Genomic DNA, 115,343 nt, shown 5'->3' with positions numbered 1-115,343 from the left:
AGCCCGGCACAAATCACGAGATCGGCGCGGTTCATCCGCGATTCGAGCAGGCCGAGGATCTGCACCCGCGCATGGCCGCCATAGGGCGGGCGCACCGCGACCTGCTCCATCGCCTCCCTTAAAGCGACCTCCGCCTCTCGCGGGGCGAGCGCGAAACCGGCCTCTCCCGCATTGAGGCGCAATTCCTCGACGAAGCGTGCCAGAGCCCGCCCATCCTCGCGCGCCCACAGCTTTTCGCCGCAGAGACTCTCGCCCGCGAGAGCCAGCGCATCGAGGAGTTCGGCAACCGGGATCGTTTCACTATCGGCCAGATCGAGCAGAGGCGCCAGCGTATCGCGCACGATCCGCCACCATTCGCCAAGATCGGAATCCAGCTCGGCCCTCTTCGCGACGAGGCGCTGGACAGGCTCCAACCCTCCAGCCTTGCGCGGCCCGCGCAGATCCCGTTCGATCCGGCGCAAGTGCCTGAGCCAGGTCCCGCGTTCCATCCCTCCATCGACCAGCGGATGGCCGAGCAGGGCCATGAGTGGCACCGGCGCCGCCCGCTCCGCCATCGCTTCGGCTAGCAGGAGCATAAGGCGGCCTGCCGCCGTCTTTGACAAAGGCCGCCCGGCGGAATCGTCCGCGATGACGTCCCACCGCGCAAGATGGTGAACCACGCGCCGCGCCAGTGCGCGATCGGGGGTGACCACGGCGATTCGCTTGCGCGGTGTCTCCAACGCCTCGCGCACGAGCAGGGCGATCGCCTGCGCCTCCTCCTCGGGATTGGCGCTGCGCATGACGCGCACGCCCGAGAGCCGCCGTTTTTCACTTGGTAGCTCCGCCCAGACCTTGCTCGCTTCGGGCGGGAGGAACAGCGATCCGATCGCATGGCTGCGCTCCGGCGGGGCGGCGGCCATGCCCTTGCGGTGCCAAGGCCGGACTTCCTCGCGTGCGACTCCCATCCGGTTGAGCAGCAACTTCAAGTGATATTGCGGGTGGGTCACCGCATCGTCACGCGCGAACGGGGTTTCGCCCGGCCCCGGAGCGGCCCCCGCCCGGCCCAGCTCGTCCCAGACCTCGCTCGAAAGCGTCAGGTCGAAATCGGGCAGGATGACCGCGCCCTGCGGCAACTCGCTGATGACCTTGAGCAGCCGCGCAAGAGCGGGCGCCGAACTCGTCACCCCCGCCGCGATCAGGGGTGTAGCGGGCGGATGCTTTGCGAAGCGCTCGGCGGCGTGATCGAACAGCCGGTTGCGCCGCGCCGCAGCGTCGATCGCGCCGCGCTCCGCCAGAAATGCGCGCCATTTTACGAGGACGGTGGCGAAGAGATGCAGGCTCTTCTGCCAATGCGCCGAAAGGTCGGGGACGATATCGACCACGCGATCGTCAAGCAGGTCGGCAGGATCGACATCCTCCACCAGCAGGCGATCCATCGTCGCGCCGGTTTCGCGGGCGAGCCGCAGCAGGGTGGCGCCCCCCGGCGCGTCATCTCCCATCGTCTCCGCGATCAGACCCGCCAGCGCGAACAGGCGCCGCTGGGGATCGATGGCGGGCGGCACCGCGCTGGCGCCCAAGGGGTCGAGCAATGGCCCCAGCGCCTCGTCGAGGTCGAGATCGCCGACCACCACCATGCGCGGCATCAGCAGGCCCATCGGACCTTCACCCCCTTCGGCGCCCTCCCCCGCGTGGCGGATGAACGCCTCGCTCACCGTCCTCACGGCGCGCGAACTCGGCAACAGCAGGGTCAGCCGTGCGAGACCCAGCCCCTGCTCGGCATAGCGTGGGACCAGACCCGCAACGAGCGCATCGGCGAAACCGCGATGGGCAGCGATGGAATAGACCTCTGGCGCGCGGCGTTCAGCCACGTTCGAGCACGTCCTCGCACACCGCGATATGTTCGGGCCGTCCGACCTCGATCCACTGCCCGCTGAAAGCGAGGCCGAAAAGGCGATCCTCCTCGATCGCGCGATCCCACAGGATATTGGTGGAAAACTTGCCCTCGGGCGCATCGCGCAACAGGCGATGCGAGACGAGCTGGATGCCGGTATAGATGAAGGGCGCGATCCGACCGGGCAGCTTGCGTTTCAGCCGCCCTTGCCCGTCCATGTAGAAATCGCCCGTCCCGTCAAAATTGGTGGCGCGCGCGTGGCTGACGACGAGGAGCAGCGCATCCATTCGCTGCGCGTCCCAATGGCGCGAGAGATCGCGAAACGCGTTCAGCGGCCCGTCGAGCCAGATGCTGTCGGCATTGCAGGCGAAGAAGGGGTCGGGCAGTTTGCCATCGGTCTGCGCCTTGACCATCCCGCCACCGGTTTCGAGCAGCTCCGCGCGCTCGTCCGAAAAAACGACTTTGGGCGAGGCGCGATGGCCGACATGGGCCTCCAGCGCGTCGGCCAGATAATGGACGTTGACCACCGCTTTGGCGACGCCCGCATCCTCCAATCGGTTCAGCGCGTGGTCGATCAGCGGCTTTCCCGCCACGCGCACCATTGGCTTGGGCTGGCTGGCAGTGAGCGGGCGCATCCGCTTGCCGAGCCCGGCGGCCATCAGCATGGCAGTGTCGGTGACGAGCGCAGGCTCGCTCATGCGATCTCGCCTCCGTCCGCATCGCGCAGATGCTGGGGGATGTTCTCCGCGAACCAGCGCGCCACGGGGGCAAGCGCCTCGTGCGCAAGATCGCGCTCCATCGCCTTCCACACGCGCGGGATCATGCGCAGATAGCGCGGCTTGGCATCGCGTATGTGAAGGCGCGTGAAGATGCCGACAATCTTGGCGTTACGCTGTGCGCCGAGACGCGCGTAGTCCGCTTCGAAATCCGGCCCCGGATCGCAGGCGGCGCGATAGCGGCCGAGCATGGTGCGCTCCAGGCTCTCGGAAACGTCGCGGCGCGCATCCTGCAACAGGCTGACCAGATCGTAAGCCGGATGCCCGACCAGCGCGTCCTGGAAATCGATCAGACCCTGCGCGCCGTTCACCTTGCCCGGGTCGAGCAGCATGACGTTTTCGGCATGATAATCGCGCAGCACGGTGACCCCGGACTGCTGGCGCTCGATAAGCGGCGCAAGCGTCTCTTCCCAGGCCGCGCGCCAGCCCGCTTCGTCCACGCTCAGTCCGGCGGCGGGGCAATACCATTCGACGAACAGCGCCGCCTCGCGCTGATACACCGCCATGTCATAGGGATCGAACGGACCGGGCGGAAGCGCCTGCAACGCGGCCAGCGCATCGATCGCGCCGGCATAGATCGCCTCCTCATCCTCGGGATGATCGTCGATCCATTCCTTCATGCGCTGATCGCCGAAATCCTCGATCAGGACGAGGCCCTGTTCGGGCCGCGCGCCGAGGATTTCCGGTCCGCGCATCCCGTTCTCGCTCAACCAGCGCGCGACATGGAGGAAGGGGCCAGTGTCCTCTTCGGGAGGGGGCGCGTGCATCAGCATCGCGCTGCGATTCCCCATGCGGAGGCGGAAATACCGGCGGAACGAGGCGTCGCCGACGAGCGGGACGATTTCCGCCCCGTCCCATCGCGTGTCGCCAAGGAAGCTGTCGAGGCCTTCGGGAAGTGCTGCGTTCATGGCATCCGGCCATGCCAAGCCGAACCGCCTTCGACAATGGCGCGGCGCCCTTCCCCACTGTTTTCGAGTTCGACCGAGAGACATTGCGGCTCGTGCGAGAAGCCGCCCGCCCTTTCCGGCCACTCGGCCAGCAGCGCGGCACCAGCGCGATAATCGTCCAGCCCGATTTCCTCGACCTCGGACGGATCGTCGAGGCGATAGAAATCCGCATGGACGATTGGAGGGGTCGTCCGTTCATAGGTCTCGATAATCGTGAAGGTGGGCGACGGCACCTCTCCATCATGGCCCGAGGCGGCGAGGATAGCGCGCGAAAGCGTGGTCTTGCCCGCGCCGAGATCGCCCGACAGCGCGACGACATCGCCCGGCCTGAGCCGTACCGCGATCCGCCTGCCCAGCGCATCCACCGCCGCAAGATCGGGCAATGGAACGATCACGGGAGGACGATCACCGCCATCGTGCCCGAACCTCGGCGGCTTTGCAGTTCCAGCGTCCCACCGTGCGCTTCGATCAGCTGGCGCGCGAGCGGGATGCCGAGCCCCTGGCGGCGTTCGATGCCCCGGCCGTCCGCCGTCGGGCGGATGCCTTCTAGTGCGCGGGCCATGTCATGGTGGCTCATGCCCTTACCCGTGTCAGAGATGGAAATCCGCGTCACGTCCTTCTTCTGGCGGATTTCCACCGTGATCTTTCCGCCTGAGGGCGTGGCGCGGATCGCGTTGTCGAGCAGGTGGGCGATCGCGCGGCGCAATTGCTGGGGATCGGCGGAAACCGACTTGTCTGGGTCGCTGCGCAGATCGAGCGTCAACCCGCCCGCGGTAATCGCATCCTCGCGCTTGCGCACGATCTCGGTGACGAAGGGAAGGAGCGCGATCTTCTGCTTCGTCAGCGGCATCAGACCAGCTTCACTCTGCGACAGGTCGAGGACGTTTTCGACCTGTTCGGTCAGTTTGCTGACCGATTGGGCGATCGCCTGCGCATAATCCTTCGCCTGCGGGCTCAGCTCGCCCGCGACGCCGCTGGTCAGCAATTCGGCAAAGCCACCGATCGAGGTCAGCGGGGTGCGGAATTCGTAGCTCATATTGGCCAGGAAGCGCGTGGTGACGGCGTCGGCCTCTTCCAGCGCGCGGTTGCGTTCGCGTAGCGCCTCTTCCGCCTGGCGCGAGGCGGTGATGTCGAGCACGGTGATGAGCCCGTTCCCGTCGGGCAAGGGAACGCTCGCGAAATCGAGGGTGCGCCCATCCGCAAGCTTCACCGTACCGCGCTGCTTGCGTCGGTCGAGCGTGGCGGCGCGAATGACGTGATTGATCGCCGCGACCTCCTTGGGATCGGCCAGCTTCTTCGCGATGGCTTCGAGCAGGTCCTCGGCCTGGGGATGCCCGTCAAGCGCCTCTTCCTCGAGGCCCCAGGCGCCCGCGAAACTGCGGTTCCAGAGTTCGAGATGCCCGTCGGGCGCAAACACGGCCAAAGCTTCGAACAGATTGTCGAAAGTCGCGGTGCGGGTGCGCAACAGCGTGTCGCGCGTGGCGGACAGGGCCAGCTGTTCGGTGCGGTCTTCCGCGATGAAGACCAGCCCGCCATCGGGAAGCGGCTGACCGAGAATGCGCAGATGGGTCGAATCGGGAAGCGGCCAGTTCTCCTCATGCGTTTCGTCGGTCAGGAACCATCCGGCCACTTCCTGCCGCCAGTTCGGGAAATCCCGGACCTCGGGGATGCGTCCGTTCTCGCGCGCGGCCATCAGCATCTGTTCGAACGTGGTGCGTTCGCCGACGATTCCCGGCGGCAGGCCGAACACACGATGGAAGGGCTGGTTCGCGAACGTCATCCTGCGGTTTGCATCGAACTGCGCGACGCCGATCGAAAGCTGATCGAGCATGGAACGCTGGGCCTCTCGGAAGGCGCGGAATTCGCGCGCCTGCTCCTCCATCTCCTCGATATCGACCGCATAGCCTGCGATGCCATCGCCGATCAGCGGCAGGTCGGTCACCCGCAGCGAGCGGCGCTCGCCATCGATCGTCGTGGTCACCACGCGCTCGATCGCCTTGCGCCGCTCGCCAGCCTGCTGCGCGACCTCGCTGGCGCTCACGCCGTCCATGCTCTCGACGAGTTCGATCTGCTCCCTGACGACCGTGTCGGGGCTGTCGGACCCGACTGCGGACACATAGGCGCGGTTGACCAGGCGCAGCTGCATATCGGCGCCGCGAAACCACATCGGCATCGGCGCCGCTTCGATGAGGCCCACCAAAGCGCCGAAATCCTCACGCGCACTGGCGGCCTGTTCGCGCAGGGCCGATAATTCCCCTTCGCTTTCGGTGAAGTCGAAGACCCAAATCAGCGCGGCCCCGGCAGGCGAAACGCTGGGATCGGCCAGCGTGCCGCGCAGCGTCAGGGCCTTGCGCGATCCGAGCGGCGCGAGCGTCATGGTGAAAGAGGCTGCGGTCTTCTGCGTGCGGCGCACATGTCCGGTCAGCGTTTCGAGCTGCGCATCGTCGAGCCCGCCATCACCGCCCCCGCTCAGCTCGCTGAGATATTCGGGCATCCGGTCTAGGCCAAACCAACCGGCAAGGCGTTCGGGAGCCTCGATCCGGCCATCCGCACGCACCAGCAGCGGCACGGCGGGCGATTCCTCGATCATGCGGGACAGGCGCCGGGCGGAGCGGCGGATCGTCTCCGTCCCCTTGCTGCGCGCGCTGGCCCTGAGCATGAACCAACCCGCCACCGCCGTCCACGCGGCGAGCAGCAGGCCGATAATCACCATCAAGGCGGGCGAATCCGTCATGACAGATCAGCTATGCCGCCCGTCCACCCGATGCAATGGGCGCTACGCAATAGGCCTGGATGAGAACGGGGCCGCAAGTCTGACGGCCCCGTTCCGGTACCATCAATAGCGATAATGTTCTGGCTTGAACGGTCCTTCGACCGGAACGCCGATATAGTCCGCCTGCTTCTTGCTCAACTGCGTCAGTTTCACACCCAGCTTGTCGAGGTGCAGCGCCGCGACCTTTTCGTCGAGGTGCTTGGGGAGGACATAGACGTCGTTCTCGTAGCTGCCCGCGTTCTTCCACAATTCGATCTGGGCCAGCACCTGGTTGGTGAAGGAACAGCTCATCACGAAGCTGGGATGGCCGGTGGCGCAGGCGAGATTGACGAGCCGCCCCTTGGCGAGAATGATGATTTCCTTGCCGTCGGGGAATTTCACGAGGTCGGTCCCCGGCTTCAGCTCGTTCCACTCGTAATTGTCGAGCGCGCTGATCTGGATCTCGCTGTCGAAGTGGCCGATATTGGCAACGATGCTCATCGGCTTCATCGCCTTCATGTGCTCGGCGGTGATGACGTCTTCGTTGCCGGTAGTCGTCACGAAGATGTCGGCGCGGGTCACCGCGTCTTCCATCGTCACGACCTCATACCCTTCCATCGCCGCCTGGAGCGCGCAGATCGGGTCGATCTCGGTCACGAGCACGCGCGCGCCGCCATTACGGAGCGACTGGGCAGACCCCTTGCCGACATCGCCATAGCCCGCGACGCAGGCCACCTTGCCGGACAGCATCACATCGGTCGCGCGGCGGATCGCATCGACCAGCGATTCGCGGCAGCCATAGAGGTTGTCGAATTTCGACTTGGTCACGCTGTCGTTGACGTTGATCGCCGGGAAGGGAAGCTTGCCCTGCTTGGCGAGGTGATAGAGGCGATGAACACCCGTAGTCGTCTCTTCCGAGACGCCCTTGATCGCCTTGACGCTGGCGGTGAGGTAGCCGGGCTTGCGCTTGAGGAATTCCTTCAACGCGCGCTGCATCTCGATTTCTTCGGCGTTCTGAGGCTCGGGCATGGTTTCGCCCGCCTCGATCCGCGCGCCCCACAGGGCGAACATGGTCGCATCGCCGCCATCATCGAGGATGAGATTGGCGGTCAGATCCTGGTCCGCCTCGCTCGACCAGTCGAATATCCGGCCGACATAATCCCAGTATTCGGCCAGGCTTTCGCCCTTGACCGCGAAGACCGGAATGTCCTGCGCCGCGATGGCGGCGGCAGCGTGGTCCTGGGTCGAGAAGATGTTGCAGGTCGCCCAGCGCACTTCCGCGCCCAACGCCACCAGCGTCTCGATCAGAACGGCGGTCTGGATCGTCATGTGGAGCGAGCCGACGATGCGCGCGCCCTTCAGCGGCTGCGCCTCGCCATATTCCTCGCGCGTGGCCATCAGGCCCGGCATTTCGGTTTCGGCGATATTGATCTCGGCCCGCCCGTAATCGGCGAGTGAAATGTCCTTGATGACGTAATCGTTGAATTGGGCCACGGGCATCCTCGGTGAAGGGAGTTCTGAAGAAAGCGCCGCACCGAACTATCGATACGCGAGGCGACGCCATGAAACGGCCCCGCTCCTAACCGCTTAAACCAGCGAGGACAACGGCCCCGCCCAGAATGCCGCGATCAGCGGCGCGAGGCCTGCCGCGGATGGCGAATGGGCTCGTATACCGGGTAAGCCGCCAGCAATTCATCCGCTGCGTAGGACAGGCGGATGGCGTCGCGATCGCCGGCGAGCTGGCGCGCGATGCTGCCCAGCTCGTGACAGCTTAGCCACGGGTGTCCTTCGCCATATTGATTGGCCATCGAAACATCGCTGCGGTCCATTTCGCGGACCGCGCCCACTTCGCCGAACCTATAGACGAGCTCCGCCTTCAAAACCATGTTGGCGCGGTTGAGCGTGGCGAGATGCGCGCTTGCGAAGGCATCGTAATCGGCCTGGAAGTTGCTCGCGCCGCTTCTGCAACGCAGCGAAGTCACCATCAGCATGATGTCCAGCTTGCGAATGTTTTCCGCATTCGCTGCGATCTCGTCGATTTCGTTCGAAACGCTGCCATAAGGATCGACGTCGCGATATTCGGCCTGCGCGGCGGTCGGCACGATCAGGCAGGCCAAAGCGGCTGCTCCGGCACGGATGGCGGCGGTTTTGAATCGGATGGCGGTCGATGCGGTCATGATTGTCTCCCTGTCGACTGTTTGTCGCGCCCCGCGATTTCCCGGTGAATAAGGAGATTGGTAAAGCGCCTTTAACGGCTGAAGCCTTGCAAGACCGGGGCGCGCGCCTAAGTGCCGCAGGCAAGAAACAACAAGCAGGAGTAAACCGAATATGACGATTTCCGTAGGCGACAAGCTACCTGACGTGACGCTGGTGAAGCCGACCGAGAACGGTCCCGAGAAGATCCAGTCGGGCGAATTCTTCGCCGGACGCAAGGTTGCCCTGTTTTCCGTTCCCGGCGCGTTCACGCCGACCTGTTCGGCGCGTCACCTGCCCGGCTATGTAGAGAAAGCCGACGAGCTGAAGGCGAAGGGTGTCGACGAGATCGCCTGCACCGCCGTCAACGACGCCTTCGTTCTGGGTGCTTGGCAGGGTGCGAACGATGCCTCGGACGTGACCATGCTGGCCGACGGGAACGGCGATTTCGCGCAGGCGGTCGGCCTCACCATGGACGGCAGCGGCTTCGGCATGGGGCAGCGCGGCCAGCGCTATTCGATGATCGTCGATGACGGCGTGGTCAAGGAACTGAATGTCGAGCAGCCGGGCGATTTCTCGGTCTCCAGCGCGGAGCACATGCTCGGTCAGCTCTGACCGCATGGTGCGTGATCGGGCGAGGGGCGCCTAACGGCCTCCCTCGCCCGATCATCACCCATACCCCATCAATTTCATCACTTCCTCGCGGCTGCGTGGGTCATCGAGGAAGGTACCCATCATCCGGCTGGTGACCATGCCGACGCCGGGCGTGCGAACCCCGCGCGCGGTCATGCAGGCGTGGCTCGCTTCGATGACGACCGCGACGCCCTGGGGTTGCAGATTTTCCCAGATGCAATCCGCGACCTCTGCGGTAAGCCGTTCCTGCACCTGGAGCCGACGGGCGAATCCATGGAGGACCCGCGCGAGCTTGGAAATGCCGACCACGCGGTCGGTTGGAAGATAGGCGATTGCGGCCTTGCCGATGATCGGGGCCATGTGATGCTCGCAATGCGACTGGAAGGGAATGTCCCTCAGCAGCACGATCTCGTTATACCCGCCGACTTCCTCGAACACGCGGCTGAGATGGACCGCCGGGTCCTCCTCGTAACCCAGGCAATATTCCTTCCACGCGCGCGCCACGCGCGCCGGCGTTTCGAGCAGGCCTTCGCGCGTGGGATCGTCACCCGTCCATTCGATCAGCGTTCGGATCGCATCCTGCACCGCTTCGGGCACGGGCAATTTGCCCCGCGGATCATCTTCGTCGGGTCCGACCAGACTGCTCATTTTCCCCTGATCCTCTTCAATCTGGCGCGCACGCGCCGCAGACGGCTTCCTTTGCGGAACAGCCCGCCCTTTGCAAAGGGTTCGAACATGTCGTCGGGATCGTCGGGATCGAGCAGCCCGCTTTCCGCCAGGCTTTCTTCCACTCCGTTCAAATCCGGCGGGTGGTAGCGTTTCAGAGTCCGCCCGCCCGGTTCCTGCGCATGGTCGATCATCGCCGCCATCGAACCATGGCGTTCGTGCAACTCGCCGATCTCCCCCTCATCGAGGCCGATATGCTCCGCCAGGAGGGAGTGGCGCAAAGCCGTGATCGCGCCCCTCGCATGATCGTTTCCGGGCCGTGTGGAATCGACGAAGACATCGCATTCGCTGTCGAGCCCCATGGATCGGTTGTTCATGTTCGCCGAACCGATGCGGAAAATCTCGTCGTCCACAATCATGATCTTGGCATGGACGTAGATCGGGGTCTCGCCGCTATAGGGCGTCCAGATCGAAAAGCGCCCCTTGCCATCGACCTGCTCGATACAGCGCACCAGCTCTGCCCGCGCGTGATCCATCGCCTGCTGTTCCAGCCAGCCATCCGCATGGGCGGGATGGACGATCAGGATTTCGGGCGGATCGTCTTCTTCCATGCGCTTGAGGATCGCTTCTCCGATCGCGCGCGAGGCGAAATACTGGCTCTCGGCGTAGATGAAGCGACGGGCGCGCTTGATATGCTGGACGAACAGGGCTTCGATCTCGCGAATCGCCTGCCAGTCGCGATGTTTCGATCGGGTCCGCGCAATGCCGATCTCGACATTCTCGAACGTGGCGTCGAGGCCTTCTGGCCACAGGCTCTTTTCGGGAGCGCGGATCGGCATCAGGGGCTTGCCCCCTGCCCTGATCCAGCGATCGCGACCCAGATCGCTCAAAGCTTCGGCGATTTCGCCCTCCATCATCATGGAGGCATCGTGCCACGGATCGTATTTACGACCATTCGGCGTCCTGCGGAGAGGCTGGTCCTCCTCGTGGTCGCGTGTGTCCCAGCGCTTTCCGGTCATGTCGATACCGCCGCATACGGCGAGCGAACTGTCGAGGACGGCGATCTTCTGGTGATGGCTGCACCCCACCGGATGCGCGCTGTCGAACTTGAAATCGATCCTGCGATGCCGGATCCAGCGCATCAGATCGACCCACATCGACCCGCGGTAAGTGAATTTGAAGACGCCGAAGCTCCATTTGAGGATTCGGACTTCCAGTGTGGGGCGATTGCGGATCATCCAGGCGATGAAGCTGCCCAGCCGCGCCGGATATTTCTTCTTCCACGCCCGCTGCCACCAATGCCGCCCTTCGGCGAGGTGGATGCGCGTGTCGAAATCCCATCCGATCAGAAAGATGCGATACCGCGCGTTGAGCATCGCGGCCTGCATGATGGCGAAGTAATCCGCCGCATCCACGATGACCCGCGCGCGGCTGGCGTGGACATAGCGCCACACGCCGGGCTCGACACTGTCGTCGATACCCGGAATCGCGGTCTGCTGTGCGGTCGGTTCCAGTTTGGTCATGCCCCCCACTAGAATACTATTCCTTGGCGTCTTCCTTTTTCTCAGGTGTCACCTCGGCCTCGGCCTTCTCCTCCTTCTTCCGCCGCTCGAAAACCGAGCGCATGTGCTCGCGGTCCTTATCGTCGAGATATTTGGCGAAGTCGGGGAAGTGGTCCTCTTCCTCTTCGTTGATATGATGGCGGTACTGGTGATCGAAATCCTTGAATTTCTGCAACCAGGCCCCGCTGGCCATATCGGTCGCGGCCAGATCGTTGAGCGCTTCCTCGATCTCGTGATGCTCGGCGACCGAATGGCGGGTCTCGCCAGTTGTCGGGGGCTTGCGCAGCATGGTCGAATAGAGCGCCTGCTCCTCGGCAGCGGCGTGTGATTTGAGCTCGCGGGTCAGCTCCGTGAACAGCGTTTCGCGCTCGTCGCTGTCTCCGCTGGTCTCGAGAAGCCGGTCGAGCAATTCGCGATGGCGATCGTGATCGCGTTCGAGTGTCGCGAAGATTTCGTGTGTCTGGGCCATTATCGGACGTCCTCTTTCGGGATGGCTTCGGTTCGCAGGTCAAACATGCGAACGCCCACGATGTTCCGGGGCCATGCATTGAACCCCTTTGTCCTGATCTTGCGGATGATCTGCGCGCGCCACATATCCGATCCATGACTGCGACCGAGCACCCCAGCGAAGAAACGATGCAGCGGATGGCCGAGCAGGTTCTCGCCAACCTTCCCGCCGCCTTTCGCGAGCAGCTGGGCCGGGTGGTGATGCGCGTCACCGATTTCGCGACGCCCGAACAGCTCGCCTCGGTCGATATGGACGAGAAATGGCATTTGTCGGGGCTTTACGAAGGGCGTCCGCTGCCGGACAAATCCATCTGGGAAAGTGGCGATATGCCGCCGCGCATCTGGCTGTTCCGCCAGCCGCTGATCGCGGAGATGGAGGAAACGGGCGTGGGACTCGAAGAGCTCGTCCGCCATGTCGTGATCCACGAGGCGGGCCACCATTTCGGGTTCAGCGACGAGGACATGCACCGGCTCGAAGACGAGGCTTAACCGGCAGCTTCTGCCCGCGAACGCTGCCGTGATCGTAGGCTTCAAACGAACAGCGCACCGGAACCTTTCGGCACCGATGCGCTGTCTTGAAACCTTTGGCGCGCCCGGAAGGATTCGAACCTCCGACCACCTGATTCGTAGTCAGGTACTCTATCCAGCTGAGCTACGGGCGCGCTGGAGGGGCGTCACATAGCAGGGCTTTCGCGCATGGCAACCGCAAAGCGGCGGTTTTTTCGCTTGAGACGTCTCAGCCCCGCCCGGCCGCGTTCTCTGCGGGCGGAACGAGGGCGCGAGCCTTCGTGAACAGGGCGACATCGAGCGGCGGTTTTTCGAGTTTCGCAGCCGCGTCGGGGCGATTCCACCCGATCGCCCCTCCCTCGACGGCGCGCGGCGTCCCTTCCCACTGACGGACGAGATACAGCAGGAGCGTGATGGGGCGGCCGCCTGCTTTCGAACCCTCCGAGGCGAAGGCAAGCGGCTCGATCCAACGGGGATCGATGGAAATATCCAGCTCTTCGCCGAGCTCGCGAACCAGCGCCGCCTCCGGCGTCTCTCCCGGTTCGACCTTGCCGCCGGGAAATTCCCACAATCCGCCATGCGCCTTGTCCCACGGGCGCCGATGCATCAGCCAGCGACCCTGCGGATCGATCAGGAGCCCGGCGACGACGCACAGCCATGTCGGATTTCTTTCCACCTCAGCCGCTTCCCTCAACATTTTCTTAAGTCTGTGCCGATTAAATGCGCCGGTCCGAGGGACGCCACCAACCAGGGGATAGTGCCGGTGCCAATCGCAAAAGCCAAGTTTCGGTCCAGATCTCGGCCCAAATTCGGAAGAGACCAGCGAGGCGCCACAGCAGTCGAGTATGGCATGATCCTGGCCATGATCTTCTTGGCGATGATCGGTGCCGTCAGCGCTTTCGGTGTGAACGCGACCGAGATGTGGAACGACATGTCCGACACCATCGTCAAAGCCAGCGCCAATTAAAGCCGCTGCCCCTTAGGAAAATATAAACCTTCCCCGTCGATAAGGGACAGACCTGATCCCGGTTTGCGACGGGACGGGGCGGGTTACCGAAGACAGAACCAGGAGACGACCAATGAAGTTCATCAAGAAGTTCCGCAAGGACGAAGAAGGCGCGACCGCCATCGAATACGGCCTGATCGCCGCCCTGATCGCGGTTGCCGCGATCACCGCCATGTCGAGCCTGGGCGACCAGCTTTCGACCACGTTCAACGACGTGACCACGGCGATGAGCGGCTCGTAAGCCTTTTAGAACCGAAGATAAAAAAGGCGGCGGGAGCGATCCCGCCGCCTTTCTCGTATGCGGTGAAGGCGATTGTCCGGCCTAGCTGCCGCGAACGACCAGCTTGACCTTCTGCCCCGCTCGCAGCTGGGCATTGCTGTCGAGCGAGTTGAGCACCCGGAAACGCGCTTCCTGGCCATTGGTATACGCCATACGCCGCGACAGCGACTGGATCGTGTCGCCGCTGCGCACGGTCACCACCTCGAGTCGACGCGGGATCACATTCGCCGCTTCGCTCGCCGTCACCCGGCGCATCGAATTGAACATGGGCGTAAATGTGCCCATTCGGCCTACGGGCGTAATCGCCTGGAAATGATAGGCGCGATCGGGCGCGAATTCGTAGGCGAAGACGGCCACATCCACCTGCCCGTTGCCGCTGTTGACGCGCGCCGTCCCATAAGCTGCGGGAATACCGTTGACGGTCGTACGCTGGATCGATTGCGGTGCCAGTCGCTGCTGGTTGCCACCAAGCGCCGCGAACACGTTGCGCACGTAATTGTCGAGATTGCCGTTATACTGCGCAAGCGACAGCTGCGCCTGACCGCCCTGCCCCTGGATGCTGACCGCCGAGGTGCCGTTGACCATGTAGAAGCCCTGCGGCGCGGAGAAGGCCAGCCGCATTTGCGGGTGGATGAACTGGTTGCCCTCGATCACCCCCTGCGCGGGATCGTCACCATAGAGCAGCCCGTCGATGCGGGTCAGGAAGGTGTCGGTATTGGTCACGCCGGTCATGCCTTGCGTCAGGCTGGCGGCTTCACGAACGCGGCTGGCGGGATCGGGGTGGGTCGATGCCCATTCGGGAAGACGCGCATCGCCCCGACCCTGCAATTGCGCATCGAGCGAGTTCTGCGCCGCGAGGCTGGCGAGCACGGTCGACATGGCGTTGGGATCATAGCCCGCGCCCTGCAGATACCGGATGCCAAGCCGGTCGGCCTCCGTTTCCTGACTGCGCGAAAAGCTGAGAGTCAGCAGCTGCGAACCCTGCATGGCGGCCTGGCCGAGCTGCTGGCCGATGCCGCCACCGACGACCGAACCGACCACGGCGCCAAGCAGACCAAGCAGCGAATTGCGCTGCGCATTGGCCTGGCGGCGCTGCGAATGGCGGGCGGCGACGTGGCCGACCTCGTGGCCAAGCACGGCGGCGAGTTCGGCTTCATTGTCCATCAGCGCGACCAGCTGGCGAGTCGTGTAGACGTATCCTCCGGGGATCGCGAAAGCGTTGTTCACCGGGCTGTTAAGCAGCGAGACGGTGAAGCTGTCGCGCGCATTGCCGAGGCCCGACTGGACGGCGATGTTCTTGCCCACCTGCTCGACATATTGCGCCTGCGGGCCGGTCATCGCCCCGCCGAATTCCTGCAGCAATTGGGGATGCGCCTGCGCACCCATTTGCGCTTCGCTCTGCGTGATCGGCGCCGAAGCACTCGGAATATTGCCGGCGGTTGCGCATCCGCCGAGAGCGAGCGCAAGTGTCGCGGTGCTCGAAACAGCCAGGGCTTTCAGGTTCTTCATGGGATACCCCCTTGCAAAATTCGTCCGCGACCCTGTGTCGCGGCGCTCATCTATGCAGGGAGAAACCTGAACGGGATGGCTTGTTCCCGTTGTCGTTCAGCAAGCGGGTGTCAGCCAGCCATCGTCAGGAAGCGATCTTCGCGCATCCGGCGCAATTCGTCCGGCGTTTTCTGGCCGAGCATGTCGAGTTCCTCGCCGATGATCTGGCCAAGGGTCTCGGCGGTCTTGCGCACGTCGCGATGCGCCCCGCCCAAAGGCTCGGGCACGATACGGTCAATGACGTTCAACTTGGCGAGCTGTTGCGCGGTGACCCGCATCGCTTCGGCGGCGTCGGGGGCCTTTTCCGCGGTCCGCCACAGAATAGAAGCGCATCCTTCGGGCGAGATCACCGAATAGACCGCGTGTTCCAGCATCAGGACGCGCTCCGCGCTCGCCAGAGCCACCGCACCGCCCGATCCGCCTTCCCCCACGATGGTCGCCACCATCGGGACCGGCAAGGCAAGGCAAGCCTCGGTCGCGCGTGCGATCGCTTCGGCCTGGCCGCGTTCCTCGGCCTCCACGCCCGGAAAGGCGCCGGACGTATCGACGAGAGTGACCACCGGCAGGCCGAAGCGCCCGGCAAGCTCCATGAGCCGGATCGCCTTGCGATAGCCCTCGGGCTTGCCCATGCCGAAATTGTGCTTGATCCGGCTCGCCGTATCGTGGCCCTTTTCATGGCCGATCAGCACCACGCGCCGCCCATCCAGCATGGCGAACCCGCCGAGAATGGCCTGATCGTCCCCATAGGAGCGATCGCCGCCGAGCGGTACGAACTCGTCGAAGGTGTGCTCGATATAGTCGCGGAAATGCGGCCGCATCGGGTGGCGCGCCACCTGCGTCTTCTGCCAGGGAGTCAACGAGCCATACAGCTCCGCCAGCATCTCGGCGCTCTTGGTTTCGAGCCTCTTCAGCTCGGAGCCGATATCGACTCCGTCTCCCTGCGCCGCTTCACGCAGATCGGCCAGACGCCCTTCGAGCTGGGCAACGGGTTTTTCGAATTCGAGATAGGAAATCATCGCAGGCGCGTTACTCGCCCCCTCGCGAACGCGCAAGCTGCGCTCGATCGTAGCCTGCGCCCAGCGGATGGCGCTCGTTCACCAGCTTTACGAGCCTTGCGGCATCGACATGGGTGTAGATCTGCGTCGTCGCGATATCCGCATGGCCAAGCATGGTCTGGAGAACACGCAGATCCGCCCCGCCCTCGAGCAGATGGGTCGCAAAGGCATGGCGCAATACGTGCGGGCTGATCGCTTCGGGCGGAATATCGGCCCGCATCGCAAGCGCCTTCAACAATTGAAACAGCCGCACCCGGCTGAGATGCCTTCCATTGCGCGAGGGAAAGAGATGGCGGCTCCCCGCCTCGCGCAGAGCGAGCCAGCGCGTCATCACCCGCTTCGCCCGTTCGCTGACGGGGACCATGCGCGCCTGCCCCCCCTTCCCTGTCAGAGTCAGAAAAGGCGCATCACGCGGCACCGCCGCTAATGGCAGCGCCACCAGCTCACTCGCGCGCAGGCCCGATCCATAGAGCAGTTCGAGCATCAGGAGCAGGCGCACCGCCGCAGGCGTTTCGCCCTCCGCCTCGAACTCGGCCCGGTCGAACAAGGCCTCGATCTGCGTATGCGAAAGGATTTTCGGCAAGGGCCTGCGGGCGAGCGGCTTGGGAAGCGCGCCGCTGGGATCGTCGCCGCGAACGCCTTCCTCGATCAGGAAACCGTAGAACTGGCGCAAAGCCGAAGCCTTGCGTGCGATGCTGGCGGGCGCGAGTGCGGACCAGATATCGGCCAGCTTGGCCAGATCGCTTTTCTGCACATCGCCCAAAGGCCCGATCGAAGCCTGGGCCTGTTCGAGATCGCGGCGATAGGCGGCAAGAGTGTTGGTCGCAGCGCCACGCTCGGCAGCGAGCATGGCGAGGAAATCCTCGATCGGGTCGTGCGGCGGTTTTGGTAAACGGGTCAGGCGCGCGCGACCGCTTCGGCAGCGATCATCCGGGCTTCGGCATTCATCCCCACCGCATCGAGCGCGCGGACGATATGATAGAGGTGGAGCGGCGTCATCCGCTCCCATCCGCTGCCCTGCATCCCGAGCCCGGCGAGCACGGCGACGAGGCCGGGATTGCCTACCTGCGCCGCACGCGTGATCGCCCGCGACCAGGTGCTTTCGCGGCCAAGGCCGAGCGACATCTCCTCGCTGTAATCGGACGCATCCGAAGCATCGATCCGTCCCAGCCCGGCGAGCCCCGCCACCAACAGACGCGATTTCGCCTGCCGCGCGCTCGGATCATTGTCGAAGAAGTCGGACAGATCGCCGCCGCTGACGGTTCCGTCGAATTGCGGCACGCCCGCCGCGAGGATGCCCCAGGCGAGCGATCCGCCATCCACCGTATCCATCCAGCGCTGCGCATCCCGGTCGAGCCCGGCGGTGAGCATGGCCGAGACCAAGCCCGCCGCATCGTCGGCAAACGCCTCGTCGGCGGGCATTCGCGCCGCGGCATAGGAGGTCAGGACATAGCGCCCATAGGTCTCCCCATCGGGCGCGCCGCCCCAGATCTCGCGGATCGCGGAGAGGCGCGCCGCAGGATCGCTGTCGACATAGGCCCTGCGCAGGCGCGTCGCCCGATCGCCGGGTTCACCCTCGACTCCCTCGATGGCGAAAATCTGCGAATAGAGATCGATGATCGCGCGCGACGAAAGGACGCCTTGCGCCGCCGCGAACTCGGCGCTTTCGGCCCGCTCCGGCAGAGGAAGCATAGGCGCGGTCGCTGCGGACAGGCGGTAATACGGCCCCATCCCGGCCTGGAGCGAATCGGGGATGGCCTCACCCACCGCATTGGCGAGCGCGAACCGAATCGGCGTCAGGTCCTCGACACCATCCCATTCGATCGTGACGCCGCGCCTGCCATTGCCCGCTGCCCCGGCAAAGCGTTGCGCCAGAAGCGCATCGATGCGCGGGGCCGCCCCGGTATTCAGGAGGCGGCGCAGATCGTTGCCCGCGCGGGTCGCTTCGCCCGCATAGGCGTTGCAGATGCCCGCCAGCATCCGCCACTGCGCATCGTCTCGATCGATTCGCCCAATCCTGACCACCGGACAGGCGCCGACGATGTCCGCCGTGCCGATATAGGCATTGATCGCGGCCTCGGTCAGGCGTGGATCGTAATTGGCGGTATCGACATCCTGCACCAGAGCCCGCGCGGCTGCGAACTCGCCCATCGCATTCAGCGTGCGAGCGCGCAGCCCCGCGAATTCGACCGGGTCCATCCCGTCCGGCGCGGCGAGCCTGCTGGCGAGGACCCGGCGCAGCAGGATATGGCCCCAGCGCGAGACGACCGGCCCCGTGCTCGCCGCGAGTGCGGCCCGGACCAGTGCGGCAGGCTGGCGCGCGAAGGCACCCGAAGGAATGCCCCCTTCCTCAAAGGAGAGGACACCGACCCGCTCGGTCGAGCGCTGCGCGGCGGCGGGAATGTCCACGCTGGGCCGCAATCCCAGCAATTGATCGAGCTCGTCGGTCGAAAGGTTTTCCAGCTCGCGCAGGGTCGGCAGGCGATCGAGATCGCTCGCCCGTGGGGCACTAGCCGGACTCGACTGCGGAATGGGCTGAACGATCTCGCCCGACTGGGTCGCCGTCGCGCTCGGTGCGGGGCGTGGGGCGGGTGCAGGGGCCGGACTGGGCGCCGGGCTCGGCGCCGGACCTGGCGCGGGGTCCTCGAAACCCGGCGGCAAGAGATCTTCCGGTTGCCCCTGTGCGATCGCGAGCGACGATCCCAGCGCCAGCACGCCCAGCGCGGACCCGCAAGCCCACCACGCCTGTCTCTTGGCCCGTGTCCCGGCCCGGATCATCGCGCAGGTCCCCGCTGCACCGCAGTCGATGTCGGTACGGGCGCGAATTCGGGCACGTCGACCGCCGCCTCGATCGGGCGCAGCGGTTCCTCACCGCCGTCGAACCATGCGACGACGAGAACCACGAGGAGAATGAGCGCGGCGACCATTCCGATCCGCTGTCCCTTCATTATCTGTGCTTTGACCTATGCAAGACTTGCCATGCTTGCCTGCCCGATAGCCCATATCTAAGCCACCCTTCAATGACCCAGTCGCAATCCTCGCATTCTCCCTCCGCAACATCGGCCCGCGCATCGTCCGGCAGCCTCGCGGCGCGGCTCGATCGGCCGATCGTGCTGGTCGGGCTGATGGGTGTCGGCAAGACGACTGTCGGGCGGCGCCTGGCCGAGGCGCTGAAACGCTCCTTCGTCGATGTCGATCACGAGATCGAACGCGCCGCCGACCGTACCGTGTCGGAGATATTCGCAACCCATGGCGAAGCCTATTTCCGCGAAGGTGAACGGCGGGTCGTCGCGCGTCTGATGGGCGAGAAAGCGGGCGTGATCGCAACCGGCGGCGGCGCCTTCATCGATGCGGATACGCGCGCGCTCATCCTCGACAAGGGGGTTGCGGTATGGCTCGATTGCGATCTCGAAACTTTGGTAGAACGTACCAGTCGGCGCAACACCAGGCCGCTCTTGCGCGGAGGCGATCCGGCCAAGATTCTGGCGGAGCTGAAGGAACAGCGCAGCGACAGCTATGCGCAAGCCCATATCCATATCGTGACCGATGACGGTCCCCACCACCGGACCGTGAGCCGGATCATCGAGGCGATCGACGCATGGCTGTAATCGGTGTCGGACTGGCCGGGCGCAGCTACGAAGTGCGCGTCGGACACGATCTGCTGCGTGATCTGGCGGATCATGCAGCCCCGTTCCTGCGCAAGGACAGCGTGCCTGTGGTCGCGGATCGCAATGCACGCAAACACTGGGGACCGACCGTCGAAGCGTCGCTTGCTGCGGGCGGAAGAACAGCGCGATGGTACGATGTGGCACCGGGCGAAGGCTCCAAGAGCTGGCGCGAGCTGGAGCGTCTGACCGACTGGCTGCTGGAAGAAGGCGTCGAACGCGGCGATCATGTCGTCGCACTGGGCGGCGGAGTCGTGGGCGATTTGACCGGCTTTGCCTGCGCGATCCTGAAGCGTGGGTGCGGATTCATCCAGGTGCCGACGACTTTATTGGCGCAGGTCGACAGCTCGGTCGGCGGCAAGACGGCGATCAACAGCGCGGCGGGCAAGAACCTTGTCGGCGCCTTCCATCAGCCCGCGCTGGTGCTGGCCGATCTCACGGCGCTCGACACCCTGCCCGACCGCGAAATGCGCGCGGGCTATGCCGAGGTGCTGAAATACGGCGTGCTTGGCGATGCGGAATTTTTCGCGTGGCTCGAAGAAAAGGGCGCAGCGGTTCTTGCGCGCGATCCGGCTGCGCTGGAATATGCCGTCGCCACGAGCGTTGCATCCAAGGCGCGGATCGTCGCCGAAGACGAGCGCGAGACCACGGGCGCGCGGGCGCTGCTCAATCTCGGCCACACATTCGGCCACGCGCTCGAAGCGGAAACGGGATTTTCCGATCGATTGCTGCATGGCGAGGCAGTGGCGTTAGGCATGGTGCTGGCCGCGCGCTATTCCGCGCGGCGCGGATTGCTCGACGAAGAAGCGAGCCAGCGCCTGACCGGCGCGGTCGATGCCGCCGGATTGCCGGCCGAAATCTCGGCGCTCGATCTGGGCTGTTCAGGCCGAGATCTCGCCGATCATATGCTGCACGACAAGAAGATGGATGCAGGCACCCTCCCGTTCCTTTTGCTGCGCAGCATAGGTGCAGCATTTTTAGCGAAGGACGTCGCGCTGGAAGACGTCGCGCAGTTCCTGGACGGCGAGCTGCAAGCGCACTGATAGAGTCTGCGTTAGCGCCCTAAGCTCTCAGAAAAGACGCGAACCGTTCGGCACCGCGCTGTCGGGAGCGAACAGGACGACCTCGCCCCGCTCGTCCGCAAATCCCAGGGTCAGCACTTCGGACATGGCTGGCCCGATCTGGCGTGGTGGGAAGTTGACGACAGCCGCGACCTGACGCCCCTCAAGATCATCGGGCGTGTAATTCGCGACGATCTGCGCGCAGCTCGTTTTCTCTCCGATGGCGGGACCGAAATCGATGCGCAGGCGATAGCTCGGCTTGCGCGCCTCGGGAAAGGCCTCGACCGAGACGATCGTGCCGACCCGGATATCCGCCTTGAGGAAGGTCGCGAAATCGATTTCGTCGGCGGGCGGGGCGTCGGGCGCGTGATTGAGGTGCATCTCACCTGATTAGGTCGGTTTTGCCGCGTCCCTCAAGTCCTTGAGCTTCTTTTCCGTATCCGCGCGGTCGAGTTCACGCTTGAGACGCGCAGTTTCGGAATCGCGCAAGGTCGTCGCCGCTCCGTACAGCCCCTCAAGGCTGGCGGCCCCGCCCGAGCCTGCGCTGCCCGAAGAGGAGCCGAACGAGACAAGAGACCCATCCGCACGGAATTCGGCCTTGAGCGAGCGTGATCCGAATGCTCCGTTGTCCAGTTTCATGATGAAATATTCCGACAATTGCGGCACCGGGACTGTCTCTGTTTCAGTCTTCACAAGACTTGCGAAGTCGGTTTCGCAATTCTGGGTAGTGGCGGACTTCTGCCGGATATCGACGCTCACGGGTACGGGGCGCCGATATACGAAGCGGTCGGACAGGATGTTCTCGTTGAGATTCCCCTCATCGGTCAGATGCGCGCGCCGCCATTGGCGAAGGTCCAGCGTGGGGACGGCTTTCGATCTGCGCAGCGTCGGCTCGCTGGCGGTGAACGCCACGCAATAAGGCAGGTCGGACGTCCTGGGTTTGAAGCGATCGGCCGTGGCGCCGAACCAATTCTTGCGGTCAATCGTCGGAATCTGGTCATAGAGAGCGATGGACCCATCAGGGGCAATTTTCCCGCGCCATGCGCTGCCAGCCCCTTCCAGTTTCACGGACTGACGCAGCGTGAGGGCGCGATCGAGTGCCGTGCGCTGCTTGAGCCATTCGACGTAAAGCGTCCGTCGCAGGGGATCGATCGTCGCTTCCGAGGCCACGTCCTGTTCGAACTGCTCGATATCCTTCACGACGCCAGCGCGTTTTTCAACGAGTTGCCTGATCTCCGGTTCGCAGGTCGGAGTGAGCGCGAATTGTGGATTGGCGTTCGCGCCGGAACCCAGCGCCTTCGTGCTGTCAAACCCACCGAGACCAGCAAATCCACCCAACGGCCCCATCGTCAGGAAGCCGACCGCGCTCTTCAGAACGCTGGCGATCACGGCGCCGCCCGATCCTTCGCCGCTGGCGTTGATCTTTTGGATCGTCCCATCCTCGAAATAGGCGATCTCCAAATTGCGGCTTCCGAGGAAGGGATTGTTGGGATCGAGCCGCACGATCTCGCCAGGCTGCGTCAGACCCGCGATCGTCACCTCCCGCTTAACCTGAGGATCGGAGCCGCAGGACAGGAGCGTTTCCGCCACCCCCGCGACGATGGTCGCTTCGGGCAAGCGATAGGATATCTCCTGCGCCTGGGCCGCGGGTGCTGCAACCACCGTGACCGCCGCGATCGCCGCCACGGACCCCGCGAAACCGAACTGCCTCATGCCCAATTCCCCCTTGTCCTTTCCCCAATGACAAGGTGGTATTGGAATTGCAGCGATGCCGCAATTGCACGTTAAAAGAGTGTAATCGGGCTATTCCAGTTCGAGGATGACTTCGTCCACCGCCAGGCTTTCGCCTTCACTCGCGTTGATCTTCGCGATCGTCCCGGCCTTTTCTGCACGCAGGATGTTCTCCATTTTCATGGCTTCCACGGTGGCGAGCGGTTGGCCCGGCTGGACCTCTTCCCCCTGCCCGACATGCAGCTTCACCAGCAGGCCTGGCATGGGACAGATCAGCATCTTGGACAGGTCCGGCGGGATCTTCTCGATCATGTGCTCGGCCAGATGCGCGATACGGGTCTGGAGGATGCGGACCGTGTGCTTGGCGCCGCGCGTCGTCATCGCATAGCCGGTGCGGGTCGGTTGCAATTGCAGGGTCAGTTCGGTGCCGTCGAGAGTCACATCGAACAGCGGCTCGCCCGGCGTGTATTCCATTTCGAGCGAGATCGCATCGCCATCGACCAGGATCGCATCCTCCTCGATCTCGACGCGGTAATCGCTGTCGCCCAGGCGGACAGTCCAGTCGCCGGGGGCGTAGAGGTCGCGCGAGAGCTGGCCTTCGATCCGGCGCGCGCGATCGGCATCGGCGGTAGCGATCACACCCGCTATGGCGGCCAGCCCGCGCTTGAGATCGTCGGAAGCGGCGGCGCCCTGGAACCCGTCGGGATATTCCTCGGCGATGAAGCCGGTGGTCAGCTCGCCCGAACGGAAGCGCGGATGCTGCATGATGGCGCTGAGGAAATCGACATTGTGGCCAAGGCCCTCGATCCGAAACGCATCGAGCGCCTGGACCTGCAAGTCCGCCGCCTCGTCACGCGTTTCGCCCCAGGTCACCAGCTTCGCGATCATCGGGTCGTAGAACATGGAGACCTCGCCGCCTTCATAGACGCCGTCATCCACGCGCACGCCCCCATTTCCCATGGCCACACCGCGCCGACCATTCGCGCTTCCATCGTCGGTCCAGCCGTCCACCGGCGGATCATAGCGCACCAGACGCCCGATGCTCGGCAGGAACCCGCGATAGGGGTCCTCGGCATAGACGCGGTTCTCGATCGACCAGCCGTCGATCCCGATATCGTCCTGCGTCATGGCGAGCTTCTCGCCCGCCGCAACGCGGATCATCTGCTCGACGAGATCGATGCCGGTGATCGCCTCGGTCACGGGATGCTCGACCTGGAGGCGCGTGTTCATTTCGAGGAAGTAGAAGCTCTCCCCCGTCTTGTCCGCGCCGCTGACGATCAGTTCGACCGTGCCCGCCGAATGATAGTCGACGGCGCGCGCGAGGGCCACGCACTGCTCACCCATCGCCTTGCGCATCTTTGGCGTGACGAAGGGCGACGGCGCTTCCTCGACCACCTTCTGGTGGCGGCGCTGGATCGAGCATTCGCGCTCGTTGAGATAGAGAATGGTCCCGTGCTTGTCGCCGACTCGATATGGCGTGGGTCCTCGATGAATTTCTCGATGAAGACGCGGTCGTCGCCGAAGGAATTGAGCCCTTCGCGCTTCACGCTCTCGAAGCCTTCGCGCACGTCCTTCTCGCTATAGGCGAGGCGCATCCCCTTGCCGCCGCCGCCCGCGCTGGCCTTCATCATCACCGGATAGGTGATCTCGTTGGCGATGCGGACCGCGTGTTCCGTATCCTCGATCTCGCCGACGAAGCCGGGGACGACATTGACGCCTGCTTCCATGGCGAGCTTCTTGGATTCGATCTTGTCGCCCATCGCCGCAATCGCATTGGCAGGCGGGCCGATGAAGGCGATGTTCTCCTTGGCCAACGCCTCGACGAAGGTCGCGCGCTCGGACAGGAAGCCGTAACCCGGATGCACCGCCTCGGCCCCGGTCTGCTTGCAGGCGGCGATGATCTTGTCCGCGAGCAGGTAGCTCTCGTTCGCGGGGGCCGGGCCGATATGCACCGCCTCGTCTGCCATTTTCACGAAGGGCGCGCGCGCATCGGCATCGGAATAGACCGCGACGGTCTCAATGCCCATCCGGCGCGCGGTTTTGATGACCCGGCAAGCGATCTCGCCGCGATTGGCGATGAGGATTTTCTTGAACATGATTACTCCGCCGGTTCCATGGTTTCGCTGGTCCGCTTGCAGGATCGCCCCGTTGCCCGCATCGGCTCTTCCTGCACCAGCGGCGTCAGGCCGAGCTTGGCGAACAGCGCACTGTCGCTATCGTCGCCCGCATTGGGCGCGGTCAGCAATGTGTCTCCGGTGAAGATCGAGTTCGCCCCCGCGAGGAAGCACAGCGCCTGTGTGGCCTCACTCATCGACTCGCGGCCTGCGGACAGGCGCACCATGCTCATCGGCATGGCTATGCGCGCGACCGCGACGGTGCGGACGAATTCGATATCGTCGATCTTGGCGAGCGGCGTGTCGGCGAGCATATCGCCCAGCACCGTGCCCTTGACCGGCACCAGCGCGTTGACCGGCACGCTTTCGGGATGCCGCTCCAGCGTGGCGAGCGTGTGGACGAAGCCAACGCGATCCTCGCGCGTTTCGCCCATCCCTACGATCCCGCCGCTGCACACATTGATGCCCGCATCGCGCACGTTCTGAAGCGTGTCGAGCCGGTCCTGATACTTGCGGGTCGAGATCACGCGCTCGTAATATTCAGGGCCTGTGTCGACATTGTGGTTGTAATAATCGAGGCCCGCTTCCTTCAGCATATCCGCCTGTTTCGGTGTCAGCATCCCCAGCGTCATGCAGGTCTCCAGCCCCATCGCGCGCACGCCCTTCACGATCTCGACGATCGCGGGCATGTCGCGATCCTTGGGATTACGCCAGGCCGCGCCCATGCAGAAGCGCTGCGAGCCTGCGTCCTTCGCCTGCGCGGCAGATTGCAGTACGGCGCGCACGTCCATCAGCTTGGTCGCCTCGACCCCGCTATCGGCCTTCACCGACTGCGAGCAATAGCCGCAATCCTCCGGGCACCCGCCGGTCTTGATCGAGAGCAGGGTGCAGAGCTGCACCTGTTCGGGCGGATGAAACTCGCGGTGGACCGTGGCTGCACGGAAGAGCAGCTCGGCAAAGGGAAGGTCGAAGAGGTCCGCGATTTCCTCGCGGGTCCAGTCGGTGCGGATTAGAGTCAACGAGGGTTCCAAGTATCAAAGTTATTCACAAGGGAAAGAAGGAGGCGAGCTTCTCTTCGGAAAATTTCAACTCCGGCTCATTTGTCTCGATCCACTTGAGCACACAGGCGCGGCTCTGCTCATCGGCGTTGACGATGTCATACACTGCAATTTTGCTGTCGACACCGTCGATGCGGCTAGCCAGACCACAATGGGCAATGTCCTGCCTGAACTGAAACATTCGTTCGACGGTGCCCACTGCCACGCTCTCCAAGTTGTAAATGGCTACACCATCGACCTCAAAGATCGGCTCGCATACTTCGGGGTCACGGATCGGAGCGCTCGGGTCACATGGTTCGTTTGGCACCTCCAGTATAACCGGAGCTGCCAGTGAAAGGATGAGAGAAACGATCACTCCGCAGCCTCCTCCAGATCCTCTCCCGCAGGGCTAAGAACGTACTCGCCATCCCAATCCCGGATGTAGAAAAGCCCGGTTTCGGCGTCTTTGGTGATATAAAAATCGCCGGTTGCGGCCGCGCGTGGGCCTCCAGCTTGCTCGCACATATAGCGTACGTCCACGCTCCTGTGAAAGGTTTCGTAGTTGGCGCCGTCATCACCGATCACCCGACCAAAATACCAAATAGCGGCGGGGCCCGAACGGTTGGCATCGGCGGGCCTCCGGAAAGTGAGCTCGCGGATTTCGTAATAGCGACCGGCAACCTTCAAGCCGCCGGTCTCTTGCATCCAGCGTTCGCGACTGGCGTCCGTATCGCGCGGGGCTAAGCAGGCTTGCAACGATGTCGGGCTAATCACGCTTAAAATGATCGCAATGAAAAGGTATTTCATCCAGCCTGCCCTATCTCCTCGCCCGCAGGCGGCATATTGTGGCCCATCAGGCGCAGCACGTCCGCAGCACATTCGACCACATTGCTCCCCGGACCGTAGATCCCCTGCACCCCGGCATCGCGCAGGAAGTCGTAATCCTTCTGCGGGATCACGCCGCCGGCGATCACCTTGATGTCGGGGCGCCCAGCCTCTTTCAGCAGGCCGATCAGTTCGGGGATAAGGGTTTTGTGCCCCGCCGCGAGACTGCTCGCGCCAATTGCATCGACACCTTCGGCGAGCGCCATGTCGCGGGTTTCCTGCGGCGTCTGGAACAGCGGGCCGCTGAGCACGTCGAAGCCCATATCGGCAAAGGCGGATGCAATGACGTTCGCCCCGCGATCGTGGCCGTCCTGCCCCATCTTGGCGACCATCAGCTTGGGCTTGTGGCCGAGCCTGCGCTCGACCGCCTTCACCCCCTCGACCACCTGCGCGTAGCGATCGTCGTCCGCATAGGCTTCGGCATAGACGCCCTTCACCGGCGTCGGCAGCGTGTCGTAGCGCCCGAAAGCATCCTCCATCGCCTCGCTGATTTCGCCCAAAGTCGCATTGTGTCGCGCCGCTTCCACGGCGAGGGCGAGGAGATTGCCCTCTTTCTGCGCCGCGCCCCGCGCCAGCGCGTCGAGCGCGGCCTTGCAGGCGAAATCATCGCGGGCCGCGCGAACGTCTTCGAGCCGCGCGATTTGGCTCCGGCGCACCGCATGGTTGTCCACATCGAGCGTGTCGATCTCGTCTTCCTTCTCGCGCCGGTATTTGTTGACGCCCACGATCACCGTCTCCCCGCGATCGACGCTCGCCTGCTTAGCGGCGGCGGCGCGTTCGATCTGGGCCTTGGGTTCGCCGCTGGCGACGTATTGGGTCATGCCACCCGCCGCTTCGACCTCGTCGAGCATCGCCTTGGCCTTTTCGACCAGTTCGGCGGTGATGCTTTCGATATAATACGATCCGCCGAGGGGGTCGGCGACATTGGTCAGACCCGCCTCGTGCTGCAAGACAAGCTGCGTGTTGCGCGCGATCCGCGCACTGAAATCGGTCGGCAGCGCGATGGCTTCGTCCAGTGCATTGGTGTGGAGCGACTGCGTGCCGCCCAGCACCGCCGCCATCGCCTCGATCGTGGTGCGGATGACGTTGTTGTAAGGGTCCTGCTCCTGCAACGAAACACCGCTGGTCTGGCAATGCGTTCGCAGCATCTTGGACTTGTCGCTCTTCGCGCCCAGATCGGACATCACGTCGTGCCACAATTGGCGGCCCGCGCGCATCTTGGCGATCTCCATGAAGAAGTTCATGCCGATGCCCCAGAAGAAGGACAGGCGCGGCGCGAAGGCATCGATGTCGAGGCCCGCTTCCATCGCGCGCTTGGCGTATTCCTTGCCGTCGGCGATGGTGAAGGCCAGTTCCTGCACCGCCGTCGCCCCGGCCTCGTGCATGTGATAGCCCGAAATGGAAATGCTGTTGAATTTCGGCATGTTGGCCGAGGTATATGCGATGATGTCCGAGATAATCCGCATCGAAGGCTCGGGCGGATAGATATAGGTGTTGCGGACCATGAACTCCTTGAGGATGTCGTTCTGAATGGTCCCGGCGAGCTTGTCCTGCGAAACCCCCTGCCGCTCCGCCGCGACGATGTAGAAGGCCAGCACGGGGATCACCGCGCCGTTCATCGTCATCGACACGCTCATGCTTTCCAGCGGGATCTGGTCGAACAGGATCTCCATGTCGCGCACCGTGTCGATCGCGACGCCTGCCTTGCCGACATCGCCTACCACGCGCGGGTGGTCGCTGTCATAGCCGCGATGCGTCGCGAGGTCGAAGGCGACCGACAACCCCTTCTGCCCCGCCGCCAGGTTGCGGCGATAGAAGGCGTTGGATTCCTCGGCGGTGGAGAAGCCCGCATATTGCCGGATCGTCCACGGACGCCCGGTATACATCGATGCATAGGGCCCGCGCGTGAAGGGCGCGATGCCGGGCACGCCGGAGTCGAGGTCCGCCCCTCGCGCACCGACATCCTCGCTCGTATAGAGCGGCTTGACGGCGATCCCCTCGGCAGTGTGCCAAATCAGGTCGCGACCCTTCACTTCCTTGTCGGCGAGGGCCTTCCAGTCGGCATAGGTGGGTGTGTCGGTCATCTCAGTGCGCCTCTTTCGGCGTTTCCATGATTTCGGTCAGCTGGCCCTTCATGTCCTTCGGGTGGAGGAAGAAGATGGGTGTCCCATGCGCGCCGATCCGCGTCGGGCCGAGGATGCGCTTGCCCTTCCCCTCGAACCATTCGCGCGCCGCGTCGATATCGGGCACTTCGTAGCAGACGTGATGCTGCCCCCCGAGCGGGTTCTTTTCCATAAACGTCCTGAGCGTCGATTGTTCGCCCAGCGGCTCGATCAGCTCGATCTGCGTGCCTTCGGTCCCGTCATGGCCGGGCGTGTCGACGAAGCAGACCTTCACGCCCTGTTCCGGCAGATCGAAAGGCTCGCCGATATGGATCGCGCCCATCGTGTCGCGGTAATAGGCAACGCTGTCCGCGATCGAAGGCGTGGCAACGCCGATGTGATTAAGGCGGCCAAGTTTCATCACGAGCTCTCCTCGACCATAATGGAATTTCTATCGTTTGCTATTTGCAAGCCTGAAAACCCGACGCCAAGAAGAAACGCGGCGACGGACAGTCCGAGGAGAACTGCCGCAATAATTGCAAGCGTGCTTGCTTCGGGGTCATACGCATCCATCGTATCAGAATCCAAACCCTCTCCCTTCCACAAGGATGCCGACATTTTTCCGGCAAAGTCTGCTGATACGAATGCAAAAAATAATCCGCTCAGAACTGATAGGGCGACACCTGCGAGAAACAACCACGCGGGTCCGGCGAGTAAGATGTCGCTGTAGCGTTCGGAGTTGAACACAGCGAAAATCGCAGCAGTGTGGAGTGTAGCCGTGCTAGTCAAAACCCACTTCAACAAAGCAAGCGAAGAGTCGTACGCTCTGGTCACATTATCCCGAGCTAAAGATCGCCTGTCAGCCTCCATCTCGTTGCTAGCCTTTAGTGAATCGCTCTTCATCACAACGGGATATTGTCATGCTTCTTCCACGGGTTCTCCAGCTGCTTCCCCCGCAGCTTCCTTAGCCCCAGCGCGATCCGCCGCCGCGTTGCGTGCGGGTGGATCACCTCGTCGATATAGCCGCGCGAGGCGGCCACGAAGGGATTGGCGAAGCGGTCTTCGTATTCCTTCGTTTTCTCGGCGATCTTGTCGGGGTTGTCGCGGTCCTGGCGGAAGATGATCTCCACTGCGCCCTTGGCGCCCATCACGGCGATTTCGGCGGTGGGCCAGGCGTAGTTGAGGTCACCGCGCAGATGCTTGGAGCTCATCACGTCGTACGCGCCGCCATAGGCCTTGCGGGTGATGACGGTGATCTTGGGCACGGTCGCCTCGGCATAGGCGAAGAGGAGCTTCGCGCCGTGCTTGATGATGCCGTTATGCTCCTGGGCGGTGCCGGGCAGGAAACCGGGCACGTCCACGAAGGTCAGGATCGGAATATCGAAGGCATCGCAGAAACGCACGAAGCGCGCGGCCTTCTTCGATGAATTGATGTCGAGCACGCCTGCCAGCACCATCGGCTGGTTCGCGACCACGCCCACCGTGCGCCCCTCGACCCGGCCGAAGCCGCACAGGATATTGCCGGCATGGGCGGGCTGGATTTCGAAGAAATCGCCTTCGTCCAGCGTCTTGCGGATGACTTCGTGCATGTCGTAGGGCTGGTTGGCGTTGTCGGGGATGATCGTGTCGAGGCTCGGCTCCTCGCGGTCCCACGGATCGCTGGTCGGGCGCTCGGGCACATCCTCGCGGTTGGACAACGGCAGGAAATCGACGAAATTGCGCGTCGCGAGCAGGGTTTCGATATCGTTCTCGAACGCCACGTCGGCCACGCTGGTCTTGGTCGTGTGCGTTACCGCGCCACCCAGTTCCTCCTGCGTCACGACCTCGTTCGTCACTGTCTTGACCACGTCCGGGCCGGTCACGAACATATAGCTCGAATCCTTCACCATGAAGATGAAGTCTGTCATCGCAGGCGAATAGACTGCCCCGCCCGCGCACGGCCCCATGATGAGGCTGATCTGCGGCACCACGCCGCTCGCAAGAACGTTGCGCTGGAACACTTCGGCATAGCCGCCGAGCGAGGCGACGCCTTCCTGAATGCGCGCGCCGCCGCTGTCGTTCAGGCCGATGACCGGCGCGCCGACTTTCAGCGCCATGTCCATCACTTTGCAGATCTTTTCCGCATGGCGCTTCGAGAGCGAGCCGCCGAACACGGTGAAATCCTGGCTGAACACGAACACCAGCCGCCCGTTGATCGTGCCCGATCCGGTGACGACGCCGTCCCCCGGAATGCGCTGTTCCTCCATGCCGAAATCGATGCAATCGTGTTCGACATAGGTGTCGAGCTCTTCGAAGCTGCCTTCGTCGAGCAGCACGTCCAACCGCTCGCGCGCGGTCAGCTTGCCCTTGGCGTGCTGCGCGTCGATGCGCTTTTGCCCGCCGCCCATTCTGGCAGCGGCGCGGCGGCGTTCCATTTCGGCGATGTTAGCGGACATGTTCTCTTCCCGTGAAATCTTGTTGCGCAAACGCCTAGAGCGCCGAGCGCGCCAGCGTCAATCGCCGCGAGCGTTTCTGAGGGCGCTGATCAGGAACTCGACATTGCCTTCCGGCCCGGTGATCGGACTTTCAACGATCCCGTCGACCGTGAAACCCAGCCGCTCGACCCAGGCGCGCACCTCGTCGCAGACGCGGGCGTGGAGGGCCGGATCGCTGACCACGCCCTTCTTCCCCACCTCTTCGCGCCCGACCTCGAATTGCGGCTTGATCAGCGCGACGAGGCGGCATTCGGGTGCCGCCAGTGCGAGCGGGCGCTCAAGCACCTTGGCGAGGCCGATGAAGCTCGCATCGCAGACCACCCATTGGCACGGGCGGTCGATCATTTCGCGGGTCAGAATGCGCGCGCTGGTCTGTTCCAACACGGTGACGCGATCGTCCTGCCGCAATTTCCAGGCGAGCTGGTTGGTGCCGCTATCGACCGCGAAGACATGCGCAGCCCCCTTCTGCAACAACACGTCGGTAAAGCCCCCGGTCGAGCTGCCGATATCCATCGCCGTCACGCCCGCAGGATCGAGCCCGAAATGGTCGATCGCATGGGCGAGCTTGATGCCGCCGCGCGAGACCCAGGGATGATCGCGCCCGCGCACGTCGAGCGGGGTGTCGGCAGCGATCTGCTGGCCGGGCTTTTCCAGCTTGCGCTCGCCCGAAAACACCAGCCCGGCCATGACCAGCGCCTGCGCGCGCGTGCGGCTTTCGACGAGGCCGCGATCGACGAGCATCTGGTCGAGGCGCTGCTTTCTGCTCATATTCTCCGGTCCCGCTTGGAAACATGCCGCCTAGCGCGCATTGTGTGGGGATGGAACCGATCGCTCGCCACAACCGCCGCCCTCTCTTCGCCTCGTCGCTCGCCTATGCGGGCGCGGCGCTCGCTCTGACATTCGGGATCGCGGCCTGCGTGCCCGCTCCCGATTCGACGCCCGCCCCCACTCCGACGCCGACACCCATTACCCGCGCCCCCGCTCCGGCACCCGCGCCTGCGCCCACCTACGACAATTGGATGGACGCGCCGCGCACGCCGGGGGACTGGACCTATTCGACGGAGCGGGTGGCGAACGCTCGATATTCGTCAGCCGAATATGCAGGAGCCAACGGCGAGCTGCTGGCGCGCATCACGTGTTCGCCGACCGGGAATGTGATCCTGCAACGCTATGTCGATCCGCGCAGCCCCTATAATCGCACCATGACGATCCGCACCGAAACGACGACCCGTTCGTTGCAGGCACCGGTCGATCCCGAAGGCCAGAACATGTTCGCCGCCGTCATTCCCGGCCGCGATCCGCTGCTCGATGCAATGGCGCTTACAAAAGGCCGTTTCGCTATGGAGCTGGCGGACGCGCCGACGCTCTATCTGCCCGCCTGGGCCGAAGTGACACGCGTTATCGAGGATTGCCGCTAAGCCAGCGGGAACCGCCGATACTGACGTGGGAAAAGTTTTTTTCAAGCCTTGAATTGGCGCGGGTGAAGCGTGAAAAAGAAGACAAGATCAGCGGCGAACGCCGGTCTTGTGGCCCCGTGAAACGGGCTTCTAGCTCACTAGCGCGAAAGGAGGTGATCCGATGTCTCATGGTTCAGTAGCGAGGTCGGTGAAGATCCCTACGGAGCATACTCGGTAAGACACTTGCCAAGTAAGGCGACGTGAGCGGCACTTCCGGCCGCTGACCATGCGAAGGGCGGTACCTCCTACGGGCGAGGGCCGCCCTTCACGTTTTTGGTTTGCGCTCGCACCTCCGTGCGAGCATCCTCGCGGCTATTCCTTCCCCCGGAACACGTCCGGGGTCAGGGCCGCTGCGGGCGCGCGGTCGCGCTTGCCGGGCCTCGTCCGGCCCGGTCTTCGAGACACTTCAGCTTCTCTTGCGACTCCTTCCCCGACCACTTGCCCTTTTTCGCCTCGCGCATTACCCGCGAAGCATGGATTTCAAGCACCTCCCCCACCCTGCCCCGGTCCCCGGCGAGACCCGTCAGCAGGCGATCGCCGATCCCGGTTTCGGGAAGATCTTCACCGATCACATGGTCGTGATCGACTACGACGCCGACCAGGGCGGATGGCACAGCCCGACCCTTCAGGCGCGCGAGCCGATCGCGCTCGATCCGGCGGCGGCGGTGCTGCATTATGCGCAGGAAATCTTCGAAGGAATGAAGGCCTATCGCCATCCCGACGGATCGCTCGGCCTGTTCCGTCCCGAACAGAACGCCCGCCGCTTCAACGCCAGCGCGCGCCGCATGGCGATGCCCGAACTGCCCGAGGAGCTGTTCCTCGAAAGCATTCGTCGGCTGGTTTCCGTCGACGGAGACTGGACTCCCTCGATCGAAGGCGGCGCGCTCTATCTGCGCCCCTTCATGTTCGCGAGCGAAGCCTTTCTCGGCGTGCGTCCCGCGCGGCAGTACAAATACGTCCTGATCGCGTCCCCAGTGGGCGGGTATTTCAAGGGCGGTGCGAAGCCGGTCAAGATCTGGGTCAGCCGCAATTACACGCGCGCCGCACCGGGCGGGACGGGTGCCGCAAAAACGGGCGGGAATTACGCCGCCAGCCTCGTCCCCCAGATGGAGGGGATCGAGAACGGCTGCGATCAGGTCGTCTTCCTCGACGCCGTCGAGAAGAAATGGATCGAGGAACTGGGCGGGATGAACTTGTTCTTCGTCTTCGACGACGGCACCGTCATCACGCCTCCGCTCACCGGCACGATCCTGCCCGGTATCACGCGCGACAGCCTGATCCAGCTGCTGCGCGAAGAGGGGCTCAACGTGCGCGAGGAGCCTTACAGCATCGACCAGTGGCGCGCCGATGCGATGAAGGGCAATCTGGTCGAAACCATGGCCTGCGGAACCGCGGCGGTGGTGACGCCGGTCGGTTCGGTGGTCGGCCCGGATGGAGAGTTCTCGATCGGATCGGGCGGCACAGGCCAGATCACGCACAAGCTGCGCGAAAAGCTGGTCGGCATCCAGACGGGCGCTGTGGCCGATGCGAGTGATTGGGTGATGAAGCTCTAGATCCGGCTCGCGCGCATCGCCATCGTGGCGAGGCCGGGGATCAGAGTGGCCGCGGCCAGACCCAAACGCGCCAAACCGGGCGTTTCCGCCGCCTTCCAGATCGCCTCCGCGACCGTAACCGGTCGGGCCGCGCGGCGCGCGAATTCACCTTGCCAGACAGGCGCGGCCTTCCCTTCGAGAAAGGCTTGCGCAGCCGAACGCCCGCTGGCGATGGCGATCCCCATCCCCTCGCCCGCCAATGACGGAATGACCGCAGCTTGATCGCCGAGGCGGTAGAGACCCGGATCGGTGCCGTCCGCAATCCAGCCATAGGGAACCGAGCCCACCGTATCGATCGCCAGATCGTCCGGGGCATGGCGCCACCGCTCAGCAAAAGCCGGATAGCGATCGGCAAGACTGCGGAGCAACTCTAGCGGCGATCCGTCCCGCGAAAGTCTCGATTTGCGCAAGGCGAGGCACACATTGGCCGATCCGTCCTCCTGCAAAACGATACCGGCATAGGCGCCATCGAACAGATGCAGTTCGATCGCATCACCTATCAGGCGCGAAAGATCGGGATGGGCGGGTATTCTCACTCGCACACCCAGCGCCGGATCGGATGCTTCGCGCGGCCGGGTCTCACCGCGCACGTCATGCTTGCCGGTGGCGAGGAAAATGGTGTCACCGCGCCATTCCTGCCGTTCCCCCTCGATCCGGCCCGATGACAGCGAGCGGGCGCGATCGATCTCGAGACGCGCGCCGAGACTGATCGCCCGTGCGCGCAAGGCCGTGTCGAGAGCATGGCGCGACAGGCCCCACGCCGCTTCGGGCAGGCGGGCCTGCGCCTCGCGGTCCCCTGCAAACAGCATCAATCTTTCGACCCGGTGCGCGCCAAGCGCTGTGGGATCGACGCCCAGTTCGCGCAAGGCAGCTACGGTCCGCCAGCTCATGAAACCGCCGCATAGAGGATCGCCGACCTTAACATCCCGGTCGATCAGGATGGGCGTACGCCCCTGCTCGGCAAGGGTAATGGCTGCAGCGCAGCCCGCCGGTCCGGCGCCGAGGATCAGCGGTGCGCTCACCGGATTGTCTCGACGCAGAGCCTGAACGGGAAGACCCGCTTCACCTCCGCGCCCTCTACGGCAGCGGAAGCCAGTATCGGCGCCCATTCCTTGCGCCGATAGGATCGCGCGATCGAGAGGCGACCATCATGACGCACGATCGGGTGCCAGTTCATCACCCGCGCCAGCAGCGGATAGCCAAGCCATGCGAACCGGCTGCGCCGCAGATCATTGACGAACCAGCCCATCTGCGCCTCCCGGTCCATGAAGCGCAGGAACTGGACGAGCTGATCGCGGGTCATGTGATGGGCGACGAGGCTCGACACGATGCAGTCCCATCCCTCGCCCGCCAGATCGGCGTAATCGCCGGTCCGGTAGTCGATCCGCATGGTCGAGGGGGTTCGTTCGCGAGCCGCCGCCACGCTGCGGGAATTGAGATCCACGCCGATCAGCTCCGCCTCGATCCCGCGCCGATCGGCCCATGAGCGGATCGCGCGGAGCATATCGCCATCGCCGAAACCGACGTCGAGACAGCGGAAACTCTTGCGCCCGCCCACCGCGCGGCGAAGGAAGTCGAGTGTCGGCCGCCGCGCCAGCGTGACCGTATTCACCTGCGCCAGATCGTGCAGAACCTCGGTATAGGTCGCCGCGTCGAGCGCGGGGTCGTCCATCAATTCTTCCTGCGTGGACCGCTGTTCAAGCATCGGACCAGCCGAAGCGGAAGCCCTCCATGGCAAGGCCGGGGCCGAATGCCAGTGCGACGCCCTTGCCGGGCTTTTCCCGGATCAGGCGCGCAAGCACGAACATCAGCGTCGACGAGGACATATTGCCGCAATTGCGCAAAACAGCACGCGACGCATCGAGCGCGATGGGCGAAAGCGAGAAGCCCTTTTCCACCGCATCCAGAATGCTGCGCCCCCCGGCATGGACCGCCCAAGCGTCGAACGCGTCCACCTCTGCCCCGCCCAACACGCGCTTGCGAACCGCAGGATCGCCCAGCGCGGCGACGATTCGGCCCGGAACCTCGCCCGAAAGCCTCATGTTGAAGCCGGTGTCGCCGATGTGCCAAGTAATCAGCTCCTCGCTGTCGGGCAGCGCCGCCGAAATTCCCTCGCCGAGCGCAAGCCCTTCGCCCGGATTGCTGATCAGCGCCGCAGCCGCCCCGTCGCCGAATTGGGCGCCCATCAGCAGCGGTTCGATATCCATCTGTTCCTGATGGTGAAGCGTCGACAGTTCCACCGTCACGACGAGGACGCGCGCATCCTTCTGCGAGCGCGTGATGTGCCGCGCCGTGCGCAGCGCAGTGACGGCGGCATAGCAACCCATGAAACCGATCAGCACCCGCTCGATATCGTCGGCAAGTCCCAGGCGGCGCGCGATGATCTGATCGATCCCCGGCGCCACGAAACCGGTGCAGCTGGCGACCACGAGATGCGTGACCGGGCCGAGATCGCCCAACCCCTCGATGGCCTTCAACGCCAGCTTCGGAGCCTCTTCGGCGTAGATCGCCATGCGCTCCGCCGTGCCGGGTGGTTGCGCACCGCCATACAGGCCCTCGCCTTCCTCCAATCGCGCATCTTCCTCGGTCAGCACCGACCAGCGATGCTCGATCCCCGAGCGATCGGCCATACGCTCGTAGAGCCGCGCCTCGCGCGTGCCTTCGAGCCGTCGCATCGCCCAGCGGCGATAATCGGCTTCGAAATCGAGATCGGGGACCGCAGTGGCGATCCGGTTTATGACGGTCATTCAGGTCCCGCTGAAAAAGGCGTTCATCCTGTTAACGCGATGAGGCGATTTGTGTGCCAGGGCAAGCGCTTCCCCCGCGTCAGAGACGCGAGCGAACGAGCAGGCGACGCGTGAAGGTGGTGCTCGGCCGGACGACCAGAATCGCTACCCCGGCCACGGCGATGCCCCCGCCGATCAGCAGCGGCCAACCCACGCTGTCGCCCGTCAGCCATGCTCCCAGCGCCACGGTCATCAGGGGATGGAGCAGCGTGAACGGGACCACCAGATTGGCATCGTGGGCCTTGAGCGCATTGAAATAGATCGTGTGGGCATAGACCGACACGATCAGCCCGGCAAAGATCAGGCAGCCGATCACGGCCAGCGGATCGGCCATGATCGGCGCGACGAAATTGGATTCGGTCACGAGAGCCAGCGGCATGAGCACGGTGAAGGAGGCGAGCGCCGACCAGGCCTGCAATTGCCGTCCGCCGGCCTCGATCCGCTTGACGTAGATCGAGCCGAGCGCGCCGACGAGACAGGATACGAGAATCCACGCGACACCACCCGAACTCTCCCAACCGGAGGGAGAGGCGATCGCGATAACCACGCCTGTCACGGCGAGCGCGATCCCGATCCCGCGCCGCCAGCGGACCTTTTCGCCAAGCAGGACGATGGCGAGCAGGACGGTCATCGGCGCGCCCGACAATCCGACGATCCCCGCCGCGGACGGGCTGGCGGTTTGCAGGCCGAGAGCGAAGAGGGCGAAGCTGCCTCCGCCGATCGCCAGTCCGACCAGAGCCGTACGCAGCCAGTCCCTGGGAAGCGGCCTCAGCAAGGGCGCGAGAACGATGATGGTGACCAGCGCGCGCAAACCCGCGTAAAATAGCGGCGGAACGCCCAGATCCTCGACTGCCAGCTTGCTGACGATGACGTTCAGCGCCCAGGCCAGATTGGCGAGGATCAGCAGCAGGACGGTCCGCGTGGGCATGGGTTCAGTCGCTGGTAGGGTGCGGCAAGCCGTTCCGCAATTCCGCGAGCCAGACATCGGCCACCGCATCGCTCGGCGCGCGCCAGTCTCCGCGCGGGCTCAACGCGCCGCCGGAGCTGACCTTGGGCCCGTTGGGCAAGGCGCTGCGCTTAAACTGGCTAAAGGCGAAGAAACGCCGGAGGAATTTTTCCAGCCAGCCCGCGATCGTATCGAGATCGTATTCGTTCTTGCGCGCTTCGGGGAAACCGGCGGGCCATACGCCCGTCTTCGCATCGCGCCAGGCGTGCCAGGCGAGGAAAGCGACATGGCTGGGCTTCTGCCCCCAGCGGAGGATGTGATGGAGGAAGAAGTCGTTCAGCTCATACGGGCCGATCTTCGCCTCGGTGCTCTGGATCGCGCCGTCCTCGCTCGCCGGGACCAGTTCGGGCGAAATCTCGGTGTCGAGGATCGACAGGAGGACCGCATCGGTCTCCTCGTCGAACTGGTCTGTCGCGCTCGTCCAGCTGATGAGATACTGGATCAAAGTCTTGGGGACGCCCGCATTGACGTTGTAATGGCTCATCTGGTCGCCAACCCCGTAGGTGCACCAGCCGAGAGCGAGTTCCGACAGATCGCCGGTTCCCACCACCCAGCCCCCATGCTGGCCGGAGAGGCGGAACAGGTAGTCCGTCCTGAGGCCCGCCTGCACGTTCTCGAACGTCGTATCATAGACCGGCTCGCCATCGGCGAAGGGATGACCGATATTCTCGAGCATCAACCGTGCGGTGGGCTTGATGTCGATCTCCTCGGCCGTGACGCCGATCGCCTTCATCAGTTTCCAGGCGTTCGAGCGCGTTCCTTCGGACGTACCGAAACCGGGCATCGTGTATCCACGGATCGTGCTGCGCGGCAGGCCAAGCGTGTCGCAGGCCCGCGCCGCCACCAGCAGGGCATGGGTACTGTCGAGCCCGCCCGAAATACCGATGACGAGCGATTTGGGATTGGTGGCCTCGATCCGGCGGACGAGTGCCGAAACCTGTATATTGAACGCCTCGTAACAGTCATCGTCCAATTTGCCCTGCCGGTTGGGGACGAAGGGGAAGCGGCGGATCGGCCGTTCGAGGCCGATGTCCCCGCCATCGGGTTCATGGTCGAAGGCGATAAGGCGATACCAGTCTTCGGGCCGTCCAGCGGCCTCGGCTGCATCGTTGAAGGTCTGCATCCGCATCCGCTCATTGAGGATGCGCTGGCAATCGATGTCAGCGATGCACAATTCGGGCTCGCGGTCGAAGCGCACGCTTTCGACCATCAATTCGCCCAGTTCGTAGATCATCCCCTGCCCGTCCCAGGCGAGATCCGTGGTGCTCTCGCCATGGCCGCTGGCCGAATAGGCATAGGCGCAGACCGAGCGCGCGGAACTGGCGCGGCTGAGGAGATGCCGTTCGTCCGATTTGCCGATCACGATGTTGGAGGCTGACAGGTTGAGAATGAGCGTCGCGCCCGCCAGCGCCGCCATGGTGCCGGGCTGGGTCGGGGACCAGAAATCCTCGCAGATCTCCAGTCCGAATACGAAACCGGGGATCGCGGAATGCTTGAACAGCAGGTCGGTCCCGAAGGGCACCTCGCTGCCCCCTGCCTCGATCGTCAGGCCGACGCAGTCGCGGCCATGGGCGAACCAGCGTTTTTCATAATATTCGCGGTAATTTGGGAGGAAGCTCTTAGGCACCACGCCGAGAACCGCGCCCCTGCATATCGCCAGCGCGCAATTGTAGATGCGTCCGTTGCGGCGTAGCGGCGCGCCGCTGACGAGGACGGTCGGGATGGATCGGCTGACTTCGACGATGTGGGCGATTTCTGCATCCACCGCGTCAAGAATGGCGGCCTGGAGATGCAGATCGTCCATCGCATAGGACGACAGCGACAATTCGGGATAGAGCAGGACGTCCACATTGCGCGCTGCGGCTCGCTCCGCTTCCGCGATGATGCCGCGCGCGTTGAAGGCAATATCGGCGGTGCGCACCTGAGGCGTGCTGGTCGCGACCCGCACGAAGCCGTGCGTGTGCAGATCGAAAAAGGGGTGCGGGGTCTTGTCGGCCATATTTGTCGGCGTCTCCGTCTGGTTGGCCCGGCCTCGCCGTCACGCGCGGCCCGGACCCCGGATCGGATCAGGACAATCCGGCCCGCGTCTGTTCAGGCCGGTAACGCCTTCATGGCCGGTTAGGCAACCGCTTCGGCAAGCGCGTTCATCTCGGTGCGGAACCCGCCCAGCGTGGGTCCGGCGCTGTGGCGCGCCCCGGCCTGCGAGGCGAAGGCCGCCAGCAGGTTCGATCCGAGCCCGCCGCCCTCTGACGGGCCGCCGTCTATGCCGACCCCATCATCGTCGATCGTCAGCCGCCATCCTTCCTGACGGGACTGGAAGAAGACGCCTATCTTGCCGGTTCGTTCATCCGGGAAAGCGTATTTCAGACAGTTCGAGATTGCTTCGTTGACGTAGAGCCCAATCGCCACGGCGCTTTCGCGCGGCAGTTCGACCGGATCGATCTCGCGATAGAGCGTTACGAAATCAGGTACCGCAGCACGCTCGATCCGGTCCAGGAGCTGATTGAGATACGGCTTCATATCGACATTGACGCCATCGGACTGATCGACGGCCAGGCTGGAATAAGCGTCCGCAAAGGTACGCACGCGACCGGCCGCATCGTCCAGCATCGGGTGCAGCGAAGTGTCGCTGACGCGGCGCTTCTGAATTTCGAGCAGGCTGGCGACGAGCGCGAAATTGTTCTTCGTGCGATGTTCCAATTCGGCGAGCTGAGTCAGTCTCCGGTCCGCGGACAGGCGGATTTCCTCCATCGTGCTATGCGCCGCGCGCCGGAACGCTTCGGCGAAAATCAGGACGATCAGGGCGGAAAATGCATTGATGGCGACACGCGCGGGATCGGTCGGGTCGGCGAACATGAAGGATCGCTGCGCGGGCAGCACGAAATACCAGGCCCATAGGAAAGTCACCGCGAACGCAACGACGCCCGCGCGCCAGTGTCCGTAAAGGGTGGCGAGCAGAACGGTCGGATAAATCAGCGCGAAAGGCCCGGAAATGGGTGCCCACAGATCAAAGGCGGCACGCACCCCGATCATCGCGGCAGCGCAGACCGCGCCGAAAACAAGCTGGGCCGCGATCTCTCCCGGCCGCGTTATGAATTGCCTGCTTACATCAAATTGCGCCAGTCGCTGCATGTGCCCGCCCCGGACCGAAATTCAATCCCGCAGGTTGCCATAATCCAGCGGCTATCGCACGACACGCCGCACGATCCTGTCACATTATCGAGCAAGCGCAAATAAATCCACTACTTTTGCGGTTAACCTGTGACAGGATAAACCAAGTCAGACCCGGGACACCTTGAGCAATTCGCTCGCACTGGGACTATCCTTGACCAGTTCGGCCAGCCCGCGTTCTTCGCGCGAAAGCCATTTCGTCGCTCTTGGAAGCTTGAGGCTGGCGCGCCATTCTTCCTGGCGGTCGACCAGATCGATGACCGCCGGGTGGATGTAGCTTTTGCGCGTGACGGCGGGGGTATTTCCGAGCTTCCCCGCCACGCAATCGAGCAGCTCCTTGATCGGGACGCGCCCTTCCCCGTTCAGAAGGCATTCGTACCCCATGACGCTGGCGTGCCAAGTGCGGAAATTCTTGGCCGTGAAGCGTTCACCCATCGTCTCGGACAGATATTCGTTGACGTCGCTCGACCCGACGGCCTGCACGTCCCCATCCTCGTCGACATATTTGAAGATGTGCTGTCCGGGCAGATCCTGCATGTTGCGCACCATGCGCGACAGGCTGCTGTCCGACAGCACCACGTCCTGCTGCTTGCCCGCCTTGCCCTTATAGCGGAGACGAAGGGTATTGCCGGTCAGCTCGGCATGGCGGCGGCGCAGGGTGGTGGCACCGAAGCTCTGATTGCTCTGCGCATACCCCTCGTTCCCGACCCGGATCGCGCCGAGGTCGAGCAGGCGCACCACGCTCGCCACCGAGCGCTCGCGGGTGATCTTGCGACCACGCAGATCGTGCTCGACCCGCTTGCGCACCAGCGGCAGGAGCGCGCCGAAGGCGAGGCAATTATCGAACTTCTCGCTTTCCCGGCGCGCGCGAAATTCGGGGTGGTAGCGATATTGCTTGCGACCCTTGGCGTCGATCCCGGTCGCCAGGATATGGCCGTTCGGTGCCGGGCAGAACCACGCATCGTCATAGGCTGGCGGAAGAGCGATGGCGTTGAGGCGCTTCTTCTCGGCCGTATCGCGGATCAGCGTGCCATCGGGATCGTAATAGGCCCAACCCTTGCCAGCGCCCTTGCGGCTGATGCCGGGAAGATCATCATCGACATAGATAAGCTTGGTCATGGTGCGAGCCTGATGGTTTCAACTGCTGGACGCTTCGCCGCCAGCTCGGTTCCACTTGCACCGGCAGTCCGCCCTTCCCAACTTGCGGGCTCATCGATGACTGGAGATCAATCTTGGCCGACCCGACCTACTCGCCGCCGAAAGTTTGGACCAACGATACCGAGAATGGCGGGAAATTCGCCAGCATCAACCGTCCAACCGCCGGTGCGCGCGAAGAGAAGGAGCTTCCGGCCGGCGACCACGACTTCCAGCTCTATTCGCTCGCCACACCCAATGGGGTGAAGGCGTCGGTGATGCTGGAGGAATTGCTGGAAGCAGGCCATGACGGCGCCGAATACGACGCCTGGACGATCGATATCTCCAGCGGCGCCCAGTTCGGCTCGGGCTTCGTCGGCGTCAATCCCAATTCCAAGATCCCGGCCCTGCTCGACCGCACGGGAGCAGAACCTCTGCGCGTCTTCGAAAGCGGCGCCATCCTGATGCATCTGGCCGAGAAATTCGGCGCCTTTTTGCCAACCGACCGCACACGCGCGGAGGTTCTCAGCTGGCTGTTCTGGCAGATCGGCAGCGCGCCCTTCATCGGCGGCGGCTTTGGCCATTTCTACGCCTACGCGCCGGAGAAATACGAATATCCGATCAATCGCTATGCCATGGAAACCAAGCGGCTCTTCGATGTCGCCGACCGGCGCCTCGCCGACAGCGAGTTCCTTGGCGGGGCCGACTACACGATCGCGGATATCGCCGCTTTCCCCTGGTTGGCCCCCTTCGTCGAGGGTACGATCTACAACGAGGCAAAGACTTTCCTCTCGATCGAGGAATACGAAAATGTTGCGCGCTGGGTGAAGGCGATCGCGCAGCGACCGGCCGTGCGCCGTGGCCGCATCGTCACCAAGGTATGGGGCGATGAGGACACGCAATTGCGAGAACGCCATTCATCGCAGGATTTCGACGGCAAGGCGATCTGACACCCCCTTCACATCCGCGCGCGACCCGCTATAGGAGCGCGCATTGCTGGGGTGTAGCCAAGTGGTAAGGCACCGGTTTTTGGTACCGGCATTCGCAGGTTCGATCCCTGCCACCCCAGCCAAATCCCAGCCAAGTGACTGATTTTACTGGATCACTCCAGTTCGGAAAGCCCAGTTGTGCACCTGAGTGTGCCAACGGGCTGTCCGGGAAAGATCAGTCCAGTGGCTTCTCTCCAGCATGTGTATCGCCGCGGCCACATTTTCTGGTGGCGCAGGGTTCATGATCTGTTCTATACTAGACGCGTTGATGTGCGCCTTTCTCTCGGCACCACCGATCGGTTCGAGGCGCGCAATAGAGGGGCGGCGCTCTCCGCCGCCCTTCCCGGAGTGCGGTCGATGCTGGAACAAGAGATTAGGAAAAATAGCGAGGTCACCGAAGGCGAACTGCGTGCCATCGCCAGGGAAATGTATGATGCCCGGCTTCTTGAGGTCTGCACCATGCAACGCGCCGATCCCAGTCTAGCGGAATTTCACTCCGCTTCGAACCTCGCGTTCATCGTTTACTTCGAGAGGTTGAGGTCTCTTGGCGGGCACGCCTCCTTCTTGCCAGCCGAAGAACGATCATGGCTTGAACGTGGCTGCGATTCGCAGCGGATCGCCGATCTCAAGACCATCATCGCCATGCGAGAGAACAAGGGCGTTAGCCCAATTCGGCGCGAGGAGATCGACCGCCATCTCACCCGAGCGGGGTTCACCCCCGATGACAAGCTCCGATGGATGTTGGAGTTGCTACTCTACCCGGCTTACCGCGACGCGTATGCTGACGCGGAAATCGAATTACAGGACAGCTATCAGGACCTAAAATTCGACGGTTCTGAAGATGATGAGCTGGATAACATCGTCGATCCTCAACCGAACGCTGGATCATCTAAAACTTCCATCAGTAAGAAATGGCTTGCTTGGACCCCTATCGAAGTAGCCGAGGCCATGATTGCGGCCACTCCTAAGCTTTCAGGGCATCGAAAAAAAGGCAAGCGCGGATCGTCGACGGTCGAAGAGCAAACCCTTCGACAGATCCGCTGGGCCGCCATGGGGTTTTGATTTGCAGCAACAGCAAGGCGGGCTTCGGCTAGCGTATAGCCTCGATCTATCGCGTGCCCGAAACGCGGGGCATCGCGATTGACAAAATCTGACGCTTGCATGCCAATGGATGCGCAAGCTTCGGGAGCGCACATTTTGGATGGGATAAGCGAAGGCGGAACTCGGCCCGAATTTGCGGCCAGGCGTATCTTGCCGCTTTATCTTCTTCTCGGTTTTTCGGCCGGCCTGCCTTTCTTCATGTTCAACGCCGTCCTGCTGTTGCGGCTGGCACGGCACGACATCGATATCGTCACCATCGGCTATTTCGCCTGGGTGGCGTTGCTACCCACGTTCAAATTCCTCTGGTCGCCATTGCTCGATCGGTTTTCGGTGCCGGGCTTTTCGCGGTTCTGGGGCAAGCGGCGCGGATGGATCATGCTGTCCCAGCTCGGCATTTTCGCAAGCATGGTGGGCATGGCTTTCACCAGTGCCGACACCAACCTTCCGCTCGTCGCGTTGTTCGCGATCCTGCTCGCCTTCTGGACGACAACGCTGGAAGTGGCCGCCGATGGCTGGCGTATCGAGCTTGCCCCCACCCAGGAAGCGCAGGCGCCGATCGTGGCGGCCAATCTGTGGGGCTATCGCAGCGCGATGGTGGCGGCGGGCAGCGGTGCGGTGCTGATCGCCGCGCGTGCGGACTGGACGTTCGCCTATCTAGCGATCGCTCTGGCCGCTTTCGCGCCCTTTCCTGTCCTTGCCCTGACGCGCCAAGAGCCCGGAACCGATAGCAGTCGCGGGACCGCGCTTCTCAATGGCGTGGCGATCGGAACCGCGATCCTAACCGCTTCTTGTGCGATCGTCGCCATTCTCGGCTGGATGGCCCTTACCATGCTTGCGGGCGCGGGAATCGATTCCGAGACGAATCTGACGCCCGCAGTGATCGCGATCGCTCTTGCGCCATTCGCGCTGCTTGCCATTGCCCTGCCGCGCATCAAACGCCTTCCGAGCGATGCCCCCCTGCTCCGCTCGACCACTCTGGGGCCGTTTGTCGATATCTTCTGGCGCTACGGCTTCGCCACGCTGGTCGTGCTCGGCTTCGTCTCGCTTTACCGCGTGGGCGATGTGCTGGCGCTCACGCTGTCGCATCCGATGTGGGATGCGCGCGGCTATTCGCTCGATCAGATCGGTATTGCCGATGGGGCGATCGCTTTGCCAGCGAGCATGGTGGGTGTGGCGCTGGGCAGCTGGATGGTGGCGAAATGGCGCCTGTCCTGGGCGCTGGCGGCAGGCGCGCTGGTCGCCGCCTTGGGCAATTGGGTCTATGTCTGGTTGTGGTGGCGGCCGCCCGAAGGCTGGGTGCTCTACGCCAGCGTGGCCGTCGACCAATTCGGCAACGGGCTCGCGGGCGCGGTTTTCGTGGTGTATCTTTCGATGCTGGTCAATCCACGCTTTCCGGCGGCGCAATACGCCTTCCTGTCGGGCTTCGCTTTCCTGCTCGCACGCTTGCTGGCGGGCGCATCGGGGGAGATGCAGCAGGCGATCGGCTATGATGGCTTTTTAGTCCTGACCGGCGCGGCCAGTATCGCCGCGATCGTCTTCCTTCCTTTCCTTGCCCGCATTCGCTCGCGTGGAAACAGCGCGGGGCCTCAGGAGGCCGCATGATCGACATAGAACGCGCCTTTGCCCCCGCTCGCCATATGGTCGAGGATGGGCGTATGCCCTGCGCGGCGCTTGGCGTCATCTCTCGGGATGGCACCAGCGCGATAGCCTACCAAGGCGATGCGGCGATCGCGCCCGAGCGCGAGGAGCTGACGCGCGAACACTGGTTCGATCTCGCCTCCGTTTCAAAGATCATCGCGACCACCACGATGGTTCTTAAACTGGCGGAAGAGGGACGGCTCGATCTTGATGCTCCGCTGACGAGCGCGATACCCGATCTGCGGCAATACGATGTCGAACACGCGGCTGAGCGGCGGATCACCTTTCGCCAGTGCCTTGCCCACCAGACCTTCCTGCCCGCAGTTTTCCCAATCTACACTTATGGCGACGATCCCCTGCGTATGCGGGCCTTCGTGCTGCAGCGCGAATGGACGCACGGCGCGCCGGTCTATTCCGACATCAATTTCATCCTGCTCGGGATCGCGATTGAGCGGATAACGGGCGAGCCGTTGTCAGCCTGGCCGCTCGGCAAGGGACTGTCCTACGGTCCGCCGCCCGGCCCGGCGGTCTCGACCGAATTCTGCACCTGGCGCAACCGGATACTCAAGGGGGAAGTGCATGACGAGAACGCCGCAGCCCTAGGGGCGGCGCCGGGCCATGCGGGCCTGTTCGGCACGGTCGACGGCGTGCTCGAGTTCGCGCGCAGCTTGATGGCGGGCGAAGTGCTGTCCCCTGCTTCGATGCGGCTCATCCGAACATCGCAGTTCCATCACCGCACGCATGGATGGGAGCTGCCTTATGGTGGCTGGTCCGGGGGAGAAGCGTGTTCCCGCACCACGATCGGACACACTGGCTTTACGGGAACCGGGCTGTGGGTGGATTTCGAGCGCGGGATGGCGTGGACGCTCCTGACCAATCGCGTCCACCCGACACGCCATCGCGACCGCGCCATCTACGAATTGCGGCCCGAGATCGGGCGCAGCGTCGTCGAAGCCTGGGACGCGGCGCATTAGACCACGCTCATGCGCCTTGTTCGGACGTCCATAACCTGCCCGCATGAAAGGAAATCGCGGCGCTTGTCACCAGAGTGCTCCGGCCTTTAGGCAAGGTGTCATGCGGTTCTTCACACTCCTGCTCGCCACGCTGGTTTCGCTCCAGTCGCCCTTGTTCGCGCAGGAGAATCGATCCGCCCCGGTAAAGGATGTCGGACACTCCTCAGCTCTGGCTGAGCGCCTTGCGATCCCCTTCGCCTCCGGCCTCGCGGGAGCCGCCGATACGCCCGTTTTCGCCTGGGTCGAGAACGCGCGCGGCGTGCGCAATGTCATGGTCGCGCGCGCGGGAGAGAGCGCTCGCAGGCTCACCGATTACCGCGAAGACGACGGGATCGAGATTTACGGCCTCGCTCTGTCGCCCGATGGGACCAAGCTTGCCTTCGTTCGTGGCGGCGACGCTTCGTTCGCCGATGATGGCTTGCCCAACACCGGACAGGCCGTGGAAGCACCAGAGCAGACGGTCTATCTCGCCGATCTCGACAACGACACAGCGCCGCGCGCGATCGGTAGAGGGCATGACCCCTTGTTCGCGCCCGACGGACGCTCGCTCCTCTTCGTGAGGAGCGGAACGATCATGGTATCGACCGGAGAGGGCGAGGCGCGCCGGGTTGCGGATCTGCGTGAAAATGCGGGCGATTTCAGCTGGTCGCCCGATGGGACGCGCATCCTGTTTCGCGAATTGCGGTCAGGTCATAGCATTATCGGGGTTGTCGACATCGTTCGCGAAAGCCTGCGCTATCTCGGCGCGACGCTCGGCCATTCGAGCGATCCCGCCTTTTCACCCGATGGCCAAGCGGTCGCCTTCATCCAGTTCCGCGATCCCCCCGCACGCTTCGAAGACAGCCGCCAATCCTTCTGGTCGGTGCGCGTGGCGGATCTGGCGACCGGAAATGTCCGCACCGTTTGGTCGGCGCCGGAAGGCGAAGGCGGGCAATATTACGGGACGCGCGGGCGCAACCTCTTCTGGACGGCATCGGACCATCTGCTGTTTCCCTACGAAGGGAGCGGCTGGCTTCATATCATGGCGGTGCCCGCCAGGGGCGGGCCTGCGCGCGATCTGACACCCGATGCCAACGAGGTCGAGAATTTCGTGCCCACGCCGGATGGGCGAAGCGTGGTCTATTCCGCCAATCCCGGCGATCTCGACAGCCGCACGCTGTGGCAGGTCGATATCGCCAGCGGCGCGGACCGGCAGCTGACCGATGATCGACAATTCGCCTTCTTCCCGGTCTTTGGTGGCAATCGCCTCGCCGCAACGCTGACCGACGCGCGATCGCCCGCGCATATGGTGCTGATCGATGGAATGGAGGCGCTCGGCGCAAAACCGACTGTCGCGGCCTATCCCACGCCGCAATCGGTTCGTTTCACGGCTGAGGATGGCACGAGCATCCACGGCCAGTATTTTCGCGGCGCGGGCGAAGGCCCCCGCCCGGCGCTGATCTTCGCCCATGGCGGCCCGCGCCGTCAGATGGTCGCGGGCTTCCATCCGATCTTCTATTACCACAACACCTATATCCGAAATCAGGAATTCGCGGCCCAGGGGTATGACGTCCTGTCGGTCAATTTCCGCAGCGGCACGAATTACGGCCGCGCCTTTCGCGAAGCGCCCAGGACGGGGCGCGAGGGAGCCTCGGAATATCAGGATATTCTCGCAGGCGCGCGCTGGCTGGCGGCGCAGCCTTGCGTCGATCCGGCGCGCATCGGAATCTGGGGCGGAAGCTGGGGCGGCTATCTCGCCGCACTCGCGCTCGCGCGGGACAGCGATGTGTTCGCGGCAGGTGTCGATCTCCACGGCGTGCACGCGATGGTGCGCCCCGTGCCCGACAGCTACGCGCCGGACGAAGCCCTGGCGATCCAGCGCCTGCAATGGGACAGCTCGCCCATGGGCGCGATCGAGAAGTGGAGTTCGCCCGTCCTCCTGATCCACGGCGACGATGATCGGAACGTCGATTATCGCCAGTCGCTCCTGCTGGCCCGCGAATTGACCGCGCGCGGCGTGCCTTTCGAGGAACTTGCGATACCCAATGAACGCCACGATTTCTTCCGCTACGAAAGCTGGCTCGAAGCGCTCGAGAGGACCGGCGACTTCTTCGATCGCAGGCTGGAGCCGGCCCGATGATCCGCGCTGTCATCGCCCTGCTCGCCGCGCTTGCCGTCGCGTTCGCGGGCCTGCCTGCCAGCGCCCAGCAGGACCGGGCGACTCTGATCCGCAACGCGCGCATCTTCGATGCCACCGGCGCGCCCGCCTTCAATGGCGATGTCCTGATCCGCGATGGAGTTATTGCCCAGATCGCTCCACGCATTCGCCGCCCGCGCGGCGCGGTGGTGGTCGATGCGAAGGGGCGTACCCTGATCCCCGGCCTGCACGACCTTCACACCCATCTGCGTTCGCCCGCCTATTCCGCACCCGAAGACATGGCGAAAGCCTGGGCGGCCTATCTCGTCAACGGCGTGACCACGGTGAACGATTATTCGCTCTCTGCCGAAATGCTGGAGCCGATCCGCGCCATCACCAGCGGACCAGACGCGATCTGGGCCCCGCATCTCAATCTCGCGATCCGCGCGGGCGTGCCGGGCGGGCATGGCACCGAATATGGCTGGGGCGACTTCTTCACGATGAAGGCCGCCAGTCCGCGCGCCGGCCATCTCGCGATGGCGCGCGCCCTGCCCTATCGGCCCGATGTGGTCAAAGTGTTCGCCGATGGGTGGCGATACGATCGCGGCCCGGACCTCAATTCGATGAATACCGGCACACTCGCCGCGATCGTCGCGGATGCCCATGCGCGTAGCATTCCGGTGGTGACGCACACCGTCACGCTGGAAGGCGCGAAAGTCGCGGCGGCGGCGGGCGTCGATGCGGTGGTTCACGGGATCGGAGACGTCCGGGCTGACGACGAATTGATCGACCTGATGCGCGACAAGGGAACGGGTTATGTCTCGACCCTGGTCGTCTACGAACCGGGCGACGTGCGCGCGGTGGCGGATGGGGAGAAAAGCGTCCTGTCCTCCCCCGAACTGGCGCGTGAGGCGGGCCGGGCCGCGCGCGGCAATCGCGTGGTCGAACCGCAGGTCACCGCGCGGTGGGAGGTCCTCAAGGCCAATCTCAAGGCCATGCACGCCGCGAAAATCCCCATCGGCGTCGGGACGGATGCGGGGATCGGCGGCGTCTATCACGGCAGCGCCGCCATTCGCGAGATCGGCTGGCTGGTCGAACTCGGTCTGACGCCCGCCGAAGCGCTGATCGCGGCGACGCGTACCAGCGCCGAAATCATGGGTCAGGCGGACCGCCACGGAACGATCGCCGTAGGGATGCGCGCCGATCTCGTGCTCGTGGATGGTCGCCCGGACGAGGATATCGCCGACCTCTGGAAGGTCGCGCGCGTCTGGAAGGCGGGCAGCGACGTGCCGCTTAGGGAGCTTCGCGCTCGCCAGAACGATCCGGTGATGACGCCGCTACCCACCGTTCAAATGACCGGGCCGATCCTGACGGGTGCCCGCAGAGACGGGCGGACCGATCTCGACACCTTGCCGGTCGATTCGACCGATGCGGGCAGCGATCACAGCGACATCGCTTTCGTCCATCGCCATGGGCCTGACGGCGCGCAGCCGATCTTCAGCCTCGCAACCTTCGGGGCGGGCGCGCGTCCGTTCGCGCAGCTGGTCCTCCCGCTGACGAAGGGAGCGGTGCTGCCCGCCGATGCCAGCCGTTTCGCGGGCATCGCCTTCAAGGCGCGCGGGGCGGGGACTTATCGCCTCCGCCTCGAAAGCTATGGCCTCGACGGTTCTGACTGGTTTCGAGCGAACTTCAAAGCTGGCGAGGAAGCGCGCGAAATCCGACTGCCCTTCTCCGCTTTCACGAGCACCGGGGACGCGCAGCTCGACCTCGCAAGGCTGCGTGCCTTGCGTTTCGAACTGACGGGCGAACCCGGTGGGCGCGGCTGGCTGGAACTGGACGATGTGCGCTTCTACTGACCGCCTAATCGCGCAGCCGCTCGACCAGCGCGTCGAAAGGCTCACCGCTCGTGAGGGCACGCGCCGCCGCGTCCGCCTCGTGGCCGAGCGCGAGGAGCACCGCGAGGCGGATGTCGCCCTCGGCCAGAGCGAGATTACGGCGCGCTCGGGCCTGCGTGACGCCCGCGACCTTCTCGATCATCGCGACCGCGCGCCTCTCCAGCTTTGCATTGCTGATCCGCATGTTCACCATCAGGCCCCGATAAACGAGACCCAACTCGAGCATGATCGCGGTCGACAAAGCGTTGAGCGCGGCTTTCTGCGCGGTTCCGGCACCAAGGCGGGTGGACCCCGCGATCGCCTCCGCTCCCGTATCGAGCAGAATGGCGTGCTCGCCTGCGTCCAGCAGCGGACTGCCCGGATTGTTGGCGACAGCGATGGTCAGGACGCCGCGCGCACGCGCTTCCCGCACGACTCCGAGAGTGAAGGGCGTGCGTCCGCTGGCGGCGATCCCGATCAGCACGTCCGACTGCCCCAGCCCCGTTTCAGCTACCGCCGCTCTTCCGGCAGGCTCGTCATCCTCTGCGCCTTCGACCGCGCGCATCATCGCTTCGGGTCCTCCGGCGAGGAAGAAGGCCAGACGATCCTCGGGCCACCCGAAGGTCGGCGTGAGTTCGACGCCGTCCTGCACGCCGATCCGGCCCGACGTGCCCGCCCCGGCATAGGCGATCCGGCCGCTGGCGCCGAGACGCGCCGCCGCCTTGCTGGCGGCACTGGCGATCGCGTCACTCACACGCGCTGCCGCCGCCACGGCACGGGCTTGCCCGTCGAGGATCGTGGCGACCGCCTTATCCAGCGGCCAGCGGTCGATTTCCTGAAGCTCGGGGTCGATACTCTCGGTGCTCATGATCGGGGCGTATCGCCTGCATCGCCAGATTGCCAAGCCGTATCGCCGCGCTCCACCCATAGGGTTTGGTTATGAGCGGGACCGGACCCGAACTGTCGCAAATGGCGCGCGAGGCAGCCGAAGCGCCCCGGCGGGCCGCCTTGCAGCGAGAGCGGAACCGCAATGCCCTGCGCGAAGCGGCACGGCGCATCCGCGCGCTCGATCCCCCCTTCGCCATCACGATCGCGCGCGGCTCGTCGGATCACGCGGCAAGCTTCGCCAAATATCTGTTCGAAACCCGTTTGGGCATTCCGACCGTGAGCCAGTCTCCCTCGCTCGCGACGCTCTTCAAGGCGACCTCACCGCGATTGAAAGGCACGCTCGCGCTGGCGATTTCGCAGTCCGGGCGGAGCCCCGATCTGATCGAGACCGCTTCTGCCGCGCGCGCGGCGGGCGCCACGGTGGTCGCGATGGTGAATGACGAGACTTCGCCGCTGGCACGCGAAGCGGATATCCTCCTTCCGCTTCATGCTGGGGAAGAGCACAGCATCGCCGCGACCAAGAGCTTCATCGCGTCGCTTGTGGCGGTGGCCGATCTCGTCTCCGCGTTGCAAACGGGCGAGGTGCTCGCAAAGGCTTTGGACGAAATCGAGGCCGTGCTGGAGAAGGCTTATACCCGCGATTGGACCGCCGCAATCGGGCCGCTGTCCGCCCTAGATCGCTTGCTCGTCCTCGGACGTGGATGCACGCTGCCGATCGCTGGTGAAGCGGCACTGAAATTCAAGGAAGTCGCGCGGATTCATGCCGAAGCCTTCAGCAGCGCGGAAGTCGCGCACGGTCCGATGGCGCTGATCGGTGAAGGCGACCCAGTCTTTGCCTTCGCGCCCGGCGACGCAGCACAGGACAGTTTCCTGGAACGGCTCGGATCGCTGCACGAGCGTGGCGCGCAGATCCTGTCGGCAGGCAGTGCGAACACTTGTGCCCTGCCCGCGATCCGATCGCGCGATCCTGCGGTCGAGGCGATCGGCATGATCCTGAGCTTCTATCGCCTTGTCGAAGCGCTCGCCCGAAGTCGTGGGCTCGATCCAGACCGCCCGCCCCATCTCTCCAAGGTCACGCGCACCCGATGAGCGCGCATAGTCTCTGCGGCGCGAAAATCGTCACGCCCGATGGCTTGCGGGACGGCACGGCAGTCGCCATCGAGGATGGCTTCATCCGCGAGATCGGGCCGCTCGACAGTCCATCGGACGCGCGCATGGAGCTGGAGGGTGGCTATCTCGTCGCGGGGTTCATCGATACCCAGGTCAATGGCGGCGGCGGCGTTCTGTTCAACGACGAACCGACCGTCGAAACGATAGAGGCCATCGCGCAGGCCCATCGACGCCATGGAACGACCGGCCTTCTCCCGACTTTCATCAGCGACGATCTCCCCTCCATGCGACGTGCGATCGAGGCCGTCGATGCAGCCATCGCGGCAGGCGTGCCGGGAATACTGGGCATCCATGTCGAGGGGCCATTCATCAGCGCGGAGCGTCGCGGCATTCACGCCGATCGGTTCGTTCGCGCACCAACGGAAGCGGAACTCGACCTGCTCGCTCGCCCATCCCGAGGCGTGAAACTCGTGACGCTCGCCCCCGAAGCGGTGCCTGCCGGGACGATCGCATGTCTGCGCGCAGCGGGAGTGCTGGTCGCCGCTGGCCATTCGACCGCCGGTTACGCGACGACGCGGCGCGCGCTGGACGAGGAGCTTGATGGGTTCACGCACCTGTTCAACGCGATGACGCCGTTCGGATCGCGTGAACCGGGCATGGTTGGCGCCGCGCTGGAAGATCGTAACAGCCGCTTCGGGATCATCGTCGATGGCCATCACGTCCACCCTGCCAGCCTGCGCGTGGCGCTCGCGGCGCGCGGGCTCGATGGGGCAATGCTGGTCACCGACGCGATGCCACCGGCTGGCACCGCGATGGCGAGCTTCGAATTGCAGGGCCGGACGATCACGGTCGCGGACGGCGCCTTGCGGGGCGATGACGGCACGCTCGCCGGAAGCGCATTGACGATGGATTTGGCCCTGCGCAACGCGACCGAGATGCTCGGCCTTTCGCTCGTGGATGCTAGCCGCATGGCGAGCGCCAATCCGGCCGCGTTTCTGCGAATGGATACCTGGCGCGGAACGATCGCGCCCGGCATGGTCGCCGATCTCGTCCATCTCGACGAGGCGCTTCGAGTGCGCCGCGTCTGGATCGCTGGAAAGCTCTACGACTATCGCTGAGGCCGGTATCCCGCGAGATACAGGGCGCCGTCCACCGGGTCTCCCTGCGCGGGCACCAGGCGTGCGACGGTGCGCGCCTTCAGCCATGGCTCCATGCGCGGCGCGAGCCCACCGGCAAGAGCGCATCGCGGTGCGCCGCGTTCGAAGATCGTCTCGATGAAGCGCTCGATATGGCGCGCCGCATCCTCGACGATGGAGCGGGCGATTTCGTCATCCGCTTCGGCGAAATCCATCACCAGCGGCGCAAAACTCGCATAATCGGCGGGCCGCGCTTCATCCATCCAGGCGATCGCGCGCGGCGTTTCGTGGCTGAAGCGGGCCGTGATCGCGCTGCTGAGCGGAGTGGGCTTGGTCCGCCCGTCGAGCGCGCGCAAGGCGTGTCGCATCGCGCTGAGGCCGAGGGCGGCTCCGCTGCCTTCGTCGGAAATCGGGAAGCCGTAACCGCCGATGGTGAAGCTTTTCCCCTCATGCAGCACATGCGCCGAACTGCCGGTGCCGATAATCAGGATGGCGCCGTCCTGCCCGCCATGGGCGCCCAGATTGGCGATCATCCCATCGGTGGCAAAGATGGTCGCGGCATAGGGGAAATCCTCATTCTCAAGCGCATTACGGGCCCCTTCGCGCGACAATCCGGCAATCCCCGCCCCCATCGCGATCTCGCCGATTTCGCTGTCTGAAATTCCTGCCGCGGTAATGGAATGGCGGCCTGCTTCAAGCAGGACCTGTTTGACCCGGTCGATCCCCATGCGCGTATTGCCGGGCCCTGCTTCGCCGGTTCCGATAACCGTTCCGCCCGCATCGATCAGACGCGCGCGCGTCTTGCTGCCGCCCACGTCGAAACCGAGATAATATCGCGCCATAACCGTCCCGCCTAACCGCAAGAGTCCCCCGGTCTCTTAGCGCCAAGGACTGGGCAGCGCGCCATTGGTTGGGGGCAAGGGCATTGCCGCAGGTTATGGGTTCGCGCCGAACCTCGACGGTAAAAGCTACCTGCCTTGCTGTCCTTGGCTATAACGGCGCGATGCGTTCGATCCTTATCTGTGCCCTCGCGCTCTTCCTCGCCACGCCCTCTCTCGCCCAGCAGGCAGAGGCACCCGCCCCATGGGTTGCCGAACCAATCCGCCCGTCAGCCGAGACCGTCGAAAGGATTCTCTCCGCCGCGCCGGAAGGCACGCGCTACGGACTGGTGGTCCAGAACAAAGAGGGCAGCGAGATCCTCGCTATCGCGCCGGACGAGCGTTTCATCCCCGCATCGAACACCAAGATCTACACCACGCTCGCCGCCTATCGCCAGCTCGCCGCCTTGCAGGAGGCCGCCGAAGGAACAGGCGTGCGGATTGAGCCGGCACCTGATAGCATGGTCGACGTCGTGCTCGAAGGGCGCGGCGAGGCAACCGTGTCGAGCGCGCGCGATTGCCAGAGCCAGTGCCTTGCCACGCTCGCAGACGTGGTCGCCTCGCGCACGCGCCGGGTCCGCAACGTCGTCGGCGATGCGAGCTGGTATCCCGACGAGCGCTGGAGCGCGGGGATGAGCTGGAACAACATCCCGTTTCGCTATGGCACCGCCACCAGCGCGCTGGTCGTGGACGATAACGAGTTCGTGGTCTCCGTGGCGCCGGGCAGGATCGGACAGCCGGGCACGACTGAAAGCGACGGCTATTACCAGATCGAAAATCTGACACACACAGTTGCGGGCGGCGCAAATGCGCTCGACCTTCGCCGCCTCCCCGGCAGCGATAGGCTGGTCGTCGACGGAACGATCGGTGCGGACGCGGAAATTGCGGTCTTCCGCCTCGGCCTGGACGATCCCGCCCATCGCGCCGCCTGGCGTCTGGCAAGGCTGCTTGAGGAGCGCGGCGTGATTGTGTCGGGTGAGGTGACCTCACGCTATCGCCCGCTCCTACCCTCGGACGATCCAAAATACCGCGCGGGCGCCCCAGCCGCCCGAATGCCGAAGGAGGACATGCTCGCCCAATTGCCGCCCGAACCGCTCGTCGCCGATATCGAGACAATCAACAAGCAGAGCCAGAACCTCCACGCCGAATTGATGCTGCGCCGGGCCGGAAAACTGAACGGCAGCGGCTCGGTGGCGGACGGTCAGCGCGCTTTGGAGGATTTGCTGGACGCCGCCGCTCTTCCGCGCGACGGCTTCGTCCTCGCCGACGGATCGGGCATGTCGAGCTACAACCGCCTGAACCCCCGCGTCACCGCCAGGCTTCTCGCCTGGGCCGCCCGGCAGGAATGGGGCGCGGCGTGGCGAGCCAGCCTTCCCGTTGGCGGAGTAGACGGGACGCTCGCCCGTCGCTTCGCGGAAACCCCGCTGGACGGGCGCATATTCGCCAAGACCGGCTCGCTCAACGCATCGCGCGCCCTGTCGGGTTACATGATCGCTGCGAGCGGCGAGGAACTGGTCTTCTCCGCCTTTGCCAATGATATTCCGCCCGGCGGAGAAGGCGCAGCACTGGCAGCGCTGGACGCGGCGCTGGTCGCCATCGCCGCCGGCAACTGATCGCTAATCCGGTGAAATGGTGAAGCTTCGCACCGCCGCCGCGTCCACGGCCGACTTGGTGAAGGACCATTCGGCCATTTCCCCCGCGAGCCAGGGCTCATAGAAGTCGCGATAATGCGCTGAGGCGGGATCGGCCGACTGGCCGGGTAGAAGGAGGAACCGCGTACGGTCCCAATTACCGACATCGGCGGCGAAGAGGAAGCTCGCCCCGTGCCGGACCGAATAGCCCCCGCCCGCACGCATTCCGCGCGCCATGACCGTGGTGCCATCGCCGCCGGATTCTCCGCCCATGATTGCAGGGAAGGCGTCGGCAATGGCCGGAACCGCGTCGAGCGGATGGGCGATGGTCACGCGGTGCAGATCGCCCCAGCGCCATTGTCCCGGATCGGCGCCCCCCACCTCCACGGCCTTCGCCCAACCACCGGCCAGTGCGCCATCGATCAACGCGCGCCTAGTCGCTGCCGGATCGGGCCCCAGACGCATGTCGAAGGTTTCCAGCGCCGTCAGCATCGCATCGAGATTGACTCGTGTTATAATATCCCTTGCCGAGTGCGGAATGACGGCAGCGTGGAACCGCTCCGAAAGCTCGGCAATCACCATCTCGTAAAGCAGCGCCGCGCCGCTATCGGCAGCAAGATCGCCGTCCCGGCCAGCGAGCATCCGCGCCGCCTCGCGCGCGTCCGGCGAGGGTTCCTCCGGCAGCATCGCGACCAGCTTCCTTGCTGGAATGGCGATGGTATCATGCAACAGCGCGACACTGTCATCCAGCGAGTGCTGGCCCTGTGCGCCAAGCACCTCCTCGATCCGGTCGTGCCGAAACGGATCGGACCAAGTGAAGCTGAGGATATGCTCGCCGTAGGGGTAATCCGTCGGCAGGTTCATGGCATTGGCGGAGACGATCACGCCGCTATCCGGGTTGAAGCGGCTCGGCATGTCCTCGACCGCCTGCACGCCCTTCCAGTCGAACGATCCGTCACCCGGCGCGGGGAACAGCCCGTCATGGCGTGGTCGTATGGGAGCGAACCCGATCGCCTGCCAGCCCGTATTGCCGTCGATGTCGGCGTAATGGAGATTGGTCGGGGAGACATGCATGCGGAAGGCTTCGCGCAAGCTGTCCCAACCCTTCGCCAAATTGATCGCGACGATGGCGAAGCGCATATTGGCGCCCGGCAGCATGGTCACCGTCGCGAAGGCGATAGCCCGGTTCTTCGCTGGATCCTCGGCGATGACCGGGCGCCCTTCGCTATAGCGCAGGACGATCCGTTCAGGCGCCCCGCCCTTCACCGCGATCACATCTTCGACCACATCGAACGGCTTCCAGGCCCCGTCATGGCGGTAAAGCGTCGGATCGTCGGGGTGCGTTTCCAGCACGAACAGGTCTGACTGGTCGATATGGAAATTGGTGCGCCCGAAGGCGAAGCGATCGGTATGGCCCTGCATGATCCCCGGCAGACCCGGATACCCTGCGCCTATCACATCGAGGCCGGGCGCCGTCAGATGAACGATGTGACGGGGGCTGAAACCCCCGATCGCGAGGTGGGGATCATTGGCGAGGATCGGGCGTCCGGTATCGGTTCGCGATGCAGCTACGGTCCAGGCATTGCTCCCTTGCGCGGCCTGATCGGTCCGGCGGTTCTCTCGCAGCAATGCCTTGTCGATCCGGGCGACCAGCGGCGGCTCGATTGCCGGGGGACGATCGAGATCGCGCAGAGCGCCAAGGTCGAACGGGGAGACGGCGGCGCAATCGAGGCCCTCAGGTACGGTGAAATCCCATGCCGGGCGCAGCGGCTCGCGCCAGTGTTCGAGATCGAGCAATCCGCGCGCTTCCAGCATGGCGCGCCGTATCTCCTCATCGGCATCGTCGCTCCCCGCGCCGCGACGGCGCAGGCAATCCTCCACCGACCAGCGCATGGGCTCGATCCCGAGGATGGAAAATTCGCGTGGTGCCAGTGACGGATCGGCCGCGATTTCGTCGATCCGCGCGTTGATCCCCGCGCAATAGCCGCGCACGCAATCGACGACATCTGCCGGGATCGAGGCCAGTTCCGCGCCAAGGTCGCCGCGATAATGAAACAGCCGTGCCGCGCGGTCGGATGCCAGAAAACGCGGACCGAAGGCTTCAGCCATTCGTCCCATGTCTCGGCGCAGATCGAGGTCGAGCTGGAACAGCCGGTCGCGTGCGACCAGATACCCCTGGCCAAAATAGGCATCGTGCAGCGATCCGGCGCGGACATGGGGAATGCCGAAGCGATCTTCCAGAATGGCGATCTCCGCCCTCAGCCCCTTCCCCTTCGAAAGATCGCTCGGGCGAAACCGCGCCATGCCGCGTGCGGAAAGGCCAGCCAGAGCGGCGATCCCCGCCGTTGCGAGGAGAAGCGCGCGGCGGGTCATCGGCTGGTTGGATGTTTGGAAATCACGAATGCCGCTCCGCCTGATCTCGGGGTCCCCGCGATCCTAGCGGCGCGGCGAAGTCCCGCGCATATCGATGAAAAGCCGCCCCATAACTCGCGGCTATTCGTCCGGCCCCGTCGCGCCAGTGCGCATGGGCGTGCCATACCCCGAAGCTATATGTTCCTGCACAGCTGGGCGCGCTGCGCGTATTGACGAAGCCTCGCTCGCGGTTAGGTTCGAACGTGCTGAAAAAAGAAGGTTTGGCGAACGATCGAACCAATTTTCGATGCAGCGCGCACATTCGTAATACGGTCAATCCCGCCCGGCCGTCATGGGGTGGAAATGCTTCGCGATTTCGGCGCAACGGCCGGAATTGCTTCAGGGAACAGGATGGTTCGAATTCGTCATGACCCGTTTCGGCGGGCCGGCAGCGGCGTGAACCGTCCGTTTTGGTAGTGAGGGATTTAAGATGAATTTGCCAAAGCGCACACCATCCCGGTTTTCGTCCGGCCGCACTCGCTTCGCCAGCAGCAGCGCGCTTGCGAGCACGGCCCTCCTAGCAATCGCGGCAGTGCCCGCGGCAGCGCAAACGGCTGCGGACGAGGACGAAGATCCCGCCGTCCAGACGACCGAGACGATCGAGCGCTCCTCCGATGAGATCATCGTCACCGGCTCGCGCGTCGCGAGGCTCGGTTTCGACAGCCCGACTCCGCTGACAGTTATCAGCACGGAACAAATCCAGGCGGAATCGCCGACCAACAATCTCTTCGACCTCGTCAGCCAACTCCCCTCGGTCGCAGGCAGCGCGCAGCTGTCGAATTCCCGCCTCAACATCAGCTCCGGCCTGTCGGGCATCAACACGATCAATCTGCGCAATCTCGGGCTGGAACGGACGCTGGTCCTGCTCGACGGGCGGCGGACCGTGCCTTCGACCGTGCAAGGCTTTGTCGACGTCAACACCTTCCCCCAGCAGCTCGTCAGCCGCGTCGAGGTGGTTACGGGAGGCGCATCGGCCGCCTATGGTTCCGACGCGGTCGCGGGCGTGGTCAATTTCGTGCTCGACAAGCGTTATGAGGGCCTGAAGCTCAGCGGCAATGCCGGCATAACCGACAAGGGCGACGGCTTCACCTATCAGGTCAACGCCGCGACCGGCGTGCCCTTCGCGGATGGACGCGGGCATCTGCTCCTGAGTGGGCAGGTTTCGCATCAGGACGGTATCTTCAAAGTCGATCGGGACTGGAATTTCGGCGTGCCGAATATCATTCCCAACCCCGACTATACGGCGTCCAACGGCCTCCCGCAGTTCATCGTGCGCGGCCCCGGCAATCGCAACAATGCCGCACCCGGCGGGATCATCAACGCGTCGTCCGGGGGCGTCGCCAACCGCCTTCGCGGCCTCTATTTCGGCCCTGGTGGGCAGGTGCTGCGCTATGATTACGGCCAGTTCCCGACCGTCGCGCAAAGCAGTGGCATCACGATCGGCGGCAGTTATCAGGTCGACGATTCGAACAGCCGCATCGGCCTCTCGCCGGAAGAGGATCGGCGCAATGCCTTCGGTCGCCTGAGCTTCGATATTACGCCCTGGGCCACCGCCTTCATCGAAGCCTCCTACAATTGGCAGGAAACCTTTTTCAACGCCGGTCCGCAATTCTCGACTGGCCGGGTTCTGCGTGGCGACAACGCGTTCCTGATCCGCACTCTGGGCGCGCAGGCGGCGGGCATCAACACGGTGACGGTCGGCACGACGCAGAGCGACCTGCCGTTCCGCGCTCTCAACAACCAGCGCGACGTTCAGCGCTATCTAGGCGGCGTCGAAGGCGAATTCGAAATCGCGGGCAAGGCCGCGATCTGGGATGCCTATGTCCAGTATGGCGAAACCAATTCCCACGAACAGCTGCGCGACATCATCATCAACGCCAATTACAACAACGCCATCGACGCCGTGTTCGCCCCGGCGGGCAATGCGATCGGCGTTCCGGCAGGCACCATCGTGTGCCGTTCGACACTGACGGATCCGACCAATGGCTGCGTCCCGCTCAACATCCTGGGCACGGGCGTCACCAATCCGGCGGCGATCGACTACGTCCTCGGCGACCCCTATCGCGACCAGAAATTGAAGCAGACGGTCGTGGGTGCGAACCTGTCTTTCACGCCCTTCGCGCTCTGGGCCGGTGACGTGAGCCTCGCCGTCGGCGCCGAATATCGCAAGGAAGAGGTCTCCGGCTTCGTCCCCACCGACTTTCAGACCGGCTTCCAGGTCGGTAACTACCTCCCGACCTTCGGGGAATACGACGTCAAGGAAGCATACCTTGAAACCGTCGTTCCGCTTGGCTTCGGGCTCATCTTCAACGGCGCGGTGCGTGCGACGGACTATTCCACGTCGGGCTACGTCACGACCTACAAACTTGGCGCGACCTGGCAGCCGATCGACGACATCATGCTGCGCGGAACCTATTCGCGCGACATCCGGGCGCCCAATCTGAACGAATTGTTCCAGGCGGGCACATCGCGGACGAACACGCTGACCAATGCCTTCGTCAATCCGGCGACCACCATTACCTTCCGCGAGACCACGACGGGCAATCTCGATCTCGAGCCGGAAAAGGCCGACACCTATTCGGCGGGCGTGGTGCTGACGCCGCGCTTCGTTCCCGGCCTGTCCGCCTCGGTCGACTATTTCAACATCACCGTGGAAGGGGCCATCGGGCAGTATTTCGCGCAGGACATCTTCAACCGCTGCAACGAGGGCATCACTAGGTTCTGTGCGGCCTACGGCCCCGATCCCGACGGGGTCCGCGAACTGTTCTTCCGCGCGAGCCCCTTCAACTTCGCCGAGGTGCGCAACGAAGGCATCGATTTCGACGTCTCCTATCGCCTGGGCCTCGACGATGTCTTCGGCATGATGAACAGCTCCCTCGTCCTGCGCGCGGTGGCGACGCATTATCTCGAAAGCGTGGTGGATGACGGGATCACCGAACCGATCAGTCCGCTCGGCACTCTGTCCGGCAGCGGGCCGCCCGACTGGCTGTATCGTGGCTCGATCGCCCTTCAGACGCCCGATTTCGGTCTGACGGCAGTGGGTCGCGGCGTCGGCAGTGGACGGTATTCCGCAACCCGTTTCGAGTGTTCGACGGCGTGTCCGCCCTCGACCTCGCTGGCACGCACGACCGACGACAACAGCATTGACGGCGTGTTCTACGTAGACCTCAATGCGACCGCCAAGATCGCTGAAGCGATGGGCGCGGATGCGGAGGTGTTCATGCACATCACCAATCTGTTCGATGCCGATCCCATCATCCTGCCGGAAACGGGTCTGGCGGCGAACAGCACTTACAGCGATCTGCTGGGCCGCACATTCCGCTTCGGCGTCCGGCTCGAATTCTAAGGCTTGAATACGGGGAGGCCCGCTCGCGGTTCATGCCGCGGGCGGGCCTTTTCCTGTCAGGGGCAACGGGCAGGTCGCGACCGCAGCAGCACGCGGCCCGCCGCCTCCCCGGTCACCGCGCCGTGATTGACCGCCAACCGTCCATTCACGAACAGCGCGGTGACCCCCTCGCTCAACTCGCGCGGCGACAGATAGGTCGCGCGTGGCGCGTATTCTTCGGGATCGAGGACAAGCACATCGGCGAAATAGCCGGGCTTCAGATAACCGCGCTCTTCGACCTTGTAGATATCGGCGACCTGCCCGGTCGATTGACGGATGAAGCGCGCAAGGTCGATCGTCCCGCGTTCCACCACATAGGTACGGTACTTCTCGGGATAGGTGGCGAACATTCGGGGATGGCCCAGCGAACCGTCCGAGGCGGTCACCACCCATGGCTGGCGCATCAATGCCTCGACATCGCCCTGCGCCATGTTGAAGGAGGCAACCTCTGTCCCCCGCCCGCCTTCCGACGCGACCTGTGCGATGATGCGGATTGCAGCCTCGACCGGATCGATCCCCTCGGCCTGCGCCTGTTCTTCCAGGGTTCGCCCTGTCCAGACCCGACCGGGAGCGGTGAGAAGCAGCGACGCGGCTCCACCCCGGCGGCGCAGGTTTTCGTCCATTTCCGTGCGGATACGCGCCTTGGTAGCAGGATCGGCAAACCGCGCCAGCAGCGCTTCCGCCCCGCCATCGACCGCCCAGCGCGGCAGCAGCGCGGCATCGAGACTCGATCCCGAAGCCAGCCAGGGATATTGGTCGGCGGTCACATCGATCCCCCGCGCCCGCGCGGCCTCGATCAAGGCTATCAGGGCGGGCGCTTCGCCCTGCACGTCCACACCCAGCGCCTTGATATGCGCGATATGGACTGGCGCGCCCGCCTCCTCGCCGATGCGGATCGCCTCCCGCGTCGAATCCATCAGCCCGATCGTATAGGAGGATTCATCGCGCTGGTGCGTATCGTAGAGCCCGCCGCGCTGCCCTGCTTCCCGCGCCAGAGCGATCACCTCCCCGGTCGTGGCGAAGCTCTGCGGGGCATAGAACAGGCCCGTAGAAAAGCCCGTCGCGCCTGCGCACATCGCGCCTGCGACCAGCTGCTTCATGGTGTCGAGCTCATCGCTGTCGGGCGCGCGCGCCACATCGCCCAGCACCCGCCCCCGAACCGCGCCGAAGCCCACGAAGGGCACCACATTGGTGCCGACGCCCGAATTGGCCAGCTTGCGCGCATCCTCCGCGACATCGGGCGTGCCGCCGCCATCGACGCCGATCATCACCGTGCTCGCCCCCTGGGTCAGCCAGGCGGCGTTGAGCCGCTCGGCGGGATCGTCCGCGCGCAGGAAGATATCCGCATGGGTGTGCGGATCGATGAAGCCCGGCGCCACGATCTGGCCCCGCGCGTCGATCACCCGTCCGGCCGCAAACTTGCGCGGAGGTCCGACATAGGCGATCCTGTCGCCCGTGATCGCAACGTCTCCAGGATAGGCTGGCGTCTCGCCGCCGTCATAGATGGTTCCGCCGCGGATCACGATATCGACGGCAGGCGGCGTGCTGGTGGCGCAAGCTCCCAGCGACAGAGCGCAGGCGAGTGCGGCAAGGGATGGCAGGCGGAGGACAGGCAAGGACGGCATGACGAACGCTCCTCTTCGCGACCGACGACGCAGATTGCGCCACGCGGTAACAGACGAAAGGCATTTACGATTGCCGCCGATCCGTCCACCCCTGAACCCTGCCGACACATTTGAAGGCCATAACCGCACCGAATGTGTCCCCTTGCAGCGAGGTCGTTTCACCGATGAATTTACGCCAGATCGAAGTCTTCCACGCGGTATTCCTCCACGGCACGGTCAGCGCAGCGGCGCGCGCGCTCAACGTGTCGCAGCCGAGCGTCACCAAGGTGCTTCGCCATGCCGAGAAATCGTTGGGACTGGACCTTTTCGAGCGGACAAAAGGACGACTGATCCCGACGGAAGACGCGCGCACCCTGTTCGGCGAGGTGTCGGACATTCAGGACCGCGTCCGCTCGCTGCATCAGGCGTGCCGCAATCTGCGCCAGGGCGAAGGCAGCCTGCTGCGCATTTCGGCCCTGCCTTCGCTGGGGCTTGGCGCCTTGCCGGAGGCGGTGGCGCGTTTCACCGCGAAGCGAAGCGAGATTCGCTTCGATCTCCAGACGCTCCACCACGACGAGATCGTGCGCAAGCTCTACGAGCGGGAAACCGATATCGCGATCAGCTTCGAAGTCCCGATTGCCGCACCGGTCGCCCATCAGGTGATCGGCGAAGGGGAATTGGTGGTGTTGTTCCGGCCGGAAGATCTGCCCGATGCACCCTCACGCATCCATCTGGCGGACATGGAGGGCAAGGATTTCATCAGTCCGATCCAGAACGGTCCCATCGGCCAATTGCTGCGCAGCGAACTCGAACGCCTCGAAGTAACGCTGACCGAAAGCGCGTCCTCGCGCACCTATTACATCGCGGCGGCGCTCGTGCGCGCGGGACTGGGCATGGCGATCGTCGACAATTTCACCGCCGAATCCGCTCTCGCGGCGGGGCTCGCCAGCCGCCCGCTCCAACCCGCGCTGACCTTCGACATCAATGCGGTCTATCTGCAAGCCCGCCCACCTTCGCGCGCGGGTGCCGATTTCCTCGCTCTGCTCGCCGAGGTGATCGACGCGGTATAGCCCGATGCTATGCCTCCGATGGGACAGGCCCTCTGGGTGGGCCGAGCGCATCGCAGTAAGGTCGCGTTTTCTTGCGAAATGCGGGCCATGATGATCGCGACACCCTATCTCCTCTATCTCGGCAATTCGACCGATCCCTATGCCATCAAGACCGCCCGCGGGCTGGCGGTATTCCGACCCGAACAATGCGTGGCCGAATATCGCAGCGATGAGTGCCCGCTCACGCTCGGACTGCCGAGAATGAATTTTGCGGAGGCGGTTGCGAAGGGCGCGCGCACGATGGTCCTCGGCATAGTCAATTCCGGCGGTACGCTGGAAAAGACCGTTATCGAGGATGCGATCAAGGCCATGGAGGCCGGTCTCGACCTCGCGTCAGGCCTGCATCGCAGATTGAAGGACGAGCCGCGCCTGGTGGAGGCCGCGCAGCGAACGGGCCGCCTCCTTCACGACGTTCGCGATCCGCCTGAAGGGTTGATGGTCGGGACGGGCGATCCCCGACCGGGCAATCGCCTGCTGACGGTCGGGACCGATTGCTCGTCCGGCAAGATGTATACGACGCTGGCGCTTCAGCGCGGGATGGACGCGCGCGGGATCGCCTGCGATTTTCGTGCGACGGGACAGACTGGCATCCTCGTCGCCGGAGCGGGCATCCCGCTCGACGCGGTGGTGGCCGATTTCATTTCCGGCGCGATCGAACAGCTCGCCCCCGCCCGCCATGACGGGGGTTGGGATCTGATCGAGGGGCAAGGCTCGCTCTTCCACCCCTCTTTCGCCGGCGTTTCGACCGGCCTATTGCACGGTGCCCAACCCGCCGCGCTCGTCATGTGCCACGATCCGACCCGGCGCGTGATGCGCGGCCTGACCCATCGCGCCCCGCCCGACCTGGCCGAATGCATCGCAGCGAACCTTGCGACCGCCCGCCTCACCAGCCCTGATGTCCGCATGATCGGTATCGCCCTGAACACATCGAGCCTCGACCAGAACGAGGCGATCGCACTCTGCCTGCGGCTTCAGGACGAACACGGTCTGCCCTGTACCGATCCGCACCGGATGGGCGTGGAACCGATCCTCGACGCGCTGCTCGGTCCGGTGGAAGGGGTGGCACGGGCCTGATGGCGGGAGCTGGCACCACCCTTTCCGCACGCCACGAAAGCCTTCCTCTCGCCCGGCCCTTCCGTATCTCACGCGGCGTGAAGACCGCTGCCGAAGTGGTGACGGTCGCGATCGGTCGCGACGGGAAGGTGGGGCGCGGTGAAGGCGTCCCCTACCCGCGTTACGGCGAGAGCGTGGAAAGCGCGCTTGCCGCGATCGAAGCGCAAAAGGGGCCTATCGAAGCGGGGGCGAGCAGACACGACCTGCTCGATCTGATGCCGGCGGGCGCGGCGCGAAATGCCCTCGATTGCGCGCTGTGGGATCTGGAAGCGCGGCTGACGGGCCGGAGCGTATTCGCCACGCTTGGGCTCGCCGAACCGCTGGCGCCGATCGCAACCGCGCTTACCATCGGCCTCGACACCCCCGATGCGATGCGGGATGCCGCGCGCGAACTGGCTCGGGCGCCGCTTGTAAAGGTCAAGGTCGATTCGAGCGATCCCGCCGCGCAATTGCGCGCCGTGCGCGAAGCCGCGCCCGATCCGCGCCTGATCGTCGATCCGAACGAAAGCTGGTCTATGAAGGAGGTCGAAGGGTTGCAGGAGCTGATGATCGACCTGCGCGTCGATCTCCTGGAACAGCCTTTGCCCGCTGGGGAGGACAGGGCGCTCGACGGCTTCGCATCCGCGATCCCGATCGCTGCCGATGAATCCATCCACACCGCCAGCGATCTCGACAATCTGGCGAGCGGATACGGGGTGGTGAACGTGAAGCTGGACAAGGCGGGTGGGCTGACCGGAGCGCTCCAGCTGATCGACCAGGCTCGCGAGAGAGAGCTGGGTATCATGATCGGGTGCATGATCAGTTCCTCGCTCTCGATCGCCCCCGCCCTGGCTTTGGCTGCGGATAGTGCTTTCGCCGATCTGGACGGACCGTTGTGGCTCATGGAAGATCGCAGCGATGGTGTGTCCTGCGATCGGGGGATGCTGCACCGGCCGTGCGAAGGCTTCTGGGGCGCGGCGAATTAAAGGGGATTGGCGATGATGACCTGGCTGCGGCGGTGGCAGGCGCTGGCATTGTGGCGCCGTGTCGTGGTCGGTCTGGTTGCCGGGGTCGCGCTTGGCCTGCTGGCGCCATCGGCAACCGTCTATGTCGCCTTCCTCGGCGATCTGTTCGTGCGGCTGATCCGAATGCTGGTGGTTCCCATCGTTTTCATCAGCCTCGCCTCGGGCGTCACCGCGCTTGCCGATCCGCGCAGGCTGGGCGCGGTCGGTGCGCGTACGATCGCCCTGTTCGCGGCCACCACCTTCTGCGCGGTCGCGATCGGGATGGCGGCGGGTCTCGTCATCCAGCCAGGCCTGGGCGCGGCGATCGGGAGCGGGGAAGCCTTCGCTCTGGGCGAGCCTGTGCCGGTTTACGATCAGCTGATGGGCATCGTCCCTGTCAATGTGGTCGAGGCGCTGGTGGCGGGCGACATGCTCGCCATCATCTTCTTCGCGATCGCCTTCGGTGTCGCCACCGTACTGGCTGGGGAGGAAGGACGTCCGGTTGCAAACCTGCTGCAATCGGCCGCGCGCATCCTGTTCCGGCTGGTCGCGCTGGTGATGGAGTTCACGCCCTATGGCGTCTTCGCACTGATCGCCGTTGCGGTCGCGCAGAACGGGATCGCGGTCTTCACCAATATCGGCTGGCTGGCTCTCTGCGTGGTGATCGGGGTCGCGGTGCAGATTGCGCTGGTCCATGTTCCGCTGCTCCTCTTCGTTGCGAAGCGGCAGGTCGGACGGTTCTATCGTGCGGCGATCGACGCGCTTGCCGTCGCCTTCGCCACGGCCTCGTCGGCTGCCACTCTTCCCGTCGCCTTGCGGGTGGCGATCGAGAAGATGCAGATCGATCGCGGTGTCGCATCGACCGTTCTTCCGATCGGCGCGAGCATCGGCAAGGACGGAACGGCCATGTATGTGGGATTGCTGAGCGTCTTCAGCCTGCAGGCGCTTGGCGTGACGCCGGACCCGGCGATGCTGGGTATCGTCCTGCTGACCGGAGCGCTCGCGGCATTCGGGACTGCGCCGATCCCTTCGGCCTCCCTGTTCATGCTCGCGGCCGTCCTCGCCTCGGTCGGCGTTTCGACCGCGCAGACGGCCTTGATCATCGGTTTCGTGCTGCCCTTCGATCGTCTGCTCGACATGACGCGGACCGTCGCGAGCGCGAATGCCAATCTGACCGTTACGGCATCCGTCAGCAGGTGGGAACGGCCTGACGAATTTCTCGGCTAAGGACCGCGCCACCCCAGCCGATCAGCCCGCACTTCGAAGAATAGCCTAATTCGGAGCCGCCCTCGATGCTAGGCGGCGAGGATCATGGCTCCGGTGATGCCCGACATCTGGCCCAGGCGCGGGGCGATGATCTGGTGTCGGTTGCCACCCGGCAGGTAACCGGCATCGAGTTCCGTCACCAGCTCAGCAATCCGCTCGCGAAGGCCCGGCGTTTGCAGCACGCCGCCGCCAAGAACCACCTTTTCGACCGATGTCGTCGCGAACAGCGTATGACACGCTTGCGACAGATAATGCGCGACGCGTTCGTGCGCGGCGCTCGTTTCGGGCAGGTCGGACAGGGTCGCTCCCCAGCGCGCGAGGATTGCGGGACCGCTCGCCAGGCCTTCCAGACAATCGCCGTGGAAGGGGCACACGCCAGCGAATGCGTCGTCGTGCACGGGGCGGCGCGGATAATAGTGGCCCATCTCAGGATGCGCGGCGCCATGGACGCAGCGGCCATCGATGACGAGGCCGACGCCGATCCCGGTGCCCACGGTCATATAGGCCAGCGACCGGACCGAACCATCGGCCCGCGCCTCGGCAAGCGCGGCGGCGTTGACGTCGGTATCCACCGTTACCGGCACATGCAGCCCATCGGCCAGCGCACCTGCCAGGTCGAACCCGCTCCATCCCGGCTTGGGCGTCGCCAGAATATGCCCGTAATCCGCTCGCTCCCGGTCGAGCCCGACCGGGCCGAACGTCGCCAGCCCCAGCGCCGTCAGGGACGGTTGCGTGGAGAACCAGTCAAGCGCTTCGGCCACGGTTTCGTCGGGGTTGCGGGTGGGTATCGTGTGCGTGGCAGCGATCGAATCTGGCGTCTCGCCGACCGCGAGCACGCATTTCGTCCCGCCAGCTTCGATACCGCCGATCATGGCGCCCCCACCTCTTCGACCAGGCTCACGGTCTCGCCGTCGAAAGCGAGCTGCAACAGAGGTGCTGGCGCTCCGACGAAGCCTTGGCCCCCGGGGTCGTCGACGAAGCTCGCCACCACGCCCTCCGCGCTCACGAACCAGCTATAGGCGCGGCGCGGGTCGTCCGCCGGATTGGCGAGCACGAGCCCGCTGCCGTTAAGCGGCGTCCACGGACCTACCAGAGAGCGCGCGGCCATCCCGTAAAGCCCGGTCGGTCCGGTGGGGACATCGGGCGCGAAGGTGGAGGTCTGGGTCACCCAGAAAACGTAATACATTCCGTCCCGAAAGACGATATGCGCGCGTTCGAGTTCATTGTTGACCCCGTCCGCATGGACGAGCGGCGGCAGCAGCGACCATCCGGCATCCCCGCGTCGCGCGATCCCGACGGCACCGTTATAGTCGGAATCGCTCCCGGCGAGCGAGGCGGTGAAGATCAGATAGTCCGCGCCGTCCATCGGATCGCGGAAGAAGGCCGGATCGCGAAACGCCTTGATCCTTCCGGCCTCCCCTTCATGCGCGTCCGCCGCGCAATATTCGGGCGTCAGCCTGTCGATCGAGGGGCGCGGGAGAGTCCACTCGCCGATCGTGCCATCCGAAGCGACCGGCGCGCTCGCCTCGAACAGACGCTGCTGATAGCCGCCCGGCTTCCCGACAATACCGGCGCCGGTGAAGAACAAAGTCAGCCTGCCATCGTCGAGCAGCGCCGACCCGGCCCATTCCCGCTCGTATGGCGCGGCATGGGGCGGGAGGACGGGGCCCTTGTCCTCCCAGCCATTCGCCCCCCGCTCGATCCAGCGGATATCGGCCTCGAAATGGCGGGCGTCCGGGTCACCCCGGTCGGGCGCGGATAGCGCCATCCACATCTCCCGCCCACCCAGACGGGCGATCGTCCCGTCGCCATTTTGGACCGCCCACATGTCCCAGTAATAGCGATCCGCACCGCCCATGGGGCGTGGCTGGGTACCGACATCCGGTACTGACGGACAGCGTGCGGTATCGATCTTGGCGGTATGAGCCTTGGTCCATGCAGTGGTCACAATGCTTCCCCGGAAATTCGCATAAGGGCTGGAATGCCGCCCAGGCCGGAGAGCCCCCGGCCCGGGCGATCGGTCATCAGAAGTCGAAACGGACCGAAGCCGACAGCGTCCGCCCGTTGATCGAGCGCGCCCGCACGATCCCGTTGGCGGGGATCGACCCTTCCTCGGCTTCGGTGAAACCCTTGGTGTCGAACACATTGTTGGCATTCAGCGAGAGGGTGATGCCATCTGTCGGACGCAGGTTCACGAAGGCGTTCATGACCGTGAAGCCCGGCAGAACCAGCTGGTTGCTGTCCTGCGCGTAGCTGTCGCTCGTGCCCACCGCATTCACGCCGAGGCCGAACAGCTCGCTGTCATAGGCGGCGGTCGCCTGATAGATCCAGTCGGCCTGGCGACGCGGCGTGTTGCCGACATTGGCCGGGCTGATATTGTCGCGGCTGATCTCGGCATCGGTGTAGGTCGCGCCGCCCGACAGGCTGAACGGACCCATCCGGTAAGCGCCTTCCAGCTCCACGCCGCGCGCCTTGTAGGCCCTGCTGAAGACGGTCTGGGTGGTCGCTTCGAAATTCTCTTCCTCGGTCCGGGCATCGAAGACGGTGGCGTAGAAGGACAGGCCGCCGGAGCGGTATTTGGCGCCGATTTCGGCCTGCTTGACGAAATCGACCGCCACGTCGCTGCTGCGCAGGGCACCGGTCGCCGGATCGACATTGTTGGCGTTGAACAGGATGCGGTCCGCATTGGCCCGGCCACCCCGGCTGTAGCGTCCGAAGATCGAGAAGGAATCGGTGACAAGATAGTTCGCACCGACCGAGTAGGACACGTAATCCGTATCGTAATCGACCAGCGCGGCACCTGTGGTCGGCAGCACGCTGACCAGCGTTTCCGCCCGATTGATGGTCCCGTTCCCGTTGATGTCACGCGTCGTCACCGGGCCGTCGCCGAACGTCCTGCCCTTGGCCTCGCTGAAATCCCAGCGCACGCTGCCATCGAGCGACAGCCCGCCGAATTCCAGGCCGAGCGCGGCAAAGGGCGCCTTGGTCGTGTATTCGAGATCGTAGGAGCGACGGCAGCAATTGCCGAAGAACGCGGCGCTGTAACCGACCGTGCCGTTCTGGGTTTGCGGGACGCCCGCTGCGTTGCGCACGTCCAGCAACACGGCATCACCATTGCCCTCCACGCTCATCAGATGCGAGGTCCACAGCCACGCAGTGTCGATATCCTGCTGCGAATAATAGAACCCGCCCGTCAGGCTTGCCGAACCGCCGCCGAAATCGAACTCGGTCGTCGCACGAAGATCGTTGGTGAGATTGTCGAGGCTGTTGAGCCGCGTGTTGAAGGTGACGATGTTGGCCACCAGCCCGTTGCCGCCAAGGGTCGCGGGATTGGCGACGATCTGGCCTGCCTGCGGGCCGCTCGCATAAAAGAGGCTGGAGCCGGGTCCGCCGATCGCGTTGGCCGCAGCCTGCGCTCCGGTCACGCTACCCGGAAAAGGCGACACGAAGGCGCCGCTGATATCGGCATAGCGGAAGCGATTGGTGACGGTGAAAGCACCGATATCGAACTCTGCTTCGAGACCGCCGGCCAGAACCTTGGGATGCATCCCTTCGTTGATATTGTAGGTTTCGACCTGATTCGCCTGATCGAGCGTCGTGATCGGCCTGAAATTGGGCGAATGGAGCGAATCCGAATTGATCGAGAAATTCGCGATGCTGGTATAGGTCGGGTCGGCATCGCTCCCGCTGACGAGCACGGGATTCGGCAGATAGGCGACCGAGTGATCGTTCAGATACTTGCCATAGACGCGGACATAGCCATTGGCGAAATTGCGCGTGATGTTGGCTTTGATCTGGCCGCCGCGGGCCCCGTCATAGCCGACATCGCGCGGCCCATCGCCGATATGGCTGAAACCGCCGATATGGAAAGTCGTGTCGGCATCGATGCTGCCGCCATAGTCGAAATCGGCGCGGAATTCGCGATAGTCCAGCCCGGCGGTCAGGCCGAGCGAGCCGCCTTCGCGCGTGCCGGTCTTGGAGATGAAGTTGACGACGCCGCCCGGCGAATTAGACGCGAAGGTCGAAGCAGACCCGCCGCGCACCGCTTCGACCCGTGCGACGGAATAATCGGTGCGAAGAAAGATGTCGGCATTGCCGAACGTGATGTCGCCGAATTCGAGGATTGGGAGCCCGTCTTCCTGGAGCTGGAGGAACTTCGCACCGCCCGAGGCGACCGGCAGGCCGCGCACGGCGATATTGGCATTGCCCTCGCCGCCTGAGCTTTCCGAACGGATGCCCGGAATCTGGCGGATCAGCTCGGCCGAGGATCGCGGTGCCAGATCGACGATCGCCTCGCTGTTGAGCGAGCTGACCGAGACCGAGCTGTCGAGCACGTTCTGCCCGCGCGCAACCGCGGTGACGACGATCTCAGACGCATCGATAGCGGGCGGGACCTCGTCCTGCGTCGCAGCATCCTGCGCAAAAGCGGGCGTGGTGAAAGCCGAAAGCGCAGCGCTCAGGGCGAGGGTGTGACGGATCTTCATGGCAACTCTCCTGGTGCGTTCGCGTCGATTGCGCGATTCGCATTTAGACCTACCTCAGTTGCAATCGTTTGCAACAGTTTTATTGCAAACGATTGCAAGATGCCCCTTTTCCTGTCATCAATACCCTTAACAGCCCCGGTCAGAGGGCCATATTTGAGAGGATTGGCCATGATAAATGCGGCAAAGCCAAGGCTTTCCCTGCTGCGAATCATCGAAATGAATATCGGCTTCTTCGGGCTGCAATTCAGTTTCGGTCTGCAGCAGGCCAATATGGGACCGATCTACGGATTCCTCGGCGCGGACGAGGCTACCATGCCCCTGCTCTGGCTGGCCGGGCCGATGACCGGCCTGATAGTCCAGCCGATCGTCGGCGCTCTCAGCGATCGCACGTCGAGCCGCCTCGGGCGGCGCACCCCGTATTTCCTGATCGGGGCGATCCTGTGTTCGCTGGCCCTGTTCGCCATGCCCTATTCCCCCACTTTGTGGGTCGCGGCCTCGCTTTTGTGGATCCTCGATGCGGGCAACAACATCACGATGGAGCCTTACCGCGCCTACGTGTCCGACCGCCTCGCGCCCGACCAGCGGCCGGTCGGCTTTCTGACGCAAAGCGCCTTCACCGGGCTAGCCCAGACGCTGAGCTACATGGCCCCCACCCTGCTGACGGCGTTCGTGGCGAAAGACGTGCTCGATGCGAACGGCATTCCCGTGATCGTTCGCGTCGCTTTCGTCATCGGTGCGATCCTGTCGATCAGCACCATCGTATGGTCGATCTGGCGCGTGCCCGAATTGCCGCTGAGCGAAGCCGAGCAGGCCGCGCTTGCCGAACGCCCGTTATCCGCGTCTTCCGCGCTTGCGGATATAGCCATCGCCATCCGCGAAATGCCGAAGCCGATGCGCCAGCTCGCCTTCGCGATGCTGTGCCAGTGGTATGCCATGTTCGTCTACTGGCAATATATCGCCTTCGCCGTCGGTCGTTCGCTCTACGACACCGCCGATCCGCAAAGCGCGGCATTCCGCGAAGCGACTCTGACTGCGCAGCAGATCGGCGCCTTCTATAATTTCGTCGCTTTCATTTCCGCCATGGCCCTGATCCCCATCGTCCGCCGTCTGGGCGCGCGATCGGTCCATGCCGCCTGTCTCGCCGCATCGGGCGCGGCCATGCTGATGATACCGGGGATGGACGACAAAGCCGGATTGTTCGTCCTGATGCTCGGCATCGGAATCGGCTGGGCGGGCATGATGGGCAACACATACGTCATGCTGACCGATGCGATCCCGCCTGCGCGGACGGGCATCTACATGGGGATCTTCAATATGTTCATCGTGATCCCGATGCTGATCGAGACGGTGACGATGCCGTTTATCTACGAACCCCTGCTGGGCGGAGATCCGCGCAATGCGCTGATGCTGGGCGGTGCGCTGATGCTCTTGGGCGCGGTCGCGACCTTATTCGTGAAGGCCGGGGGACGCCCCGCTCGGCCTGTCCCCCACGCTGTCACCGCACCGCCTGTTCCACCAGCCTAGACCGGTGTAAACGCCGGTCGAATGAGCGAGCAGGAAACTCCGAAGGCGCGTCCCGCCGTCCGCACTCTCAGCGATCTCGCGCGGATCGCCGGGGTCTCTGCGGGCACTGTCAGCCGGGCTTTGGCGGGCAACAGCCTGGTCAATACGGCCACGCGCGAACGCATCGTCGCCCTCGCCCGCGATCACGGGTTTCGACCGAACAAGATGGCGAGCAGCCTGCGCCGCCAGAAGACCGACGTGATCGGTATCGCCATCCCGCTGGGGCATGACAGCAGGCAGCAGATTTCCGACACGTTCTTCATCACGCTGCTGGGCCATCTCGCCGATGCGCTGACCGAGCGTGGATATGACCTGATGCTGCGCCGCGTCATCCCCGAGCGCGACGAGGACTGGCTCGATCGCTTCATCGGTTCGGGCATGATCGACGGGTTGCTGGTGATCGGCCAGTCCGACCAGTTCGATCGCATCGAGGACGCCGCCGACGGCTATCTGCCGATGGTGGTCTGGGGCAATCATGCCGAGGGGCAGCGCCATTGCGTGGTCGGCACCGACAATCGCCTCGGCGGCAGGCTTGCGACCGAGCGCCTGATCGAAAGCGGCGCGCGGCATATCTATTTCCTCGGCGACACCTCCGCCGTCGAATTCGCTGCCCGCTATGCCGGTGCGCTCGATGCCGCAGGGCGATCGGGCGTGACGGTCACTCCGCTGACAAGCCACCTGTCGAGCGATCGGCTGGAAGCCGAAGTGGCCGCCAATCTCGATCGATCCTTCGAACGCGGAGACGCCATCTTCGCCGCGACCGATACGCTCGCCATCGCCAGCCTCGCGCGGCTGAAGGCGCTCGGCATCGCCGTGCCCGATCAGGTGCGGATCGTCGGCTTCGACGACCTTCCGCTCGCCGCCCAGACCACCCCGCCCCTCACGACCGTCCGCCAGGATATCCGCGCCGGGGCCTTCGCAATGGTCGATTTGCTGATCCGGCGCATCTCCGGGGAGGACACCGAGAGCATCGTGATGCCTCCGCGTCTGGTCGTGCGACGCACGGCGTGACGGTGAGGAGGATACCCACCATGTCGGTCGCCTCTGTCACTCACGCCGAATTGTCGGAATTCCATTTCACCGGGATGCGCAGATAGGTGACGCCATTGGCCTCCGCTTCCTCGAACCGACCGGCGCGGATGTTGACCTGAATGGATGGCAGGAGGAGCTTGGGGACCGACAGACCCGCATCGCGTTCCTCGCGCATGGCGACGAAATCGTCCTCGCTCATCCCTTCGTGGATGTGGATGCTGGAGCGCTTCTGTTCGCCGACCGTGGTCTCCCAGCGATATTCGTCCCGTCCAGGCGCCTTGTAATCGTGGCACAGGAACAGGCGCGTCTCGTCGGGTAATTCCAGCAGGCGCCGGATCGAACGATAGAGCGTGCGCGCGTCGCCGCCAGGGAAATCGGCGCGGGCCGTGCCGTAATCGGGCATGAAGAGCGTGTCGCCGACGAAGGCGGCATCGGCGACGAGATAGGCGACATCCGCCGGCGTATGGCCGGGAACGTGCATCACCTCGACCTCCAGCTCGCCGATGCGGAAGCGTTCTCCGTCTTCGAACAGGCGATCGAAATCCGACCCGTCGACCGCGAGATCGTCCATCGCGAAGACCGGACGGAAAATCTTTTGCACGTCGCGGATATGGGCGCCGATCCCGATCGAGGCACCGGTCTGCGCTTTGATGAAAGGCGCGGCCGAGAGGTGATCCGCATGGGCGTGGGTTTCCAGCACCATCGCGATCTCCCACCCCTTGTCCTTCGCGAATGCGAGGATCCGCTCCGCACTGCGCGTATCGGCCTCGCCACTGGCGAGATCGAAATCGAGCACCGGGTCGATCACGGCAGCGATATGGGTGGCGGGATCGCCGACGAGATAGCTGATCGTATTGGTTGGTTCGTCGAAGAAGGCCTCGATGACGGGTTGGCTCATAATCTGACTCCATTAGCTCTTGCTAATATAGATCGCCTCCCTATATAAGCAAGAGCTAATGGAGTGAAGCGATGCTCGAACCGATGGATCTCGAAACCTTCGAGGCGAAAGCCAGCGGGGTTGCCGATACGCTGAAGGCGCTCGGCAATGCCCGCAGGCTGATGCTGCTGTGCAAGCTGGTCGAACATGGCGAGGTCACGGTCGGCGATCTGGCGCACGATGTCGGATTGTCCCAGTCGGCCTGCTCGCAGCACCTTGCGCGGATGCGGGACGAAGGCCTGGTCGCCTACCGGCGCGAAAGCCAGACGCTCTGGTATTCGATCGCGGATGCGCGGGTCGAGACGCTGCTCGCCACTCTCTATCAACTCTACTGCAAGGATTGATGCGATGACCTGCCTTCCTCTCGACCCGTCCGACGCCCAAGCCGCAATGCAGGCTGGCGCGCGCCTGATCGATATTCGCGGGACGGACGAATATGCGCGCGAACACATTCCGGGCGCAACGAACGTCCCGCTCGATCGGATCGGCGAACTCGGCCCCTGCCCTTCGCCGGTCATCTTCCATTGCCGTTCGGGAATGCGGACCGAAGCGAACGCCGCGCGCCTGACAGCCGCCACAGGAGATGCCCAAGCTTTCGTCCTGACAGGTGGGATCGATGCGTGGCGCGCGGCGCGACAACCGACCGTGCTCGACAAAAAACAACCGATCGAGATCATGCGACAGGTGCAGATCGCGGCAGGAGCGCTTGTCCTGATCGGCGTTCTGCTCGGCTTCCTGTGGTCGCCCGCCCTCTTCGGGCTGTCCGCCTTCGTCGGCGCGGGACTTGTCCTTGCCGGGACGACCGGATGGTGCGGGATGGCCGAGATGCTGCGCGCGCTTCCCTGGAACCGGCGCGCGAACGTCTGACCCGGATATGGACCTCGCCACCATCATCGCCACGCTGATATCCGGCGGCGCCATCGGCCTGATCCTCGGGCTGGTGGGGGGTGGCGGGTCGATCCTCGCAGTGCCGCTGCTGGTCTATGTGGTCGGGATCGGATCGACCCATGCCGCCATCGGCACGGCGGCCGTCGCGGTGAGCGCCAATGCTATGGCCAGCCTGGTCGGACACGCCCGCGCCGGAAACGTGAAATGGCGCTGCGCGAGCGTCTTCGCGCTGGCCGGGGTCGTCGGCGCCGCGATCGGCGCGGAACTCGGCAAGGCCTTCGATGGGCAGCGCCTGCTTACACTGTTCGGACTGCTGATGATCGGTGTCGGTATCTCCATGCTGCGGAAACGAAGCACGATTTTGGCGCCCGACGTCCGCCTGACCCGGACAAGCGCGCGCCTGCTGCTACCTCGCCTGATCCCAATAGGCCTTTTGACCGGCCTTGCCGCCGGCTTCTTCGGGATCGGCGGGGGCTTCCTGATCGTGCCGGGACTGATGCTCGCCGCCGCGATGCCGCTCCGCTACGCCGTGGGCAGCTCGCTTATGGTGGTGACGGCGCTGGGCCTGACGACGGCAGGGTCCTACGCGATTTCCGGCCTGGTCGACTGGCTGATCACCGGCCTGCTGGTCGCGGGAGGAATCCTCGGCACCATGTCCGGCATCGTCATCGGCAAGAAGCTCGGCGCGCGCGAAGGCGTGCTCGAGCGGGGATTTGCCATGCTCGTCATCGCGATCGGGGCTTACGTCGCGATCAGCGGTTCGTGACGATGACAGTGCACCCAATAAGCACGCTCTACCGCGACGCGAGGATTTAGGGCTGGGGAGGCACCGTCAGACCGATAGCTTTCAGTACCGCTTCGAGGTTCGCGCCTTGCAGCGTGGTGCTGTCCTCGACCGGCTGCGCAGGCGGAGGGGCCGTGCCAGGCAGGAAGAGCGACGCGAGCTCCTGATTGCTCGACAATTCGGCATCGGGAGCCGTCTGCGATGCGCGGCGGATGCGCTGTTCGATCGTCAGCGTTGCCGGGTCCTCGTCATCCGCCCGTCGCTGCGCCAGCAAGGCTTCTTCAGCGCTCAGCACAGGGGCGGTCGGTGCCGCGAAATCCCCGGCACGCCTTTCCAGGATTCGCAGGCAGGCACGGTAGAGCGACTGATCCACCTGCGGATCGCAGCGATCCTGGCCGCCCAATCTCGTCACGCCCTCGGGAGCGCTCTGGTCCGGCGAAGACAGGGCATCGGGTTGGACGCTGCGCAGATCGCCTTCGCCGCGCGCGACCTGCGCTGTTGCAAGATCGGACGCGGCGCGCGAAACCTGCGCGACCCCAGTATCCGCTCCATCCCTCTGAGGCGATCGGAGGATCGAGCGGTCCGTATCGATCGGACCGGACGACACTTTTCCCGATGTGTTGGCGCCTGCCGGTTCACCTATCTGACTGACATTCAGATCGCTCGGACCTCCACCCCGCTCATCGGGATCGACGGCAAATTCCTCGAGCTCGACCCGCTGGTCGACACCTTGTCCGAATGCGCCCGACGCGAATGCGACGAACACCAGCGAGAGAGTGCGCAACCGCATCTAGCGACCCTGGGTGACCGTCAGCGCCTGACCTGCGGGTTGGTCGATCGCGATGGCAAGATTGTCGCCCGTTTGCATCAGCATCAGTTGGTTCCCACCGTTTTGCGTGATCAGCGCGGCATTCGCGTTCCCGTTCTGGCGGATTTCGGCCTGATTGTCGCCTCCGTTCTGCGTGAGGTCGAGCAGGTTGGAAGCCCCCGACTGGATCGCCAATATGCCGTCCATCTCGCTTCCGCCAATCTGGCGCAGGGTCATGCGGTTGCCCTCGCCGCTCTGCTCGGCAAGCGCAACCTGAGCGGCGTCGCCACTCTGCGTGATATGAAGCGCATTGTCCGATCCACGCTGTATCGCGCGCGCATAGTGCGAGCCGGTGCCTTCCTGGGTCGAGGTGGCGCGATTGTCCGATCCGTCCTGATCGATGCGCGCATAATGGCCTGGATCGTTCTGTTCGATCGCCGCCCGATTGCTGCTGCCGATCTGATCGATGAAGGCGCCCCTATCGGCATTGGGCCGCGAGATAATCAAGGGCGTCGTGGGGGGATTTGCGCTTCCGGCATTACCCTGCGCACCGGCGTTCCCATTGTTTCCGTTGCAGGGATTTCCGTTCGACTTCGCGCACGGATTTCCGGGCGGCGTGCCGGGCGTCTTCGCCACGCTTGGCGAGCTCGCAATCAAGGCGACAGCGATCGCGAGTGATGCCAGTGGGTTTTTGAGCGCAATTTCAGTCATCGCTGTTCCCCTGACGAACCACGGTACTATTGCCCGAACCGCGCTGGACGACGGTGGCTGAATTGCCGTTGCCGGATTGGGTCAGGCGGGAAGAATTGCATCCGCCGACCTGGGTGACATTCGCGGACGCGCTCTCGCCCGACTGCGCGATGTCGAGAACGCTGCCATCGTCCGATTGGATAGCCAAAGCGGCGTGATCCTTGCCATGCTGTTCGACGCGGACGGTTCCGTCGCCGCTGCGCGTGATCCGGGCGGTGTGCCCTTCGCCGGTGCGCACGATCGTTGTCTTTCCATCCTTCGGCATGGTCGGGTCTCCATCGCATTGCGGCGCTGCGGACTGCGCTCCCGCCGGCGCGGCGAAGGCCGCGGCAAGCGTGAGAAGAGCTGGTCGTATTCTGACTGTCATGGCAGCGCCCTCGGAAATTGGTGTTTGTCTTTGTCCGCAGCGCTCATGCGACAGGGACATTAAAGAGCCCGAAGGCGCACCGGGCGGCGCGTGTCGCCGCCCGGTGCGTCCGGGTTAATTACCGCCTTGCGAGACGGTGGCGGTGTTGTTCATGCCCGCCTGGGTAATGGTCGAGATCGCGCCCGTTCCGGTCTGGGTAACGTCAGCCGTATTCATCATGCCCGACTGGGTGATGTAGCTTTCGTTCTCCAGGCCACCCTGGCTCAGGAGTGCCCGGTTCTGGCTCCCGCCCTGAGTTATTTCGGACAGCCCAAGTTCCCCGGTCTGGTCGGAGTCGACGAAGTTCGCCGATCCTCCGGTGAGCTGCTTCACCGTCGTCGCGTTGGACAAGCCAATCTGATCGATGAAGGCAACATCATCGGTCCCGGACTGCGAAACGGTGAGGACGTTCGCGTCCCCGACCTGATTGGTGTAGACCGCCAGAGAAGGCGTTCCAGCGTCGAACGCATTGTCGGTTGCGATACCGTCCTGCGTCACCGTGGCCCGGTTCTCATTGCCGCTTTGCACCGTCAGAATACGCCCCTGCGACAGGAAGTTCGGCCCAGTCACCGTTTGCGTCGCGGAGACGAAGTTCTCGTTTCCGGTCTGCGCCACGCGCGTCTCTCCGTCGGCGCCATCCTGCAGGATGGTGCTGTCGTTACCGTCGCCGGTTTGCGTCTGGAACGCGATATTACCAATTCCGGTCTGGTCGATATCACTCTCGTTGCCCACGCCGTTCTGCACCACGTTCGCGACGGGAGAAGCCGTCACGCCAGAGGTGAAATTGCCGAATCCGCCCGCGCCCGACTGGTTGACATCGGAAACGTTGTCGGCCCCCGACTGGGTCACGCTCGCACCGGCGCTGTAAGAGAAGGTGCGATTGATCGAGGATTGGGTGATCGTCGAGGTCTGGTTCGAACCCGACTGATCGACGGCGGCATAGTTCAGATCACCCGACTGAGTGACAGTCGACTTGCTGTCATCACCCGATTGAACGACGGACAGGACGCCATTCGACCCGGTCTGCATGGCGAGCGAGGTGTTGCCGTTGCCGGATTGCAAGATATCCGAGAAGTTGTTTGTCCCCGATTGATCGATATCACTGAGGTTGCCATCGCCACTCTGGGTGAGGGCCGCCCGCGGATCGAGGCCCGCCTGATCGATAAAGGACCGGTTGTCGTCGCCAGACTGAAGCGAGCGGACGGTGTTGTCGAACGCCCTGTCCCCGGTGAAGCTCCACGCCCCGTCCTGCACCACATCCGATTGGTTGCGATCGCCGGTCTGGATGATCGCGGTATCGGTGAGGAACGGTGGGAAGTTGGTGACGAAACCTGTTTGCGTCACGTTTGAACGATTGTCCGAACCCGACTGCGTGATGATTGCGCTGGTCACGTCGCCCGACTGGGTAATCGTCGCCTGGTTGCCCGACGCGCTCTGGGTGACATAGGCGAAATTGCTCGACCCGGTCTGCTCGATCGTAGAGTCGTTTCCGCTCCCCGACTGGTTCACGTTCGCATAGGACACGTTCGTGACGCCGTCAGCCATGGTGATGGTGCCAATGCCTGCGACCGACGACTGGTCGATGTCCGACGTGTTGTCCGATCCTTCCTGCCGCACGCGCGCGGTCTGGAAGCGCGAGGTCTGCGCGACGTCCGACGACTGTCGCTCGCCGAACTGGTCGACATAGATCGTCCCGCCCAGATCTGTCTGCGACGCATTGGACATCAGATTGGTGCCGGTCTGGTTGACGAAGATCGAACCGCCATCGTCGTTCTGCGTGGTCGAGGAGAAGTTCTCATCGCCTTCCTGCATCACGAAAGCGCGGTTGTTGTCGCCGAACTGTGCGACCAGGCTTTCATTGGTCGGAGCATTGGCTGGGGCGGCGAGATTCGACCCGTCCTGGTCCACCTCGGCAACCGAATTGCTTCCGGCCTGCGTGATGCGCGAGGCATTGCGGGCGTGCGTTCCGCTCTGATCCACGGTGGCTGTGCTGGCACCGCTCTGATCGATGATCGAGGTGTTGTAGACACCCGACTGCGTGACACCCGCGCTGGCCGCAGCACTCTGCATGATGCTCGAACGATTGAGGATGCCGTTCTGGCCCACCGTCGCGCTCGCGCCATCGGCCGACTGGTCGATCAGCGAGACGTTGTTGGCGAAGCTTTCGCCGCTGCCGCTCGGGGGCGGGAATTCGTCGCCGTCCCAACGACGCGAGCCGAGCCCGTTGACACCGCCACCCTGCGTGACGCTGGCCGTCGCGCCGCCGCTCTGCGTGATGCGGCTGGTATTGCCGTCACTGGTCTGAAGCGTGACGGCCGAGGCGCCCGCGGCGGTCCCGGTCTGCGCGATGGTCGATGCGTTTTCGCTGCCCGTCTGCGTGATCGAGGCGAAGGACGGGGCGGCATCCTGCGTGATGGTCGCGGCGTTGTCGTCACCGGTCTGGCTGATGAACGCGTCCGCGAAATCCTCGCCTTCGACCGGCTGGGTCGGCGGCGAGGCATCGCCGGTGCCATCGGCACTCTGACGCATGACATTCGCATTGTTGCCGTTACCATCCTGGATCACGACCGCATTCGCGAAATCGCCCGATTGGTTGACATTGGCTATGTTAGCATTGCCCGTCTGCATGACGTCGGCAACCGTGTTGTCGCCGCTCTGCATGATCGTGCTGAGGTTGAAATCGCCGTTCTGCGTCACGCCGACGCGGTTGTCGGGATCGGCGCTGTCGTAATCATTGTCGGGATCGCCCACCGCGCCGTTCACGCCGGTCTGGATCACCGAACTGTCATTGCCATTGCCGGTCTGGCTGACGCTTGCTTCGTTGAAGCGCGCGCTCTGTGCGATGTAGGAGGTGCTCGATCCGTCCTGATAGACCGAAGCATTCTGGGCGCCGCCCTCCTGTTCGATCTCCGAATCCGCCGCATCGCTGACCTGGATGACGCTTGCGCGGGCACCCTCGCCGGTCTGCGTTACTTCGCTCTTCGCACCGTTGGTATCCGCCTGCTGCTGGATATCGGCGAGATTGTTGCGATTGCTCTGGGTGATCGTCGAGGTGCTGAGTGCACCGGACTGAACGACGGTCGCGTCCTGGCCGGAGCCGGTCTGCGTGGCGGTGCTGGTGTTGTTCTGGGCCATTGCGGGCGCTGCAAGGAGCGCGATGGTCGAAACGCCGATTAGAATGGATTTTTTCACGGTATTTCCTCCCTGTTGAGGATCAGCAAAAGAGAATGGCCGGCGCCCCGATCGGAGCGCCGGCCAATTCGGTTACATGGGCGTGTTGCTGCCGCTCTGGGTCACGGTGGCGGTGTTGTTCATACCGGCCTGCGTGATGGTCGAGACGTTGCCTGCCGCGGTCTGGCTGACCGTCGCCAAGTTACCCTCGCCCGACTGCGTGATGTAGGATGCGTTGTCGAACCCGCCCTGCATCACGGTGGCGAAGTTGTCCGAACCCGACTGGTCGATTTCGGAATGTGCTTCGCTGGAGCCGGCCAGCTGAGTCAGGCTGGCTTCGTTGCCGGTGCCCGACTGGCCGACGCGCGAATAGCCGTCATTCCCCAGCTGCGAGATTTCGACCGCCGCGACCGTGTTGGTCGCCAGCACGGTGTTGGTGCCCGACTGATTGACGATCGAGTCATTGCCTTCACCGATCTGCTCGACGAATGCGCTGGTCAGCGAAGACTGCGTGATCATCGAGCTGTTGATGTCACCCGCACCGGCGGACGCATTGGGGTTCGTCTGGCGGACCGTGGCGAGGGCACCGGCAGCGCCTGCGTCCTGCATGATGTCGGACAGGTTCTGCTGACCGGTCTGCTCGACATCGGCGGTCGCCGCCGAAGCCTGCGTGATAGACGACTGGTTGCTCGGGAAGTAGGTCGGCGCAGTGCTGTCGCCGTTCTGCGTCACCGTAGCCATCGCGCCGTCCGCCGACTGGTCCACCATCGAGTCGTTGTCGCCATAATCACCCGCCTGCGTCACGTTGGCGGTGGCCGCAGCAGTCTGCACGATATCCGAGTTGTTGAAGATACCGTCCTGATCGACAGTCGCTTCCGCCATGCCGCTCGCATTGGACTGGCTGATGTCGGAGCGGTTGAGCTGCCCGTCCTGGGTGAGCGTCGCGACAGTTTCTCCGGTGTTGGACTGGGTCACGCGGGAGAAGTTGCTGCGAACGGTGTCGCCGAACCGGTCGCGCGGGCTGGTTGCGTTGATGCCGCCGACCGTGGTCTGTGTGACATTGACCGTGCCGGTATAGGAGGACTGATCGACCAAGCTGTCGTTCTGGTCGCCATACTGCTGGACGTTGGCCAAATTGCCAGCAGCGGAATCCGAGGGGTCCGACTGTTCGACCCGCGACAGGTTGTCATTACCGCTCTGGAGAACCTTGACGATCTGCGCGTCGCGGATCCCGGTCTGAACGACCGAGGAGACGTTGCCGTCGCCGGTCTGATCGACGGTCACCAGCTGGGCGGACGTGCCACCGGCAGCCGGGTTGGTGACGTTCTGGATGATCATCGAGTCGTTGTCGCTGCCGATCTGCGTGTTCGAGGCTTTCACCCCGGTGGCACCGGTCGGCGTCGCACTGGCGAAATTGCCCTGATAGATCTCCGAATTGTTCGAAGAGCCGGTCTGAATGATCCCGCTATTGGTGTTGCCAGGATTGCTGTCGCCAACGCTGGCCTTGTTGCCGGCTTCCTGGAACACCATCGCGGTGTTCTGGCTACCGCCGTTCTGCAGGACCTCGGCGGAGGTATCGAGCCCGCCATTCTGCGCGATGAACGAGCTGCTGTCGCCGACCTGCGTCACGAGCGCGGAATGGTTGCGCGTATCGGTCTGAAGGATCGCCGATTCCGAGCCGACGCCGGATTGGCGCACGACCGCCTTGGTCGGATAGTTCGCGATGCCCGCGTTCGATTGAAGGATGTAGGACGACGCATCCTCACCCGTCTGGGTCACTGTTGCCTTGGCACCGGTCGACCCCTGGTTCTGGTCGATGTCCGAGACATTGCCATCGCCGCTTTGAGAGACGGTAGCGGTGAGGTTGGTGCCGTCCTGATTGATCACCGAACAGTTATTGTCGGCTTCAGCGCATTCCGGGATGCCGGGGACAGCGGAAGGCGATGCGGGAGCCGCGGGTGCCGACTGCGCGAGAGCAGGCGTGGCGGCGAAGGCCATCGCGGAAACCGAGGCGAGGAAAAGCTTTTTCATTTCATGCTCCTAAAGATCGAGAAGTGCGGCCCGACCCGCGACCGCCGGTTGCGGAAGTGGGTCAGCTTCGGCCCGTTGTCCGGACTCAAAAGTTTTTGGCTGCTTTTTCGAAAGGAGGAGCGGGAACCGCGCCGTTAGCGCGCGATTAACCATGTGGGCGTAGGACGGATGACCTGGCCTATGAAACATGGTTGTAAATCTCCCTCCGGAGGTCGATAACCATGCCTGTCCTTTTCCTTACGGATTTGGACAGACTTGGTTGTTGACGCACAGCAGCTTTGTCGAACCGGGCGCGTCGAAGCTGCAACTTCGGCGCGCCTTTTCTATTCACCGGTCGACCGCCCGATCTGCAAATCGAACGTTCGGCCACCGGACATCTCTCATTCGATCGCGGAGTCCGGCATCCGACGATCTTTCAGGCACCGCGCCTTGCGACGCGGGTCAATTCATGCGGCCATCCCCCTTTCCATCGCGGGGCCCGCTTTCGACATTGTCGATCGCGGCGGATCGCTTGATACGTTGGGGCGCGGCAGGCGGCGCATCGCGCATCGCCTGTTCGATCGCTTCGGGATCCACCTTCCCGTCACGCTCGCGCTTGTATTCCCACAACAGAGGCCAGCCGGCCTCGAAATTCTCGAACTGCCACAGATCGAGTTCGACACCTTCGAGAACGAGGCCGTAAACCGCCTTCTCGATGGCCTGCTGGAGAGCCAGCTGATCGGGCTCGTTCGTGGTGTAGCCTGCCTCGACCTGGAGCAATTCCTTGAACGCGACATAGCGGAAGGCGTTGGCCCCTATGGCTTGGCTGGCGATCGTCTTCGAAGCGGTAACCGTGGTCAGGACCTCGCCGGTCCTGACCGATACGGCCCGCAGATAGACCGTCACAGTGTCCTGTCGGTATTCGCTCCTCCCGCCGATCCCGAGAAACGCGGCGCCATATCCGCCGGTCACGGTGTTGGTGTCGTAGCCGACGATCCCACCTTCTAGCAGCACGCCCGCGAACAGCAGCGAAGGTAGCGCCTGCGGATTGACCTGTTCCTCGCCCAGATAGCGCTCGCGCATTTCGCGGATGATCTGGCGTTCCGACAACAGGTTCTTTAGCGATTCACGCTCGACGATGGTGAACCACTTGCGCTTGCCCGCGTCCTGCAACGCCTTGGCAAGGATGGACCCGCCACCCTGGCTGACCGCGCGCGAGAGAGTCTGCCCCGCCTCGGTCGGCTTGAACTGGCCCGTCTGGTCGGTGAAACCGTATACTGCGACGGCGATCGGGCGGGACGGAGCAGGCAGCCTCTCGAGCAAGGTCTGCGTTTGCGTCTTGTCCGGCACGAACGCCTTCGAGCGCGTTTCCGGAAAGTTCGTGCGGCCGTCTTCGGTCACGGTGGCGCATCCGGTCAGGCTCATGGCAACGATCGCCGAGAGCGCCAGGCTACGAACAGAATGATGCATCATAGCCATCGGTCAGTCGACATCGATAAAGGTCGGGATCACGATGGTCGTGACTTCCCCGGTGGCGTTGTCGGTGATGGTGAGCGTGATCTCGGTCAGCCCGCGCACGAAGCTGATCGTCTGGCCCCCGAAGCTGATCGTCCCGCGTTCCTGAGGATTGTCACCGAAGATGGCGTCCACGATCTGCGACGAAAGAGCGGACAGAAGGCGCGACTGCAATTGGCGGGCGAAGATATCGGCCTGCGAATTGGTGGTGGCGCGGTCTGGATCGTCGTAATCGTTCTGAGCGTTGGCGACGCCGAGAAGATGCGCGGAATTGAACGGGTTGCCACCGAAGCTGGGATCGATCGGTTCGTAGGATAGGTCCTGCGCCGAAGCCGGCACCGCCATTGTCGATAACAAAATCGGAACAGACAGGCGCAGGCCGCGCCTCAGGCCAAAGCCGTACATGAAATTCCCCCTCCACGCGGGCTCTGAGAGCCTCTCGTCGTTAATGGTTTGTAAAGGGGGCCTTAACGATTCGCGCCCCCCAAATGGGTAGGTTTGGTTCAAATCGTCCGCGTTTCTAGCTACGTTTCAAACTGGTACATATCCGGTCCAAAACCCTAGGTCGGTACATTACTTAAACGACTCGAGCCGCTTAGACCGCGTCGAAAGCCACGATTAGCCGCACCAGTTCACGGGCGTTGTGGACGCTCGTCTTGTTATAGATGTGCTTGAGATGGCTGCGGACCGTCGCGGCGCCAATCCCCATCTGCTTGGAAATAGCCTGAACGCAGTCCAGATGCGCGAAGAGATCGACGACCGTGCATTCCGTTGGCGTCAGACCGAACTGCACCGCAAAACCGTTCGATCGGCAATTCGTCCTAGGCGCCGAAAGCGAGAAGCGAATCAGCCGGGCAGGCTTACCCTCCAGCTCCAGTGATAGGCAGTGCAGGACCACCCATTCATTCGCGGGATCATTGCGGACAACCAATCGCTCGGTAGCTGGCCCCGCACGCAGAAGCGTGCGCAAACGGTCGTCAGTTTCCGCGTCCGAGATCTCCATCCGTGCCGATCCGCGTGCCAGCATGTGGAAGCTCTTCAGAATTCGCGAACCTGCCGCGTTGCTCCACACCACGCGCGCCTTCCTGTCGACAATCGCAAGAGCCACTTCCTGCGAAAAAGCTCGCCCGATCTCACCGGTAAGATTGCTCGGCAATCGGCCTGAGGCGAAGAACGTCGTTTCGTCTTCTCCATGCTCGGCCTCAATTGATTTGGAGCGGTCTCCCGGCGTCATTGTGGGCCGATCCGATCGTTCAGCTTGGCTCGAAGCAGCGTCGGCAGAAAAGATCGATCGATTTGAACTGGGTTGAACCGCTTGGCCCATTATTCGGCTGATCTCCGGCACGCTCGATAAATATTCGGCGCCTTGCGAAGGGCGCCGGCACATGCGTCCCGACAGTCTCTCTATCCTTTCCCATCACACCCGAACTATATTCTATTCAGTATCTTATCGGAGGCGCTGGGGGACTGTCTTTTCCCAATATCCGACGGGCCTTTCATCAAAAGAATCTTGAGGGCAAAAAGAATCTTGCTTGATGAGACAAATTGAACGAAGTTTGAGACACTTTGACCAGCTTATGACAGGCCCAAATAGAGCCTGCTATGGTCGAATTGGGGGATCATCTTTACGGTATGCCGCAGTGACGGGCATTCCCAGCTTCACCATCGGGCCGACCGCGCCCGCCGCGCGCACGTGCCTTCAGGAATGGCGGACGGCGGTGGAATTGCTGTTCGATGTCGAACCGCTCGGCTCCGAATTTGAGGCGACCATTTCATCCTATGCCCTGGGGCCGATCCTGATCGGCCAATCTTCGGCGTCCGCGCAGGCGTTTTCCCGGAACGAAGCGGTGATTCAGCGCAGCCAGATCGATCACATGATGGTCCAGATTTATCTTACGGGCGGTTTCACCGGCCAGGCGGAAGGGACTGAAATTTCTGTCGAGCCTGGCGATGTCTGCTGCTTCGATCTCGCCTTCGGGTTCGAAACGCGAGCGCCCGACTTCAGCAACATCACGATGATCGTTCCGAAATCCGTCTTGCATCCGCTAGCCACCACCGATTTCTTTCATGGACTGGTGCTCAGATCGGACGACACGGCCAATCTTCTGCTCGCATCCCATATGCGTGAGCTGCTGAGAATCTGCCCCACGATCGATCGGGATGAGATCGATGCGGTGGCACAGGTCACTGCCGAAATCGTCCGCCTTTGCCTGCGTATGCCGAGGCGCCAGAGGCTGGCTCCCGATGCTCGTGAGGGCTCGCTCGTCGATCGGGTGAAGGCCTATATCGGCGAGAACCTGTCCGATCCCGATCTCGATGCAAGGGCGATCTGCGAGGTTTTCGGCGTCTCCCGCCCCACCCTCTATCGCCAGTTCGAGTCCCTCGGAGGCGTCGCGTCGGTGATCCGCAACTGGCGGCTATCGAACGTGTTCGGCGATCTGGAGCGGACGAATGGAGAGCCGTTTCATGAAGTCGCCCGGCGCAACGGATTTGCCAATGGAGCGGGCTGCTCGCGGGCGTTCAAGAGTCGCTATGGCCTTTCGCCATCGGCATTCCGCCGTCTACGCTTCCATTCCCCGCAACAGATAAGCAACCGTGATGCGGCCCAGCCGGGGCTAGCGCAATGGCTCCGCGCCTTGGGTAGGACCTGAAAGCCCAGTCGTCCGCAGGTGGTTGGTATGAGGAGGGGCGACGGGGTCGCCACCTCCTCTTCGCAGCCATCGGCCTTATGCGGCGCTCATGCGGATATTGCCATTCACCCCATTCGGGAAGAAGCCGCCACCGGTCGTCGACATGGCCGTGAGATAGGCGATGTTGAGAACCTGTCCGGTGCTGCGGCTGTAGGCGATCGCATTGCTGTCGGCCGGAACGATGTTCGATCCTTCGCCGAAGGGCGTGCTGCGCGGGCGCAGACCCTGGTCGAGGTCACTCGCGCCATCGAGGCTGTCGCGCGCGTTCGAGATCGCTTCGCTGGCATCGATCAGCGCGGGCGCCTGAAGCCCCTTGCGATACAGAACCGTGCGAACCAGCCCCGCGTGATAAGCTTCCGCCGCGAGGATACCGGCAGCCGCTTCGAGGAAGGTCTTGTTGGTAATGAGCGGCGAGGCGCCCTTATAGGCTGTCACACCGACATCCTCGAAGATGTAGGCCGCGAGGAGGAAGTTGTTGTCGTTGGCGTAGGGGTCGAAGCTCTGCCCCGGCCCAACAAGGCCCGCCGCCCGCGCAGCGGACGAGAAGGCGCCATTGGGCGCGGTGCCGATGTCGATCGCCGGCTGCGCCACCGCAGCAGTGCCGAGCGCGCTGCGCAGGAACGCGACGTGCGCGCGCTCGTCCGAGGCGATCTCGCGCGCATATTGCGCCACCAGCGGATCGGTGAAATTGACCTTGCGACCTCCCGTCGCTTCGCCCCGCGCCCCGGTCCCGTCGAGCAGATTGCTCGCCAGCCCCGATCCGGTGGCCGCGTAGAGGTAGAACTGCGCTTCGAGATATTCGAGGTTCAGCGCAAAGTTCAGCACGTCGCCATCGTTAAGCGCGCTCGTAGGAGCGGGCGTCGGAGCGGGCGTGGGCGCCGGCGTTCCGCCGATCGGCGGCGGCGTGTTGTCGTCCCCGCCACAGCCCACCAGCGAAAACGCTGCGGTGCTGGCTCCGGCGAAGTGCAGAAACCGGCGGCGCTCCAGGCGACGATCGGCTCCGGCCTGCATGACCTCAAGGATGATATCGCGGTCTTTCATGCTCGTATCCTCTCGGTTTAATTAGTTTGCCGCGCTCATGCGCAGGGTGCCGTTGACGCCGTTGGGGAAGAAGCCCCCGCCGGTGACGGCCATATTGTTGAGATAGACGATGTTGAGGACCTGTCCGGGCGAACGGCTGTAAGCGAGGCCGTTTGCGTCCAGCGGCGCGATGTTGCTCGCCGTGCCGCCGCTCATCTGGCTCGTGGTCAGCCCTTGGTCGAGATCGCTCGACCCGTCGAGGCTGTCGCGCGCGTTCGAGATCGCGATCGAGGCGTCGATGAGGGCCGGGGTCTGCATTCCCTTCGCATAGAGCGTCGTGCGCACCAGGCTCGCGTGATAGGCCTCGACCGCCAGAATGCCGGCCGCTGCTTCGAGGAAGGTCTTGTTGCTGACGAGGGGCGAGGCGCCCTTATAGGCGGTCACGCCGACATCTTCGAAGATATAGGCCGCAAGGAGGAAGTTCTCGTCGCTGGCATAGGGGTCGAACGACTGGCCCGGCCCGATCAACCCGGCGGCGCGCGCTGCGGTGGAGAAGGCGCCGTTCGGATTGGCGCTGATGTCGATCGCAGGCTGCGCGACGGCGGCGGAGCCGAGTGCGCCACGTAGGAAGGCGACATGGGCCTGCTCGTCGGCCGCGATCTCGCGGGCATAGGCTGCAACGGCGGGATCAGTGAAGTTTACGCGGCGTCCGCCCGTGGCCTGGCCCCTGGTGCCGGTGCCCGAAAGCAGGCTTTCCGGCAGACCGGCTCCGCTCGCGGCGTAGACGTAGAATTGCGCTTCGAGATATTCGAGATTGAGCGCGAAATTCAGAATGTCGCCGTCCGAAACGCTCTGCGCGGCGACGGGGCTGGACTTGTTGGCGAGGACGAAGCCCCCTGCCGCGGCGGAAGCGGCGGCGAAGCCGCGAAACATGTCGCGACGGCTCGCCCTGCGGCCCTCGCGAGCCTCGAAGACCTCAATAATTTTCTGATCGTCTGGCATCGGAAACTCCCTCGGGACTCGATCTGGCTTAACGAGGGGTAACGTACCGCGACGGGCTCATCGCGCAGTGCTGGGTACGGCAGCGTACGAAAAAATGGCTTCAAACCGCTGAAAATTAAAATGGTTGATCTTCGTGACCGCTTCGCTCGGATACATCCTGTCCCAGCCTGCAAAAGATCGTGGCCACAAAGGCCTCGGCATGCAGCGCGGGGAGTTGAGCAATGCCTTTCACAACGCCGGAAGACGGCATGACCGGATTGGCCAATGGCTTTCTTGCATCGCTGAGCCAGGCGGACCGCGATTGTCTCGAACCGCACCTGCTGCGCCTTCGGTTTCAGAGCGGGGACACTCTTACCCACTCGCCCGACGAAGCCCGTCTGGTCTATTTCCCGGTCACGCTCGTCGCGTGCGTGCAATTCGCCGATCAGGGAAGCGGGATCGGCATGGTCGGTCGCGAGGGTATCGTGGGGCTGTCGGCGATGCTGGGTGGCACCGTCGATGATGCGATGGAAGCGACAGTCCTGATGGAAGGTGGCTGGACGCTCGCCATTACGGTGGAGGATTTGCAGCAGGCCTGTCTCGCCAGTCCGACCCTGTCGCTCTCCCTACTGAGCTTCATGCATTCCTATTCCAGCCAGCTCGGCTGGATGATCCGCGCCCGCGATCGCGGGAACTTCAAGCAGCGCCTGAGTGCCTGGCTACTGATGCTGCATGACCGGGTGGACAGCGATTTCCTCCAGCTCACCCATGGCAGCCTCGCCGTCCAACTCGGCGTGCGGCGCGCGAGCGTGACGGATGCGCTGCATATCCTCGAAGGGGAAGCGTGCCTGCGATGCAGCCGTGGCCTGATCAGCCTGATGGACAGGGCGCGGCTGAGACGCAATGCGGGCCGATCCTACGAGCCCCTGCGGCTCGACTATGCCTTGACCGTTTCCTCCTAATTCCTGCCCCGGCCCTCGATCGGGGAAGCTAGGTCCGAGGTTGATCCGGGCCGAAATTTCAGGTGAAAAGACGGAATGACAGATCGACAAGAGGATAGTTCCCCCGCCGCGAACAGAAAACGGATCATCTCACGCTTGGCGGGATTCGCCGAACTGGATCCACCCGAAATCGAACGCCTGCTCACCTTCGAAGGACCCACGAGCGAATTCGCGCGCGGCGATATCATCCGGTCCGAAGGCGAGCGCGAGCTGTATCTGCTGCTCGACGGGTGGGCCGCGAGCGCCGTGGTTCTTGCGGACGGTTCACGTCAGTTGATTACCGCGAACCTGCCCGGCGATCTCCTCGGTCTTCCCGGCCTCGCGATGGAGGAACCGATCGATACGGTCGTGGCGCTTACCCCGGCGAAGGTAATACATATATCGCAGCCGCAGCTCGGCGCCCTGTTCGCCAACAGCCCCCGGCTTGCCGCGATCATGTTCCTGATATCGCAGGAGGAGCGCTCGCTGCTGATGGAGCGTCTGGCCCTGACCGGACAGGCGTCCGCCCTCACCAACCTCGCCGCGCTCATCCTGCGCCTCTACGAACGCAACGGCCAGGTCGACGATGCGCCGACGGCAAGCTTTTTCATGCCGCTGACGCAGCGCGAACTCGGCGAGCTGATCGGGGTCAGTAGCGTCCACACCAACAGCCTGATCAAGAAGCTGCGGACGGACGGAGTGGTTTCGATCGCGAACCGGACACTGACGATCGAGGACAAGCCGCGTCTTTTCCAGATCGCCGGTATATCCCCGTGGCGCCGCTCCAGGCCGGGTTGGCTTCAGGTCATCTGATCGCCGCGCTGCTCAGAACAGCCGGTGCGGATCGGTGATGACGAGCGCGCTGTCGTCGCGGGCCAACGCAAGCAGAGTCAGCCGCCCTTCCCTTGCTCGCGCGATCGCGAGGCTGGACGGGGCGCTGATTGTCACCAGCATGGGTATTCCGGCGCGCACGGTCTTCTCGACCAATTCCTGACTGCACCGCGCGGTGAGCAGCGCGAAGCCCCGGTCGCTCCGCATTCCCTGGCGGGACAGGGCACCGATCAGCTTGTCCAGCGCATTATGCCGTCCGACATCCTCGCGCAGCAGCAGGATGTCTCCGTCCCATGAACAGAATGCCGCTGCGTGAGCAGCTCCGGTCGCCGTGCCGAGACGCTGGTGCCCACGCATGTGCGACAGGGCGCGGTGGATCGCCGCGGGCTTCACCTCGGGAACACAATCGACCGGAATGAGAGGCGCCAGCGCGGCCGCCACGGATTCGATCCCGCATATGCCGCAACTGCTTTCCGAAACGCGGGTCCGCGCGCGTTCCAAAAGCCGGGGCAGGCTTTCCGGCGGAAGATTGGCGCGAGCCACCCACCCGCCCCCGGATCGATGGAGATCGACCTCTCCGATTGCGCCGCTCTGCGCCAATCCCTCCGCCAATGCGAAACCCGTGACGAAGTCCTCCAGATCGGTCGGCGTGGCCATCATTACTGCATAGCCGATCCCGTTGAATTCGATCGCGACCGGGATTTCCACCGGGACGCTGCGGGGCGTTTCGCTGACCTGGCCGGTCGCGAAGTCCATCACGCGCAAAGCGTGGATTTCCGCCCCCTCGCCAAGCGTCTGCCCGTCCTCCAGCGCAGCCAGCATGTCCGGGCTGTTGAGATTGACCGGCGGCTGCCCGAAGAAATCGACCCTCCGCGCCCCACAGGCTTCGATCCATGACCGGACCGAGCGATGGCCTGCGCGTAAATGCTTTTCCAACTGCGGCGCCAGCGCGGCAGGCCAGAGGCCGAGCAGCCAGTGATCCGCCAGAACCGCCGGGCCGGGATTGCCGAGGAGGTCCGCCAATCCCTCTGGGACCGGATGGGCATCGACGGGGGCGCTCAGAACGGCATCGAAACCGTGGTGCAACGCATGGGAAAGCGCGGCACAAAGCCCGCCCAGCGGCCCGAGACCGGGTTCGGGCCTGTCGGGCAAGGTCACGATGCCGGGTTCGGGCGCGCGGTCATTCCCCGCACACAGGACCACCTCGTCACATTCGGTCTCGAGGCTCGCGATCGCATGGCGCAGCAGCGACCGGCCCTTCCATAGAGCTTCACTCTTGTCGGTCCCGAACCGCGAGCTTCGACCGCCCGCCAGCACCGCGCCGAGGATGTTATTGCGATCCGCCATCTGCGATGGCTTCGCCCAATCTCGGCCCCGGCGCAAGGACCGCCGGATCACCCGCCGAGCCTTGGTAAGGCATTGCCAAGCGTGGATAAGGGGCGCATTCGATACACTTTATCGATTGGGAGCGCAGCATGGCGGAAGACTCGAAAACCAACGCCAAGGACCTTCCCCACTCGCCCGGCCCCGCCGGTGGCTGGGGTTCGATGAAGGGCATCGCCCGCATCTATGCCGAAACCTCGGCCTCTCCCGGCGCTCTCGAAAGTCTGCGGCGGCTGAACAAGCCGAAGGGCGTGATGTGCGTATCCTGCGCATGGCCGAAGCCTGCGAATTATTCCGCGTTCGAATTTTGCGAGAACGGTGCCAAGGCCACTTTGTGGGAATTGACCGGCGATCGCTGCACGCCCGCATTCTTCGCCGAAGACGGCCATACGGTGACGCAGCTGCGCGAATGGTCGGACCACGAGCTTGAGAAATCGGGCCGCCTGACGCACCCGATGAAATACAATGCCGCAACGGATCGCTACGTCGCGATCGAATGGGACGACGCCTTTGCCGAGATCGGCGCCACCTTGCGCGAATTGCCGCGTGACGATGTCGTCTTCTACGCATCCGGCCATGCGGGTCTCGAGGCGAGCTATCTCTACGCCCTGCTGGCGCGCGCCTACGGCAACAACAACCTGCCGCAGAGCAGCAATATGTGCCACGAGACGACCTCGGTCGGCCTGACCAAGGTGATTGGATCGCCCGTCGGCACGGTCACGTTCGACGATCTCGCGGAGACCGAGTGCTATTTCTATTTCGGCCAGAACCCCGGCACCAACAGCCCGCGCTTCCTGCACAATCTCAAGGATCTGAAAGAGCGCGGCGGAAAGATCGTCACCTTCAATCCGGTGATCGAACAGGGCCTCGTCTCCTTCGTCGACCCGCAGAACCCGCTGGCGATGATGACGGGCAAGGAAACGATCATTTCCGACCAGTATCACCAGGTGAAATCGGGCGGAGACGTCGCGGCGCTCCTGGGCCTGTGCAAAGTGGTGGTCGAAGCCGACGACAAGGCCCAGAAAGCGGGCGCGCGCGAGGTCATCGACCATGAGTTCATCGCGCAGCACACCACGGGCTTCGACGACTTCATCGCGTGCTGCCGCGATGCGCGATGGGCCGATATCGAACAGGCCAGCGGGCTGACCGAGGCCGCGCTGCGCGATGCGGCGCAGGTCTATATCGAGGCCGAGAAGGTGATCGGCGTTTACGGCATGGGCTTCACCCAGCACACCCACGGCGCGCTCAATATCGCGATGCTGGTCAATCTCCTGCTGCTGAAGGGCAATATCGGACGGCCCGGAACCGGCTGCTGCCCGGTGCGCGGCCATTCCAACGTGCAGGGGCAGCGCACGGTCGGCATCGCCGAAAAGGCGCATCTTGTCCCGCTCGACAAGCTGAAAGAGCTGTTCGATTTCGACCCGCCGACGAAGGATGGGATGCATGTCGTCGATGCGGTGCAGGGGCTGATCGACCGCAAGGTGCGTGGCTTTATTTCGCTCGGCGGCAATCTGGTGCGCGCCGTGCCCGACCAGAAGCGGATGGAGGAAGGCTGGGCGAGCCAGGACCTCGTCGTGATGGTGTCCACCAAGCTCAACCGCAGCCATCTTTATCCGGGCAAGCAGGCCTATATCCTGCCCTGCCTCGGCCGGTCCGAAGTGGACGAACAGGCGAGCGGCAATCAGGCCGTGACCAGCGAGGACAGCTTTTCGATGATCAACGGATCGGTCGGCCACCGCCCGCCCGCTTCCGAACATCTCAAGAGCGAACTCGCCATCGTCACCGGCATCGCCAAGGCGACGCTCGATCCCAATCCAAAGCTGAAATGGGACGCATGGACCGGCGATTACGCGCTGGTGCGCGACCTGATCGAAGCGACCTATCCCGACGACTTCCACGATTTCAACAAGCGCATGTTCGAAGCCGGCGGTTTCTGGCGCGGCAATCCGGCAGCACAGCGGGTCTGGAAGACGGATAGCGGCAAGGCGGTGATCACCACACCGCCGCAGCTGACTTCGCTCGGTTTCGAGGACAGGCCCGGGCGATATCGCCTGCTGACGATGCGATCGAACGACCAGTTCAACACCACGATCTACGGCTATTCCGATCGGTTCCGCGGGATCGAGGGCACGCGCGACGTGGTGCTGATGAACCCGGACGACATCGCCGAAGCCGGTCTCAAGGACGGCGATACGGTCCGCCTTGTCAGCGATTACGACGGTGACACAGTCGAACGCCATCTGGGCGGGCTGAAACTGGTCGCCTACAAGCTGCCGCGCGGCACGATCGCGGGCTATTACCCCGAATGCAACGTGCTCGTCCCGATCACGCATCATGACGAGCTGTCGAAGACTCCCGCATCGAAGTCCGTCCCGGTCAGGATCGAGGCCGCTTGACATCGGCAACGATCCCGCAGGGGGTTCACGCCGGCGCGATCGCTCTGCTGATACTGGGCGTGTTGTGTGCTGCCTATATGGCCTGGCAGATGAAACGCACGCCGCCCAAGATGGCGGTGATGCGGTTCGTCTGGCCGCTCTGCGCCCTGTTCGCGGGCCCGCTCCTGATCTGGTTCTACCATCGCTATGCCGGGATGGAGGCGGACGAGACGCCGTACGCGGCGAAGGTGGCAAAGGGCACGCTGCATTGCGGAGCGGGCTGTTCCCTGGCCGACCTGATCTGCGAGAATGTCGCCCATGTCGCACCCGGCGTGCTCGCCTTCTTCGGGATGGGGACGATCTTCCAGACCGAGATCTTCGCCCAATGGACGATGGACTACGTCTTCGCCCTGCTGATCGGCATCGTGTTCCAGTATTTCGCCATCGCTCCGATGCGGGACCTTTCGGTCGGCGAGGGAATCCTGGCGGCCACCAAGGCGGACGTGCTCTCGCTCACCAGTTGGCAGGTCGGCATGTACGGTTTCATGGGTCTGGCGCATTTCGTCCTTTTCCCCGCTATGTTCGGGGGAAAGGTGGATGCGGGCAGTCCGGTGTTCTGGGTGGCAATGCAGATCGCCATGCTGGCAGGCTTCGCCACCGCCTATTTCCCGAATTGGTGGCTGATCCGTTCGGGTCTGAAAGAGGAAATGTAGGATTGATCGGGAGCCAGACGCCCGGTTGATCCTTTAGTTTTATATCGCCGCAAGGTGCTTGCTGATCGAATAACCCATTCACCTATCGCGCAATTTACGTTGAGTTAAAGGTGCTCGTGCACTAATAAGATCACTTGAGAGAGGACAAACCTCTCCACCAAAAAAATCTCGCGGGAAACATTTATCGGCGCGGGGTGTGGTTAGAAGCGGACAACCTCACCCACCGGTAAATTCGAGGGTGCATTATGGGATATTACGGGGAAGCGAACCAGTCGATCGCGCCCGGCGCCGGTCGGGCGCGTGGCGAGAACATCGACAAGAGAGAATCGATCCAGAAAGCGATGCTCGAAATCGCCGAACTCGTCAGCGATGCCGGCGGCGACCTGACCATGGACGCGCTCGTGAAGGCGTTTCTCGAATGGCAGAGCCGCAAGGCCCAATCCCAAGCCCAGCCTCCCTCTCAACCGAATTTGAACATCGAGGAATACGACAGCGCAGATGATCCGCCGCGCGGCGCCCTGTCACCGCGCAAGCTCCGCAGATTCGATGACGATGACGAAGACCTTTACGACGACGAAACCGATGAAGAGCCGGAGGATGCGGCCCCCGCCATCGTTCTGCCGATACCTGACCGCGCGTCCTTCGAAGATGTCCTCGAAGACAATTTCAAAAAGGCCCGGCGGGATCTCGATCCGATGTGCGTGGCGGTATGTTCGGTCAATCGGATCCCGCAGATCATTGCAAAGCACGGGAGGGAAACCGCGCAGCGCCTGTTGGAACGCATCGCCGCGCTCCTGAACAAATCGACCGGTGGCAACTGCCATTCGGCGCGAAAGGATTACGAGTTCGTGATTGTTTCGCGTGGCAAAACGCCCAGCGCGTTGATCGAGTCGCTTCAGCAAGGGATCGATGAACTGGCAACGGTCCGCTTTCACGATAAATTCTCACGCGAATTTATCGGCTTGTGCGAAGTGCGTGTCAGCGTGGCCGATGTGTTCGATTTTCCCAATCCGTCCATCGCGATGCGGGCGGCCGATGTTCTCCACCGCCAGATGCAGCGTGAAGGGACGACGGATGTCATGCTGGCGACCAAGGACATGGCCGACTAACTCGCCTGCTGTTCCGCTCCGATCGCGTAGGGTGCGAAATTCAGGCGGCAGGCATCGAGCATCGCCGTGACGCCTTCCAAATTACCCGAAGATGGAGCCGCCCTTTGCGCGGACTGCGTCGAGCGGGCCGGGAAAGTCCCATATCCTGCGAACAGGCAGTGCCAGCTGGCGGACGCGTAATAGCCCTTGCCGTTATAGGCCGCCTCGTTTGCCGCCGCGATATCCTCGCGGCGGAACCAGGCCGTCATCATCGCCTTGAGCCCGTCAGACAGATGGGCGTTCGCCGCGTTCTCCTTCCAGTATTCGGTGTCGGTGCGCCGGTTGAGCCGGTAGTGCGCCACGATGTAGTCGCGCACGCCTTCGTATCGCGCCGCGACGGAAGCATTGAAGGCATCGCGATGGCGGGCGGTGAAATCTCCCGCTTCGAAGGCCTGCGCGAATTCAAGCGCTGTGGCGATGACGATGTGGAGCGCGGTCGCCTCGAGCGGTTCGAGAAACCCCTGCGCAAGTCCCGCCGCGAGGCAGTTGCGGTGCCACGTTGCGCTGACGCGGCCGACCTTCATTTCCAGTCTGCGCGCCTCGCCTTCGGGATGGCCCAATGCGGCGCGCAATTCCGCCTCCGCCGCGTCATCCGCGATATGGCGCGAGGAATAGACATAGCCATTGCCGATGCGCGTCGTCAGCGGGATCGTCCAGCGCCAGCCCGCCGTCATCGCGGTGGCGTCCGTTTGCGGCAGAGCCCTGCCGCAATGCGCGGTGGGCAGGACGACCGCGCGATCGTTGAACAGGTTGTCGGCGAAGCTTTCGAACGGAACGCCCAGCGCCTGCTGCGCGATCATCCCGCGAAAGCCCGAACAGTCGACGAAGAGATCGCCCGCGATCCGCTCCCCATTCTCGCAAAGCAGCGCGGCGACGTCGCCGGTCTGGGAAAGCTCGACCCGCTCGACCTTGAGGGGGCGGTGCACCACGCCCTTGGCCACGGCCCAATCGCGCAGGAACGCGCCCAATTTGTGGGCATCGAAATGATAGCCATAGCTCGGCGCGAAGGGGAAATTCTCCGTAGCATGAGGCGCGCGCCCTTCCCCGGCCAGCCGGGTCGCGAGGAACCAGGGGTCGGGATGCGCGGGAACATCGAAGCCCTGGCGCGCGAGCAGGCAATTGCGGACGAAATGCGGCTCGGTGTGGAGATCCACCGGACCGGGGAACGGATGGAAATAGCTGTCGAACCCCGCCTGCTCGCTCCACCCGGCAAAGCGGATACCGAGCTTGTAGGTCGCATCGCAGGCGGGCATCCAATCGGCCTCGGCGATGCCGAGCTGGTCGAACATCGCCTTCAATTGCGGCGTCGATCCCTCGCCCACGCCGATGATCCCGATCGCCGGACTTTCGACGACCGTCACCGTGCCGCCGCGCGCAGCCCAGCGCTGGTGGAGCAGGCAGGCTGTGATCCACCCTGCGCTGCCCCCACCGAGCACGACAATATGGGGTGGGCGCCCCTCCCCCATCAGCGGGGCTTGAGCTGGATCGCCACTCCGCCGCCCGGTGCCAGACGGACGGTGTAGCTGTCGCCCTTTGTCACCGTGACGGTATCGTAAGCGATATCGTGGCGCTTATCGGTCAGATAGGTCGCCTCCGGTCCGTCCTTCCAGACCTTGGCGGTATAGGTCGCGCCAGCGTCGAGAAAGTCGAAATCGAGCGTCAGCGTGCGTTCGGTCGCATCGTTGACCCCGCCGACATACCAGTCGTCGCTGTCGCGTCCCTTGCGCGCGAAGATGGCGTAATCGCCCACCGCACCGTCGATCAGATGGCTTTCCGACCAGTCGGCGGGGACCGCCTTGATGAATTCAAGCTCACGCGGATGCGCATCGAGGCTTTCGATGAAATCGGCCGCCATCTGGATCGGCGAATAGATCGCGAGATAGAGGCCCAATTGCTTGGCGAGCGTGGACGAGAACGGATAATCATTGTCTCCGACCAGCCCGAGCACGCCGGGCGTGTAATCCATCGGCCCCGACAGCATCCGGGTGTAGACCAGCGTCGGATCGTGTTCGACGCCGCTGCCATAGGCATTCCAGGCATTGTATTCCTGCCCCCGCGCGCCCTCGCGCGCGACCCAGTTGGGATAGGTGCGGCGGAGGCCGGTATCCTTGACCGGTTCGTGCGGATTGATCGCGATACCGCGCTTCGCCGCTTCCTGAACGACCTTCAGGTGATGCTGCACCTGGCGCTGGCCATCATGCCATTCGAAGATCTCGGTCTCGGGATCGCAAGGGTCGGCGATGTCGGCATTGCAGGACACGATCCCGCCCGCATCGGCGACATATCCGGTCTTGATCCAGTCGACGCCCAGTTCCTTGTAGAGATCGAGCGCATCTTCGAGCTGGGCTTCGTAATTGGCGATATTGCCGCTGGTCTCGTGATGCCCGATCAGGCGGACACCTTTCGACCGGGCATAATCCGTCACCTCGCGCAGGTCGAAATCGGGATAGTTCTGGGTGAAGCTGAATTCGCGGCCATTGTTGAACCAGTCGCCATCCCAGCCGACATTCCAGCCTTCCACCAGCACGCCGCGGAACCCGTGCTTCGCCGCGAAGTCGATATACTCCTTCGTGCGCTCGGTCGTCGCGCCGTGGCGGTCGCTCGTTCCCCAGGTCCAGCGATTGGAGATCATGCCCCACCAGATGCCGATATACTTGCCCGGCTCCACCCAGCTGACATCGCCCAGCTTGTTCGGTTCGTTGAGGTTCAGATCGATGTCGCTTTCGACGAGTCCCGCAGGCCCGTCGCTGATGCGGATCGTGCGCCAAGGCGTGGTGAAGGCGCCTTCGCGCACCACCTTCGCTCCGCGGCTCGAAGGCGCGAGCGAGGCGCGGAAGCGCGATCCTTCCATCCGCCGCAGCCACATGCCCGAATAATCGACCAGCGCCGCCTCATGGAACGCGAGATGGGTTCCGTCCGCCAGCCGCATGGTGATCGGCGTGTGCGCGGTGGTGACTCCGTCGATGGGGGTTTCGTTGTAGAGATATTCGTAGCGGTTGAAATCGCCGCCCGGAATCCACCACGCCTTCCCATCCTTCGCGGCTTCTGGCGCAATGGCGAATTCGGTCAGTTCCTCGGCGATATTGGCGACCGGCATCACATCGCTGTCGGGAAATTCATAGCGGAAGCCGATCCCGTCATCGAACACGCGCATCCGCACCGTCAGCGCGCGATTGCTGTTCTGACGCCCCTCTCGAAAGGTGACGGCCAGTTCGTTATGGTGATCGCGCACGAAGCGGCGTTCGCCCCAGGGCTGTTCCCAGGTATCGTCATGGGCGGCGCGGGTTTCGCTCTCGACCTTGAAATTGCGCCGCATCGGCTGGGCGTCGGTGAACAGGAAACCAAGGTCGCTGTCGGCAATCAGCGGCTTGCCGTCGCGCACGACGCGGTAGAACGGCACTCCATCGCCATCGACATCAAGCGTCACCACCGTGCGCCCGTCGGGCGAAGCGACATCGGCGGCCCAGGCGGGAAGCGCGGTCGAGGCGAGGAGCGCGCACAGGGCTCCTTTCAGTCCGGCGCGCATCAGACCCGCACCACCAGCGCGCCGTAGGGTCCGAGACTGTCGGACATGACCGAATTGACGCTGCATAGGGTTTCTCCTTGGGGAATGGGGATATCGTGAAGGGGATCGGGCGAAAGATTGAACAGGCAGACGATCCGCTCGCCCTCGCTCACGCGATCGAGGCGCAATAGCGCGCCATCGGCATGGCAGGTGGCGGAACCGTGCCGCAAAGCGGGTGAGGATGTGCGCAGCGCGATCACCTCGCGGGTGAGCGACAGCAGCGAAGCCGGATCGGCGTCCTGACGTTCGACCGAACGCGCAAGGTTTTCCTCACCGAGCGGAAGCCAGGGCGTTTCAGACCCGAAGCCGCCCTCTCCCTCGCTCTGCCCCCTGCTCTTCCACGGCATTGGCGTGCGCGCGCCGTCGCGCGACAGGGTCAGCGGCCAGTTCGCGATCGCTTCGGGGTCCTGCAATTGCTCGAACGGGATATCGACCTGCGTCAGGCCAAGTTCCTCGCCCTGATAGAGGATGATATTGCCCCTGAGGCTCGCCAGCAGCAGCAGTTTCATCCGCGCGAAGGCATCGCGATCTTCGGGCGCGCACCAGCGCGAGACGGCGCGCGGCGCATCGTGGTTCTCGAACGCCCAGCTCGGCCAGCCCACGCCGTCCTCGTCGGGCCATTCGGCCAAAGCGGCACAGACCAGTCCGGGGGTCAGGCGATCGGCATAGAGGAAATTGAACCCGTAGGCGGAGTTCAGGCGGGTATTGCCGTGGGTAAAGGTTTTCATCTCCGCCTCGGCCTCGTCCCCGCCGACTTCGGCCACGGTGAAGACGGCCTCGTACTCGTCGGTCACCGCGCGGATGCGCTCGATGAAACCGGGAATGTCGGGATGCGACATGTTGTGGATCTTGCGCTGGAAATCGAACGGCCGCGTGCGCGCACGATCGGTCGGCGGGGCGGGCGGATTGTCGCGCAATTGCGGATCGTGCATCGCGAAATTCAGCGCATCGATGCGGAATCCGTCGACGCCCCGATCCAGCCAGAACCGCGCCACGCCAAGCAGCGCCTCCTGCACGTGAGGGTTATGCCCGTTCAGCTGCGGCTGGCAGCTGAGGAAATTGTGCAGGTAATATTGCCCGCGCCGCGCATCCCAGGTCCAGGCCGGGCCGCCGAACACCGATTGCCAGTTGGACGGCGGCGTGCCGTCGGGCTTGGCATCGGCCCAGACATACCAGTCCGCCTTCGCGTTATCGCGACTGGCGCGGCTTTCGACGAACCAGGCGTGCTCGTCCGAAGTGTGCGAATAGACCTGGTCAATCAGGACCTTGAGGCCGAGTTCGTGCGCGCGGGCGACCAGCGCGTCGAAATCGGTGAGCGTGCCGAAGATCGGATCGACATCGCGATAATCGCTGACGTCGTAGCCGAAATCCTTCATCGGACTGGTGAAGAACGGCGAGATCCAGATCGCATCGACGCCGAGCGAGGCGACATGGTCGAGCCGCCGGGTGATACCCGGAAGGTCGCCGATCCCGTCGCCATTCGCATCCATGAAGCTGCGCGGATAGATCTGGTAGATCGCCGCGCCGCGCCACCATTCGACCGCCGGGTCGGGGTGCGGTGCGCGTGCGGGCTTGCTCAGGCTCGCCATCAGTCAGCTCCCAATTCGCAGACCGCCCAGCCGAAGGCGGGGATGGTCAGCTGCACGCTGCCGGGTGCGGTCGGCGTGGCGGGACATTCGCCTGACAGGGACGTGAGCATGCGGGCGCCGTAATCCACCTCGATATCGCGCGTGATCGCCTGATCGGACGTGTTGAACGCCGCCAATACGCGCTGGCCGCTTTCTTCGTCATGGCGCTCGACCGCCAGCAGGCCCGGCCCTTCATGGTCGAACCCGCGCACTGTGGTCAGCCCGCGCCGCAAGGCAGGCGAGCCGGTGCGCATCGCCGTCAGTTCCCCGATCAGGACGTAGAGCGGATGGGCGATGTCGAAATTGTCGCCCGCGGTCGTCGCATCGGTGCCGAGCAGCGCGTTATCGTTATAGGCATCGACCCGGCTTTCGAACATATCCTCGCGCGCGAGCTGGTCGTTTCCGTCCGAGATGAAGCCCTGCTCGTCCCCGTAATAGACCGTCGGCACGCCGCGCAGCGCGAACATCATCGCGTGGCCCAGTCTGGTGCGCGCCAGCAATTCGTCGCGATCCTCGGTTTCCGCATATTCGCGCAGGAACATCGGGAAACGTCCGAAATCGTGATTGCCGAGGAAGGTCGGCAGGCCCGTCGCGGTCTTCGCGCCGCCGGGATAGATCACGTCCTGCACCAGGAAATCGGCCATCACCTGCGGCGCCTCCTTCCCGCTCGCAACCAGCTGCGCCGCCTTGGCGAAGCCCATGTCGAGCGCATAGGGCAGCTGCGCTTCGGCCATCACCCGCGCCGCCGTGACCGCATCGGGCGTTTGGTAGGCGATCTCGCCGAAAATGTGGAAATTGGGGATGCCCTTCGCCTCGGCCCGTTCGAGCATGGCGGGCACGAAGGCCTGCCAGAATTCGGGGTTCACGTGCTTGGCGGTGTCGATCCGAAATCCGTCGATCCCATACCGGTCGATCCAGTCCCCGAAGATGTCGATCATTCCCGAAACGACGCGCGGATGTTCGGTGAAGAGATCGTCCAGCCCGACGAAATCGCCATAGACGCTGCTCTCGCCGACCCAGAAGCTGTCACCGCGATTGTGGTAATAGATCGGATCGTTGAGCCAAGCGGGGACCTTAACGTCGCGCTCGGCTTCGGGGACCATGGGGGTATAGGCGTAATTCGGGTCGGTCAGGCGTGCCCAGTTTTCCGCGCTCGGATTTTTGGGATCGAACCCCTCGTTGATCGGGGCGCCGCCCGGGCCGCCTCTGGTCGAATAGGGATAATCGCCCTTGCTGCGATATTCGTATTCGTTCTCCGCGAAGCGGATCACGTCGGCGGTGTGGTTGGCGATGATGTCCATATAGACCTTCATCCCCCGCGCATGGGCCGCGTCGACAAAGGCTTCGAATTCTTCATTGGTACCGAAATGGGGATCGACCTGGGTGAAATCGGTCACCCAATATCCGTGATAGCCCGCGCTGAAGCTGCCCGGATTGCCGGGATCGCCCTGCACCGGCTTGTTCTTGAAAATCGGCGCGAACCAGATCGCGGTGACGCCCATGCCCTGGATATAGTCGAGCTTCTCGGTCAGCCCTTTGAGGTCGCCGCCGTGATAGAAGCCCTTGTGGGTCGGGTCGAATCCGCTGACGAGCCGATCTTCGGGATAGCCGCCGAGATCGTTCGTGCTGTCGCCATTGGCGAAGCGATCGGGGAGGACGAAATAGATCACCTCGTCCTCCACCCCGCGTGCGCGGAAGCTTTCCGGCTCGCTCGGCTTGGCGAGGACGGGACCGCTGGCAAGCAAAGCGGCGGCGAGAGTCAGGGCGAAGGTCTTCATCGGGCCGTCTCCATCATGGCGGCGGGGCGGGAACTGGCTTGCGGCGCGCAATGGCGACGCAGGAATTCGGCGTGGGTCGGCATTCGATCGACCAGCGAGGCGATGCCGCTTTCGATCTCGCCGAGAAGCCGGGCGAGCCCCGACGGGTCGAGCGCGTCGGCATTGGGATGGGTATCGTGCGGCAGGATGCCCTGCCCCACCAGAACCTGCACCCAGCCGGGCTCGGTGAACAATTCCTCGTGCTCGCGGTGAAGATATCCCGTCGCGCGGAACAGGTCGAGCCGCGCGGAAAGGCTGTCGGGCAGGGTCATGGTACGGCACCGGTCCCAGAACGCTTCGCCGTGCCGTTCGTTGGCGGCGTAATGCAGGATCAGGAAATCGCGAACGCTTTCCCATTCGAAGCGGCTCTGGCGGTTGAACTCCTCCGCCATCACATGCGTGGCGCCCCGGCGCGGCAGCATGGCGAGAAAGCGCGCGATGCCCGACTGGATCAGATGGATGCTGGTCGATTCCAGCGGCTCGAGGAAGCCTGCGGCAAGACCCAGAGCGAGGCAATTGCCGCTCCAGGGCGCGCCGCGCATTCCCGTCGTGAACCGCAACCGGTTTGGCTCACCAAGCGCCTCGCCATCAAGATGGGCGCGCAGGGTCGCTTCGGCCTCATCGTCGGAAAGGTATTCGCTGCAATAGACGAGGCCGTTGCCCGTGCGGTGCTGCAAGGGAATCCGCCATTGCCACCCGGCCGTGTGCGCGGTGGCGCGCGTAAAGGGAACTGGTTCGCCGTCACCCGCAGAGGGCAGCGCGATCGCGCGATCGCAGGGGAGCCAGTGGCTCCAGTCCTCGAAATCGGCACTGGCCCCACTTAGGAGCGCGCGAAATCCGGTGCAATCGAGGAAGAAATCCGCCTCGATCCGCTCTCCACTATCGAGCGCAAGCGACTGAATATCGCCGCTATCCGTATCACGATCGACCGAGGCGATGCGTCCTTCGACCCGTACCGCGCCGCGCGCTTCGGCGAAGCGGCGCAGGAAAGCGGCATAGAGCGAGGCGTCGAAATGATAGGCCCATGGCAAGTCCGGCCCCTGCCCCGTCGGCCACATCTCCATCCGGCCCGCGCGTGCCGCTACTTCGTTGAGCGAATAGGCGGAAAGATCGCCCGCCACTCCCAACTCACGCCCGCGCAGCCAGAGCTGGTGGAACGGCAACAGCCCCGCCCCGCGCCCCAGATTGCCGAACGCGTGCATGTAACTCTCGCCCGGCTTGCGCCATCCGGCGAACTCGATGCCGAGCTTGAACGTGCCTCTCGTCTCGCGCAGGAACTCGCTCTCGTCGATGCCGAGGCTGCGGTTGAACAGGCGGATCTGCGGGATCGTCGCCTCGCCCACGCCAACCGTGCCGATCGCGTCGGATTCGACCAGCGTAACGCGGCATCCGGTCAGCCTCGACAGGGCCGCCGCCGCCATCCAGCCGGCCGTGCCGCCGCCCGCGATGGCGATCGAAAGGGGAGCCGTGTCCCGTTGGCTTTGCTGCATCACGGTCATGGCGCTACCTCCTTCGGCGCTCGCCGTCATCGGCGGGGCCATGGTGGGGCAGACCGAAGCGGCGGGGCGACGGACCCTGTCTCAAGGTCCGCTGCCCCGCCGTCCGCATCAGAACTTGTAGGTGAAACCCGCGAGGAAGCGACGCCCATAGAGCTGATAGTCGATCACCTGGTTGCGCTCCGCCCCGGTCGAGACGAAGGGCTGATCGGTCAGGTTCTGGCCCTGGAGGTAGAGCGAGAGCCCTTCCAGCGCGGTGCCATCCTGGAAATCGTAGCCGATCTGCGCATCGATGATCGTCTCGTCCAGCGCGGTGCGCCGCACCGGCGATCCGCCGAAGCCGGTGAAGTCCCCGAGGAAGGTCGAACGATAGCGGGCGCTGACGCGGGTGTTGAACCCTGCCCGTTCGAAATAGGCTGTCCCGTTGACGACCCATTTCGAATAGCCGGGGATCTGCGTCTCGTTCCCGTTCGCATCCTCGATCTTGGTCTTGGTGTAGCTGGCACCGCCCGTGATACCAAAGCCTTCCAGCGCCTCGCTGAAGGTGTCGAAGGGAAGCGTCACCGCCAGTTCCGCACCATAGAGATCGCCGCCGCCGGTGTTGATCGGCGCATCCAGCGTGCCGATCGGCGACAGGTTGGGATAGGCCGCGCTTCCAGTGGGGGGCGGGAAGGACGAATAATCGAAGGCGAAGCGGCCGTTGAAGACGTAGCTCTTGATGTCCTTGTAGAACAGCTGGAGCGCGACGACCCCGCCGGTGCCGAAATATTTCTCGATGTTGAAATCGATGGCATTGGCGCGATAGGGCCGCAGATAGGGGTTGCCGCCACCGCCGCGAATGATCCCGCCGGGCACCGAATTATCGATCCCGTAACCGATCGAAAGGCGCGTGTCGTCCAATCGGGGCCGCATGATCTCGCGCGCCGCCGCGACGCGGAACACCCAGTCGCTGTTGAGGCGCAAGGACAGGTTCGCGCTCGGCAGCACGTCCCAGTAATCGTCACCCAAGGTCAGGCGCTGCGGGCCGGCAGCCGGGAAGATGAAGCCGGTCGAATTCTGGACCGTATTGATCCCCTGCACGCCCACATTGCCGGTCAGCACGCCGTTCGCCAGTTCCTGCTCGATATTCGCCTGGAGATAGAGCGTCATCAGGTCTTCATTGACCGTGTAGCTCTTGCTCAAAACGTCATTGGCGGCATTCGGCCCGGTCGCGACGCGCGGTTCGAGCACGAGGATGCCTGCCGCGATCAGCTCGCGCGGATCGTAGCTGACGATGGGGCCGAGGCCGAGATAGGTAAGGTCGGTCGAACGCAGCAGGAATTGCGACGGGATCGCCACCTCGGTCGCGCCGTTCGGAAGGCGCACGAACGCCTCGTCCGGCGTCAGGCTCTTTTCGCGGGTCGTGTAGTTCATGCCGAACTGCACGCTCCGCAGGAAGCCGCCGTCGAATTCCTTTTCGACTTCGCCGCGGAACTGGAACAGCTCGTCCTCGATGATGCGGTTGTTCGAATAACCCGCCTGCGGGATCGCGCCGCCGCCCCAGCCGAGCGGGTCGGTGAGGAAGATGCGCGCCGGATCGCTGTAATCGAGCGAGGGGTTGAAGACGGTGCCCTTGTCGCCCGAGGTGAAGCCGATCGTCGCCGCCGAGCCGCGCCCCGTATCGTCTCCGTTGAAGCCGGTGCCGGAATAGCTTTCCAGGCTCAATTCGTTGCGATCGGTGCGCGAATAGCCGAAGTCGAAGAAGGCGGTCCAGCCGTCGTCACCATCCCACAGCGCGTTGAAGCCGCCCGAATAGAGGTCCGCCTTGCGCTGGAACACGTCGTTGCGGATCACGCCGCGCACATTGTCGAACTGGCCCGAAGTGACGAGCCCGTCCTCCACCGTGAAATTGGCCGGATTGAAGGTCGTCCCGAACGCGCCGAAGCCGAGCGGGAGTTCGATGCCGCGCTTGGACTGGTCGTCGTCGAAATTGGAATAGAACCCGTCGACGGTGAGGGTCAGCTGCGGCATCGGCTGCCATTGCAGCGTGCCGTTGACGCCGAGCCGCTTCAGGCGCGTCGAGGTGACATAGGATTTCGACCCGCCGATCAGCGCCGCGTCCTGCCCGTTCACCTGCGTTCCGGCATAACCCCAGGCGTTGAATTCCTGAAGCTGGTAGGGCTCGTCCACATAGGATGCAGCAAGCGAGATGCCGATCGTGTCGTCGGCGAACTGGTCGACGAAGGTGCCGTTGACGCGATAGCCGTATTCGCGCGAACCGGCGTTGAGCGCGCCGATATCGGCCCACGAGCCGCGCGCGCCGACGGCGATGATCTGCTTGCCGGTTTCGAGCGGGCGGATGGTGCGGATATCGATCGTGCCGACGAGGCCCTGCCCGACCAGCGAGGCGGTGGGCGATTTGTAGACGACGACCTGATTGACGATTTCAGACGGATACTGGTCCAGCTCGACCGAGCGGTTGTCGCTCGTGGTCGTCTGTTCGCGGCCGTTCAGCAGCGTCTGGGAGAAATCCGGGCCGAAGCCGCGGATCGCGACCACATTGGCGCGCCCGTTCAGGCGCTGCGCGGTAAGGCCGGGAAGGCGCGCGATCGATTCCCCGATCGAGGCGTCAGGCAGCTTGCCGATATCTTCCGCCGTGACCGATTCCACGATCTGGTCGGACAGCTTCTTTTCCGCCACCGCGCTTTCCAGGCTGGCACGAAAGCCCGTCACGATGATGACATCGTCCGCAGCGGCATCGGGATCGGTGACCGGCTGGCCTTCGTCGACCTGTTCGGGCGTGGTCTGCTGGCTACCCTGCGCCATCGCGACGGAGGGAAGCAGGCCGCCGGCCAGCGCCAGGGTTGCGGTGAATGCGGAAATGCTGATCCCGCTGCGAAGCGTGTCGCGAAAAGCCATTTTTCTACCCTCTCCAGAACCAGCCCGCCATGGACCGGGAATCCTTTGGTTAGGGCGGCTTCCGATTGTCGGATTCTCCGCCCTTCCCTTTACGGATAGGCTCGGTTTCCTCTGCTGCGGAAGACAGCATACGTATGTGATGCGATGCATCGAGGCATCGCTGTTGCGCGATTGCACTACCCTTTCGGCCAGCCCGCATTGCCATAACCGCCGCTGCGGCTTAGCGTGGCACCAGCTTGCGGGAAGCGCGGAAACACGCCGCTTTTGCAATCGGGAGAGAGGCATGGGACGCACGCCGAGCGGGAGGCCGACGAGTTTCGATATCGCCTATCGCGCGGGCGTGTCGCAACCGACCGTCAGCCGGGCCCTGCGGGGAGACAAATCGGTCAGCGCCAAGACCCGCGCCCGGATCGAAGCGATCGCCGCCGAACTCAATTACACCGTCGACAAGAACGCCAGTTCGCTCCGCTCGCAACGCTCGAACACGATCGCGCTCCTCTTCTTCGAGGACCCCACGCCCGACGAGAGCATGATCAATCCCTTCTTCCTTGCGATGCTCGGGTCGATCACCCGCGCCTGCGCGGACCGGGGGCTCGACCTCCTGATCTCGTTCCAGAAGATGGAGGACGACTGGCACGTCCGCTATCAGGACAGCCACCGCGCGGACGGGCTGATCCTGCTGGGCTATGGCGACTACACCCTCTATCGCGAGCGGCTCGACCAGCTGGAGCGGCAGGGGACGCATTTTGCGCGCTGGGGATCTGTGTCGAGCGATGCGAGCGGGGTGACGGTGGGGACCGACAATCACGCCGCCGGGTTTCTGGCCGGGACGCATCTGACGGACAGCGGGCGGCGCGATATCGCCTTCCTAGGTCATGCGGACGAGCATTATCCCGAATTTCGCGGGCGCTATCTGGGCTTGTGCGAGGCGCTCGGGGTGGCGGGAATCGAACCCGACCCGGACCTTCAGTACGACGCGATCACGACCGAGGAGGCCGGGCATCGGGCCACGCAATCCCTCATCGCCTCGGGCGCGCGTTTCGACGCGATCTTCGCCGCGAGCGACCTTATCGCCATCGGCGCGATGCGGGCTTTGAAAGAGGCGGGCCGCCTGGTGCCCGACGATATCGCAGTGGTCGGGTTCGACGACATTCCGGCAGCCAGCCTGACAACACCGCCGCTGACCACCGTGATGCAGGATATCGGTGGGGCGGGCCAGGCGCTGGTCGAAACCCTGCTTGCCCAGATCGAAGGGCGCGATCTTCCGCCACGCAGACTGGCGGGACGGTTGATCGTGAGAGGGTCCAGCGCGCCCGCGACCGGTGCGACGAACGGGGCCGCGCCCTGACGCCACATTCGTATGCAGCCTTGTGAGACCCGCCGCTTCGTGCGAGCGCGGATCGGTTCCGAGCGGGCGAAAAGACCTGCCGGATACGGACGAGGAATAAAGCGATGACAACAGCCGCCCTTATCGAAAAGCCGCGCCAGGGTTTCTGGGGCCTGTTCAACATCAGCTTCGGCTTCTTCGGCATCCAGATCGGCTTCGCGTTGCAGAATGCGAATATGAGCCGGGTCTTCCAGACGCTGGGCGCCAGCATGGACGACTTGCCCGCTCTGTGGGTCGCGGCGCCGCTCACCGGGCTGATCGTGCAGCCGATCATCGGCCATCTGTCGGACAAGACGTGGAACCGCTTGGGGCGCCGTCGCCCCTATTTCCTCACCGGCGCCATCTTCGCCGCGCTGGCGCTGCTGTTGATGCCGCTCAGCCCCTCTTTCGGCGCGCCGCTGCTGTTCGCCGCCGCCATGCTGTGGGTCCTCGACGCCTCGCTCAACGTCTCGATGGAGCCCTTCCGCGCCTTCGTCGGCGATATGCTGCGGACGGACCAGCACAGCGTCGGCTATTCGGTGCAGACCGCCTTTATCGGCGCGGGCGCGGTGGTCGGATCGATCTTCCCCTGGCTGCTCGAACATCTCGGGATCAGCAATGTCGCCGCGCCGGGCGCCCTGCCCGATACGGTTCGCTTCAGCTTCTGGTTCGGCGGCGCTGCCCTGTTCCTGGCGGTGCTCTGGACCATCGTGACGACGCGCGAATACAGCCCCGAAGAACAGGCTTCCTTCGCGGGCGAGGCGGCTGCGGTGGACAGTGTGCAACCGGTCCGCGCACTGGCGAGCAAATCCTATCTGTCGAGCGCGGTCTGGGTCGCGCTGGGCCTCATCGTCGTGCTGGCCGTGGATGCGCTGGCGCTGGAGAAGGAGGTGCTGCTGCTCGGCGCCCTGCTCGCCGCCTACGGCCTGCTCAGCGCCGCCGCCATCGCGCTCGCCAAGAAGGGCCGCACCACTAATATGCTGTCCAGCATAGTGGGCGATTTCGCCGGAATGCCGGACGTGATGAAACGGCTCGCGCTGGTCCAGTTCTTCAGCTGGTCCGCCCTGTTCATCATGTGGATCAACACCACGCCGGTCGTGACCCAATACGTCTTCGGCAGCACCGACACGGCGAGCGCGGCGTATAATGATGGCGCGAATTGGGTGAACGTCCTCTTCACGGTCTATAACGGCGTCGCGGCGGTGGCGGCGCTGGCGCTGCTCCCCTGGCTCAGCCGCCGGTTCGGACAGGTCGTGACGCACGCGATCTGCCTTGCGCTCGGCGCGGTCGGGTTCCTGATGTTCTTCGTGGTGCGCGACGCCCAGATCCTGCTCGTCGCCGAAATCGGGATCGGGATCGCCTGGGCCAGCATCCTCGCCATGCCCTACGCCATCCTCGCCTCCAACCTCCCGCAGGCGAAGCTCGGCATCTATATGGGCCTCTTCAACATCTTCATCGTCGTCCCCCAGCTTTTGGTGGCGACGGTGATGGGATCGCTGATGAAGCTGCTCTTCCCCGGCGAGCCGATCTGGACCATGCTGTTCGCGGCGGGCGCGCTGGGCGTGGCGGCGCTAGCGACGCTACGGGTCAGACAGGCGATCTGAGGTCGAGCTGCGCCGCGTATCAGCGCCGCAGCTCCGCCTCCTTGAACCCGTCACCGGCGCGGAAGATCAGCGTCCTCACATCGGTGCCGCCGCCCAGATTGACGCGGTTTTCCTGTCGCGCCCAGACTTCGGTCAGGATCTGCGAGTTGATCGAGACGGTCTGCGAGGGCGCCGGTATCGGCATTTCCTGATAGACCCATAGGCTCCCGCCCTTCACCTCGCTGCCCACGAACGTCAGCTTGGCGAACTGGTCACCGATGCGGACGGGAAAACGCGTCGTCACGTAATCGGCAAAGGCCTCGCGGCTCTCGGGACTGCTGACGATATCGGGCGAATGCACCCCGCCATGGCGCAGCGCGTGTTCGGCATCGTGCAAGGGCACCTGATGGACGATCTCCACCCTATCGGTGCGCGGATTGACCGACACGGTGGAGATGGCGAGCTTCTGCTGATGCGCCGCGGTTGGCACGGCGGCGAAAAGCACCGTCAGCGCCAGCAGCACTCGAGCGAGCGAGCGCGAAATCACTCGCTCGCCTCCCGCATCAGATCACGGCCCTGGCGCGAGGTCGATCCTTCGGATTTGAACGCCTCGATCCGGCTCGGGATGATGCGGCGCGGGTAATAATTGTTCTCGATATCCGCATCCGCCGTTTCCCAATTGGGGTCGACCACCACTTCGGTCAGTTCCTTGCCCTTGGGGAAATGCAGCAGTTTGGTAACCGAACGGGAATCGCGGCGCCAGATCTCCGCCGGAATGTTCATCCGTTCCGTGCTGCCATCGCTGAAGGTCAGGCCAAGGATGATCGGCATCACCAGCCCGCCCTTGTTCGAGAAGTTGAGGACGTAATAATTGCGGTCCTCCCTGATCGCGCGATCGAAGGTGGCCCGCTCCCATGGCTCCAGACCGTCGAGGAAGGAGCGGTAATCCTTCCGGTCCTTGGGCGTGACGGTGAACTGGTCGTTCTCGTCGTAGAAATCGCGGACACCGGGATTTTCCAGCACCCAGATCGGCAGGTCCTGTTCCTCGTTCAGCGTAACGCCGATGCGCTTGGGCTCGTTCGCCAGCTCCTCGCGGCGGCGGCGCAGGTCGATATCGGGATTTTTGGTATCGATGCGCAGCTTGTAGATCGAATCGAGCGCGATATCGACGTGGTCGGTGGTGTAGAACCAGCCGCGCCAGAACCAGTCGAGATCCGTGCCCGAGGCTTCCTCGATCGTGCGGAAGAAATCGGCGGGCGTGGGCCGTTTGAACTTCCAGCGGCGCGCATATTCCTTGAGCGCGAAATCGAACCGTTCGCGCCCGATCACCGTGTCGCGCAGGATGTGATAGGCGGCGGACGGCTTGGTATAGGCGTTGGGGCCGATATTCAGCACCGAATCCGAATGCGTCATGATCGGCACCTGATTGTCCGAGATCATGTAGGAGATCACGTCGCGCGGGATGCCCCCGCTCCACGGCAGGGTCGGATCGAATTCATAGCCCGCGATAGAATCGAGGAAGGAGTTGATCCCCTCGTCCATCCAGGTCCACTGCCGCTCGTCCGAATTGACCGTCATCGGGAAATAGATGTGCCCGATCTCGTGGATAACGACGCCGAGCAGGAACATCTTTTCCGACAGCGAATAGGTGCGCGTCCCATCGTCGTTGAGATTGGTGCGCGGCCCGTTGAAGGTGATCATGGGATATTCCATCCCGCCCACCGGCCCGTTGACGCTTTGCGCGGTGGGATAGGGATA

95 protein-coding genes, 2 tRNA genes and 2 pseudogenes (2 of these 99 cut by a window edge) are annotated in these 115,343 nt (G+C 63.9%); 36 read left to right on the top strand and 63 right to left on the bottom strand.

What is annotated here, in order from left to right:
• The 7 genes from addB to GRI47_RS03870 all read right to left on the bottom strand — a co-directional run.
• Window positions 1-1,847, bottom strand: the 5' portion of a protein-coding gene (gene addB / locus GRI47_RS03900; RefSeq protein ID WP_160660042.1) for a double-strand break repair protein AddB. Its footprint begins 1,195 nt before the window's first position; 1,847 of the gene's 3,042 nt are visible here — the first part of the coding sequence; the start codon lies at window positions 1,845-1,847; the stop codon falls past the left edge of the window.
• Complete coding sequence (locus GRI47_RS03895) at window positions 1,840-2,568, bottom strand: nucleotidyltransferase family protein (protein WP_160660041.1); 729 nt, start codon at window positions 2,566-2,568, stop codon at window positions 1,840-1,842. Before GRI47_RS03895 ends, addB begins: the two co-directional genes overlap by 8 nt.
• Window positions 2,565-3,554, bottom strand: coding sequence for an aminoglycoside phosphotransferase family protein (locus GRI47_RS03890; RefSeq protein WP_160660040.1), 990 nt, complete (start codon window positions 3,552-3,554; stop codon window positions 2,565-2,567). Before GRI47_RS03890 ends, GRI47_RS03895 begins: the two co-directional genes overlap by 4 nt.
• Complete coding sequence (gene tsaE / locus GRI47_RS03885; protein WP_160660039.1) at window positions 3,551-3,988, bottom strand: tRNA (adenosine(37)-N6)-threonylcarbamoyltransferase complex ATPase subunit type 1 TsaE; 438 nt, start codon at window positions 3,986-3,988, stop codon at window positions 3,551-3,553. The genes GRI47_RS03890 and tsaE overlap by 4 nt, the downstream gene beginning before the upstream one ends.
• Entirely contained in the window at window positions 3,985-6,327 is a 2,343-nt protein-coding gene (locus GRI47_RS03880) for a PAS domain-containing sensor histidine kinase (RefSeq protein WP_160660038.1), read from the bottom strand. Before GRI47_RS03880 ends, tsaE begins: the two co-directional genes overlap by 4 nt.
• Before the next feature lie 102 nt (window positions 6,328-6,429).
• Entirely contained in the window at window positions 6,430-7,845 is a 1,416-nt protein-coding gene (ahcY, locus tag GRI47_RS03875) for an adenosylhomocysteinase (RefSeq protein WP_160660037.1), read from the bottom strand.
• Between the two features lie 128 nt (window positions 7,846-7,973).
• Window positions 7,974-8,696, bottom strand: a complete 723-nt coding sequence (locus GRI47_RS03870; RefSeq protein WP_237452612.1) for a hypothetical protein — start codon at window positions 8,694-8,696, stop codon at window positions 7,974-7,976.
• Between GRI47_RS03870 and GRI47_RS03865 the strand changes: the two genes are divergently transcribed.
• The gene (locus GRI47_RS03865) at window positions 8,674-9,153 is read left to right on the top strand and encodes a peroxiredoxin (RefSeq protein WP_160660036.1); all 480 of its coding nucleotides are present in this window, start codon (window positions 8,674-8,676) and stop codon (window positions 9,151-9,153) included. The genes GRI47_RS03870 and GRI47_RS03865 overlap by 23 nt on opposite strands.
• Window positions 9,154-9,207: 54 nt before the next feature.
• Here the strand turns inward: GRI47_RS03865 and folE are convergent, their stop codons facing one another.
• Genes folE through GRI47_RS03850 form a run of 3 tightly spaced genes read right to left on the bottom strand, consistent with a single transcriptional unit; the run spans window position 9,208 to window position 11,868 of the window.
• Window positions 9,208-9,819, bottom strand: coding sequence for a GTP cyclohydrolase I FolE (gene folE, locus GRI47_RS03860; RefSeq protein ID WP_160660035.1), 612 nt, complete (start codon window positions 9,817-9,819; stop codon window positions 9,208-9,210).
• Window positions 9,816-11,360 carry a phospholipase D-like domain-containing protein gene (locus tag GRI47_RS03855; protein ID WP_160660034.1) on the bottom strand — a complete coding sequence of 515 codons (1,545 nt, stop codon included), beginning with the start codon at window positions 11,358-11,360 and terminating at the stop codon, window positions 9,816-9,818. Before GRI47_RS03855 ends, folE begins: the two co-directional genes overlap by 4 nt.
• Window positions 11,361-11,376: 16 nt before the next feature.
• A complete protein-coding gene (locus GRI47_RS03850; RefSeq protein WP_160660033.1) occupies window positions 11,377-11,868 on the bottom strand; it encodes a hemerythrin domain-containing protein in 492 nt (163 codons plus the stop codon).
• 134 nt (window positions 11,869-12,002) lie between these two features.
• Between GRI47_RS03850 and GRI47_RS03845 the strand changes: the two genes are divergently transcribed.
• Window positions 12,003-12,395 carry a metallopeptidase family protein gene (locus tag GRI47_RS03845; RefSeq protein WP_160660032.1) on the top strand — a complete coding sequence of 131 codons (393 nt, stop codon included), beginning with the start codon at window positions 12,003-12,005 and terminating at the stop codon, window positions 12,393-12,395.
• A gap of 96 nt (window positions 12,396-12,491) precedes the next feature.
• Here the strand turns inward: GRI47_RS03845 and GRI47_RS03840 are convergent.
• A tRNA-Arg gene (locus tag GRI47_RS03840) sits at window positions 12,492-12,568 on the bottom strand.
• A 74-nt stretch (window positions 12,569-12,642) separates the two neighbouring features.
• Window positions 12,643-13,089 (bottom strand): (deoxy)nucleoside triphosphate pyrophosphohydrolase, encoded by a 447-nt coding sequence (locus tag GRI47_RS03835; RefSeq protein ID WP_337190633.1) that lies wholly within the window; start codon window positions 13,087-13,089, stop codon window positions 12,643-12,645.
• A gap of 174 nt (window positions 13,090-13,263) precedes the next feature.
• On the opposite strand from GRI47_RS03835, the gene GRI47_RS15335 reads away from it, so the two are divergent.
• On the top strand, window positions 13,264-13,380 hold the full coding sequence (locus GRI47_RS15335; protein WP_419956981.1) for a hypothetical protein: 117 nt from the start codon (window positions 13,264-13,266) through the stop codon (window positions 13,378-13,380).
• Window positions 13,381-13,492: 112 nt separating this feature from the next.
• On the top strand, window positions 13,493-13,660 hold the full coding sequence (locus tag GRI47_RS03825) for a Flp family type IVb pilin (protein WP_082851290.1): 168 nt from the start codon (window positions 13,493-13,495) through the stop codon (window positions 13,658-13,660).
• Window positions 13,661-13,741: 81 nt separating this feature from the next.
• Here the strand turns inward: GRI47_RS03825 and GRI47_RS03820 are convergent, their stop codons facing one another.
• The 5 genes from GRI47_RS03820 to GRI47_RS14765 all read right to left on the bottom strand — a co-directional run bounded on the left by GRI47_RS03820 (window position 13,742) and on the right by GRI47_RS14765 (window position 19,250).
• A complete protein-coding gene (locus GRI47_RS03820; protein WP_160660029.1) occupies window positions 13,742-15,208 on the bottom strand; it encodes a M48 family metalloprotease in 1,467 nt (488 codons plus the stop codon).
• 110 nt (window positions 15,209-15,318) lie between these two features.
• Window positions 15,319-16,263 (bottom strand): acetyl-CoA carboxylase carboxyltransferase subunit alpha, encoded by a 945-nt coding sequence (locus tag GRI47_RS03815; RefSeq protein WP_160660028.1) that lies wholly within the window; start codon window positions 16,261-16,263, stop codon window positions 15,319-15,321.
• Window positions 16,264-16,273: 10 nt separating this feature from the next.
• Window positions 16,274-17,203 (bottom strand): tyrosine recombinase, encoded by a 930-nt coding sequence (locus GRI47_RS03810; protein ID WP_272916506.1) that lies wholly within the window; start codon window positions 17,201-17,203, stop codon window positions 16,274-16,276.
• On the bottom strand, window positions 17,200-19,080 hold the full coding sequence (locus GRI47_RS03805; protein WP_202387171.1) for a hypothetical protein: 1,881 nt from the start codon (window positions 19,078-19,080) through the stop codon (window positions 17,200-17,202). The genes GRI47_RS03810 and GRI47_RS03805 overlap by 4 nt, the downstream gene beginning before the upstream one ends.
• Window positions 19,077-19,250, bottom strand: a complete 174-nt coding sequence (locus tag GRI47_RS14765) for a hypothetical protein (protein WP_202387170.1) — start codon at window positions 19,248-19,250, stop codon at window positions 19,077-19,079. Before GRI47_RS14765 ends, GRI47_RS03805 begins: the two co-directional genes overlap by 4 nt.
• Window positions 19,251-19,322: 72 nt before the next feature.
• Between GRI47_RS14765 and GRI47_RS03800 the strand changes: the two genes are divergently transcribed.
• Both GRI47_RS03800 and aroB read left to right on the top strand, forming a co-directional pair.
• Complete coding sequence (locus GRI47_RS03800; RefSeq protein ID WP_160660026.1) at window positions 19,323-19,910, top strand: shikimate kinase; 588 nt, start codon at window positions 19,323-19,325, stop codon at window positions 19,908-19,910.
• Complete coding sequence (aroB, locus tag GRI47_RS03795; protein ID WP_160660025.1) at window positions 19,901-21,010, top strand: 3-dehydroquinate synthase; 1,110 nt, start codon at window positions 19,901-19,903, stop codon at window positions 21,008-21,010. The genes GRI47_RS03800 and aroB overlap by 10 nt, the downstream gene beginning before the upstream one ends.
• Window positions 21,011-21,037: 27 nt before the next feature.
• On the opposite strand, the gene GRI47_RS03790 is transcribed toward aroB, so the two are convergent.
• The 11 genes and pseudogenes from GRI47_RS03790 to GRI47_RS03740 form a co-directional block, all read right to left on the bottom strand.
• Window positions 21,038-21,409 (bottom strand): tRNA-binding protein, encoded by a 372-nt coding sequence (locus GRI47_RS03790; protein WP_160660024.1) that lies wholly within the window; start codon window positions 21,407-21,409, stop codon window positions 21,038-21,040.
• A gap of 9 nt (window positions 21,410-21,418) precedes the next feature.
• Window positions 21,419-22,741, bottom strand: coding sequence for a hypothetical protein (locus tag GRI47_RS03785; RefSeq protein ID WP_160660023.1), 1,323 nt, complete (start codon window positions 22,739-22,741; stop codon window positions 21,419-21,421).
• A gap of 90 nt (window positions 22,742-22,831) precedes the next feature.
• Window positions 22,832-24,855: pseudogene (locus GRI47_RS03780) on the bottom strand (ATP-binding protein).
• A 2-nt stretch (window positions 24,856-24,857) separates the two neighbouring features.
• The gene (bioB, locus tag GRI47_RS03775; RefSeq protein ID WP_160660022.1) at window positions 24,858-25,892 is read right to left on the bottom strand and encodes a biotin synthase BioB; all 1,035 of its coding nucleotides are present in this window, start codon (window positions 25,890-25,892) and stop codon (window positions 24,858-24,860) included.
• A gap of 25 nt (window positions 25,893-25,917) precedes the next feature.
• The gene (locus tag GRI47_RS03770; protein ID WP_160660021.1) at window positions 25,918-26,286 is read right to left on the bottom strand and encodes a hypothetical protein; all 369 of its coding nucleotides are present in this window, start codon (window positions 26,284-26,286) and stop codon (window positions 25,918-25,920) included.
• On the bottom strand, window positions 26,283-26,717 hold the full coding sequence (locus tag GRI47_RS03765) for a hypothetical protein (protein WP_160660020.1): 435 nt from the start codon (window positions 26,715-26,717) through the stop codon (window positions 26,283-26,285). The genes GRI47_RS03770 and GRI47_RS03765 overlap by 4 nt, the downstream gene beginning before the upstream one ends.
• Complete coding sequence (gene scpA / locus GRI47_RS03760) at window positions 26,714-28,879, bottom strand: methylmalonyl-CoA mutase (protein ID WP_160660019.1); 2,166 nt, start codon at window positions 28,877-28,879, stop codon at window positions 26,714-26,716. The genes GRI47_RS03765 and scpA overlap by 4 nt, the downstream gene beginning before the upstream one ends.
• 1 nt (window position 28,880) lies before the next feature.
• The gene (mce, locus tag GRI47_RS03755) at window positions 28,881-29,318 is read right to left on the bottom strand and encodes a methylmalonyl-CoA epimerase (protein WP_160660018.1); all 438 of its coding nucleotides are present in this window, start codon (window positions 29,316-29,318) and stop codon (window positions 28,881-28,883) included.
• Window positions 29,318-29,800: a hypothetical protein gene (locus GRI47_RS03750; protein WP_160660017.1), complete on the bottom strand. Its 483-nt coding sequence runs from the start codon at window positions 29,798-29,800 to the stop codon at window positions 29,318-29,320. Before GRI47_RS03750 ends, mce begins: the two co-directional genes overlap by 1 nt.
• A complete protein-coding gene (locus GRI47_RS03745; RefSeq protein WP_160660016.1) occupies window positions 29,800-31,332 on the bottom strand; it encodes an acyl-CoA carboxylase subunit beta in 1,533 nt (510 codons plus the stop codon). Before GRI47_RS03745 ends, GRI47_RS03750 begins: the two co-directional genes overlap by 1 nt.
• Window positions 31,333-31,389: 57 nt before the next feature.
• Window positions 31,390-32,139 carry a TlyA family RNA methyltransferase gene (locus GRI47_RS03740; protein WP_160660015.1) on the bottom strand — a complete coding sequence of 250 codons (750 nt, stop codon included), beginning with the start codon at window positions 32,137-32,139 and terminating at the stop codon, window positions 31,390-31,392.
• Window positions 32,140-32,189: 50 nt separating this feature from the next.
• Here GRI47_RS03740 and GRI47_RS14760 point away from each other — a divergent pair, with 50 nt between their 5' ends.
• On the top strand, window positions 32,190-32,789 hold the full coding sequence (locus tag GRI47_RS14760) for a hypothetical protein (protein WP_202387169.1): 600 nt from the start codon (window positions 32,190-32,192) through the stop codon (window positions 32,787-32,789).
• Window positions 32,790-33,301: 512 nt separating this feature from the next.
• Window positions 33,302-34,381, top strand: a complete 1,080-nt coding sequence (locus GRI47_RS03735; protein ID WP_160660014.1) for a branched-chain amino acid aminotransferase — start codon at window positions 33,302-33,304, stop codon at window positions 34,379-34,381.
• Here GRI47_RS03735 and GRI47_RS03730 read toward each other — a convergent pair.
• The 7 genes from GRI47_RS03730 to GRI47_RS03700 form a co-directional block, all read right to left on the bottom strand.
• Window positions 34,378-35,442, bottom strand: coding sequence for an NAD(P)/FAD-dependent oxidoreductase (locus GRI47_RS03730; protein WP_337190631.1), 1,065 nt, complete (start codon window positions 35,440-35,442; stop codon window positions 34,378-34,380). The genes GRI47_RS03735 and GRI47_RS03730 overlap by 4 nt on opposite strands.
• A complete protein-coding gene (locus tag GRI47_RS03725) occupies window positions 35,439-36,092 on the bottom strand; it encodes a methyltransferase domain-containing protein (protein ID WP_237452610.1) in 654 nt (217 codons plus the stop codon). The genes GRI47_RS03730 and GRI47_RS03725 overlap by 4 nt, the downstream gene beginning before the upstream one ends.
• 25 nt (window positions 36,093-36,117) lie before the next feature.
• Entirely contained in the window at window positions 36,118-37,167 is a 1,050-nt protein-coding gene (locus tag GRI47_RS03720; protein ID WP_160660011.1) for a type III polyketide synthase, read from the bottom strand.
• 79 nt (window positions 37,168-37,246) lie between these two features.
• Entirely contained in the window at window positions 37,247-38,134 is an 888-nt protein-coding gene (locus GRI47_RS03715) for a DMT family transporter (protein WP_160660010.1), read from the bottom strand.
• Between the two features lie 4 nt (window positions 38,135-38,138).
• Window positions 38,139-40,211, bottom strand: coding sequence for an NAD(+) synthase (locus GRI47_RS03710; protein WP_160660009.1), 2,073 nt, complete (start codon window positions 40,209-40,211; stop codon window positions 38,139-38,141).
• Between the two features lie 119 nt (window positions 40,212-40,330).
• Window positions 40,331-41,344, bottom strand: a complete 1,014-nt coding sequence (locus tag GRI47_RS03705) for a sensor histidine kinase (RefSeq protein ID WP_160660008.1) — start codon at window positions 41,342-41,344, stop codon at window positions 40,331-40,333.
• A gap of 147 nt (window positions 41,345-41,491) precedes the next feature.
• Window positions 41,492-42,502 carry a DNA topoisomerase IB gene (locus tag GRI47_RS03700; protein WP_160660007.1) on the bottom strand — a complete coding sequence of 337 codons (1,011 nt, stop codon included), beginning with the start codon at window positions 42,500-42,502 and terminating at the stop codon, window positions 41,492-41,494.
• Window positions 42,503-42,615: 113 nt separating this feature from the next.
• Here GRI47_RS03700 and yghU point away from each other — a divergent pair, with 113 nt between their 5' ends.
• From yghU to GRI47_RS03665, 7 genes are all read left to right on the top strand, one after another.
• On the top strand, window positions 42,616-43,467 hold the full coding sequence (gene yghU / locus GRI47_RS03695) for a glutathione-dependent disulfide-bond oxidoreductase (protein WP_160660006.1): 852 nt from the start codon (window positions 42,616-42,618) through the stop codon (window positions 43,465-43,467).
• Window positions 43,468-43,514: 47 nt separating this feature from the next.
• Window positions 43,515-43,589, top strand: a tRNA-Gln gene (locus GRI47_RS03690).
• A gap of 100 nt (window positions 43,590-43,689) precedes the next feature.
• Window positions 43,690-44,568 (top strand): hypothetical protein, encoded by an 879-nt coding sequence (locus GRI47_RS03685; RefSeq protein WP_160660005.1) that lies wholly within the window; start codon window positions 43,690-43,692, stop codon window positions 44,566-44,568.
• Between the two features lie 189 nt (window positions 44,569-44,757).
• Window positions 44,758-46,209 (top strand): MFS transporter, encoded by a 1,452-nt coding sequence (locus tag GRI47_RS03680; protein WP_237452609.1) that lies wholly within the window; start codon window positions 44,758-44,760, stop codon window positions 46,207-46,209.
• Window positions 46,206-47,219: a serine hydrolase domain-containing protein gene (locus GRI47_RS03675; RefSeq protein ID WP_160660004.1), complete on the top strand. Its 1,014-nt coding sequence runs from the start codon at window positions 46,206-46,208 to the stop codon at window positions 47,217-47,219. Before GRI47_RS03680 ends, GRI47_RS03675 begins: the two co-directional genes overlap by 4 nt.
• Before the next feature lie 100 nt (window positions 47,220-47,319).
• The gene (locus GRI47_RS03670; protein ID WP_160660003.1) at window positions 47,320-49,377 is read left to right on the top strand and encodes a S9 family peptidase; all 2,058 of its coding nucleotides are present in this window, start codon (window positions 47,320-47,322) and stop codon (window positions 49,375-49,377) included.
• The gene (locus GRI47_RS03665) at window positions 49,374-51,230 is read left to right on the top strand and encodes an amidohydrolase family protein (RefSeq protein WP_160660002.1); all 1,857 of its coding nucleotides are present in this window, start codon (window positions 49,374-49,376) and stop codon (window positions 51,228-51,230) included. Before GRI47_RS03670 ends, GRI47_RS03665 begins: the two co-directional genes overlap by 4 nt.
• Before the next feature lie 4 nt (window positions 51,231-51,234).
• Here the strand turns inward: GRI47_RS03665 and GRI47_RS03660 are convergent, their stop codons facing one another.
• Window positions 51,235-52,116, bottom strand: coding sequence for an N-acetylmuramic acid 6-phosphate etherase (locus GRI47_RS03660; RefSeq protein WP_202387168.1), 882 nt, complete (start codon window positions 52,114-52,116; stop codon window positions 51,235-51,237).
• A gap of 71 nt (window positions 52,117-52,187) precedes the next feature.
• Between GRI47_RS03660 and GRI47_RS03655 the strand changes: the two genes are divergently transcribed.
• Both GRI47_RS03655 and nagA read left to right on the top strand, forming a co-directional pair.
• Entirely contained in the window at window positions 52,188-53,225 is a 1,038-nt protein-coding gene (locus GRI47_RS03655; protein WP_237452608.1) for an SIS domain-containing protein, read from the top strand.
• Window positions 53,222-54,364 carry an N-acetylglucosamine-6-phosphate deacetylase gene (nagA, locus tag GRI47_RS03650; protein ID WP_160660001.1) on the top strand — a complete coding sequence of 381 codons (1,143 nt, stop codon included), beginning with the start codon at window positions 53,222-53,224 and terminating at the stop codon, window positions 54,362-54,364. Before GRI47_RS03655 ends, nagA begins: the two co-directional genes overlap by 4 nt.
• Here nagA and GRI47_RS03645 read toward each other — a convergent pair.
• Window positions 54,355-55,224: a glucosamine kinase nucleotide-binding domain-containing protein gene (locus tag GRI47_RS03645; RefSeq protein ID WP_160660000.1), complete on the bottom strand. Its 870-nt coding sequence runs from the start codon at window positions 55,222-55,224 to the stop codon at window positions 54,355-54,357. The two genes, nagA and GRI47_RS03645, sit on opposite strands and share 10 nt — an antisense overlap.
• A 161-nt stretch (window positions 55,225-55,385) precedes the next feature.
• Between GRI47_RS03645 and dacB the strand changes: the two genes are divergently transcribed.
• On the top strand, window positions 55,386-56,873 hold the full coding sequence (gene dacB / locus GRI47_RS03640) for a D-alanyl-D-alanine carboxypeptidase/D-alanyl-D-alanine endopeptidase (protein WP_160659999.1): 1,488 nt from the start codon (window positions 55,386-55,388) through the stop codon (window positions 56,871-56,873).
• A gap of 3 nt (window positions 56,874-56,876) precedes the next feature.
• Here the strand turns inward: dacB and GRI47_RS03635 are convergent, their stop codons facing one another.
• Entirely contained in the window at window positions 56,877-59,264 is a 2,388-nt protein-coding gene (locus tag GRI47_RS03635; protein ID WP_160659998.1) for a penicillin acylase family protein, read from the bottom strand.
• A gap of 469 nt (window positions 59,265-59,733) precedes the next feature.
• Between GRI47_RS03635 and GRI47_RS03630 the strand changes: the two genes are divergently transcribed.
• Window positions 59,734-62,649: a TonB-dependent receptor plug domain-containing protein gene (locus GRI47_RS03630; RefSeq protein ID WP_160659997.1), complete on the top strand. Its 2,916-nt coding sequence runs from the start codon at window positions 59,734-59,736 to the stop codon at window positions 62,647-62,649.
• 56 nt (window positions 62,650-62,705) lie between these two features.
• Here the strand turns inward: GRI47_RS03630 and GRI47_RS03625 are convergent, their stop codons facing one another.
• Entirely contained in the window at window positions 62,706-64,313 is a 1,608-nt protein-coding gene (locus GRI47_RS03625; RefSeq protein WP_160659996.1) for an N-acyl-D-amino-acid deacylase family protein, read from the bottom strand.
• A gap of 164 nt (window positions 64,314-64,477) precedes the next feature.
• Between GRI47_RS03625 and GRI47_RS03620 the strand changes: the two genes are divergently transcribed.
• The 4 genes from GRI47_RS03620 to GRI47_RS03605 all read left to right on the top strand — a co-directional run bounded on the left by GRI47_RS03620 (window position 64,478) and on the right by GRI47_RS03605 (window position 68,724).
• On the top strand, window positions 64,478-65,362 hold the full coding sequence (locus GRI47_RS03620) for a LysR family transcriptional regulator (RefSeq protein ID WP_160659995.1): 885 nt from the start codon (window positions 64,478-64,480) through the stop codon (window positions 65,360-65,362).
• Window positions 65,363-65,452: 90 nt separating this feature from the next.
• On the top strand, window positions 65,453-66,475 hold the full coding sequence (dgcN, locus tag GRI47_RS03615; protein WP_202387271.1) for an N-acetyltransferase DgcN: 1,023 nt from the start codon (window positions 65,453-65,455) through the stop codon (window positions 66,473-66,475).
• Entirely contained in the window at window positions 66,475-67,479 is a 1,005-nt protein-coding gene (dgcA, locus tag GRI47_RS03610; RefSeq protein ID WP_160659993.1) for an N-acetyl-D-Glu racemase DgcA, read from the top strand. Before dgcN ends, dgcA begins: the two co-directional genes overlap by 1 nt.
• Window positions 67,480-67,491: 12 nt before the next feature.
• Window positions 67,492-68,724: a dicarboxylate/amino acid:cation symporter gene (locus GRI47_RS03605; protein WP_337190630.1), complete on the top strand. Its 1,233-nt coding sequence runs from the start codon at window positions 67,492-67,494 to the stop codon at window positions 68,722-68,724.
• 68 nt (window positions 68,725-68,792) lie between these two features.
• On the opposite strand, the gene GRI47_RS03600 is transcribed toward GRI47_RS03605, so the two are convergent.
• The 3 genes from GRI47_RS03600 to GRI47_RS03590 form a co-directional block, all read right to left on the bottom strand.
• Window positions 68,793-69,635, bottom strand: a complete 843-nt coding sequence (locus tag GRI47_RS03600; RefSeq protein WP_160659992.1) for an ROK family protein — start codon at window positions 69,633-69,635, stop codon at window positions 68,793-68,795.
• Window positions 69,632-70,711 carry a glycoside hydrolase family 68 protein gene (locus GRI47_RS03595; RefSeq protein WP_337190629.1) on the bottom strand — a complete coding sequence of 360 codons (1,080 nt, stop codon included), beginning with the start codon at window positions 70,709-70,711 and terminating at the stop codon, window positions 69,632-69,634. The genes GRI47_RS03600 and GRI47_RS03595 overlap by 4 nt, the downstream gene beginning before the upstream one ends.
• Window positions 70,712-70,787: 76 nt before the next feature.
• Complete coding sequence (locus tag GRI47_RS03590; RefSeq protein WP_160659991.1) at window positions 70,788-73,247, bottom strand: TonB-dependent receptor domain-containing protein; 2,460 nt, start codon at window positions 73,245-73,247, stop codon at window positions 70,788-70,790.
• Between the two features lie 168 nt (window positions 73,248-73,415).
• Here GRI47_RS03590 and GRI47_RS03585 point away from each other — a divergent pair, with 168 nt between their 5' ends.
• Window positions 73,416-74,771 (top strand): MFS transporter, encoded by a 1,356-nt coding sequence (locus GRI47_RS03585; RefSeq protein WP_160659990.1) that lies wholly within the window; start codon window positions 73,416-73,418, stop codon window positions 74,769-74,771.
• Between the two features lie 21 nt (window positions 74,772-74,792).
• Complete coding sequence (locus GRI47_RS03580) at window positions 74,793-75,821, top strand: LacI family DNA-binding transcriptional regulator (protein WP_160659989.1); 1,029 nt, start codon at window positions 74,793-74,795, stop codon at window positions 75,819-75,821.
• A 40-nt stretch (window positions 75,822-75,861) separates the two neighbouring features.
• Here the strand turns inward: GRI47_RS03580 and GRI47_RS03575 are convergent, their stop codons facing one another.
• A complete protein-coding gene (locus GRI47_RS03575) occupies window positions 75,862-76,740 on the bottom strand; it encodes an MBL fold metallo-hydrolase (protein ID WP_160659988.1) in 879 nt (292 codons plus the stop codon).
• Window positions 76,741-76,811: 71 nt separating this feature from the next.
• Here GRI47_RS03575 and GRI47_RS03570 point away from each other — a divergent pair, with 71 nt between their 5' ends.
• From GRI47_RS03570 to GRI47_RS03560, 3 genes are read left to right on the top strand one after another with little or no spacing between them, the layout of a single operon-like run.
• The gene (locus GRI47_RS03570) at window positions 76,812-77,123 is read left to right on the top strand and encodes an ArsR/SmtB family transcription factor (protein ID WP_160659987.1); all 312 of its coding nucleotides are present in this window, start codon (window positions 76,812-76,814) and stop codon (window positions 77,121-77,123) included.
• Window positions 77,124-77,127: 4 nt separating this feature from the next.
• Window positions 77,128-77,646 (top strand): rhodanese family protein, encoded by a 519-nt coding sequence (locus GRI47_RS03565; RefSeq protein ID WP_160659986.1) that lies wholly within the window; start codon window positions 77,128-77,130, stop codon window positions 77,644-77,646.
• A 7-nt stretch (window positions 77,647-77,653) separates the two neighbouring features.
• On the top strand, window positions 77,654-78,433 hold the full coding sequence (locus GRI47_RS03560) for a sulfite exporter TauE/SafE family protein (RefSeq protein WP_160659985.1): 780 nt from the start codon (window positions 77,654-77,656) through the stop codon (window positions 78,431-78,433).
• A gap of 46 nt (window positions 78,434-78,479) precedes the next feature.
• On the opposite strand, the gene GRI47_RS03555 is transcribed toward GRI47_RS03560, so the two are convergent.
• From GRI47_RS03555 to GRI47_RS03520, 9 genes and pseudogenes are all read right to left on the bottom strand, one after another.
• Window positions 78,480-79,241, bottom strand: coding sequence for a hypothetical protein (locus GRI47_RS03555; protein ID WP_160659984.1), 762 nt, complete (start codon window positions 79,239-79,241; stop codon window positions 78,480-78,482).
• Window positions 79,242-79,766, bottom strand: a complete 525-nt coding sequence (locus GRI47_RS03550; RefSeq protein WP_160659983.1) for a hypothetical protein — start codon at window positions 79,764-79,766, stop codon at window positions 79,242-79,244.
• Window positions 79,767-79,962: 196 nt separating this feature from the next.
• On the bottom strand, window positions 79,963-80,274 hold the full coding sequence (locus tag GRI47_RS03545; protein WP_160659982.1) for a hypothetical protein: 312 nt from the start codon (window positions 80,272-80,274) through the stop codon (window positions 79,963-79,965).
• Between the two features lie 216 nt (window positions 80,275-80,490).
• Window positions 80,491-82,485: a beta strand repeat-containing protein gene (locus tag GRI47_RS15330; RefSeq protein WP_419956993.1), complete on the bottom strand. Its 1,995-nt coding sequence runs from the start codon at window positions 82,483-82,485 to the stop codon at window positions 80,491-80,493.
• Between the two features lie 558 nt (window positions 82,486-83,043).
• Window positions 83,044-83,550: pseudogene (locus tag GRI47_RS15325) on the bottom strand (hypothetical protein); the annotation flags it as partial.
• 129 nt (window positions 83,551-83,679) lie between these two features.
• Window positions 83,680-85,617 (bottom strand): hypothetical protein, encoded by a 1,938-nt coding sequence (locus tag GRI47_RS03535; protein WP_160659980.1) that lies wholly within the window; start codon window positions 85,615-85,617, stop codon window positions 83,680-83,682.
• A 441-nt stretch (window positions 85,618-86,058) separates the two neighbouring features.
• Window positions 86,059-87,021, bottom strand: coding sequence for a CsgG/HfaB family protein (locus GRI47_RS03530; RefSeq protein ID WP_237452607.1), 963 nt, complete (start codon window positions 87,019-87,021; stop codon window positions 86,059-86,061).
• 57 nt (window positions 87,022-87,078) lie between these two features.
• Window positions 87,079-87,516 (bottom strand): curli assembly protein CsgF, encoded by a 438-nt coding sequence (locus GRI47_RS03525; protein WP_202387166.1) that lies wholly within the window; start codon window positions 87,514-87,516, stop codon window positions 87,079-87,081.
• 190 nt (window positions 87,517-87,706) lie between these two features.
• The gene (locus GRI47_RS03520; RefSeq protein WP_160659978.1) at window positions 87,707-88,345 is read right to left on the bottom strand and encodes a helix-turn-helix transcriptional regulator; all 639 of its coding nucleotides are present in this window, start codon (window positions 88,343-88,345) and stop codon (window positions 87,707-87,709) included.
• A gap of 406 nt (window positions 88,346-88,751) precedes the next feature.
• Between GRI47_RS03520 and GRI47_RS03515 the strand changes: the two genes are divergently transcribed.
• Window positions 88,752-89,762 carry a helix-turn-helix domain-containing protein gene (locus GRI47_RS03515; protein ID WP_160659977.1) on the top strand — a complete coding sequence of 337 codons (1,011 nt, stop codon included), beginning with the start codon at window positions 88,752-88,754 and terminating at the stop codon, window positions 89,760-89,762.
• 75 nt (window positions 89,763-89,837) lie between these two features.
• Here GRI47_RS03515 and GRI47_RS03510 read toward each other — a convergent pair whose 3' ends face one another.
• Window positions 89,838-90,842 (bottom strand): ferritin-like domain-containing protein, encoded by a 1,005-nt coding sequence (locus GRI47_RS03510; protein ID WP_160659976.1) that lies wholly within the window; start codon window positions 90,840-90,842, stop codon window positions 89,838-89,840.
• Window positions 90,843-90,863: 21 nt separating this feature from the next.
• Window positions 90,864-91,823, bottom strand: a complete 960-nt coding sequence (locus GRI47_RS03505; RefSeq protein ID WP_160659975.1) for a ferritin-like domain-containing protein — start codon at window positions 91,821-91,823, stop codon at window positions 90,864-90,866.
• A gap of 221 nt (window positions 91,824-92,044) precedes the next feature.
• Between GRI47_RS03505 and GRI47_RS03500 the strand changes: the two genes are divergently transcribed.
• The gene (locus GRI47_RS03500; protein WP_160659974.1) at window positions 92,045-92,764 is read left to right on the top strand and encodes a Crp/Fnr family transcriptional regulator; all 720 of its coding nucleotides are present in this window, start codon (window positions 92,045-92,047) and stop codon (window positions 92,762-92,764) included.
• Window positions 92,765-92,899: 135 nt separating this feature from the next.
• On the top strand, window positions 92,900-93,595 hold the full coding sequence (locus tag GRI47_RS03495; protein WP_160659973.1) for a Crp/Fnr family transcriptional regulator: 696 nt from the start codon (window positions 92,900-92,902) through the stop codon (window positions 93,593-93,595).
• A gap of 12 nt (window positions 93,596-93,607) precedes the next feature.
• Here GRI47_RS03495 and fdhD read toward each other — a convergent pair whose 3' ends face one another.
• Window positions 93,608-94,960 carry a formate dehydrogenase accessory sulfurtransferase FdhD gene (gene fdhD, locus GRI47_RS15240; protein WP_160659972.1) on the bottom strand — a complete coding sequence of 451 codons (1,353 nt, stop codon included), beginning with the start codon at window positions 94,958-94,960 and terminating at the stop codon, window positions 93,608-93,610.
• A gap of 128 nt (window positions 94,961-95,088) precedes the next feature.
• Between fdhD and GRI47_RS03485 the strand changes: the two genes are divergently transcribed.
• From GRI47_RS03485 to GRI47_RS03475, 3 genes are all read left to right on the top strand, one after another.
• Window positions 95,089-97,392, top strand: coding sequence for an FdhF/YdeP family oxidoreductase (locus tag GRI47_RS03485; protein ID WP_160659971.1), 2,304 nt, complete (start codon window positions 95,089-95,091; stop codon window positions 97,390-97,392).
• On the top strand, window positions 97,389-98,084 hold the full coding sequence (locus tag GRI47_RS03480) for a DUF4396 domain-containing protein (RefSeq protein ID WP_160659970.1): 696 nt from the start codon (window positions 97,389-97,391) through the stop codon (window positions 98,082-98,084). The genes GRI47_RS03485 and GRI47_RS03480 overlap by 4 nt, the downstream gene beginning before the upstream one ends.
• Before the next feature lie 341 nt (window positions 98,085-98,425).
• Window positions 98,426-99,193, top strand: a complete 768-nt coding sequence (locus GRI47_RS03475) for a diguanylate cyclase domain-containing protein (RefSeq protein WP_160659969.1) — start codon at window positions 98,426-98,428, stop codon at window positions 99,191-99,193.
• Here the strand turns inward: GRI47_RS03475 and GRI47_RS03470 are convergent.
• The 6 genes from GRI47_RS03470 to GRI47_RS03445 form a co-directional block, all read right to left on the bottom strand.
• On the bottom strand, window positions 99,190-100,698 hold the full coding sequence (locus tag GRI47_RS03470) for a tryptophan halogenase family protein (RefSeq protein WP_160659968.1): 1,509 nt from the start codon (window positions 100,696-100,698) through the stop codon (window positions 99,190-99,192). The genes GRI47_RS03475 and GRI47_RS03470 overlap by 4 nt on opposite strands.
• Entirely contained in the window at window positions 100,698-102,758 is a 2,061-nt protein-coding gene (locus tag GRI47_RS03465; protein ID WP_160661285.1) for a glycoside hydrolase family 97 protein, read from the bottom strand. Before GRI47_RS03465 ends, GRI47_RS03470 begins: the two co-directional genes overlap by 1 nt.
• Window positions 102,758-104,386: an alpha-glucosidase gene (locus GRI47_RS03460; protein WP_160659967.1), complete on the bottom strand. Its 1,629-nt coding sequence runs from the start codon at window positions 104,384-104,386 to the stop codon at window positions 102,758-102,760. The genes GRI47_RS03465 and GRI47_RS03460 overlap by 1 nt, the downstream gene beginning before the upstream one ends.
• Entirely contained in the window at window positions 104,386-106,203 is a 1,818-nt protein-coding gene (locus GRI47_RS03455) for an alpha-amylase family glycosyl hydrolase (RefSeq protein ID WP_160659966.1), read from the bottom strand. Before GRI47_RS03455 ends, GRI47_RS03460 begins: the two co-directional genes overlap by 1 nt.
• Complete coding sequence (locus tag GRI47_RS03450) at window positions 106,200-107,741, bottom strand: tryptophan halogenase family protein (RefSeq protein ID WP_160659965.1); 1,542 nt, start codon at window positions 107,739-107,741, stop codon at window positions 106,200-106,202. The genes GRI47_RS03455 and GRI47_RS03450 overlap by 4 nt, the downstream gene beginning before the upstream one ends.
• 108 nt (window positions 107,742-107,849) lie before the next feature.
• Window positions 107,850-110,636: a TonB-dependent receptor gene (locus GRI47_RS03445; protein ID WP_160659964.1), complete on the bottom strand. Its 2,787-nt coding sequence runs from the start codon at window positions 110,634-110,636 to the stop codon at window positions 107,850-107,852.
• A gap of 283 nt (window positions 110,637-110,919) precedes the next feature.
• On the opposite strand from GRI47_RS03445, the gene GRI47_RS03440 reads away from it, so the two are divergent.
• Window positions 110,920-111,984 carry a LacI family DNA-binding transcriptional regulator gene (locus GRI47_RS03440; RefSeq protein WP_160659963.1) on the top strand — a complete coding sequence of 355 codons (1,065 nt, stop codon included), beginning with the start codon at window positions 110,920-110,922 and terminating at the stop codon, window positions 111,982-111,984.
• A gap of 104 nt (window positions 111,985-112,088) precedes the next feature.
• Window positions 112,089-113,606 (top strand): MFS transporter, encoded by a 1,518-nt coding sequence (locus GRI47_RS03435; protein WP_160659962.1) that lies wholly within the window; start codon window positions 112,089-112,091, stop codon window positions 113,604-113,606.
• A 19-nt stretch (window positions 113,607-113,625) separates the two neighbouring features.
• On the opposite strand, the gene GRI47_RS03430 is transcribed toward GRI47_RS03435, so the two are convergent.
• Window positions 113,626-114,132 carry a DUF6702 family protein gene (locus tag GRI47_RS03430; RefSeq protein ID WP_160659961.1) on the bottom strand — a complete coding sequence of 169 codons (507 nt, stop codon included), beginning with the start codon at window positions 114,130-114,132 and terminating at the stop codon, window positions 113,626-113,628.
• Window positions 114,129-115,343, bottom strand: partial view of a M1 family metallopeptidase gene (locus tag GRI47_RS03425; RefSeq protein WP_202387164.1) — the 3' portion only. The gene runs 1,197 nt beyond the window's last position; only the last 1,215 of its 2,412 coding nucleotides appear in the window; its start codon lies off the right edge, out of view; its stop codon occupies window positions 114,129-114,131. The genes GRI47_RS03430 and GRI47_RS03425 overlap by 4 nt, the downstream gene beginning before the upstream one ends.

The organism is Qipengyuania pelagi (assembly GCF_009827295.1).
GTDB classification, from domain to species: Bacteria; Pseudomonadota; Alphaproteobacteria; order Sphingomonadales; family Sphingomonadaceae; genus Qipengyuania; species Qipengyuania pelagi.
This window is presented reverse-complemented; position numbering and strand designations above follow the sequence as displayed.

Coding starts and splice junctions, on each gene's coding strand:
- GRI47_RS03440 (WP_160659963.1), top strand. CDS start 110,920: ATGGGACGCACGCCGAGCGGGAGGCCGACGAGTTTCGATATCGCCTAT.
- GRI47_RS03605 (WP_337190630.1), top strand. CDS start 67,492: ATGATGACCTGGCTGCGGCGGTGGCAGGCGCTGGCATTGTGGCGCCGT.
- nagA (WP_160660001.1), top strand. CDS start 53,222: ATGAGCGCGCATAGTCTCTGCGGCGCGAAAATCGTCACGCCCGATGGC.
- GRI47_RS03475 (WP_160659969.1), top strand. CDS start 98,426: ATGCTCGAAATCGCCGAACTCGTCAGCGATGCCGGCGGCGACCTGACC.
- folE (WP_160660035.1), bottom strand. CDS start 9,819: ATGAGCAGTCTGGTCGGACCCGACGAAGATGATCCGCGGGGCAAATTG.
- GRI47_RS03820 (WP_160660029.1), bottom strand. CDS start 15,208: ATGAAGAACCTGAAAGCCCTGGCTGTTTCGAGCACCGCGACACTTGCG.
- dgcA (WP_160659993.1), top strand. CDS start 66,475: ATGGCGGGAGCTGGCACCACCCTTTCCGCACGCCACGAAAGCCTTCCT.
- GRI47_RS03505 (WP_160659975.1), bottom strand. CDS start 91,823: ATGCCAGACGATCAGAAAATTATTGAGGTCTTCGAGGCTCGCGAGGGC.
- GRI47_RS03705 (WP_160660008.1), bottom strand. CDS start 41,344: ATGCAGCGACTGGCGCAATTTGATGTAAGCAGGCAATTCATAACGCGG.
- GRI47_RS03785 (WP_160660023.1), bottom strand. CDS start 22,741: ATGAGGCAGTTCGGTTTCGCGGGGTCCGTGGCGGCGATCGCGGCGGTC.
- GRI47_RS03585 (WP_160659990.1), top strand. CDS start 73,416: ATGATAAATGCGGCAAAGCCAAGGCTTTCCCTGCTGCGAATCATCGAA.
- GRI47_RS03765 (WP_160660020.1), bottom strand. CDS start 26,717: ATGAAATACCTTTTCATTGCGATCATTTTAAGCGTGATTAGCCCGACA.
- GRI47_RS03675 (WP_160660004.1), top strand. CDS start 46,206: ATGATCGACATAGAACGCGCCTTTGCCCCCGCTCGCCATATGGTCGAG.
- GRI47_RS03520 (WP_160659978.1), bottom strand. CDS start 88,345: ATGACGCCGGGAGACCGCTCCAAATCAATTGAGGCCGAGCATGGAGAA.
- GRI47_RS03865 (WP_160660036.1), top strand. CDS start 8,674: ATGACGATTTCCGTAGGCGACAAGCTACCTGACGTGACGCTGGTGAAG.
- GRI47_RS03850 (WP_160660033.1), bottom strand. CDS start 11,868: ATGGCCCAGACACACGAAATCTTCGCGACACTCGAACGCGATCACGAT.
- GRI47_RS03825 (WP_082851290.1), top strand. CDS start 13,493: ATGAAGTTCATCAAGAAGTTCCGCAAGGACGAAGAAGGCGCGACCGCC.
- GRI47_RS03530 (WP_237452607.1), bottom strand. CDS start 87,021: ATGAGCCTGACCGGATGCGCCACCGTGACCGAAGACGGCCGCACGAAC.
- GRI47_RS03580 (WP_160659989.1), top strand. CDS start 74,793: ATGAGCGAGCAGGAAACTCCGAAGGCGCGTCCCGCCGTCCGCACTCTC.
- GRI47_RS03630 (WP_160659997.1), top strand. CDS start 59,734: ATGAATTTGCCAAAGCGCACACCATCCCGGTTTTCGTCCGGCCGCACT.
- GRI47_RS03510 (WP_160659976.1), bottom strand. CDS start 90,842: ATGAAAGACCGCGATATCATCCTTGAGGTCATGCAGGCCGGAGCCGAT.
- GRI47_RS03560 (WP_160659985.1), top strand. CDS start 77,654: ATGGACCTCGCCACCATCATCGCCACGCTGATATCCGGCGGCGCCATC.
- GRI47_RS15330 (WP_419956993.1), bottom strand. CDS start 82,485: ATGCAGAGTGCTGCGGCCAGCGCGGGTGTCACGCAGTCGGGTGTCTAC.
- GRI47_RS03625 (WP_160659996.1), bottom strand. CDS start 64,313: ATGCCGTCCTTGCCTGTCCTCCGCCTGCCATCCCTTGCCGCACTCGCC.
- GRI47_RS03565 (WP_160659986.1), top strand. CDS start 77,128: ATGACCTGCCTTCCTCTCGACCCGTCCGACGCCCAAGCCGCAATGCAG.
- GRI47_RS03665 (WP_160660002.1), top strand. CDS start 49,374: ATGATCCGCGCTGTCATCGCCCTGCTCGCCGCGCTTGCCGTCGCGTTC.
- GRI47_RS03435 (WP_160659962.1), top strand. CDS start 112,089: ATGACAACAGCCGCCCTTATCGAAAAGCCGCGCCAGGGTTTCTGGGGC.
- GRI47_RS03485 (WP_160659971.1), top strand. CDS start 95,089: ATGGCGGAAGACTCGAAAACCAACGCCAAGGACCTTCCCCACTCGCCC.
- GRI47_RS03455 (WP_160659966.1), bottom strand. CDS start 106,203: ATGAAGACCTTCGCCCTGACTCTCGCCGCCGCTTTGCTTGCCAGCGGT.
- GRI47_RS03720 (WP_160660011.1), bottom strand. CDS start 37,167: ATGACCGTCATAAACCGGATCGCCACTGCGGTCCCCGATCTCGATTTC.
- GRI47_RS03800 (WP_160660026.1), top strand. CDS start 19,323: ATGACCCAGTCGCAATCCTCGCATTCTCCCTCCGCAACATCGGCCCGC.
- GRI47_RS03855 (WP_160660034.1), bottom strand. CDS start 11,360: ATGACCAAACTGGAACCGACCGCACAGCAGACCGCGATTCCGGGTATC.
- GRI47_RS03750 (WP_160660017.1), bottom strand. CDS start 29,800: ATGAAGAGCGATTCACTAAAGGCTAGCAACGAGATGGAGGCTGACAGG.
- GRI47_RS03740 (WP_160660015.1), bottom strand. CDS start 32,139: ATGAGCAGAAAGCAGCGCCTCGACCAGATGCTCGTCGATCGCGGCCTC.
- GRI47_RS03890 (WP_160660040.1), bottom strand. CDS start 3,554: ATGAACGCAGCACTTCCCGAAGGCCTCGACAGCTTCCTTGGCGACACG.
- GRI47_RS03445 (WP_160659964.1), bottom strand. CDS start 110,636: ATGGCTTTTCGCGACACGCTTCGCAGCGGGATCAGCATTTCCGCATTC.
- GRI47_RS03590 (WP_160659991.1), bottom strand. CDS start 73,247: ATGAAGATCCGTCACACCCTCGCCCTGAGCGCTGCGCTTTCGGCTTTC.
- ahcY (WP_160660037.1), bottom strand. CDS start 7,845: ATGCCCGTGGCCCAATTCAACGATTACGTCATCAAGGACATTTCACTC.
- fdhD (WP_160659972.1), bottom strand. CDS start 94,960: ATGGCGGATCGCAATAACATCCTCGGCGCGGTGCTGGCGGGCGGTCGA.
- GRI47_RS14760 (WP_202387169.1), top strand. CDS start 32,190: ATGGAACCGATCGCTCGCCACAACCGCCGCCCTCTCTTCGCCTCGTCG.
- GRI47_RS03725 (WP_237452610.1), bottom strand. CDS start 36,092: ATGGACGACCCCGCGCTCGACGCGGCGACCTATACCGAGGTTCTGCAC.
- GRI47_RS03845 (WP_160660032.1), top strand. CDS start 12,003: ATGACTGCGACCGAGCACCCCAGCGAAGAAACGATGCAGCGGATGGCC.
- GRI47_RS03500 (WP_160659974.1), top strand. CDS start 92,045: ATGCCTTTCACAACGCCGGAAGACGGCATGACCGGATTGGCCAATGGC.
- dgcN (WP_202387271.1), top strand. CDS start 65,453: ATGATCGCGACACCCTATCTCCTCTATCTCGGCAATTCGACCGATCCC.
- GRI47_RS03745 (WP_160660016.1), bottom strand. CDS start 31,332: ATGTCCGCTAACATCGCCGAAATGGAACGCCGCCGCGCCGCTGCCAGA.
- GRI47_RS03575 (WP_160659988.1), bottom strand. CDS start 76,740: ATGAGCCAACCCGTCATCGAGGCCTTCTTCGACGAACCAACCAATACG.
- GRI47_RS03570 (WP_160659987.1), top strand. CDS start 76,812: ATGCTCGAACCGATGGATCTCGAAACCTTCGAGGCGAAAGCCAGCGGG.
- mce (WP_160660018.1), bottom strand. CDS start 29,318: ATGAAACTTGGCCGCCTTAATCACATCGGCGTTGCCACGCCTTCGATC.
- GRI47_RS03895 (WP_160660041.1), bottom strand. CDS start 2,568: ATGAGCGAGCCTGCGCTCGTCACCGACACTGCCATGCTGATGGCCGCC.
- GRI47_RS03655 (WP_237452608.1), top strand. CDS start 52,188: ATGAGCGGGACCGGACCCGAACTGTCGCAAATGGCGCGCGAGGCAGCC.
- GRI47_RS03670 (WP_160660003.1), top strand. CDS start 47,320: ATGCGGTTCTTCACACTCCTGCTCGCCACGCTGGTTTCGCTCCAGTCG.
- GRI47_RS03555 (WP_160659984.1), bottom strand. CDS start 79,241: ATGCGGTTGCGCACTCTCTCGCTGGTGTTCGTCGCATTCGCGTCGGGC.
- GRI47_RS03735 (WP_160660014.1), top strand. CDS start 33,302: ATGGATTTCAAGCACCTCCCCCACCCTGCCCCGGTCCCCGGCGAGACC.
- GRI47_RS03535 (WP_160659980.1), bottom strand. CDS start 85,617: ATGAAAAAGCTTTTCCTCGCCTCGGTTTCCGCGATGGCCTTCGCCGCC.
- GRI47_RS03470 (WP_160659968.1), bottom strand. CDS start 100,698: ATGGGGGAGGGGCGCCCACCCCATATTGTCGTGCTCGGTGGGGGCAGC.
- GRI47_RS03710 (WP_160660009.1), bottom strand. CDS start 40,211: ATGGCCGACAAGACCCCGCACCCCTTTTTCGATCTGCACACGCACGGC.
- GRI47_RS03635 (WP_160659998.1), bottom strand. CDS start 59,264: ATGACCCGCCGCGCGCTTCTCCTCGCAACGGCGGGGATCGCCGCTCTG.
- GRI47_RS03545 (WP_160659982.1), bottom strand. CDS start 80,274: ATGCCGAAGGATGGAAAGACAACGATCGTGCGCACCGGCGAAGGGCAC.
- GRI47_RS03620 (WP_160659995.1), top strand. CDS start 64,478: ATGAATTTACGCCAGATCGAAGTCTTCCACGCGGTATTCCTCCACGGC.
- aroB (WP_160660025.1), top strand. CDS start 19,901: ATGGCTGTAATCGGTGTCGGACTGGCCGGGCGCAGCTACGAAGTGCGC.
- GRI47_RS15335 (WP_419956981.1), top strand. CDS start 13,264: ATGATCCTGGCCATGATCTTCTTGGCGATGATCGGTGCCGTCAGCGCT.
- GRI47_RS14765 (WP_202387170.1), bottom strand. CDS start 19,250: ATGAAGGGACAGCGGATCGGAATGGTCGCCGCGCTCATTCTCCTCGTG.
- GRI47_RS03700 (WP_160660007.1), bottom strand. CDS start 42,502: ATGACCAAGCTTATCTATGTCGATGATGATCTTCCCGGCATCAGCCGC.
- GRI47_RS03790 (WP_160660024.1), bottom strand. CDS start 21,409: ATGCACCTCAATCACGCGCCCGACGCCCCGCCCGCCGACGAAATCGAT.
- GRI47_RS03660 (WP_202387168.1), bottom strand. CDS start 52,116: ATGAGCACCGAGAGTATCGACCCCGAGCTTCAGGAAATCGACCGCTGG.
- dacB (WP_160659999.1), top strand. CDS start 55,386: ATGCGTTCGATCCTTATCTGTGCCCTCGCGCTCTTCCTCGCCACGCCC.
- GRI47_RS03525 (WP_202387166.1), bottom strand. CDS start 87,516: ATGTACGGCTTTGGCCTGAGGCGCGGCCTGCGCCTGTCTGTTCCGATT.
- GRI47_RS03645 (WP_160660000.1), bottom strand. CDS start 55,224: ATGGCGCGATATTATCTCGGTTTCGACGTGGGCGGCAGCAAGACGCGC.
- GRI47_RS03815 (WP_160660028.1), bottom strand. CDS start 16,263: ATGATTTCCTATCTCGAATTCGAAAAACCCGTTGCCCAGCTCGAAGGG.
- GRI47_RS03600 (WP_160659992.1), bottom strand. CDS start 69,635: ATGATCGGCGGTATCGAAGCTGGCGGGACGAAATGCGTGCTCGCGGTC.
- GRI47_RS03880 (WP_160660038.1), bottom strand. CDS start 6,327: ATGACGGATTCGCCCGCCTTGATGGTGATTATCGGCCTGCTGCTCGCC.
- GRI47_RS03450 (WP_160659965.1), bottom strand. CDS start 107,741: ATGACCGTGATGCAGCAAAGCCAACGGGACACGGCTCCCCTTTCGATC.
- GRI47_RS03715 (WP_160660010.1), bottom strand. CDS start 38,134: ATGCCCACGCGGACCGTCCTGCTGCTGATCCTCGCCAATCTGGCCTGG.
- GRI47_RS03805 (WP_202387171.1), bottom strand. CDS start 19,080: ATGATCCGGGCCGGGACACGGGCCAAGAGACAGGCGTGGTGGGCTTGC.
- GRI47_RS03460 (WP_160659967.1), bottom strand. CDS start 104,386: ATGGCGAGCCTGAGCAAGCCCGCACGCGCACCGCACCCCGACCCGGCG.
- GRI47_RS03465 (WP_160661285.1), bottom strand. CDS start 102,758: ATGCGCGCCGGACTGAAAGGAGCCCTGTGCGCGCTCCTCGCCTCGACC.
- scpA (WP_160660019.1), bottom strand. CDS start 28,879: ATGACCGACACACCCACCTATGCCGACTGGAAGGCCCTCGCCGACAAG.